The organism is Micromonospora sp. SYSU B005 (assembly GCF_055362685.1).
On the sequence record NZ_JAXCFU010000011.1, the window covers coordinates 57,672 to 172,530 of the forward strand.

Annotated in this window: 104 protein-coding genes and 1 pseudogene (2 of these 105 only partly in view); 42 read left to right on the forward strand and 63 right to left on the reverse strand. The window is 72.8% G+C overall.

What is annotated here, in order from left to right:
• The 3 genes from SM452_RS23125 to SM452_RS23135 form a co-directional block, all read right to left on the reverse strand.
• A protein-coding gene (locus SM452_RS23125) for a PucR family transcriptional regulator (protein WP_463840690.1) crosses the window boundary here: on the reverse strand, positions 1-600 show its 5' portion. Its footprint begins 1,197 nt before the window's first position; 600 of the gene's 1,797 nt are visible here — the first part of the coding sequence; it begins with the start codon at positions 598-600; its stop codon lies off the left edge, out of view.
• Between the two features lie 108 nt (positions 601-708).
• Positions 709-2,160: an argininosuccinate synthase gene (gene argG, locus SM452_RS23130; RefSeq protein ID WP_030504283.1), complete on the reverse strand. Its 1,452-nt coding sequence runs from the start codon at positions 2,158-2,160 to the stop codon at positions 709-711.
• Between the two features lie 57 nt (positions 2,161-2,217).
• Positions 2,218-3,030, reverse strand: coding sequence for a TrmH family RNA methyltransferase (locus tag SM452_RS23135; RefSeq protein WP_355509764.1), 813 nt, complete (start codon positions 3,028-3,030; stop codon positions 2,218-2,220).
• Positions 3,031-3,132: 102 nt separating this feature from the next.
• On the opposite strand from SM452_RS23135, the gene SM452_RS23140 reads away from it, so the two are divergent.
• Complete coding sequence (locus SM452_RS23140; RefSeq protein WP_355509661.1) at positions 3,133-4,965, forward strand: thiamine pyrophosphate-requiring protein; 1,833 nt, start codon at positions 3,133-3,135, stop codon at positions 4,963-4,965.
• 4 nt (positions 4,966-4,969) lie between these two features.
• Here the strand turns inward: SM452_RS23140 and SM452_RS23145 are convergent, their stop codons facing one another.
• Positions 4,970-5,530 carry a dihydrofolate reductase family protein gene (locus SM452_RS23145; RefSeq protein ID WP_463840691.1) on the reverse strand — a complete coding sequence of 187 codons (561 nt, stop codon included), beginning with the start codon at positions 5,528-5,530 and terminating at the stop codon, positions 4,970-4,972.
• Positions 5,531-5,651: 121 nt separating this feature from the next.
• On the opposite strand from SM452_RS23145, the gene SM452_RS23150 reads away from it, so the two are divergent.
• Entirely contained in the window at positions 5,652-6,251 is a 600-nt protein-coding gene (locus tag SM452_RS23150) for a nucleoside/nucleotide kinase family protein (protein WP_463840692.1), read from the forward strand.
• Between the two features lie 9 nt (positions 6,252-6,260).
• Here the strand turns inward: SM452_RS23150 and SM452_RS23155 are convergent, their stop codons facing one another.
• The 4 genes from SM452_RS23155 to SM452_RS23170 all read right to left on the reverse strand — a co-directional run bounded on the left by SM452_RS23155 (position 6,261) and on the right by SM452_RS23170 (position 11,071).
• Complete coding sequence (locus SM452_RS23155; RefSeq protein ID WP_463840693.1) at positions 6,261-8,462, reverse strand: transglycosylase domain-containing protein; 2,202 nt, start codon at positions 8,460-8,462, stop codon at positions 6,261-6,263.
• 91 nt (positions 8,463-8,553) lie between these two features.
• Positions 8,554-9,357 carry a hypothetical protein gene (locus tag SM452_RS23160; protein ID WP_013475946.1) on the reverse strand — a complete coding sequence of 268 codons (804 nt, stop codon included), beginning with the start codon at positions 9,355-9,357 and terminating at the stop codon, positions 8,554-8,556.
• A gap of 128 nt (positions 9,358-9,485) precedes the next feature.
• The gene (locus SM452_RS23165) at positions 9,486-10,592 is read right to left on the reverse strand and encodes an SPFH domain-containing protein (protein ID WP_262014358.1); all 1,107 of its coding nucleotides are present in this window, start codon (positions 10,590-10,592) and stop codon (positions 9,486-9,488) included.
• A gap of 5 nt (positions 10,593-10,597) precedes the next feature.
• A complete protein-coding gene (locus SM452_RS23170) occupies positions 10,598-11,071 on the reverse strand; it encodes an NfeD family protein (protein WP_120568994.1) in 474 nt (157 codons plus the stop codon).
• A 98-nt stretch (positions 11,072-11,169) separates the two neighbouring features.
• Between SM452_RS23170 and SM452_RS23175 the strand changes: the two genes are divergently transcribed.
• Complete coding sequence (locus SM452_RS23175; protein ID WP_463840694.1) at positions 11,170-12,480, forward strand: serine hydrolase domain-containing protein; 1,311 nt, start codon at positions 11,170-11,172, stop codon at positions 12,478-12,480.
• Positions 12,481-12,812: 332 nt separating this feature from the next.
• Here SM452_RS23175 and SM452_RS23180 read toward each other — a convergent pair whose 3' ends face one another.
• Positions 12,813-13,625: a DUF3097 domain-containing protein gene (locus SM452_RS23180; RefSeq protein ID WP_463840695.1), complete on the reverse strand. Its 813-nt coding sequence runs from the start codon at positions 13,623-13,625 to the stop codon at positions 12,813-12,815.
• Positions 13,626-13,786: 161 nt separating this feature from the next.
• Here SM452_RS23180 and SM452_RS23185 point away from each other — a divergent pair, with 161 nt between their 5' ends.
• Both SM452_RS23185 and SM452_RS23190 read left to right on the forward strand, forming a co-directional pair.
• A complete protein-coding gene (locus SM452_RS23185; RefSeq protein ID WP_135241109.1) occupies positions 13,787-14,581 on the forward strand; it encodes a hypothetical protein in 795 nt (264 codons plus the stop codon).
• A 138-nt stretch (positions 14,582-14,719) separates the two neighbouring features.
• Entirely contained in the window at positions 14,720-15,175 is a 456-nt protein-coding gene (locus tag SM452_RS23190; RefSeq protein WP_262014361.1) for a GNAT family N-acetyltransferase, read from the forward strand.
• 15 nt (positions 15,176-15,190) lie between these two features.
• Here SM452_RS23190 and SM452_RS23195 read toward each other — a convergent pair.
• The 8 genes and pseudogenes from SM452_RS23195 to SM452_RS23230 form a co-directional block, all read right to left on the reverse strand.
• Positions 15,191-15,370: pseudogene (locus tag SM452_RS23195) on the reverse strand (IS5 family transposase); the annotation flags it as partial.
• A 36-nt stretch (positions 15,371-15,406) separates the two neighbouring features.
• The gene (locus SM452_RS23200; protein ID WP_262014362.1) at positions 15,407-16,186 is read right to left on the reverse strand and encodes an HAD-IIA family hydrolase; all 780 of its coding nucleotides are present in this window, start codon (positions 16,184-16,186) and stop codon (positions 15,407-15,409) included.
• A 33-nt stretch (positions 16,187-16,219) separates the two neighbouring features.
• The gene (locus tag SM452_RS23205) at positions 16,220-17,251 is read right to left on the reverse strand and encodes a ferrochelatase (protein ID WP_463840696.1); all 1,032 of its coding nucleotides are present in this window, start codon (positions 17,249-17,251) and stop codon (positions 16,220-16,222) included.
• A 135-nt stretch (positions 17,252-17,386) separates the two neighbouring features.
• On the reverse strand, positions 17,387-18,154 hold the full coding sequence (gene fabI, locus SM452_RS23210; protein WP_135241111.1) for an enoyl-ACP reductase FabI: 768 nt from the start codon (positions 18,152-18,154) through the stop codon (positions 17,387-17,389).
• Positions 18,155-18,177: 23 nt separating this feature from the next.
• Entirely contained in the window at positions 18,178-18,882 is a 705-nt protein-coding gene (gene fabG, locus SM452_RS23215; protein ID WP_135241112.1) for a beta-ketoacyl-ACP reductase, read from the reverse strand.
• A gap of 556 nt (positions 18,883-19,438) precedes the next feature.
• The gene (locus SM452_RS23220; protein WP_013287373.1) at positions 19,439-20,389 is read right to left on the reverse strand and encodes a VWA domain-containing protein; all 951 of its coding nucleotides are present in this window, start codon (positions 20,387-20,389) and stop codon (positions 19,439-19,441) included.
• Positions 20,386-21,342, reverse strand: coding sequence for a DUF58 domain-containing protein (locus SM452_RS23225; RefSeq protein WP_262014368.1), 957 nt, complete (start codon positions 21,340-21,342; stop codon positions 20,386-20,388). The genes SM452_RS23220 and SM452_RS23225 overlap by 4 nt, the downstream gene beginning before the upstream one ends.
• Positions 21,321-22,427: an AAA family ATPase gene (locus SM452_RS23230; protein ID WP_262014369.1), complete on the reverse strand. Its 1,107-nt coding sequence runs from the start codon at positions 22,425-22,427 to the stop codon at positions 21,321-21,323. Before SM452_RS23230 ends, SM452_RS23225 begins: the two co-directional genes overlap by 22 nt.
• 254 nt (positions 22,428-22,681) lie before the next feature.
• Here SM452_RS23230 and SM452_RS23235 point away from each other — a divergent pair, with 254 nt between their 5' ends.
• The 3 genes from SM452_RS23235 (at position 22,682) to SM452_RS23245 (ending at position 25,132) form a co-directional block, all read left to right on the forward strand.
• A complete protein-coding gene (locus SM452_RS23235) occupies positions 22,682-22,891 on the forward strand; it encodes a hypothetical protein (RefSeq protein ID WP_120568985.1) in 210 nt (69 codons plus the stop codon).
• Between the two features lie 73 nt (positions 22,892-22,964).
• The gene (locus SM452_RS23240) at positions 22,965-23,492 is read left to right on the forward strand and encodes a PH domain-containing protein (RefSeq protein ID WP_194803054.1); all 528 of its coding nucleotides are present in this window, start codon (positions 22,965-22,967) and stop codon (positions 23,490-23,492) included.
• Between the two features lie 275 nt (positions 23,493-23,767).
• Positions 23,768-25,132, forward strand: a complete 1,365-nt coding sequence (locus SM452_RS23245) for a PH domain-containing protein (protein ID WP_463840721.1) — start codon at positions 23,768-23,770, stop codon at positions 25,130-25,132.
• Between the two features lie 90 nt (positions 25,133-25,222).
• Here the strand turns inward: SM452_RS23245 and SM452_RS23250 are convergent, their stop codons facing one another.
• Positions 25,223-26,293 (reverse strand): phosphatase PAP2 family protein, encoded by a 1,071-nt coding sequence (locus SM452_RS23250; RefSeq protein WP_355509625.1) that lies wholly within the window; start codon positions 26,291-26,293, stop codon positions 25,223-25,225.
• Between the two features lie 115 nt (positions 26,294-26,408).
• Between SM452_RS23250 and SM452_RS23255 the strand changes: the two genes are divergently transcribed.
• Together SM452_RS23255 and SM452_RS23260 are read left to right on the forward strand one after the other, a co-directional pair.
• Positions 26,409-26,813: a thioesterase family protein gene (locus SM452_RS23255; RefSeq protein WP_013287380.1), complete on the forward strand. Its 405-nt coding sequence runs from the start codon at positions 26,409-26,411 to the stop codon at positions 26,811-26,813.
• Positions 26,810-27,637 carry an MBL fold metallo-hydrolase gene (locus SM452_RS23260; protein WP_463840697.1) on the forward strand — a complete coding sequence of 276 codons (828 nt, stop codon included), beginning with the start codon at positions 26,810-26,812 and terminating at the stop codon, positions 27,635-27,637. The genes SM452_RS23255 and SM452_RS23260 overlap by 4 nt, the downstream gene beginning before the upstream one ends.
• 13 nt (positions 27,638-27,650) lie before the next feature.
• Here the strand turns inward: SM452_RS23260 and SM452_RS23265 are convergent, their stop codons facing one another.
• Together SM452_RS23265 and SM452_RS23270 are read right to left on the reverse strand one after the other, a co-directional pair.
• Positions 27,651-28,553 (reverse strand): aminoglycoside phosphotransferase family protein, encoded by a 903-nt coding sequence (locus tag SM452_RS23265; protein WP_463840698.1) that lies wholly within the window; start codon positions 28,551-28,553, stop codon positions 27,651-27,653.
• 7 nt (positions 28,554-28,560) lie between these two features.
• On the reverse strand, positions 28,561-29,061 hold the full coding sequence (locus SM452_RS23270) for a MarR family winged helix-turn-helix transcriptional regulator (protein WP_357210712.1): 501 nt from the start codon (positions 29,059-29,061) through the stop codon (positions 28,561-28,563).
• Positions 29,062-29,143: 82 nt separating this feature from the next.
• On the opposite strand from SM452_RS23270, the gene SM452_RS23275 reads away from it, so the two are divergent.
• A complete protein-coding gene (locus SM452_RS23275; RefSeq protein WP_262014374.1) occupies positions 29,144-30,370 on the forward strand; it encodes a multidrug effflux MFS transporter in 1,227 nt (408 codons plus the stop codon).
• 16 nt (positions 30,371-30,386) lie between these two features.
• Here the strand turns inward: SM452_RS23275 and SM452_RS23280 are convergent, their stop codons facing one another.
• A complete protein-coding gene (locus tag SM452_RS23280; RefSeq protein ID WP_355509615.1) occupies positions 30,387-31,316 on the reverse strand; it encodes a carbohydrate kinase family protein in 930 nt (309 codons plus the stop codon).
• A gap of 329 nt (positions 31,317-31,645) precedes the next feature.
• On the opposite strand from SM452_RS23280, the gene SM452_RS23285 reads away from it, so the two are divergent.
• Complete coding sequence (locus tag SM452_RS23285) at positions 31,646-32,782, forward strand: lytic polysaccharide monooxygenase auxiliary activity family 9 protein (protein WP_355509759.1); 1,137 nt, start codon at positions 31,646-31,648, stop codon at positions 32,780-32,782.
• 61 nt (positions 32,783-32,843) lie between these two features.
• Here SM452_RS23285 and asnB read toward each other — a convergent pair whose 3' ends face one another.
• Positions 32,844-34,805, reverse strand: a complete 1,962-nt coding sequence (asnB, locus tag SM452_RS23290) for an asparagine synthase (glutamine-hydrolyzing) (RefSeq protein ID WP_041784229.1) — start codon at positions 34,803-34,805, stop codon at positions 32,844-32,846.
• Positions 34,806-34,918: 113 nt separating this feature from the next.
• Here asnB and SM452_RS23295 point away from each other — a divergent pair, with 113 nt between their 5' ends.
• The 3 genes from SM452_RS23295 to SM452_RS23305 all read left to right on the forward strand — a co-directional run bounded on the left by SM452_RS23295 (position 34,919) and on the right by SM452_RS23305 (position 40,567).
• Entirely contained in the window at positions 34,919-36,394 is a 1,476-nt protein-coding gene (locus SM452_RS23295; protein WP_355509610.1) for an aminopeptidase P family protein, read from the forward strand.
• A gap of 265 nt (positions 36,395-36,659) precedes the next feature.
• Positions 36,660-38,399 (forward strand): hypothetical protein, encoded by a 1,740-nt coding sequence (locus SM452_RS23300; RefSeq protein ID WP_463840699.1) that lies wholly within the window; start codon positions 36,660-36,662, stop codon positions 38,397-38,399.
• Positions 38,400-38,689: 290 nt separating this feature from the next.
• Positions 38,690-40,567: a hypothetical protein gene (locus tag SM452_RS23305; protein ID WP_463840700.1), complete on the forward strand. Its 1,878-nt coding sequence runs from the start codon at positions 38,690-38,692 to the stop codon at positions 40,565-40,567.
• Between the two features lie 71 nt (positions 40,568-40,638).
• On the opposite strand, the gene pulA is transcribed toward SM452_RS23305, so the two are convergent.
• Together pulA and SM452_RS23315 are read right to left on the reverse strand one after the other, a co-directional pair.
• Positions 40,639-46,134: a pullulanase-type alpha-1,6-glucosidase gene (pulA, locus tag SM452_RS23310; protein WP_463840701.1), complete on the reverse strand. Its 5,496-nt coding sequence runs from the start codon at positions 46,132-46,134 to the stop codon at positions 40,639-40,641.
• 143 nt (positions 46,135-46,277) lie between these two features.
• Positions 46,278-46,970, reverse strand: coding sequence for a cellulose-binding protein (locus SM452_RS23315; RefSeq protein ID WP_262014380.1), 693 nt, complete (start codon positions 46,968-46,970; stop codon positions 46,278-46,280).
• 154 nt (positions 46,971-47,124) lie between these two features.
• Here SM452_RS23315 and SM452_RS23320 point away from each other — a divergent pair, with 154 nt between their 5' ends.
• Positions 47,125-47,724, forward strand: coding sequence for a GNAT family N-acetyltransferase (locus SM452_RS23320; RefSeq protein WP_463840702.1), 600 nt, complete (start codon positions 47,125-47,127; stop codon positions 47,722-47,724).
• Between the two features lie 39 nt (positions 47,725-47,763).
• Here the strand turns inward: SM452_RS23320 and SM452_RS23325 are convergent, their stop codons facing one another.
• Complete coding sequence (locus SM452_RS23325) at positions 47,764-48,417, reverse strand: GOLPH3/VPS74 family protein (protein WP_128137146.1); 654 nt, start codon at positions 48,415-48,417, stop codon at positions 47,764-47,766.
• A gap of 198 nt (positions 48,418-48,615) precedes the next feature.
• On the opposite strand from SM452_RS23325, the gene SM452_RS23330 reads away from it, so the two are divergent.
• A complete protein-coding gene (locus SM452_RS23330) occupies positions 48,616-50,127 on the forward strand; it encodes an APC family permease (protein WP_262014382.1) in 1,512 nt (503 codons plus the stop codon).
• Between the two features lie 34 nt (positions 50,128-50,161).
• On the opposite strand, the gene SM452_RS23335 is transcribed toward SM452_RS23330, so the two are convergent.
• Together SM452_RS23335 and SM452_RS23340 are read right to left on the reverse strand one after the other, a co-directional pair.
• Positions 50,162-50,551: a hypothetical protein gene (locus SM452_RS23335; protein ID WP_030274248.1), complete on the reverse strand. Its 390-nt coding sequence runs from the start codon at positions 50,549-50,551 to the stop codon at positions 50,162-50,164.
• 41 nt (positions 50,552-50,592) lie between these two features.
• A complete protein-coding gene (locus tag SM452_RS23340; RefSeq protein WP_463840703.1) occupies positions 50,593-51,381 on the reverse strand; it encodes a hypothetical protein in 789 nt (262 codons plus the stop codon).
• On the opposite strand from SM452_RS23340, the gene SM452_RS23345 reads away from it, so the two are divergent.
• Both SM452_RS23345 and SM452_RS23350 read left to right on the forward strand, forming a co-directional pair.
• A complete protein-coding gene (locus SM452_RS23345; RefSeq protein ID WP_139135452.1) occupies positions 51,380-51,571 on the forward strand; it encodes a hypothetical protein in 192 nt (63 codons plus the stop codon). The two genes, SM452_RS23340 and SM452_RS23345, sit on opposite strands and share 2 nt — an antisense overlap.
• 41 nt (positions 51,572-51,612) lie before the next feature.
• Entirely contained in the window at positions 51,613-52,419 is an 807-nt protein-coding gene (locus SM452_RS23350; protein WP_355514251.1) for a hypothetical protein, read from the forward strand.
• A gap of 188 nt (positions 52,420-52,607) precedes the next feature.
• Here the strand turns inward: SM452_RS23350 and SM452_RS23355 are convergent, their stop codons facing one another.
• The 3 genes from SM452_RS23355 to SM452_RS23365 all read right to left on the reverse strand — a co-directional run bounded on the left by SM452_RS23355 (position 52,608) and on the right by SM452_RS23365 (position 54,262).
• Positions 52,608-52,739, reverse strand: coding sequence for a hypothetical protein (locus SM452_RS23355; RefSeq protein ID WP_355514254.1), 132 nt, complete (start codon positions 52,737-52,739; stop codon positions 52,608-52,610).
• A 489-nt stretch (positions 52,740-53,228) separates the two neighbouring features.
• Positions 53,229-53,882, reverse strand: a complete 654-nt coding sequence (locus tag SM452_RS23360) for a DedA family protein (RefSeq protein ID WP_262014385.1) — start codon at positions 53,880-53,882, stop codon at positions 53,229-53,231.
• A 23-nt stretch (positions 53,883-53,905) separates the two neighbouring features.
• On the reverse strand, positions 53,906-54,262 hold the full coding sequence (locus tag SM452_RS23365) for a VOC family protein (protein WP_262014386.1): 357 nt from the start codon (positions 54,260-54,262) through the stop codon (positions 53,906-53,908).
• Between the two features lie 156 nt (positions 54,263-54,418).
• Here SM452_RS23365 and SM452_RS23370 point away from each other — a divergent pair, with 156 nt between their 5' ends.
• The 3 genes from SM452_RS23370 to SM452_RS23380 all read left to right on the forward strand — a co-directional run bounded on the left by SM452_RS23370 (position 54,419) and on the right by SM452_RS23380 (position 58,783).
• Entirely contained in the window at positions 54,419-57,274 is a 2,856-nt protein-coding gene (locus SM452_RS23370; RefSeq protein WP_262014387.1) for an aconitate hydratase, read from the forward strand.
• Between the two features lie 262 nt (positions 57,275-57,536).
• Positions 57,537-58,493, forward strand: a complete 957-nt coding sequence (locus SM452_RS23375; RefSeq protein WP_262014388.1) for a trypsin-like serine peptidase — start codon at positions 57,537-57,539, stop codon at positions 58,491-58,493.
• Positions 58,494-58,576: 83 nt separating this feature from the next.
• A complete protein-coding gene (locus SM452_RS23380; RefSeq protein WP_262014389.1) occupies positions 58,577-58,783 on the forward strand; it encodes a hypothetical protein in 207 nt (68 codons plus the stop codon).
• A 166-nt stretch (positions 58,784-58,949) separates the two neighbouring features.
• On the opposite strand, the gene SM452_RS23385 is transcribed toward SM452_RS23380, so the two are convergent.
• On the reverse strand, positions 58,950-59,354 hold the full coding sequence (locus SM452_RS23385) for an SRPBCC family protein (RefSeq protein ID WP_463840704.1): 405 nt from the start codon (positions 59,352-59,354) through the stop codon (positions 58,950-58,952).
• An 85-nt stretch (positions 59,355-59,439) separates the two neighbouring features.
• Here SM452_RS23385 and SM452_RS23390 point away from each other — a divergent pair, with 85 nt between their 5' ends.
• Together SM452_RS23390 and SM452_RS23395 are read left to right on the forward strand one after the other, a co-directional pair.
• On the forward strand, positions 59,440-59,910 hold the full coding sequence (locus SM452_RS23390; RefSeq protein WP_262014391.1) for a YfbM family protein: 471 nt from the start codon (positions 59,440-59,442) through the stop codon (positions 59,908-59,910).
• Positions 59,911-59,987: 77 nt separating this feature from the next.
• Positions 59,988-60,767 carry a hypothetical protein gene (locus SM452_RS23395; protein WP_262014392.1) on the forward strand — a complete coding sequence of 260 codons (780 nt, stop codon included), beginning with the start codon at positions 59,988-59,990 and terminating at the stop codon, positions 60,765-60,767.
• Between the two features lie 237 nt (positions 60,768-61,004).
• Here the strand turns inward: SM452_RS23395 and SM452_RS23400 are convergent, their stop codons facing one another.
• A complete protein-coding gene (locus SM452_RS23400) occupies positions 61,005-61,736 on the reverse strand; it encodes an SDR family oxidoreductase (RefSeq protein ID WP_262014393.1) in 732 nt (243 codons plus the stop codon).
• Positions 61,737-61,831: 95 nt separating this feature from the next.
• Between SM452_RS23400 and SM452_RS23405 the strand changes: the two genes are divergently transcribed.
• Positions 61,832-62,680 carry a LysR family transcriptional regulator gene (locus SM452_RS23405; RefSeq protein WP_262014394.1) on the forward strand — a complete coding sequence of 283 codons (849 nt, stop codon included), beginning with the start codon at positions 61,832-61,834 and terminating at the stop codon, positions 62,678-62,680.
• A gap of 6 nt (positions 62,681-62,686) precedes the next feature.
• On the opposite strand, the gene SM452_RS23410 is transcribed toward SM452_RS23405, so the two are convergent.
• From SM452_RS23410 to SM452_RS23445, 8 genes are all read right to left on the reverse strand, one after another.
• Positions 62,687-63,169: an N-acetyltransferase family protein gene (locus SM452_RS23410; RefSeq protein WP_463840705.1), complete on the reverse strand. Its 483-nt coding sequence runs from the start codon at positions 63,167-63,169 to the stop codon at positions 62,687-62,689.
• Positions 63,170-63,197: 28 nt separating this feature from the next.
• Positions 63,198-63,806, reverse strand: coding sequence for a GTP-binding protein (locus SM452_RS23415; protein ID WP_013287415.1), 609 nt, complete (start codon positions 63,804-63,806; stop codon positions 63,198-63,200).
• Complete coding sequence (locus tag SM452_RS23420; RefSeq protein WP_013287416.1) at positions 63,787-64,176, reverse strand: DUF742 domain-containing protein; 390 nt, start codon at positions 64,174-64,176, stop codon at positions 63,787-63,789. The genes SM452_RS23415 and SM452_RS23420 overlap by 20 nt, the downstream gene beginning before the upstream one ends.
• The gene (locus SM452_RS23425; protein ID WP_262014396.1) at positions 64,173-64,598 is read right to left on the reverse strand and encodes a roadblock/LC7 domain-containing protein; all 426 of its coding nucleotides are present in this window, start codon (positions 64,596-64,598) and stop codon (positions 64,173-64,175) included. Before SM452_RS23425 ends, SM452_RS23420 begins: the two co-directional genes overlap by 4 nt.
• A 66-nt stretch (positions 64,599-64,664) precedes the next feature.
• Positions 64,665-67,145: a sensor histidine kinase gene (locus SM452_RS23430; RefSeq protein ID WP_463840706.1), complete on the reverse strand. Its 2,481-nt coding sequence runs from the start codon at positions 67,143-67,145 to the stop codon at positions 64,665-64,667.
• Between the two features lie 80 nt (positions 67,146-67,225).
• Positions 67,226-68,785: a prenyltransferase/squalene oxidase repeat-containing protein gene (locus tag SM452_RS23435; protein WP_463840707.1), complete on the reverse strand. Its 1,560-nt coding sequence runs from the start codon at positions 68,783-68,785 to the stop codon at positions 67,226-67,228.
• A complete protein-coding gene (locus SM452_RS23440) occupies positions 68,782-69,657 on the reverse strand; it encodes a terpene synthase family protein (RefSeq protein WP_463840708.1) in 876 nt (291 codons plus the stop codon). The genes SM452_RS23435 and SM452_RS23440 overlap by 4 nt, the downstream gene beginning before the upstream one ends.
• Entirely contained in the window at positions 69,654-70,991 is a 1,338-nt protein-coding gene (locus SM452_RS23445) for a cytochrome P450 (protein ID WP_262014431.1), read from the reverse strand. The genes SM452_RS23440 and SM452_RS23445 overlap by 4 nt, the downstream gene beginning before the upstream one ends.
• Before the next feature lie 311 nt (positions 70,992-71,302).
• Between SM452_RS23445 and SM452_RS23450 the strand changes: the two genes are divergently transcribed.
• Positions 71,303-71,551 carry a DUF2630 family protein gene (locus SM452_RS23450; RefSeq protein WP_013287422.1) on the forward strand — a complete coding sequence of 83 codons (249 nt, stop codon included), beginning with the start codon at positions 71,303-71,305 and terminating at the stop codon, positions 71,549-71,551.
• Between the two features lie 46 nt (positions 71,552-71,597).
• Here SM452_RS23450 and SM452_RS23455 read toward each other — a convergent pair whose 3' ends face one another.
• From SM452_RS23455 to SM452_RS23465, 3 genes are all read right to left on the reverse strand, one after another.
• Positions 71,598-72,527, reverse strand: coding sequence for a serine protein kinase RIO (locus SM452_RS23455; RefSeq protein ID WP_262014400.1), 930 nt, complete (start codon positions 72,525-72,527; stop codon positions 71,598-71,600).
• A 238-nt stretch (positions 72,528-72,765) separates the two neighbouring features.
• Complete coding sequence (locus SM452_RS23460; protein ID WP_120568947.1) at positions 72,766-73,410, reverse strand: HAD family hydrolase; 645 nt, start codon at positions 73,408-73,410, stop codon at positions 72,766-72,768.
• A 59-nt stretch (positions 73,411-73,469) separates the two neighbouring features.
• Positions 73,470-74,315 (reverse strand): carbon-nitrogen hydrolase family protein, encoded by an 846-nt coding sequence (locus SM452_RS23465; protein WP_463840709.1) that lies wholly within the window; start codon positions 74,313-74,315, stop codon positions 73,470-73,472.
• 104 nt (positions 74,316-74,419) lie between these two features.
• Between SM452_RS23465 and SM452_RS23470 the strand changes: the two genes are divergently transcribed.
• From SM452_RS23470 to mug, 6 genes are all read left to right on the forward strand, one after another.
• Positions 74,420-74,992, forward strand: coding sequence for a TetR/AcrR family transcriptional regulator (locus SM452_RS23470; RefSeq protein ID WP_194803152.1), 573 nt, complete (start codon positions 74,420-74,422; stop codon positions 74,990-74,992).
• A 104-nt stretch (positions 74,993-75,096) separates the two neighbouring features.
• Positions 75,097-76,011: a TIGR04222 domain-containing membrane protein gene (locus tag SM452_RS23475; RefSeq protein WP_262014402.1), complete on the forward strand. Its 915-nt coding sequence runs from the start codon at positions 75,097-75,099 to the stop codon at positions 76,009-76,011.
• The gene (locus SM452_RS23480; RefSeq protein ID WP_355512676.1) at positions 76,008-76,826 is read left to right on the forward strand and encodes an MbnB/TglH/ChrH family RiPP precursor modification enzyme; all 819 of its coding nucleotides are present in this window, start codon (positions 76,008-76,010) and stop codon (positions 76,824-76,826) included. Before SM452_RS23475 ends, SM452_RS23480 begins: the two co-directional genes overlap by 4 nt.
• Entirely contained in the window at positions 76,823-77,269 is a 447-nt protein-coding gene (locus tag SM452_RS23485) for a hypothetical protein (RefSeq protein ID WP_355512678.1), read from the forward strand. Before SM452_RS23480 ends, SM452_RS23485 begins: the two co-directional genes overlap by 4 nt.
• Positions 77,270-77,300: 31 nt before the next feature.
• Positions 77,301-78,062 carry an SDR family oxidoreductase gene (locus SM452_RS23490; RefSeq protein WP_355512680.1) on the forward strand — a complete coding sequence of 254 codons (762 nt, stop codon included), beginning with the start codon at positions 77,301-77,303 and terminating at the stop codon, positions 78,060-78,062.
• Positions 78,063-78,174: 112 nt separating this feature from the next.
• Positions 78,175-78,795: a G/U mismatch-specific DNA glycosylase gene (gene mug / locus SM452_RS23495; RefSeq protein WP_262014406.1), complete on the forward strand. Its 621-nt coding sequence runs from the start codon at positions 78,175-78,177 to the stop codon at positions 78,793-78,795.
• A 101-nt stretch (positions 78,796-78,896) separates the two neighbouring features.
• Here mug and SM452_RS23500 read toward each other — a convergent pair whose 3' ends face one another.
• The 4 genes from SM452_RS23500 to SM452_RS23515 form a co-directional block, all read right to left on the reverse strand.
• The gene (locus SM452_RS23500) at positions 78,897-80,879 is read right to left on the reverse strand and encodes an ABC transporter ATP-binding protein (RefSeq protein ID WP_463840722.1); all 1,983 of its coding nucleotides are present in this window, start codon (positions 80,877-80,879) and stop codon (positions 78,897-78,899) included.
• Between the two features lie 132 nt (positions 80,880-81,011).
• Positions 81,012-81,779, reverse strand: coding sequence for an enoyl-CoA hydratase/isomerase family protein (locus SM452_RS23505; protein WP_262014407.1), 768 nt, complete (start codon positions 81,777-81,779; stop codon positions 81,012-81,014).
• Positions 81,780-81,822: 43 nt separating this feature from the next.
• Positions 81,823-82,050, reverse strand: a complete 228-nt coding sequence (locus tag SM452_RS23510; protein ID WP_007072022.1) for a helix-turn-helix domain-containing protein — start codon at positions 82,048-82,050, stop codon at positions 81,823-81,825.
• Positions 82,051-82,347: 297 nt separating this feature from the next.
• Positions 82,348-83,955, reverse strand: coding sequence for an ABC-F family ATP-binding cassette domain-containing protein (locus SM452_RS23515; RefSeq protein ID WP_043329650.1), 1,608 nt, complete (start codon positions 83,953-83,955; stop codon positions 82,348-82,350).
• Between the two features lie 247 nt (positions 83,956-84,202).
• Between SM452_RS23515 and ypfJ the strand changes: the two genes are divergently transcribed.
• Complete coding sequence (ypfJ, locus tag SM452_RS23520) at positions 84,203-85,117, forward strand: KPN_02809 family neutral zinc metallopeptidase (RefSeq protein ID WP_262014433.1); 915 nt, start codon at positions 84,203-84,205, stop codon at positions 85,115-85,117.
• Between the two features lie 72 nt (positions 85,118-85,189).
• Here the strand turns inward: ypfJ and SM452_RS23525 are convergent, their stop codons facing one another.
• From SM452_RS23525 to SM452_RS23580, 12 genes are all read right to left on the reverse strand, one after another.
• On the reverse strand, positions 85,190-86,401 hold the full coding sequence (locus SM452_RS23525) for an RCC1 domain-containing protein (RefSeq protein WP_463840710.1): 1,212 nt from the start codon (positions 86,399-86,401) through the stop codon (positions 85,190-85,192).
• A 164-nt stretch (positions 86,402-86,565) separates the two neighbouring features.
• On the reverse strand, positions 86,566-87,204 hold the full coding sequence (locus tag SM452_RS23530; protein ID WP_463840711.1) for an acVLRF1 family peptidyl-tRNA hydrolase: 639 nt from the start codon (positions 87,202-87,204) through the stop codon (positions 86,566-86,568).
• A gap of 84 nt (positions 87,205-87,288) precedes the next feature.
• Positions 87,289-90,993, reverse strand: a complete 3,705-nt coding sequence (locus SM452_RS23535; RefSeq protein ID WP_463840712.1) for a reprolysin-like metallopeptidase — start codon at positions 90,991-90,993, stop codon at positions 87,289-87,291.
• 291 nt (positions 90,994-91,284) lie between these two features.
• Positions 91,285-91,938: a LysE/ArgO family amino acid transporter gene (locus SM452_RS23540; protein WP_463840713.1), complete on the reverse strand. Its 654-nt coding sequence runs from the start codon at positions 91,936-91,938 to the stop codon at positions 91,285-91,287.
• Between the two features lie 684 nt (positions 91,939-92,622).
• Complete coding sequence (locus tag SM452_RS23545; protein ID WP_410054933.1) at positions 92,623-93,075, reverse strand: metal-sulfur cluster assembly factor; 453 nt, start codon at positions 93,073-93,075, stop codon at positions 92,623-92,625.
• A gap of 76 nt (positions 93,076-93,151) precedes the next feature.
• A complete protein-coding gene (gene sufU, locus SM452_RS23550; RefSeq protein ID WP_135241163.1) occupies positions 93,152-93,625 on the reverse strand; it encodes a Fe-S cluster assembly sulfur transfer protein SufU in 474 nt (157 codons plus the stop codon).
• The gene (locus SM452_RS23555) at positions 93,625-94,929 is read right to left on the reverse strand and encodes a cysteine desulfurase (protein ID WP_262014412.1); all 1,305 of its coding nucleotides are present in this window, start codon (positions 94,927-94,929) and stop codon (positions 93,625-93,627) included. The genes sufU and SM452_RS23555 overlap by 1 nt, the downstream gene beginning before the upstream one ends.
• Positions 94,930-94,937: 8 nt before the next feature.
• Positions 94,938-95,711 carry a Fe-S cluster assembly ATPase SufC gene (gene sufC / locus SM452_RS23560; protein WP_073831401.1) on the reverse strand — a complete coding sequence of 258 codons (774 nt, stop codon included), beginning with the start codon at positions 95,709-95,711 and terminating at the stop codon, positions 94,938-94,940.
• Positions 95,711-96,055, reverse strand: a complete 345-nt coding sequence (locus tag SM452_RS23565; RefSeq protein WP_463840714.1) for a non-heme iron oxygenase ferredoxin subunit — start codon at positions 96,053-96,055, stop codon at positions 95,711-95,713. The genes sufC and SM452_RS23565 overlap by 1 nt, the downstream gene beginning before the upstream one ends.
• Complete coding sequence (gene sufD, locus SM452_RS23570; protein ID WP_355512697.1) at positions 96,055-97,197, reverse strand: Fe-S cluster assembly protein SufD; 1,143 nt, start codon at positions 97,195-97,197, stop codon at positions 96,055-96,057. Before sufD ends, SM452_RS23565 begins: the two co-directional genes overlap by 1 nt.
• Positions 97,198-97,259: 62 nt before the next feature.
• Entirely contained in the window at positions 97,260-98,690 is a 1,431-nt protein-coding gene (gene sufB / locus SM452_RS23575) for a Fe-S cluster assembly protein SufB (RefSeq protein WP_355512699.1), read from the reverse strand.
• Positions 98,687-99,463: a helix-turn-helix transcriptional regulator gene (locus SM452_RS23580; RefSeq protein WP_463840715.1), complete on the reverse strand. Its 777-nt coding sequence runs from the start codon at positions 99,461-99,463 to the stop codon at positions 98,687-98,689. The genes sufB and SM452_RS23580 overlap by 4 nt, the downstream gene beginning before the upstream one ends.
• Positions 99,464-99,561: 98 nt before the next feature.
• Between SM452_RS23580 and SM452_RS23585 the strand changes: the two genes are divergently transcribed.
• Together SM452_RS23585 and SM452_RS23590 are read left to right on the forward strand one after the other, a co-directional pair.
• Positions 99,562-100,524: a COX15/CtaA family protein gene (locus tag SM452_RS23585; protein WP_463840716.1), complete on the forward strand. Its 963-nt coding sequence runs from the start codon at positions 99,562-99,564 to the stop codon at positions 100,522-100,524.
• 73 nt (positions 100,525-100,597) lie between these two features.
• Positions 100,598-102,265 (forward strand): right-handed parallel beta-helix repeat-containing protein, encoded by a 1,668-nt coding sequence (locus SM452_RS23590; protein ID WP_262014417.1) that lies wholly within the window; start codon positions 100,598-100,600, stop codon positions 102,263-102,265.
• A gap of 24 nt (positions 102,266-102,289) precedes the next feature.
• Here SM452_RS23590 and SM452_RS23595 read toward each other — a convergent pair whose 3' ends face one another.
• Positions 102,290-103,006: a lysostaphin resistance A-like protein gene (locus SM452_RS23595; protein ID WP_463840717.1), complete on the reverse strand. Its 717-nt coding sequence runs from the start codon at positions 103,004-103,006 to the stop codon at positions 102,290-102,292.
• 62 nt (positions 103,007-103,068) lie between these two features.
• Here SM452_RS23595 and SM452_RS23600 point away from each other — a divergent pair, with 62 nt between their 5' ends.
• Complete coding sequence (locus SM452_RS23600; RefSeq protein WP_463840718.1) at positions 103,069-103,662, forward strand: TetR/AcrR family transcriptional regulator; 594 nt, start codon at positions 103,069-103,071, stop codon at positions 103,660-103,662.
• A 28-nt stretch (positions 103,663-103,690) separates the two neighbouring features.
• Here SM452_RS23600 and SM452_RS23605 read toward each other — a convergent pair whose 3' ends face one another.
• The 3 genes from SM452_RS23605 to SM452_RS23615 form a co-directional block, all read right to left on the reverse strand.
• Positions 103,691-104,605, reverse strand: a complete 915-nt coding sequence (locus SM452_RS23605; RefSeq protein ID WP_262014419.1) for an ATP-grasp domain-containing protein — start codon at positions 104,603-104,605, stop codon at positions 103,691-103,693.
• 10 nt (positions 104,606-104,615) lie between these two features.
• Positions 104,616-104,948 (reverse strand): hypothetical protein, encoded by a 333-nt coding sequence (locus tag SM452_RS23610; protein WP_013287454.1) that lies wholly within the window; start codon positions 104,946-104,948, stop codon positions 104,616-104,618.
• A gap of 219 nt (positions 104,949-105,167) precedes the next feature.
• Positions 105,168-106,127: a heme o synthase gene (locus SM452_RS23615; RefSeq protein ID WP_262014420.1), complete on the reverse strand. Its 960-nt coding sequence runs from the start codon at positions 106,125-106,127 to the stop codon at positions 105,168-105,170.
• 263 nt (positions 106,128-106,390) lie between these two features.
• Between SM452_RS23615 and tkt the strand changes: the two genes are divergently transcribed.
• The 6 genes from tkt to pgl form a co-directional block, all read left to right on the forward strand.
• Positions 106,391-108,529, forward strand: a complete 2,139-nt coding sequence (gene tkt / locus SM452_RS23620; RefSeq protein ID WP_262014421.1) for a transketolase — start codon at positions 106,391-106,393, stop codon at positions 108,527-108,529.
• A gap of 16 nt (positions 108,530-108,545) precedes the next feature.
• Positions 108,546-109,724, forward strand: a complete 1,179-nt coding sequence (tal, locus tag SM452_RS23625) for a transaldolase (protein ID WP_135241174.1) — start codon at positions 108,546-108,548, stop codon at positions 109,722-109,724.
• Positions 109,725-109,928: 204 nt separating this feature from the next.
• Complete coding sequence (locus SM452_RS23630) at positions 109,929-111,500, forward strand: glucose-6-phosphate isomerase (RefSeq protein WP_463840719.1); 1,572 nt, start codon at positions 109,929-109,931, stop codon at positions 111,498-111,500.
• 50 nt (positions 111,501-111,550) lie between these two features.
• Entirely contained in the window at positions 111,551-113,065 is a 1,515-nt protein-coding gene (zwf, locus tag SM452_RS23635; protein ID WP_355512716.1) for a glucose-6-phosphate dehydrogenase, read from the forward strand.
• Positions 113,062-114,078: a glucose-6-phosphate dehydrogenase assembly protein OpcA gene (locus SM452_RS23640; RefSeq protein WP_194803176.1), complete on the forward strand. Its 1,017-nt coding sequence runs from the start codon at positions 113,062-113,064 to the stop codon at positions 114,076-114,078. The genes zwf and SM452_RS23640 overlap by 4 nt, the downstream gene beginning before the upstream one ends.
• A gap of 69 nt (positions 114,079-114,147) precedes the next feature.
• Positions 114,148-114,859: the 5' portion of a 6-phosphogluconolactonase gene (gene pgl / locus SM452_RS23645; RefSeq protein WP_262014424.1), read on the forward strand. It continues 59 nt past the right edge of the window; the window shows 712 of its 771 coding nt (coding positions 1-712); its start codon is at positions 114,148-114,150; the stop codon falls past the right edge of the window.

Sequence of the window (114,859 nt, forward strand, 5' to 3'; positions counted from 1 at the left end):
CCGTTCCCAGCCGTCCAGCAGCAGTTGGGCGTTCTCCCCCGCCGGGTCGTACGCGAGCACCTGCCGGGACAGGTTCTCCAGCACCATCGGGCAGCCGGCCAGTTCGGCGGCCTGCCGCAGCACCTCGGCCGGTTCGGCGCCCTCCACTGACAGTTCGGTGAACCGCTGGTGGATCTCCTCGGTGGCGCGCAGCTCGGTGAGCTGGGCGTCCACGATCAGCGCGTGCACCGCCTCGGTGATGCGGACGAACGGGGTGCCCCGGCGCAGTTCGATCAGGGGCAGGCCGCGTCGTTCGGCGGCGGCGGCCATCACGCGTGGGACTCCGCTGACGTAGCGGCGGCCCAGTTCGACCACCAGCCCGGAGACGCCGACGTCGGCGAGGGCGCCGATGAACTCGCGGAGCCCGGCGTCGTCGCCCGGCAGGCCGATCCCGGTGGTGAGGACCAGTTCCCCGCCGCCGAGCAGGGTGGCGATGTCGGGTACCTCGGCGATGTGCACCCAGCGCACCGACCGGTCCAGTCCGGCGTTCCCCGCGACCAGGCGCGGCGCGCCGTGGCGCACGGGCACCAGCTCCAGCACCTCACGCACGGTAGGGAACACGGGCGACACGCTACCCTGCGTCACCACCGTTGCCGAGAGCGACACCGCCCGCCGGCCCGCCGGGAAGGCGGGGACCGGCGGGCGGGCGGGCGGAACGAGCCGCGGCGATCAGTCGACGCCGAACTCCATCGCGGCGCGGTCGAGCGCCTCGTCCTCGGCGGTGGGCACACCCCGGGACGCGATGGCCTCGGCGCCGCCCTGCGGCATGGCACCGATCAGCCCGGTCGAGGCCGCCTGGGCGGCGCCCACGACCCGCTGCGGGTTGCCGCCGCCGACCATGCCGACGGAGGCGTACTGCTCCAGCTTGGCCCGGGAGTCGGCGATGTCGAGGTTGCGCATGGTGAGCTGGCCGATCCGGTCGGCCGGGCCGAACGCCGAGTCCTGGGTGCGCTCCATCGACAGCTTGTCCGGGTGGTAGCTGAACGCCGGGCCGGTGGTGTCGAGGATCGAGTAGTCCTCGCCCCGGCGCAGCCGCAGCGTGACCTCGCCGGTGACCGCCGTGCCGACCCAGCGCTGCAGCGACTCGCGCAGCATCAGCGCCTGCGGGTCGAGCCAGCGGCCCTCGTACATGAGGCGGCCGAGGCGGCGGCCCTCGTTGTGGTAGTTCGCGAGCGTGTCCTCGTTGTGGATGGCGTTGACGAGCCGCTCGTAGGCGGCGTGCAGCAGCGCCATGCCGGGGGCCTCGTAGATGCCCCGGCTCTTGGCCTCGATGATCCGGTTCTCGATCTGGTCGGACATGCCCAGGCCGTGCCGGCCGCCGATGGCGTTGGCCTCCAGCACCAGGTCGACGGCGCTGCCGAACTCCTTGCCGTTGATCGTCACCGGGCGGCCCTGGTCGAAGCCGATGGTGACGTCCTCGGTGGGGATCTCCACGGACGGGTCCCAGAACTTCACGCCCATGATCGGCTCGACCGTCTCGATGCCGGTGTCCAGGTGTTCGAGGGTCTTGGCCTCGTGGGTGGCACCCCAGATGTTGGCGTCGGTGGAGTACGCCTTCTCGGTGCTGTCCCGGTAGGGCAGGCCGCGCTCCAGCAGCCACTCCGACATCTCGGTGCGCCCGCCCAGCTCGGTGACGAAGTCGGTGTCCAGCCACGGCTTGTAGATCCGCAGCTGCGGGTTCGCCAGCAGGCCGTACCGGTAGAACCGCTCGATGTCGTTGCCCTTGAACGTCGAGCCGTCGCCCCAGATCTGCACGTCGTCGGCGATCATCGCGCGGACCAGCAGCGTGCCGGTCACGGCCCGGCCCAGCGGCGTGGTGTTGAAGTAGGCCCGCCCGCCGGAGCGGATGTGGAAGGCGCCGCAGGTCAGCGCCGCCAGCCCTTCCTCGACCAGGGCGGCGCGGCAGTCGACGAGGCGGGCGACCTCGGCGCCGTAGCTGAGCGCGCGGCCGGGCACCGAGGCGATGTCGGGCTCGTCGTACTGGCCGATGTCAGCGGTGTAGGCGCAGGGGACGGCGCCCTTGTCGCGCATCCACGCGACGGCTACCGAGGTGTCGAGGCCGCCGGAGAAGGCGATGCCGACACGTTCGCCGATGGGCAGGGAGGTGAGAACCTTGGACACAAGGAAGATTATGCACGCCGTCGCATGGTCATGCAAGCCGGTCGTCAGAGCCCGTCGTCAGATCGGGTCCTCACGCCCCAGCTCCCAGAACGCCACCGCCGCGGCTGCGGCCACGTTCAGCGAGTCCACGCCGCGCCGCATCGGGATCACCACCCGCACGTCGCTGGCCGCCTGCGCCGCCGAGGTCAGCCCCGGCCCCTCCGCCCCGAGCAGCAACGCCGCCCGGTCCCGCTGCGCCGAAGTCAGCCGCTGCATCGGTACGGCATCCGGCGCTGGTGTCATCGCGAGCACCGTGAACCCGGCCGCCCGGACCTGGTCCAGCCCGTCGGGCCAGCGATCGAGCTTGGCGTACGGCACCGCGAACACCTCGCCCATGCTCACCCGTACGCTGCGCCGGTACAGCGGGTCGGCGCAGGTCGGGGACAGCAGCACCGCGTCGACGCCGAGCGCGGCGGCACCACGGAAGATCGCGCCCAGGTTCGTGTGGTTGTTGACGTCCTCCAGGATCACCACCCGCCGGGCGGCGGCGAGCACCTCGTCGGCGGAGCGCAGCGGCTTGCGGTGGAACGACGCGAGCACGCCCCGGTGCACGTGGAAGCCGGTGGCGCGCTGGAGCACGTCCGGCGTGGCCGCGTACACCGGCGCGTCACCGGTGTCCAGGTCGGCGAGCTGGTCCACCCGCTTGGCGTCGACCAGGTACGACCGGGCCGGGTAGCCGGCCCGCAGCGCCCGCCGCAGCACCAGCTCCCCCTCGGCGATGAACAACCCGTGCGGCGGTTCCCAGCGGGTACGCAGCTCCACGTCGGTGAGCGCGCGGTAGTCGGCGATCCGGTCGTCGTCGGGGTCGGTGATCTCGTGGACGGGCACCAGGCGATTCTGCCCGGCCCGCCCGGCCGCTCCGGCGCGGGCCGGGTTTCCGGCGTCCCGGGCGGGGAAGCAAGCCGGGAGGCCGACGGTGACGGAGGGACCACGATGGGCGCGGATCACGACGGCAACCTCCCCCGCGACGCCACAGTCGCCGACTACCTGGTGGCCCGGCTCGCCGAGTGGGGCGTGCACCGCTACTACGGCTACCCGGGCGACGGGATCAACGGCATGACCTCGGCGTTGCAGCGCGCCGAGGGGCGGGCCCGGTTCATCCAGGTCCGGCACGAGGAGACAGCCGGGTTCGCGGCCGGCGCGCACGTCAAGTACGGCGGCGGCCCGCTCGGCTGCGTGGTGGTGACAAGCGGTCCGGGCGCGATCCACGCCCTCAACGGCCTCTACGACGCCAAGCTCGACCACCAGCCGGTGGTGGCGCTGCTCGGGCACACCGCGCTGCCCGCCGAGGGCGGCGGCTACTACCAGGAGGTGGACCTGCTCGCGCTCTACAAGGACGTGGCCTCGGCCTTCCTGGCCCAGCTCGACGACCCGTCCCAGGCCCGGCACCTGGTCGACCGCGCCTGCCGCACGGCGCTCGCCCGGCGTACCGTGACCGCCCTGGTTCTCCCCTCCGACGTGCAGGACCTGCCCGCGGTGCCGCACCCGCCGCACGCCCACGGCTACTACCACACCAGCGCGGTGCCGAGCAGCGAGCCGACGGTGCCGCCGGAGGCCGACGTGCGCCGCGCCGCCGAGGTGCTGCGCGGCGGCGAGCGGGTGGCGATGCTGGTCGGGCAGGGCGCGCTGGGCGCCGAGGACGAGGTACGCCGGATCGCCGACCGCCTCGGCGCCGGGGTCGCCACCGCGCTGCTCGGCTTCACCGCCGTCGACCACCGGCAGCCCTGGGTGACCGGCGCGATCGGCCTGCTCGGCAGCCGCCCGAGCTGGCAGCTCATGCGCGAGTGCGACCGGCTGCTGATCGTCGGCAGCCAGATGCCCTACTCGGAGTTCTATCCCCCGGAGGGCCGGGCTCGGGCGGTGCAGATCGACATCGACGGCACCCGGATGGGGCTGCGCTACCCGACCGAGGTGAACCTGACCGGCGACGCCGGGCCGACGCTGCGCGCCCTGCTCGAGGAACTGGGCCCGGGGCCGGGTCCGACCGCCTGGCGGGCCACCCTCGCCGACGCCACCGGCAAGTGGCGGGCCTCGCAACGCGAGGTCGCCGCCCAGCCCGCCGACCCGGTCAACCCGCAGTCGCTGTTCGCCACGCTCGACGACGCGCTACCCGAGGACGCCATGCTCGCCGTGGACTGCGGCACCGCCACCGCCTGGTACGCCCGGCACGTGCGGGTCCGCCCCGGCATGCTGGCCAGCCTCTCCGGCACGCTGCTCTCCATGGGCGGCGGGATGCCGTACGCGCTGGCGGCGAAGTTCGCCCACCCGGACCGCCCGGTGATCGCGCTCCTCGGCGACGGCGCGATGCAGATGAACGGCGTCAACGAGCTGATCACGGTGGCGAAGTACTGGCGGGAGTGGTCCGACCCCCGGTTCGTCGTGCTGGTGCTCAACAACCGGGACCTCGCGTTCGTCAGCTGGGAGCAGCGCTCCAGCGAGGGCACGCCGATGTTCCCGGACAGCCAGGACCTGCCGGACGTGGCGTACCACAGGTGGGCCGAGGTGCTGGGCCTCGGCGGTGAGCTGGTCGACTCCCCCGCCCGGGTGGACGGCCTGTGGCAGCGGGTGCTCGACGCGGACCGCCCGGTGGTGGTCAACGCGGTGGTGGACCCGGCCGAGCTGATGCTGCCGCCGCACTTCACCGCCGAGCAGGCCCGCAAGACCGCCGCCGCGGTGCTGCGCGGGGACAGCGACCGGGCCGGCATCGTGCGGCGCGGCGTACCGGCCGCGCTCGCCACGTACCGGCCCCGCCGCCGGGGCCGCTGAGGCGTCAGGCCCGCGCGTAGCGCAGCAGCACCGACCGTCCGTCGAAGGCGCGCGTCTCGACCAGCCGCAGGCCCTGCCGGGCCAGGCCGGGCAGCACCTGCCGTCCGCCGCCGAGCACCACCGGGTGCACGATCACCTCGTAGGTGTCGACGAGCCCGAGCGCGGCCAGCGCCGTCGCCGCCCCGGTGCCGCCGGTGACCAGCAGGTCGCCGGGGAACCGCTCGCGGACCTCGGCGAACTCCTTCGCCAGGTCGCCGCCGCCGACCACCACGGCGCCGTGGCCCGCCTCGGCGAGCGTCCGCGAGACCACGACCTTCGGGGTACGCCGCCAGACCGGCGCGAACGCCAGGTCGTGCGGGTGGTCGGAGATCGACTCGACCTGCGGCCAGTAGGAGGACATCATCTCCCACACCCGCCGCCCGTAGACGAAGGCGTCGGCCCGCTCGGCCAGCCCGATCGAGTACGCGGACAGCTCCTCCCCCATCTCCGGCCAGTCGAACTCGCCGTTCGGGCCCTCGATGAAGCCGTCGACCGACGTGTGCACCCCGTAGATGACGTTGCCCATGATGTGTTCCTCCGCGTCGCGGCGCGGCCCGGCCGGGCACGCTCACCGGTGGGTCGGAGCCGCCGGACCGGATCCGACACGTCACCTGCATGGTTGTCCGGGTGCGTTAGCGTCCGGGGCTGTGGGCCGTCCCGTGATGATCGCACTGATCGGTGTCGACGGCTCCGGAAAGACGACCCAGGCCAGGGCGCTCGCGGCGCGGCTGCGCGAGCGGGGTGTGCGGGCGCGGTACTTCGAGAACGCCGGTGGGCGGCCGCTGTGGAACCGGCTGGCGCGGGGGCTCGGCCGGCCGGACGGGGTGGCGCTGTTCGGTCGTACCGTCTATCCGGCCCTGGAGGCGACGGTGCGCGCGGCGGCGATGGCCCGGACCGTCGCGGTGGCCCGCCTGACCGGACGGGTGGCCGTGCTGGACCGGTGGACCTGGTGCCAGGACGTGATCATGGCGGCCCGGGGCGACCGGGGACGGCGCGTGGTGCGCGCCGTCTACGCGGTCTTCCCGCGCCCGGCGGTGGTGTGCTTCCTGGGCACCTCGCCCGAGGTGGCGCAGCGGCGGGTGGCCGCGCGGGGCATCGACACCGAGGAACTGGCGCACCTGCGCGCGCTGGACGGCGCGTACCGGGCGCTGCCGGAGTTCGGCTCGTTCGTCACGCTCGACGGCGACGGCACCCCGGACGAGGTGGCCGCCGCCCTCGACGCGGCGGTGCGTGCGGCCCGGCGGTGAGAGGGGCCGTTACCCCCGCTCGCGCAGCCAGCGCAGCACGTCGGAGGGCAGCTCGCTCTCCTGGCGCTGCTCGCGGCGGTCCGGCTCGGTCCGCCGGGGCGGCTGCGGGCGCTGCGGGTCGCCGACCAGCGCCCGGCTCGGCGCGGTGAAGTCGGCCACCGGCTTGCCGGTGAGCGCCGTCTTGATGGTCCGGGCCACCGCGTCGATCACCTTCGCCTGCACGGCGGAGCCGACCAGGTCGGTGACGTCGTCCGGGTTGGCGGCGATGCCGGCGACCGCGACCTGCGGGGTGTAGCCGACGAACGTCTCGGTGGCGTTGCGCTCCGAGCTGCCGGTCTTGCCGGCCACCGGGCGGCCGACGATCGAGTCGACGGCGGTGGCGGTGCCGCCGTTGCACTGGTCGAACGCGGACTGCTGGCCGACCGGGCAGCGGGCCGCGTCGGTGGCGGCGCGGGCCACGTCCGGTTCGAGCACCCGCTTGCAGGACGGCTGCGCCACGTCGACGGTGTCGCCGTCGGGCGCGGTCACCGACACCACCGGCAGCGGCGTGCAGTACGTGCCCTCGGCGGCCACCGTGGCGTACGCGTTCGCCAGGTCCAGCGGGGTGGTGGCGGCGACGCCGAGCGTGAACGCGCCCCAGTTCGCGGCGTTGTCGCGGGCGAACGCGGCGTCGGAGTCGGCCCGGAAGGTGATGCCGAAACGCTGGGCCATCTCCACCACCTTGTCCTCGCCGACCTGCTCGGCGAGCCAGACGAAGTACGTGTTGACGGACCGGCCGAAGCCGTCCCACATCATCCGGTAGCCGTCCATCCACTGCGGGTTGGCGTTGGCCGGGCACCACGTGCCGTCGCAGTTGCCCTCGTCGTCCGAGGCGTACCGGGTGGGCAGCCTGCTGGGGGCGTCGAAGCCGGTGGACAGCGGCTTGCCGGCCTCCAGCGCGGCCAGCATGGTGAACATCTTGAACGTCGAGCCGGCCTGGTAGCCGTCGACGCTGGCGCCGCCGGAGATCAGCGGGTTGACCGTGTTCGGGTGGTTGGCCTGCCCGTCCGGGTTGGCGTCGAGGCTGTAGTGCCGGTTCACCGCCATGGCGAGGACCCGGCCGGTGCCGGGCTCGACCGCCGCGATCGGCAGCGCGCGCTTGTTGCCGTACCCGTAGACCTTGGTGGCCTGCTCCTGCGCGGTCTGCTGGATCTTCGGGTCGAGCGTGGTGACGACCCGGTAGCCGCCGCGGCGCAGCGCCTGCTCGCGCTCCTCGGGGGTGCTGCCGAAGGCCGGCTGGGTGAGCCACCAGCGGCGCAGGTAGTCGCAGAAGAAGCCCCAGTCGTCGTGCCCCTGGGCGGTGGCGGTGCAGCCGTTGGGCTGGGCCGTCGGGCGCAGCGTCAGCGGCTCGGCCTTCGCCGCCGCGGCCTGCTGCGCGGTGATCGCGCCGGTCTCGGCCATCGCGTCGAGCACGTACCCCCGGCGGGTCAGCGCCTGGTCCTTGTCGCCGTCGATCGGGCTGTACGCGTCGGGCGACTGGACCAGGCCGGCGAGCAGCGACGCCTCGCCCAGCGTCAGGTCGGCCGGGGCCTTGCCGAAGTAGCGCTGGCTCGCGGCGGCGACGCCGTACGCGCCGGAACCGAAGTAGGCGATGTTGAGGTAGCGGTTGAGGATCTCGTCCTTGGACAGCGACTGCTCCAGCGCGTTCGCGTACCGGATCTCCTGGAGCTTGCGCCCGACGGTCTGCTCGGTGGCGGCCTGCCGCTCCTCCGGGGTGCGGTTCGGGTCGGTCTTGAGCACGTTGCGGACGTACTGCATGGTCAGCGTGGAGCCGCCCTGCTCGGTGCCGCCGCCCTTGACGTTCGCGACCAGCGCGCGGGCGATGCCGCGCAGGTCAGCGCCGCCGTGCGAGTAGAACCGCCGGTCCTCGGCCGCGATGATCGCCTGCCGCATCACCGGGGCGATCTCGGCCAGCGGCACGTCGGTGCGGTTCACGTCGTAGAACGTGGTGATCAGCGTCTTGCCGTCGTTGGCGTAGAGGTAGGAGCGCTGCGGCTGCACGGGGGTGCGCAGCGCGTCGGGCAGTTCCGCGTACGCGCCGAGCGCGGCCCGGGCGGCGAACCCGCCGAGCAGGCCGCCGGGAAGCGCGGCGAGCGCGAGGACGAGCCCGGCGAGCAGGCCGGCCAGCAGCACGGTGAACAGCCGCGACAGCGGCGACCTGGGAGACGGCATGGACTCCAGGATTGCCACGAAAGCCGCCTACCGGCCACCTCGCCAGGCAACTGTCAGTTACTTCACGGCGACCGCCCAGCTGAAGAAACGGTCAGCCCGCCCCGAGTGGGCCCTTCGGTGACGTCGGCGGCACCGGTGCGGCGGCGACGCTCGCCGCGGCGGCGTCCCGGGCGATGGTCTCGGGCACCAGGCGGCCGCTGCGGTAGCCGATGCCGATGCCGGCGACCAGCACGAAGATCGCGCCGAACGTCTGGAGCGAGCCGATCAGCGCGCCACCCAGGCCGAGCAGCGGGGCGGCGATCATCAGCATCGTCCCGTCGCCGTAGGAGAACATCCCGGACCGGGCGACCGACCAGCCGGTGAGGAACCAGCCCACGCTGTAGAGGGTGGCGCCGAACAGCACGATGCCGCGCGCGGTCACGCCGAACACCGGTGTCTGCTCGGCCAGCCCGGCGAACGGCAGCATCAGCACCATCCCGCCGATGCTCGCGAGCAGCCCGGCCAGTGCGACGCGGCGGCAGCGGGTGGCGGCGAGCAGGCCGGTGAGCGCCAGCAGGGCGAGCAGCCCCAGCCACACCGAGGCGACCCAGCCGACCAGGTAGAGCGGCCGGCCGTCGGCCGGGTACGGGTCGTTGCCGACACCGCCGTCGCTGGCCATCGCCACCAGGCCGTAGAGGACCGCGTACGCCGGGAGCAGCCAGACCGCCGCGCGGGCGAACCGGCGGATCGACCAGGCCCAGGTCGCGTCGGTGGCCGGCGCTCCCGGGCCGGGTTCGGAGACGAACGGCAGGACCCCGAAACCCCCTCCGGTACGCCGGGAGCCGATCGGTCCGGCGGGGTCGTGCGCGCCGGGGACCGGGGTACGGGAGAACAGCCGGTTCGCCGGGTCCTTCATGCCTCACCTCGTTCGCGCCGCGGATGGCCCGGGACGCGCAACGGCGCTCCGGCCCTGCTCACCACCCGTCCTGAAACCGATGGTGGCAGTCGCCGGAGCGCCGTATGAGGGATTCTCGGATTTGCCGGTCAGCCCCGCTCGCGCTGGTCCGCCGGGTCGTTCACCAGGCTGGCCGGGGACACCGGCTCCGGCGCGGGCAGACCCTGCGGGGTGTTGCCGCCGGTGGCCTGCGCCTCCGCCACGCGTACCTCGTTGTGGATCTCCTGGGCCGCGATGGCCGCGGCCTGGGCGGCCTCCGCGGCCTCCCGCTCGACCTCGCCGGCACTCTTGGCGGCCTCCGGCGACGGCTGGTCGCCGACCATGTTCGCCAGTCCGCCCAGCGCGCCACCCATGCCCTCCAGGGCCTTGGTCAGCTCGGTCGGGACGATCCAGACCTTGTTGGCGGTGCCGTTGGCGATCTGCGGCAGCGCCTGGAGGTACTGGTACGCAAGCACCTTCTGGCTCGGGTTGGCGGTGTGGATCGCGTCGAAGACGGTACGGATCGCCTTGGCCTGGCCCTCCGCCTGCAGGATCCGGGCCTGCCGGTCACCGTCGGCGCGCAGCACCGCGGCCTGCTTCTCACCCTCGGCGGTGAGGATCTGCGACTGCTTGTGCCCCTCGGCGTTGAGGATCGCGGCACGGCGGTCCCGCTCGGCGCGCATCTGCTTCTCCATCGAGTCGCGGATGCTCGGCGGCGGCTCGATCGCCTTGATCTCGACCCGGGTCACCTTGATGCCCCAGCGGCCGGTGGTCTCGTCCAGCACGCCGGACAGGTGCCGGTTGATCTCCTCGCGGCTGGTCAGCGCGCGCTCCAGGTCCAGCGAGCCGATCACGTTACGCAGCGTGGTGACGGTGAGCTGCTCGATGGCCTGGAGGAAGTTGGAGATCTCGTAGGTGGCGCGAACCGAGTCGACCACCTTGAAGTAGAGGACCGTGTCGATCGAGACGACCAGGTTGTCGGAGGTGATCACCGGCTGCGGCGGGAAGCTGACCACCTGCTCGCGCATGTCGACCTTGGTGCGCACCGCGTCGACGAACGGCACCAGCAGGTTGAGGCCCGGGTTCAGCGTGCGCTTGTACCGGCCCAGCCGCTCCACCACGTCCTGACGCTGCTGCGGCACGATCCGTACCGCCTTGAACAGCGTCACCACACCGATCAACGCCACCGCGATCATCAGGATCGCCAGAAACTCCATACCGTTCACCTTTTCGCTTCGGGCAGCTCGCCCGGGGTGGAAATGTCGTCCTGCCATACCAGGGCGGTAGCGCCCCGGACCTTGATCACCTGCACCCGCTCACCCTCGGCGTACGTGCGCGTCGCGTCGTACGAGCGGGCCGTCCACAGCTCACCATCGATCTTGACCATGCCCCGGTCGGCGTCGACCGGCTCCAGGACCACAGCGGTGGCCCCTTCCAGCGCCTCGACCCCGAACGGCTGCTCCCCGGTCTCCAGCGCCGGCCGGGCGTGCCGCCGGACCACCGGACGGACCACCGCCACCGAAAGCGCCGACACCACCGCGAAGATCACCGCCTGGAGCGCCACCGGCGCACCGAGCGCCGCGGCGCCGGCGGCGGCGAACGCCCCGACCCCGAACATGATCAGGAAGAGCGTCGTCGTGAAGATCTCGGCGACCGCTAATACCACACCCAGAACGATCCAGAAGACGGCGTCCACGAGACCAATCCTGACACGTCAACGCACGTGTCATCGAACTGTCATGATCGCTAGGCTCGGCACGGCGTACCGCGCCGCCGGCCGACGAGGAGGACGACATGCCCCTGCTGCCCGAGACCGCGCGTCAGGTGGACCTGCTGGTCGCCCGGGCCCAGGCCGAGGGGCGGGGTCCCTCGCTCGCCCTCGGCGTGGTCCGCGACGGCCGGCTGGCGCACCTGGCGGTCGCCGGTGAGACGCCCCGCCCGGACGGCGATCTCCAGTACCGGGTCGGCTCGATCACCAAGACCATGACCGCGGTGCTGGTGATGCAGCAGCGCGACGCCGGGCGGCTGGCGCTCGACGACCCGCTCGACGCGCACCTGCCCGGCACCCCGGTCGGCGCGGTGACCGTGCGCCAACTGCTCGGCCACGTCGGCGGCCTGCAACGCGAGCCGGACGGCGACTGGTGGGAACGCGCCGAGGGCATGGACCTGGACACGCTGCTGGCCGGGCTGACACCGGGCAAGATCGCCTATCCGCCGCACTTCGTCTACCACTACTCGAACCTGGCGTACGGGCTGCTCGGCGCCGTCCTGGAACGGATCACCGGCACGCCGTGGGCGGAGCTGCTGACCGAGCGGCTGCTGACGCCGCTGGGCATGCGCCGCACCACGTACCACCCGGCCGAGCCGTACGCCCACGGCTACGTCGTCCACCCCTGGCACGAGACGCTGCGGGAGGAGCCGCGTACCGACACCGGGGCGATGGCCCCGGCCGGACAGCTCTGGTCGACTGTCGAGGACCTGGGTCGCTGGGCGGCGTTCCTGGCCGACCCGGACCCGGCGCTGCTCTCCCCCGCCACGCTCACCGAGATGTGCGCCCCCGTGGTCATCAACGACCTGGACGCGTGGACCGGCGGGCACGGCCTCGGCATCGAGCTCTACCGGGTCGGCGACCGGGTGTACGTCGGGCACGGCGGCTCCATGCCCGGGTACGTCGCCGGCCTCGCCGTGCACCGGCCGACACGCACCGCCGTGGTCAACTTCGCCAACGCGTACGGGCTGCGCGGCCACCACATCGGCGCGCTCGGCCGTGAGGCGCTCACGCTGGTGCTGGACGCCGAACCGGCCGCGCCCGCGCCCTGGCGCCCGGCCGACCCGCCCGCCGCCGACGTGGCCGCGCTGACCGGCCGCTGGTGGTGGATGGGCGGCGAATACGAGTTCCGCGTCGACGCCGCCGGTGACCTGGTCGGCGGTCAGGTGGGCAGGCCGCTGCTCCGCTTCACGCCGGAGGGCCCGGACCGGTGGCGGGGCCGCTCCGGCTCCCAGGACGGCGAGATCCTGACGGTGATCCGCGACCGTTCCGGCACCCCGGTGGCCCTGGACATAGCCACCTTCCTCCTGACCCGCACCCCCGACGAACTCCCCTGACAGCCCCCGCCCCCACCCCCCGCCGCCCCCGCCGCCCCCGCCCCCGCCGATCTTGCACTTGTGGCCCCTATTTCGCCCCGCTATGCCCGATCCGCGGGGACCACAACTCCATGATCGACGCACACCCGCACCACTCACCCCGGTGATCAAGGAGTTTGTGTCGGCGTTGATCTCCGATACGCCCACAAACTCCTTGATCAACCAGGCGAGGGGCGCGAGGGCGCCAGAACAGAACCCGCAAGGGGCGGGGACAGGAGATCTGGGCACGGTCGCCCCCGGCCCCAACCGCAACCACTCCAGGCCGCAAGCCGAGCAGCCCTAACCGCAACCGGTCACCCAGACTCGGTGACGAAGTCGATCAGGCGCTCCATCGCGTTGATCAACGGCGTCTCCACGTCGGCGAAGCTGTCCACCCGGGACAGGATGTGCCGCCACATGTCCGCCGGCTCACCCACCCCGAGCGCCGCGCAGACGCCCTCCTTCCAGGGCTGCCCCGGAGGAACCACGGGCCACGCCGCGATGCCGAGCGCCGCCGGGCGTACCGCCTGCCACACGTCGACGTACGGGTGCCCGGTCACCAGCACGTGCGGCGAGTTCACCCGGGCCACGATGCGGCTCTCCTTCGAGCCGGGTACGAGGTGGTCGACGAGCACACCGAGCCGGCGACCCGGGCCGGGCGCGAACGCGCGTACCTCGTCGGCGAGCGCGTCGATGCCGTCCAGCGGTTCCACCACCACGCCCTCGATGCGCAGGTCGTCGCCCCAGATCCGCTCGACCAGCGCGGCGTCGTGCACGCCCTCGACCCAGATCCGGCTGGCCTTGGCGACCTGCGCCCGTACGCCGTCCACAGCGATCGACCCGGACGCGGTACGGCGGCGCGCGGCGGGCACCGGTGCGCGGGCCGGGCGTCGCAGCGTGACCGGCCTGCCGTCGAGCAGGAACGCGGCGGGCAGCAGCGGGAAGTTGCGCCGCCGTCCGTGCCGGTCCTCCAGCACGACCGCGCCGGAGTCGAAGCCGACCACGGCGCCGCAGAACCCGGAGTCGGCGTCCTCGACCACCAGGTCGGGTTCGGCGTCGACCTCGGGGGTGACCTTCCGTCGTCGCCAGTCACCGGCCAGCACGTCCCCGTCGTATCGCCCCGCCATGCCGCTGACGCTAACCAGCGCCCCGGCGTGTCGCTCGCCGACGCGCCGACCGGGCCGTCATCCGTCGGCACGAAACGGTGCGAAGGGGGTAGTTGGGGCCAGGTCGCGCCGCCGGAGCGGCAGCCGAGACAGCAGCGGCGCGGAGCACGTACCCTTTCCGCATGTCCTCCCCCGCAACGGGCGCGGCCACGCTGGCTCCGCGCCGGTCGAGCCGGTTCGTCGCCTGGGTGCGTGCCTGGCGAGCCGGTCTGGTGCCCTTCGACGAGGTGGCCGACGCCGTCGCCGGCGACGAGGAGCACCTCGTCGCCGACGCCCCCGGCACCTGGACCGACGTGTCGCTGCGGGAGGCGCTGCCCAGCCTCGCCAAGCATTCACCAGACGACATCCGCCTGGTGCTGCCCGCGCCCGGTGACCCGCGCGGCCTGCCCGGTCCGGGCGCGTTCGCCGGGGCGGCGCTGGTGGCGGGCGAGGCGGTGGTGGCGAGCGGGATGGGGCTGGTGCCCGAGGTCCGTACGCACACGTCCGGCTCGGGGATGACCTGGGAGACGGTGCTCTGGCGGGTGCATCCGCTACCGGCGGACGCGCCGAAGGCGTCCCTCACCACGCCCGGCGCGGCGGAGGCGGAGGCGGAACTCGCCGCCGTGCTGGCCGAGACCACCGCCACGCTGACCCGGCTGGACGTCGCACAGTGGCGGCCCGAACTCGCCGGGGCGCTCGCCGCGCTGCGCCGGCCGGACGGCGCCACCGACCTGCCGCCCGGCTTCGACCCGCGCGCCCGCCGCCTGTTCGCCCGCGCCGCCGTACTGGATCGGGTGCTCGCGCTGGCCGGGGAGAGCGCGCCCGGCGGCGCGGTGAACACCTACGAGGCGCAGCAGCGGGACGCGGCCCTGCGGCCGCTCACCACCGCGTGCCGGCAGGCCCTGGTGGCCGCCTGCAACGCGCCGCTGCGACTCTAGGGTCTGGTGTGAAAGTCGCTGGCCACGGGCCGCGGGCTGTGTTCCCATGCCGCAGTGAGGAGCGAGAACGTGTCCGGCGCGGACGTACCCCCGACTGTCCGACAGCGGTCTGATCGCGACCTCAGTGATTGTGTGCGGGTGCTGGCAGAGGTTCATGAGCGCGACGGTTATCCGGTGAACTGGCCCGATTTCCCGGCCGCATGGCTCACGCCGCCATCGCTCATCGCCTCCTGGGTGGCGGAACTGGGTGGCCGCATGGTCGGTCATATCGGCTTGTCCCGAAGCGACGCGGGAGACGCGGCACCTGGGCTGTGGGGCGCTCGGGCAGGTGTGAGTATCGACGCGACTGCCGTGGTCAACCGGTTGTTCGTCGCTCCGTCGGCCCGCGGCCACGGGATCGGTGCGCTGCTGATGGCGCAGGCTGTCGAAGAAGCACAGCATCGCGGTTTGCATCCCGTGCTCGACGTGGTGGCTTCTGACACTGCGGCGGCGGCTCTGTACGAGAGGCTCGGCTGGCAGCTGCTGGCCACAGTCGAACAGCGGTGGAGCCCGGAGCAGAAGGTCGCCGTCCGGTGTTATGCGGCGGCAACCTGAGGGTAGTGCCCCTGGTCACAGCCGTTCGTTGAGGACTGCGACCGGCACGGCCGCCTCGTAGCGTACGGCACGCTTGTCGTATCTCGTGGCGACCGCACGATGGCGCTTGAGCCGGTTGACGCCGCATTCGACCGCATGCCGCTCGCGGTAGTCGGTCTTGTCGAACTTCGGTGGCCGCCCGCCGCCTGGCCCTCGCGGCACCGGAACCGGACGCCGGACGGACGCCGCGGCTCAGACCTCGTCGATCAGGTCGGCCACCGAGTCGACGATCCGCGACGGACGGTACGGGTACCGCTCGGCCTCGGTCCGGCTGCTGATGCCGGTGAGCACCAGGATCGTCTCCAGGCCGGCCTCCAGGCCGCACAGGATGTCGGTGTCCATCCGGTCGCCGATCATCGCGGTCGACTCGGAGTGCGCGTCGATGGTGTTCAGCGCCGAGCGCATCATCATCGGGTTGGGCTTGCCGACGAAGTACGGGTCGACACCTGTCGCCTTCGAGATCATCGCCGCCACCGAGCCGGCCGCCGGCAGCGCGCCCTCCATCGACGGGCCGGTGGCGTCGGGGTTGGTGCAGATGAACCGGGCGCCGTCGTTGATCAGCCGGATCGCCTTGGTTATCGCCTCGAAGCTGTAGGTGCGCGTCTCCCCCAGCACCACGTAGTCCGGGGCGAAGTCGCTGAGGACGTACCCCACCGCGTGCAGCGCCGTGGTCAGGCCGGCCTCACCGATGACGTACGCGGTGCCGCCCGGCCGCTGGTCGGCCAGGAACTGGGCGGTGGCCAGCGCCGAGGACCAGATCGCCTCCTCCGGCACGTCCAGCCCCATCCGGGCCAACCGCGCCTGGAGGTCGCGGGGCGTGTAGATGGAGTTGTTCGTCAGCACCAGGAACGGCTTGCCGGAGGTACGCAGCTTCTTGACGAACTCCGGGGCGCCGGGCACCGGCTGCCCCTCGTGCACCAGCACGCCGTCCATGTCGGTGAGCCAGCTCTGCACCGGCTTGCGGTCAAGCATCGTGTCGTCCCCAGGGGTGTCGTCGGGTCGGGCTCAGGGCCGGCGGGCCGGGGGTACGCAGCACAGCGCCGGGCAGGTGTCCCAGGCCGGCAGCTCGCCGAGTCGGCGGCGCAGCCGCTCGCCGTCCGGGGCGGTGCGTTCCAGAACCAGCTCGCGGACCATCGCCACGAACCGGGGGTCGACCCCCGGGGTGCCGGCGCGGACGAAGTCCAGGCCGAGCTGCTTGGCCGTCTCCAGCGCCTCGGTGTCCAGGTCCCACACCACCTCCAGGTGGTCGGAGACGAAACCGATGGGGCTGACCACCACGCTCGTCACGCCCTGCTCGGGCAGCGTCGCCAGGTGGTCGTTGACGTCCGGCTCCAGCCACGGCACCTGCGGCGGCCCGGACCGGCTCTGCCAGACCAGGTCGTACTCCAGGTCGGGCGCGGCCGCGGCGTGCACCAGCCGGGCGACCTCCTCGAGCTGCGCGGTGTAGCGGCCGCCGTGCGGGCCGGCGGTGGCCGCCGCGGACATCGGGACGGAGTGCGCGGTGAAGACCAGCCGGGTGGAGTCCCGCTTCGCCGGGTCGAGCTGGGCCAGCACGGCGCGGACCGCGTCGGCGTGCGGCTCGATGAAGCCGGGGTGGTCCCAGAACTGGCGCAGCTTCTCGATCAGCGGGGCGTCCGGGCCGACCGCGGCACGGGCCGAGGCGATGTCCTCCTGGTACTGCCGGCAGGAGGAGTAGCCGCCGTACGCGCTGGTGACGAACGCCAGCGCCCGGGTGATCCCGTCGTCGCGCATCCGGGCGACGGTGTCGGCGAGCATCGGGTCCCAGTTGCGGTTGCCCCAGTAGACCGGCAGGTCGACGCCGTTGGCGGCGAAGTCCTCGCGGATCGCCGCGAGCAGGTCACGGCACTGCTGGTTGATCGGCGACACCCCGCCGAAGTGCAGGTAGTGCTCGGCGACCTCGGCCAGCCGCTCGGGCGGCACCCCCCGCCCCCGGGTCACGTTCTGCAGGAACGGGAGAACGTCCTCGGGCCGCTCCGGGCCGCCGAAGGAGACCAGCACCAACGCGTCGTACGCCATGGGGCCATTCTTCCTCGCCCGCCGTCACGGCGTGGCGACGCCCCCTGGTCGGTGTGGTGACCACCCGGGCCGCAGCGTGTCAAGAAGGGCCCCTTCCGCTGCACGAGGCGTTAAGAAGGGGCCCTTCCTTACATTTCAGGCGCCGATGGCGTGGTAGCCGCCGTCGACGTGGACGATCTCGCCGGTGGTGGCCGGGAACCAGTCGGACAGCAGCGCCAGGCAGGCCCGCGCGGCGGGCTCCTGGTCGGTCAGGCTCCAGCCCAGCGGGGCCCGCTCGGTCCAGGCGTCCTCGAACTGGTCGAAGCCGGGGATGGACTTGGCCGCGATGGTGCGCAGCGGGCCGGCCGCGACCAGGTTGCTGCGGATGCCCTGCTTGCCCAGGTGCAGCGCCAGGTAGCGGGAGGCGGACTCCAGCCCGGCCTTGGCCACGCCCATCCAGTCGTAGACCGGCCACGCCTTGGTGGCGTCGAACGTGAGGCCCACCACGGCGCCGCCGGCGGACATCAGCGGCAGCGCGGCCATGGCAAGGGACTTGTACGAGTAGGTGGAGACCTGAAGCGCGGTGGCCACGTCCGCCCAGGGGGCGTCGAGGAATCCGCCGCCGAGGCAGCTCTGCGGGGCGAACCCGATCGAGTGCACGACGCCGTCCAGGCCGTCGACGTGCTCGCGCACCTTGTCGGCGAGCCCGGCCAGGTGCTCCTCGTTCGTGACGTCCAGTTCGATCACGGGTGCCGGCTCGGGCAGCCGCTTGGCGATCCGCTCCACCAGGGAGAGCCGGCCGTAGCCGGTGAGCACGACCTGGGCGCCGTTCTCCTGGGCGAGCTTCGCCACCGAGAAGGCGATCGACGCGTCGGTGATGACGCCGGTGACAAGCAGCCGCTTACCGGCGAGAAGTCCGGACATTGCGTGTCTCCTCCGTGCTCTGCTCAGTGACCCATGCCGAGGCCGCCGTCGACCGGGATGACGGCACCGGTGACGTATCCGGCCGCGTCCGAGGCGAGCCAGGTGACGACACCGGCGACCTCGTCCGGGGTGGCCATCCGGCCGGCCGGGATGGACTTGCGGATCTCCGCCTTGCGTTCCTCGGGCAGGCCGGCGGTCATGTCGGTGTCGATGAAGCCGGGCGCCACCACGTTCGCGGTGATGTTGCGGGCGCCCAGCTCGCGGGTGATCGAGCGGGCCACGCCGACCAGGCCGGCCTTGCTGGCCGCGTAGTTGACCTGGCCCGCGCCGCCGGAGAGACCGACCACCGAGGAAATGAAGATCATCCGCCCCCAGCGGCCGCGGAGCATCTTCGTCGAGGCCCGCTTGGCGACCCGGAACGAGCCGGTCAGGTTGGTGTCGAGGACGCGGGCGAACTGCTCCTCGGACATCCGCATGATCAGCGTGTCGTCGGTGATGCCGGCGTTGGCGACGAGCACCTCCACCGGGCCGAGTTCGGCCTCGATCGTGGTGAACGCGGCGTCGACCGACTCGGCGTCGGTCACGTCGCACCGCACGCCGAACAGGCCGTCCGGAGCCTCGCCGCTGCGATAGGTGACGGCCACCCGGTCGCCCTGCTTGGCGAACGCCTGCGCGATGGCCAGGCCGATCCCCCGGTTCCCGCCGGTCACCAGCACGGTTCGGGCCACGGATCCCCCTCTGCTCCAGTGATCTCTCGGTCGGTCGGAGCCTAGGGGTTACCGACAGGTAAGCGCTAACCCGCGCAGGTCACAGCGCCGCTCCAGCCGGGGTCCGCGGGACCGGCGGCCGCGCGCGACACGACACACCCCCGGTGTACGATGATCGCGTCTGCGGGCCGGTCTGCGCCCGCATCCGGGCCCCGCCGACTTCAGGAGGTGATCGCTGTGCGAGATAGCGATCCTCCCAGTCGTGGCCGGGCCCATCGTCAGCCCCGCTGAGCCACGGCTCGGTCGACGCGGCTGACCCGCTTCCCGCCCTCCGCACCGCATCCGCTTCCCGGCGAGCACGCCGGGGTGTGGCCTGCCGCGCGGCGGAGCACCCGGTCACGACTTCGTGCGCGTACGCCCCGCCCCCCCACGGCCCGCACCGGGCCGACCGTCGCCACGGAGCACACCCATGAGCCGTTACGTCGCCCCGCTGGGCTTCACCCTCGCCGCCGTCTGGGTGGCCGTCCTGTTCGTGCTGGCCGGCGGCGGTCACTGACCACCGCCGGCCGGTTCCGGCTCACACGAGCCGGGACGTCCAGAGCAGACTCAGCCCGCCCGCGCACAGCGCCAGCAGCAGCGCGATCCCCGCGTACCACTGGGTGATCTCGCGCGGCTCGGTCCGGTAGCCGATCGAGCTGCCCATGTCCTGGTAGACCTGCTTCAGTTCGCTGGCCGACGCGGCCTCGTAGAAGAAGCCCTGCGTGGTCTCCGCGAGCTGGGACAGCGCGGTGCGGTCCACCGGCACCCGCTGGAGCTGCCCGCCGATGTCGACCTGCCCGGAGTCGGTGCCGAACGCGATGGTGGACACCGGCACGTTCGCCGCCTGCGCCGCCGCGGCGGCCTCCTCGACCGAGCGGCCCGACGTGCGGTAGCCGTCGGACAGCAGCACGATCCGGGCCGGCGGGATACCGGCGGCGCCGTCGGCCGGCACCGAACGGATCGCCTCCAGGCAGGTGAACACCGCCTCGCCGGTGGCTGTCGCCTCGGCCAGCACCAGCCCGTCGATCGCGGTGGTGACAGCCGCCCGGTCCTTCGTCGGCGGCACCAGCACGTTCGCCGACTTGGCGAACGAGACGAGCCCCAGGTTGTAGCTCTCCGGCAGCTCGCCGACGAACTGCTTGGCCGCCTCCTGGGCCGCCTCCAGGCGGTTCGGCGACACGTCGTCGGCCTGCATCGACAACGACACGTCGATGGCGAGCATCACGGTGGCCCGCTCCAGCGGCTCGCGGGTGTCGATCGCCGGGCGGGCCAGCCCGGTCGCCAGCACCAGCAGGCAGAGCAGGAACGCGGTCGCCGCGACGTGCCGCCGCCAGCCCAGTCCCTTGGGCGCGACGGTACGCAACAGGTCGACGTTTGTGAACCGCAGCGCGTACTGCCGGCGGTGCAGTTGCCGCCAGACGTACGCGGCGGCGAGGGCGAGCACCGGCAGCACGGCGAGCAGCCACCACGGTTGCAGAAAACGGATCATCGAGTCGTCCCTCGGGTGCGGGCGTGCCGCTGCGCGGCGACGAAACGCACCATGTCCAGCAGCCAGTCTCGGTCGGTACGCAGGCGCAGGTGGGCCGCGCCCGCGGCGCGCAGCTCGGCGGCGATCGCACCGCGCTGGGCGGCCGCCGCCTCGGCGTACCGGCGGCGCAGGCCCGGGTCGGCGGTCTGCACCTCGTGCAGTTCCCCGCTCTCCGGGTCGACCACCGGCAGCACCCCCACGTCGGGCAGTTCCAGTTCCCGCGGATCGACCACCTCGACGGCCAGCACGTCGTGGCGGACCCGCAGCTTACGCAGCGGCCGGCCCCACTGCTGCGGCGGCGCGAGGAAGTCGGAGATCACCACCGCGACGCCGCGCCGCCGGGGCGGCCGGTTGAGCAGTTCGACGAGCGCGCCGAGGTCGCTGCGGCCGGGCCGGATCTCGGCGCCCGCCACCGCCCGCAGCAGCCCCTGGGCCTCCTTGCGGCCGGAACGGGCGGGCAGCCGCAGCATCGTCCCCGGCCCGCCGGCCCCGCCGGTGCCGACGACCGCGCCGATCCGGTTGCCGCCCCGCACGGTCAGGTGGGCCAGCGCGGCGACCGCGGCGACCGCCACGTCCCGCTTGAGCCACCGCCCGGTGCCGAAGTCCAGGCTGGCCGACATGTCGACGGCCAGCCACGTCTCCAGCTCACGGTCGGCCACGGTACGCCGGACGTGCGGCATGGTGGTGCGGGCGGTGACCGGCCAGTCCATCCGGCGCACGTCGTCGCCGGGCCGGTACTCCCGGGACTCCCCCGCCTCGCTGCCCGGTCCGGGCAGCAGCCCGGCGTAGTCGCCCTGGAGCAGCCCGTCCAGCTTGCGGGTGACCATGAGCTGGAGCCGGGCCAGCACGGCCCCCGAGCGGTCGCCGGCGGCGCTCAGCGGGGTGGGCGAGCTCACGGCCGCTGCCCGGGCCATCCGTTGTGCGGGACGGACGGTGGCGGCGGTGTGGCCTGCTGGCGGGGCGCGACGGCGGGCAGCGGGATGGTCGACATCACCCGGTGCACGATGTGGTCGGCCGGTACGTCGTCGGCGAGCGCGTCGTAGCTGAGCACCAGCCGGTGACGCAGGATGTCCGGCGCGATGTCCTGCACGTCCTGCGGCAGCGCGTAGTCCCGGCCGCGCAGCAGCGCCAGCGCGCGGGTGGCCCGGACCAGGCCGAGTGAGGCGCGCGGGCTGGCGCCGTACTGGATGAGCTGGGCCACGTCGGGCATGCCGTGCTCGGCCGGCGCCCGGGTGGCGAGCACCAGCCGGACCGCGTAGTCGACGAGCGCGTTGTGCACGAACACCTGGTCGGCCTTGTGCTGAAGGGCGACCAGGTCCGGGGTGTCGAACACCCGGGCCGGCTCGGGCGGGGCAACACCCATCCGGTAGACGATCTCGCGCTCCTCGGCGTCCGTCGGGTAGCCCACGACGATCTTCATGAGGAACCGGTCCCGCTGCGCCTCGGGCAGCGGGTAGACGCCCTCCTGCTCGATCGGGTTCTGGGTGGCCATGACCAGGAACGGGTCGGGCACCCGGTGGCTCTCGCCGCCGATGGAGACCTGCCGCTCGCTCATCACCTCCAGCAGCGCCGACTGCACCTTGGCGGGCGCGCGGTTGATCTCGTCGGCGAGCAGGAAGTTGACGAAGACCGGGCCCAGCTCGACGTCGAACTTCTCGCTGGACTGCCGGTAGATCCGGGTGCCCATGATGTCGGCGGGCACCAGGTCGGGGGTGAACTGGACCCGGGCGAACGAGCCGCCGACGACCCGCGCCAGCGTCTCCACGGCGAGCGTCTTGGCCACGCCCGGCACGCCCTCCAGCAGGCAGTGCCCACGGGCCAGCAGCGCGACGAACATCCGCTCGACCATCCGGTCCTGGCCGACGATCACCCGCTTGGTCTCGAACAGCGCCCGCTCCAGCAGCGTGGCGTCCTGGGCCGGGGTGGTGCCCGCCGGGGGCGGCGCGTCCGGCGCCGCCTCGGTCGGGTTCGGCACGTCGGGTGTGGTCGGCTGGGCCACCGGTCCTCCACAGCAGGGTCGTCGTCGCGGCGTGGTGCGTATCAAGACTGTCATGCCTCGCTGAGAGCCGAGGGTGGGAGAGGCACGATTTTCGCCGCGCCGTCCGGCCACGCCGTCCCGGCGCGCGGGAAACGCTGAACACGGGTGGACAACAAGGGGTCCGCCGTGTGTACGATTCACCCCGTCGCCGGGCGGCTCCCCCCGTGGCCGCCCGGCGCTAAAGCTCCCGGCGTGCGGCCTCTAGACTCGCCCCGGTGACGACTCCCACCACCCCGGACGAGACGCTGATCTGCTCGGCGCGGGGGTGTCGCGCACCCGCCGCCTTCCAGCTCCGCTGGCACAATCCCCGCCTGCACGCGCCGGACCGGCGCAAGACCTGGCTGGCCTGCCCGGAGCACCGCGGCTCCCTCGGTGACTTCCTCGAGGCACGCGGCTTCCTCCGCGAGGTGGTCCCGCTTCCCTGATCGCCTACGCTCGAAGCGTGAGCGAGCAGACGACCCGAGTCCGTACCGGCGGCGAGCACGGCAGGTCTCCCCGATGAGCGGTGACGGCCCCGCCGGCCTCCCGCCCGCCTCGCGCAGCGCGCTGGAGCCCTGGCCGGACACGGTCCACTGGCAGCCGATCTCCCGCGACCTGATCTGGGTGGAGCTGATCCGGCTCGGCATCGGGCTGGCCGTGGCGCTCGTGGTGCTCGGCGTGGCCTGGGCGCTGTCCGGGCACTGGCTGCTCGGCGCCGCCGTCGGCGTGGCGCTGCTGATGGGCGTCTGGCGGTCCGTCACCATCGTGCGCGCGGTCCGCGCCTGGGGGTACGCCGAGCGCGACGACGATCTGCTCGTGCGCCACGGTCTGCTGGTGCGGCGGCTGTCCATCGTGCCGTACTCGCGGATGCAGTTCGTCGATGTGAGCGCCGGTCCGCTGGAGCGCGCATTCGACCTCGCCACCGTGCAATTGCATACGGCCGCCGCGGCGAGCGACGCGCGCGTGCCCGGCCTGCGCCCGGCCGAGGCGTCCCGGCTGCGCGACCGGCTGACCGCGCTGGGCGAGGACCGGGCGGAGGGCCTGTGAGCGAGCGGAGCGACTCCGGCGCCCCGCCGCCCCACGACGACCGGCCCGAGCCCACGCCCGGCCCGCCCGCGCCGGGTTACGGCCCGCCCGCCGCGCCGCCCGTCCCCGGACCACCATCCGGATACGGGCCTCCGCCCGGAGACGGGACGCCGACCGCCTACGGGCCACCTCCCGGGTACGCACCGCCGCCCGGCTACGGTCCGCCCGGCTCGGCGGCACCCGGGTACGGCCCCCCGCCCGGACCCGACGCGGCGCCCGGGCCGTGGCCCGCGCCGCTGCCGCCGTACCCGGGACCGTGGGGTCCGGCGGCCGGACCGCCCGGCGGTGAGGAGCCCCGGCAGCGGCTGCATCCGCTCAGCCCGGCGCTGCACGGCGCGAAGTCGCTGGTCGTGGTGATCGCCGGGCTCTCCTGGTCGACGCTGTCGCGGGTCGGGTTCGGCTGGTTCGCGGTGCTGGTCACCGTCTTCGTGCTCGGCGCCACCGTGCTGTCGGTGGTGAGCTGGTGGAACACCGGCTACCACCTGGTGGGCCGCGAGCTGCGGGTCTACGAGGGCCTGCTGTGGCGGCGTACCCGGGCCATCCCGCTGGAGCGGCTGCAGGCGGTGGAGGTGGTCCGGCCGCTGCTGGCCCAGCTCACCGGCCTGGCCGAGCTGCGGCTGGAGGTGGTCGGCGGGGGCAAGACCGAGGCACCGCTGGCCTACCTCAGCGTGGCCGAGGCCACCGCGCTGCGGCAGCGGCTGCTCGCGGTCGCCGGTCGCTCCGCCCCGGCGCCGGTGCCGGCAGCCGAGCCCGGCGCGCCGGTCGGGGCGCCCGTGCCGGAGGGTCGCCGGCTGCACGCCGTCCGCAACCAGGATCTGCTGGTCAGCCAGCTGCTCACGCCGCAGGCGTTCCTGCTGCCGCTGGGTCTGGTGTTCGTCGGTGCCCAGTTCCTCTCCGAGGGCTCGTGGTCGTTCATCGCCGTGGCGAGCACGCTCACCGCGATGGCCGGTGTGGTGCTGCAACCGATCCGCCGGGTGCTCGACGACTGGAGCTTCCGCCTCGACCGGGACGACGGCACGCTGCGCGTGCACAACGGGCTGCTGGAGACGCGGATGCAGACCGTGCCGCTGCACCGGGTGCAGACGGTACGGGCGACCTGGCCGCTGCTGTGGCGGATGAAGGGGTGGCTGCGGCTGCGGCTGGAGGTGGCCGGCTACTCGGCCGGTGAGCCGGACGACCGCAACCGCCCGGACCGGCTGCTGCCGGTCGGCGAGGCGGGCACCGGCGCGATGGTCGTGGCGGAGGTGCTGCCCGGCGTACGGCTGGACGCGCTGCCCGCCACGCCGCCCCCGTCACGGGCCCGGTGGCTGCGGCCGCTGAGCCGCAAGGTGGTCGGCGCCGGTCTCGACGAGCGGGTCTTCGTGGCCCGCTCCGGGTTGCTGACCCGCCGGTTGACGCTGGTGCCGTACGCGCGGATCCAGAGCGTGCGCGTCACCCGCGGTCCGGTGCAGCGGCTGCTGCGGCTGGCCACCGTGCACGCGGACACCGCCGGTGGGGCCGGGGCGGCGGCCGTCGACCGGGATCTGGCCGACGCGTGGGAGCTGGCCGCGGAGCTGACCGAGCGGTCGCGCGCCGCCCGCCGTACCGACAGCGGCCGCTGACCCCGGCGGGCCGCGACGCCACGACGGCGGTGGGCAAACGACGGCGGCGCGGCTACGACCCGGCCGCCCGAGACGGCCGGTGGCGCGGGCCTACCGGCGCTCGGCGGGCACCGCGTCCCGGTCGTCGGCGGCGCGGTCCGGGAGGTCGGCGGAGGCGTCGCCGTCGGCGGACGGCTCGCCTGCGGCGACGGCGGGCTCACCGGCCCGCCGGGCCTGCCGCGCCGCCCACCAGCGCTCGGCCAGGCCGACCACCAGGAACGTCATGCCCACGTACGCCCAGCCGACCAGCACGTCGATCAGGTAGTGCTCGCCGCTGTACATCAGCGTGAACGTCATGGCCAGCGGGTACGCCAGCATCAGCGGCCACCAGCGCTTACGCACCGACCGCATGAAGAACAGCACCACGAACAGCGCGAACGCGGTGTGCAGCGACGGCATCGCGGCCACCGGGTTGGAGGCGATCTGCCCGGCGTTGAGCAGGTTGCCCGCGCCGTGCATGCCGATCTCCTTCCACCCCCGGGTGGAGATCCGCGCGACCTCGGTGAGCAGGCCGTTCTGCGCCGCCCACCACGGCGGCGCGGCCGGGTAGGCGAAGTAGGTGACCAGGCCGGCCGCGCACAGGAAGCCCCAGCGGGACATGTACGCGATCCAGCGCCGCCGGTTGCGCATCCACAGCACCGCGGCGGCGGCGAACGTCGCCACGAAGTGCGAGAAGTAGATCCAGCTCACCAGCACGTCCCACCAGCGCACCTCGGACGCGTCGTACAGGCGCTCCTGGAGCCAGATCGTCGGCACCTCGCCGCCGGTGAGCCACCCGGTGAGGAAGCGGTCGGCGACGATCAGCTCCATCGCGTGCGGGGTGGCGCCGTTGTCGGCGAACCCGCGGGACAGGTTGTACGCGGCCAGCAGCAGCACCACCGGGATCCAGTCCCGGGCGAACCGCAGGTGGCTGCGCCACGGGCGGGCCGAGTTCCACGCGATCGTGCCGGCCCAGATCCACAGGAACGCGTACGCCGGGTCGGTGGGCAGGCCGATGGCGAGCCAGGCGACGACGAAGGCGACGCCCCAGATGGTCATCGCGATCACACGGCGGCGCCCACCGTCGGGCGATTCGGTGGTCGCGTCGGGGGCGGGGGTCGGAGATTGTGTCAGCTCGGCCATCGCGGACAAGGTTAACGGCGGCCGACCGGCGGGCATGCGGGCGGGCGGTGACGACCGGACCGGTGGCGGCTCGGACGCCGGACGGCCGCGGGCCGGCTGCACTAGGCTCGGCCGCATGCAGGAGCAGCCGGAGTCGCCCTTCACGCCGGGCCTGACCGCCCGGGTCGAGCTCACAGTGACCGACGCCGACACCGCACAGGCGGTCGGCTCGGGGGACGTGCCGGTGCTCGGCACACCCCGGGTGCTGGCGCTGGCCGAGGCGGCGACGGTGGCCGCCACCGCGACCCGGATGCCGTCCGGGTCGACCACCGTCGGCGTCCGGGTGGAGCTGGAGCACCGCGCGGCCACGCCGGTCGGTCGCACCGTGGCCGCCCACGCCGAGCTGGTGAAGGTCGACGGGAAGCGGCTCGTCTTCGACGTGACAGTCACCGACGGGCCCACCGTGGCGGCGCAGGGCCGGGTCGAGCGGGTGCTCGTCGACCGGCAGCGCTTCGTCGAGCGGGCCGTGCGCCAGTCATGACCGCCGGGTTCTCCGAGGTCGCCGCCGGGGTGCACGTGCTGCGCGAGCCGACGCTCGCGGTGAACGTGGTGCTGGTGGTGGGTGACGGCGCGGCGCTGCTGGTGGACACGCTTTCCACCGCCGGGCAGGCCCGGGAACTGGCGGAGGCGGCGCGGGCGGTGACGCCGTACCCGTGGACGATCGTGAACACGCACCACCACTTCGACCACTGCTTCGGCAACGCCACGCTGGCCGGTCCGGACACCGCGATCTACGCGCAGGCCCAGGCCGCGGCGGCGCTGCGGGACCGGTCCGACGCGGTGCGCCGCGCCGCGTACGAGGAGATGCGTGCCGGGCACCCGGCGCTGGCCGAGGAACTGGCGCACACCGAGCTGCGGGCGCCGACGCACGAGGTGCACGAGGAGACGGTGCTCGACGTCGGCGGCCGGCGCGTGGTGCTGCGCTATCCCGGGCACGGGCACACCGACGCCGACCTGGTGGTGCACGTGCCCGACGCGGACGTGCTGGTCGCGGGCGACCTGGTGGAGCAGAGCGGACCGCCGGCGTTCGAGGAGTCGTACCCCCTGAAGTGGCCGGACGCGCTGGCCGACCTGCTGCGGCTGACCACGCCCACGACGGTGGTGGTGCCCGGCCACGGCGAGCCGGTCGGCGCGGACTTCGTCCGCGAGCAGCACGCGCAGCTCGCGCGGCAGGCGTGGCTGATCCGCGCCGGGCACACCGGCAGCGCCCCGCCGGAGCGGGTGGCGGCCGAGTCGCCGTTCGGCGCCCGGCCGGGCCTGATCGCTGCCCGCCGCGGCTACGCGGAACTGGACGGCACGGCCTGACCGGCGGCCTGCTTCAGCCGGCGTCGGCCAGGATCTCCCGGAGGCGGTTGCGGCACTCGGCGACGAACGCCGGGAACGTGTGCCAGTAGTAGGAGACGCCACTGGCCGCCACCCCGAGCGCCCAGGCGCGGGCCCGCGCCCAGGTCACGTCGTCCACGCCGAGCGCCTCCCGGTAGGCGTGCCGGGCCTGCGGCGGAAGGTCCCAGATCGGCGCGTGTTCGGCGTCGGGGTGCCCGACGGTGAGGCCGCCGAAGTCGATGACCGCCCGCAGCCGGCCGTCGTGCACCAGCAGGTTTGTGGGTTTGAGGTCCCCGTGCAGCCAGACGTGCGGGGCGGCGGGTTCGGGCAGGGTGAGGGCGCCTCGCCAGAGCCCGACCAGGGTGTCGACGTCCGTCTCGTCGCCGATCAGGGTCCGGCAGTCGTCGAGCGCCGCGGAGATCCAGGTGTCGCAGGGCCGGAGGCTGCCGCCGCGGTAGCCGCTGAGCGGGCCCGCGCGGGTCGCGCCGAGCAGGTCGGTCGCGTGCAGGCGCCGGACGAACACGGCCAGGTCGGCGCCGAGGGCGGCCCAGTCCTCGACCGTGCCGGACCGGACCTCGTCGCCCGGTATCCATCGCTGCACCGACCACGGCAGCGGGAAGGCGTCGGCCGGGACGCCGGCGTACACCGGTTCCGGCACCCGGTACGGCAGCAGCGGTGCGAGCCGGGGCAGCCACCGCTGTTCCTTGCGCAGGGCGCCGGCCTTCTCGGCGGTGCGCGGCAGGCGGACGAGCAGGTCGGCGCCGAGCCGGTACATCGTGTTGTCGGTCCCGGCGCCGGCCGGGGTCAGCGGCAGCGCGGCCCACTCGGGGCGCTGTGCGGTCAGCAGCGCCCGGACGACCTGCTCGTCCACGGGTATCTCGTCCTGGTGCAGGGCCATCCGGTGATCATGCGGGGCGGGCCGGCGCCGCGGCCACCGGGTTTCCGGGGGCCGGCCCGGGGCGGGCGTGTCCCCGCAGGGCGCCGAGCAGTGCGTCGAGGTGCGGGGCGGCGGCCAGGATCGCCGCCCGTGCCGGCGGCTCCAGCTCGGCCAGCGCCTCGTCGAGCAGCGCGGCGCGGTTGGTCTCGTAGTCGGCCATCCGGGCCCGGGCGGCCTCGGTCACGCGCAGCCGCAGCACGCGGCGGTCGCCGGGGTCGCGGTCACGGGCCAGCAGCCCGGCGTCGGTGAGGTCGCGGACCAGCGTGCTCACCGTGTTGGGCGCGGTGCAGAGGCGCCGGGCCACCTCCTTGCCGCTGATCCCGGGCGTCTCCCGGACCAGCAGCAGCAACTCCACCTGCGCCTCGGGCAGCGGGTCGCGTCCCACCCGCGCCCCGGTCCGGCGGCGCAGGAGGCGGTGCAGCTCCCCCACGACCGCTCCGACGCGCGCGACCTGCTCGTTCGTCGCCACGGAGTCACCCGCCTCACATCGCAATAGTTCTGACTACAGATGTAAGGTACCCGGACGCACCGGATCCAGGGGGTACCCACTCGTGAGCAACGCCGCGCCGACCGCCGCGCGCCCGGCCGCCGACCGCACCACCGCGTCCACCGGCGGCGTGACGCTGCTGGTGCTGCTCGGCACGCTCACCGCGATCGGCCCGCTGTCGCTGGACATGTACCTGCCGGCGTTCCCGGCCATGACCCGCGACCTCGGCGCCGACCAGGCCGGCATCCAGCTCTCGCTGACCACCTGCCTGATCGGTCTCGCCCTGGGACAGCTCGTCACCGGTCCACTCAGTGACCGCTGGGGGCGCCGCCGTCCGGTGCTTGTCGGCGTGGTCGCGTACACCGTGCTGGCGCTGGCGTGCGCCGCGGCGCCGAACGCCCCGCTGCTCGCAGCCGCGCGGTTCGCCCAGGGCGTCGCCGGCGGCATGGGCGTGGTGGTCGCCCGCGCGGTGGTCCGCGACCTCTACTCGGGACGGGACGCCGCGAAGTACTTCTCCCGGCTCACCCTGGTCTTCGGCGTGGCACCGGTGGCGGCACCGGGCGTGGGCAGCCTGGTACTACGGTTCGGCTCGTGGCGGGCCGTCTTCGTGGCCCTCGCCGTCATCGGGGCGGTGCTCGCCGTCGCCGTCGCGCTGCGCCTGCCGGAGACGCTGCCGCCCGAGCGCCGCAGCACCGGTGGCCTGGGGGCCACCGTCCGGACCATGCGGTCGCTGCTCGCCGACCGGGTCTACCTCGGGTACGCGCTGACGCAGGGCTTCGCGTTCGCCGGACTGTTCGCGTACATCTCCGGGTCGTCGTTCGTGTTCCAGGACGTCTTCGGCGTCTCCGCGGCCGTGTTCAGCGTGATCTTCGGCGTCAACGCGCTCGCCCTGGTGGCGGTCGGGCAGGCGAACGCCCGGCTGCTCGACCGGTTCACGCCGCGCCGGCTGCTGGTCACCACGCTGGTGGTCGGCCTGGTCACCGCGATCGGCGTGCTGAGCGGCGCGCTGGCGGGCAGCCTGGTCGTGACGGCGGTGGCGCTGTTCGCCTTCGTCGGCTCGCTCGGCATGGTGATGCCGAACAGCACCGCGCTGGCGCTGGACGCGCACGCCCGGCACGCGGGCACCGCTGCCGCGCTGATGGGCGGCATCCAGTCGGTGGTGGGCGCGCTCGCCGCGCCGCTGGTCGGGCTCGGCGGCGAGGGCAGCGCGCTGCCCATGGCGGTGGTGCTGGCCGGCGCCGCGTTCCTGTCGCTGACCGCCGTCGTGACGCTGGCCCGGCCGCGCGCCTGAGCACGGGGCGGACGGGTCATGGGAAGCGGGTGGCGACTGCGGTGCGGGTGGGCATGGCGGTGGCGCCGCCCGGTGACTCGCACACCACCGCCGCCACCCGCAGCGCGAACGCGACCCGCTCCCGCCACCCGGCCGGGTCGAGCGGCTCACCCGCGGCCAGCAGGTCGGCCACCAGCGCGCCCATCACCGAGTCGCCCGCGCCGGTGGCGTCCACCGCGTCCACCTTCGGCGCGGGTACCCGCACCACGTCGTCGCCCGCGGCGACCAGGGCGCCGTCCGCGCCGAGCGTGACCACGACCGTGCTCGCGCCCAGTTCCCGCAGGTACGCGGCGACGCCCTCGACCGGCTCGTCCGGGTAGAGCAGCCGCGCGTCGGCGCTGCTGAGCTTGACCAGGTGCGCGGCGGCGGCGAACTCGGCGACCACCGCCCGCAGCCCGTCCAGCGCGCCCGGGGCGGTGAGCAGGCGGGGCCGTACGTTCGGGTCGAACACCCGCAGCGCGCCCGCGATCGACCAGGCGCGCCGGGCGGCGGCCAGCACCGGCGGGTCGAGCAGCACGATAGAGCCGCAGTAGAGCACGTCCGCGCCCTCGACCAGCGCCACGTCCAGGTCGTCCGGGCCGAGCAGCGCGTACGAGCGGGGTTCGCCGTAGAAGCGGAAGTCCGGCTCCGCGCCGGCGAACGTGGCCACTGCCAGCGCTGTCGGCGCCGGCACCGTCACCGTCCCGCTCACGTCCACCCCGGCGCCGGTGAGGAACGCGCGGATCCGTCCGGCCAGCGCGTCGTCGCCGAGCGACCCGACGAACCGCGCGTCCCCGCCGAGCCGGGCGACCGCCACCGCCACGTTGAGCGGGCCGCCGCCGATCGCCTGCCGGTAGACGGGTTCTCCGTCGTGTTCGGCATCGAGCAGGTCCACCAGCGCCTCGCCGAGCACCACCGCGTACCCCATCCTGGCTCCCCTCGTCGTCCTCCCCCCGATCCTGTCGCATGCCGGTGCCACCGCGCGCCGGGACCCGGGCATCGAGCGCCGCCTATTGCGGGCGGCGTGCGGACGTGGTGGGATGGCGATGCCGGGTAACGACGCGGGGGGCTGCCGCGTCGCCGGCCGCCGGGTCGATCCGACGCGAGGGCATCCACGGTCCGTGGCAACGGACCGCAAGCGGTGCGCGCCCGCAGACGGCCCCGGCCGCACGCCGACCGGGCGCGGGCACCGCGATCGTCGCATCCGCTCGTCGCAGCGGGGCGGGCCGAACCGGGCCACGCTCCGCGAGTCAGGAGATCCCCGTGCACCGATCCCGTACGGCCGCGTTGCTCACCGCGGCCGCCACCCTGGCCCTGGGCGCGTTCGCCCTGGCCACCCACTCCGGACCGGCGGCCGCACACGGCGCGGCCATGACGCCGGGCGCCCGCACCTACCTGTGCTGGAAGGACGGCCTCACCGGAACCGGTGAGATCCGGCCGAACAACCCCGCCTGCTCGTCGGCGGTGGCCGCGAACGGGGCGAACTCGCTGTACAACTGGTTCAGCGTGCTGCGCTCCGACGCCGGCGGGCGGACCGTCGGGTTCATCCCCGACGGCAAGCTGTGCAGCGGCGGCAACCCCAACTTCAGCGGGTACGACGCGGCGCGCAACGACTGGCCGATCACCCACCTGACGGCGGGCCGGTCGATGGAGTTCCGGTACAGCAACTGGGCCCACCACCCGGGCACGTTCTACTTCTACGTGACCAAGGACAGCTGGAGCCCGAACCGGCCGCTGGCCTGGAGCGACCTGGAGGAGCAGCCGTTCCTGCAGGTGACCAACCCGCCGCAACGCGGCGCGGTCGGCACCAACGACGGTCACTACTACTTCACCGGCAACCTGCCGTCGAACAAGAGCGGCCGGCACATCATCTACTCGCGCTGGGTCCGCTCGGACAGCCAGGAGAACTTCTTCGGCTGCTCGGACGTGACGTTCGACGGCGGCAACGGCGAGGTGACCGGAATCGGCTCGGGCGGCAGCAACCCCCCGACGACCGCGCCGCCGACCACCGCGCCGCCGACGACCGCGCCCCCGACCACCGCGCCGCCGACCTCACCTCCGCCGGTGACGACCAGCCCGACCATGCCGGCCGGCTCCTGCATGGCGGTGTACAAGGTGGTCACCGCCTGGGGCGGCGGCTTCCAGGGCGAAGTGACGATCATGAACCACAGCACCCGGACCTACTCCGGGTGGACCGCGAACTGGACCTGGCCCAGCGGCCAGACCATCAACCAGGTGTGGAACGGCACGTTGAGCGGCAGCGGGGCGTCGGTGAGCGTCTCCAACGCCGCCTACAACGGCAGCGTCCCGCCGGAGGGCACCACCACGTTCGGCTTCACCGCGAACTTCTCCGGCACCAACACCCTGCCGACTGTCACCTGCACCGGCAGGTGATCCCGTAACGGGCCGGGCCCCCGGGGGAACACCCCGGGGGCCCTTCCTCGTCACGCTCGCGTCAGCGGACCATGCTGCCGACGACCGGCTTGGTGAGCAGCGCGGACTGGTTGCGCTGGATGCCCGGGTCGAGCGTCTTGGCCACGAAGATGGCGTGCCAGATGCAGAAGATCAGCACGGTCCACACCTTGCGGGAGTGGTCCGCCTCCTCCCGCTTGTGCTCCTCCAGCAGGCGCATCGCGTACGACAGGTCGATCAGGTCACCCGCGCCCGAGGTGGACAGCACGTGCCGCGCCCACTCGTACATCTCGCCGCGCAGCCAGACCCGGGTCGGGGTCGGGAAGCCCAGCTTCTTGCGGTTCACGATGGCCGGCGGCACGACGCCCTGCAGCGCCTGGCGCATCGCGTACTTGGTGGCCTCGGAGCGCGGCGGCAGCTTCAGGTCGACCGGGATGCCGGCGGCGACGTTGAACACCTCCCGGTCCAGGAACGGCACCCGCACCTCCAGCGAGTGCGCCATCGAGATCCGGTCGGCCTTGACCAGGATGTCGCCGCGCAGCCAGGTGTAGAGGTCGACGTACTGCATCTTGGTGACGTCGTCCAGCTCGGTGCACTCGGCGTAGATCGGCGCGGTCACGTCCGTGTAGCGCACCGAGGGGTCGTAGCGGCGCAGCAGGTGCTGCTTCTCCTCCTCGGTGAACATCCGGGCGTTGCCGTAGTAGCGCTCCTCGATCGGGGTGGTGCCGCGCTCCAGGAAGCTCTTGCCCTTGACGCCCTGCGGGATCGCCTTGGACACCGCGCGCAGACCCTTCTGCACGCCGTCGGGCAGGCTGTTCACCGCGTTGAGCGACAGCGGCTCCCGGTAGATCGTGTAGCCGCCGAAGAACTCGTCGGCGCCCTCACCGGAGAGCACCACCGTGACGTGCTCGGCGGCCTTCTTCGCCACGAAGTACAGCGGCACCAGCGCCGGGTCGGCGACCGGGTCGTCCAGGTGCCAGACGATCTTCGGCAGCGCGTCGATCATGTCCTGCGGCCCGATCTTGGTCGGGATCGTGGTCACGTCGAGGTGCCGGGCCGAGTCCTGGGCCACGTCGATCTCGGAGTAGCCGGGCACGTCGTAGCCGACGGTGAAGGTGAGGATGTTCGGGTTGAACTCGCGGGCCAGCGCCACCACAGCGGTGGAGTCGATGCCGCTGGACAGGAACGAGCCGACCGGCACGTCCGAGCGCATGTGCATCCGGACGCTCTCCCGCAGCGTCTCCCGGATGTCGTGGTAGAGCCGCTGCTCGTCGGAGACCGGGGCCGGCCGGAACACCGGCCGGTACCAGCGGCGCACCTCGATCCGGCCACCAGGGGTCCAGGTCAGGTACTCCCCCGAGCCGATCCGGCTGATCCCCTTGTGCAGCGTGCCCGGCTCGGGCACGTACTGCAGCGTCAGGTAGTGGCTCAGGTTCGCCGTGTCGATGCCCGCGTCGCCCTGGTACGCCGAGTGCGCGAACGGCAGCAGCGCCTTCTTCTCCGAGGCGAGGTAGAGGCCGTCCTGCGTCTGGAGGTAGTGCAGCGGCTTGATGCCGAAGTAGTCCCGCGCGCCGAAGGCCCGCCGCTCCTGCCGGTCCCAGATCACGAACGCGAACATGCCGCGCAGCTTGGTGAGCACCTGCTCACCCCAGTAGTGGTAGCCGGCGACGATCACCTCGCCGTCGCCGTTCGTGGCGAACTGGGCGCCGTAGTCGCGGATCAGCTCCTCGCGCAGCTCGATGTAGTTGTAGATCTCGCCGTTGAAGGTGAGCAGGTACCGCCCGCCCGCGTACGGCAGGGGCTCGTGGCTCAGCGCCACGTCGATGATCGCCAGGCGCTTGTGCGCGAACACGCCGTCCGCGTACCGGCCGGAGGCGTCGCCGACCACCTCGACCCCTGTCTCGTCCGGGCCACGGTGGTGCAGGCACTCCAGTGCGCCGGCGATGTTGTCGCGGTGGGCGGCGGCGTCGCCGCGCGCGCTGAAGAAGGCCAGGAGTCCGCACATGGCCGCCATCTTTCCACGCGCCGGAAGCCGCCGTCGCGGCACCGCAGGCACCTCCCGCTGTCGTGCGCGCGGTACCGTCGGGACCAGCGACGAGGCTCAGGGAGGGGCGGATCATGGCCGAGGAGCGGACCCGGCAGGGCAAGGCGGCGGACGGCACGGAGTCGCACGACCCGGACTTCCCGGAGGCGTTCCTGTCGTTCATGCGGCAGGGCTGGCGGGACACCGAACTGCCGGTCACCCCGCGCGCGGAGGTGCCCAACCACGCCAAGCGGCGGGCCGCGCTGGCCGAGGCCTTCCCGGGCGAGACGCTGGTCATCCCCACCGGCAACGAGAAGGTACGCGCCAACGACACCGAGCACCGGTTCCGGCCGGGCAGCGACTTCGCGTACCTGACCGGCGATCTGGAGCCGGACAGCGTCCTCGTGCTGCGGCCGGGCGGCGAGGCCACGCTGTTCATGCGGCCCCGGTCGTCGCGGGTGACCGACGAGTTCTTCCGCAGCCGCCACGGTGAGCTGTGGGTGGGCCGCCGGCCGACGCTGCGGGAGAAGTCCACCGAGCTGGGCCTGCCGACGGCCGACCTGAGCGAGCTGGACGCGGCGCTGGCCGACCTGGCTCCGGGGCGTACCCGGGTGCTCCGCGGTTTCGACGCCCGGGTGGACGCGGCGGTGCGTCAGTACGACGGCGCGCGCGCCGACGGGCAGCCCGGCCGCGACCGGGAGCTGGCGATCGCGATCGCCGAGCTGAAGCTGGTCAAGGACGAGTGGGAGATCGCGCAGCTCCAGGAGGCGTGCGACGCCACGGTGCGCGGCTTCGAGGACGTGGCGCGGGCGCTGCCGGCCGACCGCGGGGTCTCCGAGCGGCTGCTGGAGGGTGTCTTCGCGCTGCGCGCCCGGCACGACGGCAACGACGTCGGCTACGGCTCGATCGTCGGGGCCGGCGAGCACGCCACGATCCTGCACTGGGTGCACAACCACGGCGCGACCCGTCCGGGTGAGCTGCTGCTGATGGACATGGGCGTGGAGAACCGCAACCTCTACACCGCCGACGTGACCCGGGTGCTGCCGGTCGACGGCCGGTTCACGCCGTTGCAGCGTCAGGTCTACGACGCGGTGTACGCCGCGCAGCAGGCCGGCATCGAGATGTGCCGGCCGGGTGTGGCGTTCCGGGACGTGCACCTGGCCTCGATGCGGGTGCTGGCCGAGGCGCTGAAGGATCTCGGGCTGCTGCCGGTGAGCGTGGACGAGGCGATGGACCCGGCCTCCACGGTCTACCGGCGGTGGACGCTGCACGGCACCAGCCACATGCTCGGCATCGACGTGCACGACTGCGCCAACGCGCGCAAGGAGACCTACCGCGAGGGGCCGCTCGGCGAGGGGTACGTGCTCACCGTCGAGCCGGGGCTCTACTTCCAGCCGGAGGACGAGCTGGTCCCGGAGGAGCTGCGGGGCATCGGGGTGCGGATCGAGGACGACATCCTGGTCACCGCCGACGGCCCGGTGAACCTGTCGGCCGGGCTGCCGCGCGCCTCCGCCGAGGTGGAGACCTGGCTGGCCGAGCAGCGTGAGGCGGGCCCCCGCCTGCCCGGCTGATCCCCGCGGCCGCGAACTCCTTCGGGCCCCATCACCGCGCCTCGACGGCGGGTGGTGGGGCCCGCCGCCGTCTGGGCCGTTGCGGTCCCCCTGACGTGGTTGGTCACCGACCGCCGTTCGTGGGAGGAATGCGGGCTTTTTTCGGATAAGTCTTCCTCGCGAGGAACCTTCTCATACGGTGCTGATCAGAGGCTACAACCGGTTTGTAGCTGGTCGCCCGGCCTGGGGCGGTGCGACCCGTTTGGGAAGAACCGAAAGGGCTCTCATGTCGAACGACGTAACGACACCCGACGGCGGCGCTCCGATGGCGCCCCCGCCGGGGACGAGCAAACGGCGGGCGCTCTGGGTCGCCACCGGCGTGGCCGGGCTGACCGGCGTCGTCGGGCTGGCGGCGCTCGGCGGGCTCGCCGCCCGCGACGACAAGTCCGGCACCGAACCGGTGGCGGACAACCACGCCGCCGCGCCGCAGAACGCCGGCAACGACTCGCACGACGACGGCAAGGACGGCAAGGACCGTGGCCAGGAAGGCCGCGACCGTGGCGAGTGGGGCCCGGACAAGGGCGAGTGGGGCAAGGACGGCAAGGACGACCACGGCAAGACACGCGAGGTCCCCTGCAAGGACGACGCCCTGATCGACGCCCTCGAACTGGCCAACCGCGACCACGGCGGCACCATCAAGCTCGCCGAGAACTGCACCTACGAACTCGGCGTCAAGGACCGCAAGTTCGGCTCCGCCCTGCCCGAGATCAAGCAGGACGTCACCATCAAGGGCAACAACTCCACCATCAAGCGCGACGCCGAAGACACCTTCCGCATCTTCCGCGTCGTCGACGGCGGCGACCTCACCCTCAAGGACCTCACCGTCTCCGGCGGCAACGCCAACGAATTCAAGTACCCCGGGCCGTCGGTGCCGAAGGCGGCCGGGCCGGACGGCAAGGACGACGACAAGCGGTTCGAGGGTGACGGCGGCGCGCTCCTGGTGGAGCGTGGCGGCAGCGCGCACCTGGACAACGTGAAGCTGGTCGACAACAACGCCGAAGGTGACGGCGGCGCCATCGCCAACTACGGCCGCACCTGGCTCAAGGAGAGCAAGGTCGTCGACAACCACGCCCAGGGCGACGGCGGCGGCATCTTCAACGAGGGCATCCTCAAGGTCGAGGAAACCCACGTCGACGACAACACCGCAGGCGGCAACGGCGGCGGCATCGCCAACGGCAGCGGTGAGCATCACGGCGGGCCGGTCGACCTGGCCTCGGCCGCGAAGCCCGGCAAGGGCGACAAGGGCGAGCACGGCAAGCACCGCGCGGGCACCGTCGAGATCATCGGGGCGCACGAGGGCAAGGACGCCTCGCTGAGCACGCTGAGCCACAACCGGGCCGGTCACAACGGTGGCGGTCTGTTCAGCAGCGGCGGCTGGGTCACCGTCTCGTTCACCGCGATCGGCGGCAACGTCGCCTGCGAGAACGGCGGTGGCGTCTACGCCGAGAACACCGACCTGCTCCTGGAGAAGGTCCACGTGGCGGGCAACCACGCCGACGGCGACGGCGGCGGCGTGGTGACGACCGGTGGTCGGGACTGGGCCGGTAACGGCGCCGAGAAGGACGGCCTCGCGGGGAGCGCCACGATCGCCGACAGCGCCGTCGTGGACAACACGGCCGGCCGGTTCGGCGGCGGCATCTTCAACGGTGAGTGGCTCATCAAGATCGAGGACGGCTTCCTCGCCCGCGACCACGACAAGGACGACAACGCCACCCTCACCATCCGCGACACCGACATCAAGGGCAACACCGCCCTCAACGGCGGCGGCATCTTCAACAACAAGGCGAAGATCACCCTGACCAAGACCCACGTCACCAAGAACACCGCCACCGACTCCAGCAAGCTCCACCGGGTCGCCGGCGGCGTCCTCAACAACGAAGGACGCGTCAAGCTCGACGACAAGTCCCTCATCAGCAACAACGACCCCACCAACTGCGCCAACACCGTCGAGGACTGCTTCAACTGATCGAACCACCACATAACCGGGGAGCCCTCCTCGCGCCGTCAGCGGCGCGAGGAGGCCTCCCACCCCGCCAGCGGCCCGGCTGGCCGCGGTGTCCCCCGCCGGGGCGTCCGGGCCGCACTGCGCCCGCCCATCCCACCCGCACCCTTATGCGGGTTTTTTTCGTATATGACCACGAGGCGAAGAAGGTTCTCATACGGTCATCTTCAGCAGCTACAACCGATTTGTAGCGAAGGCCGCCTCGCCAGGGCGAAGCGACCTTGTCAGGTACAAGGAGAGGGCAGAGAGCTCCGATGTCCAACTACCTTCGCAATAACGATGACGCCACCAGCAAGACCATCTCCCCGCTCCGGCGTCGCCGGATGTGGCTCGCCACCGGAGTTGTGGGCCTGACCGGAGCGGTCAGCCTCGCCGGCGTGGCCTATGCGACCACCGGGGCCACCGGCCCGCACCGGCTCGCCGACGTCAAGTGGTCGACCACGCAGCAGCTCAGCGACGACCACGGCGACAAGGGCGCCGAGGGCGACTACGGCCGCGACGGCTACGACAAGGACGGGTACGGCAAGGACGGCAAGGACCGTGGCCAGGAAGGCCGCGACCGTGGCGAGTGGGGCCCGGACAAGGGCGAGTGGGGCAAGGACGGCAAGGACGACCACGGCAAGACCCGCGAGGTCCCCTGCAAGGACGACGCCCTGATCGACGCCCTCGAACTGGCCAACCGCGACCACGGCGGCACCATCAAGCTCGCCGAGAACTGCACCTACGAACTCGGCGTCAAGGACCGCAAGTTCGGCTCCGCCCTGCCCGAGATCAAGCAGGACGTCACCATCAAGGGCAACAACTCCACCATCAAGCGCGACGCCGAAGACACCTTCCGCATCTTCCGCGTCGTCGACGGCGGCGACCTCACCCTCAAGGACCTCACCGTCTCCGGCGGCAACGCCAACGAGTTCAAGTACCCCGGTGGCGGGGCTCCCGGTGGCGGCCAGCCGCCGGCCGCCGCTCCGGCCGCCGCCCCGGCGGTCGCGGCCCCGGCCGCTCCGGCTGTCGCGGCTCCGGCCGCGGCGACCACTGCCGCCGCTGTCACGCCCGTCGCCGACGGCGGCATGAACGGCGGCAAGGACGACGACAAGCGGGTCGAGGGCGACGGTGGCGCGCTGCTCGTCGAGCGTGGCGGCAGCGCCTACCTGGACAACGTCAAGCTGGTCGACAACAACGCCGAGGGCGACGGCGGCGCCATCGCCAACTACGGCCGCACCTGGCTCAAGGAGAGCAAGGTCGTCGACAACCACGCCCAGGGCGACGGCGGCGGCATCTTCAACGAGGGCATCCTCAAGGTCGAGGAAACCCACGTCGACGACAACACCGCAGGCGGCAACGGCGGCGGCATCGCCAACGGCAGCGGCCTGTCCGGCGGGCACGGCCCGACGGCCTCCGCCGCGCCGAAGGGCTACGACAAGAAGGAGAAGCACCACGAGGCCGGCACGGTCGAGATCTTCGGTTCCGACCACGGCAAGGACGGCGTGAAGTCGAGCCTGTCGGACAACCGCGCCGGCAAGAACGGTGGCGGCCTGTTCAGCAGCGGCGGCACCGTCACGGTGTCCTTCACCGCGATCACGGGCAACACCGCCTGCGAGAACGGTGGCGGCGTCTACGCCGAGAACACGGACCTGCTCCTGGAGAAGGTCCACGTCGCCAAGAACCACGCCGACGGCGACGGCGGCGGTGTGGTGGTCACCGGCGGCAAGCACTGGGGCTACCCGGAGAACAAGGAGCACGCCAGCGCCACGATCGCCGACAGCAAGATCGTCGACAACACCGCCAACCGCTTCGGCGGCGGCATCTTCAACGGTGAGTGGCTCATCAAGATCGAGGACGGCTTCCTCGCCCGCGACCACGACAAGGACGACAACGCCACCCTCACCATCCGCGACACCGACATCAAGGGCAACACCGCCCTCAACGGCGGCGGCATCTTCAACAACAAGGCGAAGATCACCCTGACCAAGACCCACGTCACCAAGAACACCGCCACCGACTCCAGCAAGCTCCACCGGGTCGCCGGCGGCGTCCTCAACAACGAAGGACGCGTCAAGCTCGACGACAAGTCCCTCATCAGCAACAACGACCCCACCAACTGCGCCAACACCGTCGAGGACTGCTTCAACTGACCTGACGGTCCGCCGGTACGCGACCGGCCCCCTGCCACGTGACGTGGCAGGGGGCCGGTCGGCCGTACCGGTCAGCTCTGGACGAACACCGCCACGCTGCGCGCGGGCACGGTGAACGTGCCGGCGGCCCGGTCGAACGACGCGGTACGCAGCGCCGGGTCGGCCGAGTTCCGCAGCACCGGGTGCAGTGCCACGTTCGCGCCGCGCAGCCCGGTGACCGTCTGCTTCGCCGTCTCGGGCGTGGCGTTGAAGACGACTGTCACCGACTTCCACTTCCCGTCCAGCCCTCGCGCGTCGAGGGTCATGGTGAGCACGCCCGGGGTCTCCGTCGTTCCGGACAGCGGGAACGCCACCCGCTTCTGCACCTGCTCGGCGGTGTCGAGCCCGAACACCGGCGAGGACCGGCGCACGCGCAGCAGCTCCGCGTACCGGGCGTCGGCCAGGTCGATCGCCGCGCAGTCCGGCACCAGCGACGGATCGGCGAGCAGCGGCTTCGCGTACGACCACTTGTCCTTGTTGTCGGCCTCCGGCGGCAGGCCGGCACCGAACCCGTTGCCCTGGGCGCAGTTCCATCGGATCTGGTTGAACCAGTCACCGGAGTTGTACGAGTTGCGGTCCAGCGACTTCGAGCGCAGCCGCTCCGAGCCGGTGGTCACGAACCCGGCGCCCTGCCCGAGCGCGGTGGTCGCCAGTGCCAGCACCTGCATCCGGGCCCGGTCCTGCGCCGAGGTCCCCTGCGGCAGCTTGTACGCCAGCGCGTCGTACAGGATCTCGTTGTCGTGCGCGTCGACGTAGGTGACCGCCTCGCCCGGCGCGGCGGTGTACCCGGCCGGGGCGCCGTTGTAGTCGACCTGCGCCCCGGTGACCCGCTTGCCGGTGGAGTCGGTGAACCGGTAGCCGCGCAGGTTCCCGGTCAGCCCCACCTTGATCAGGTCGTGCTGGTGCAGCAGCCGGGCCCGCTGCTCGGCGGCCGAGCCGTTCACGTCGTCGCCGTTGGGGTCGGTGTAGAGGCCGGAGGCGAAGCCCTGCACGCGCGGGTTGGCGTCGAACGGGCCGCCGCCGCGCACCGCGTCGCGGAGCCGGTCGTTGAACGTGCCGACGCCGGTGCCGGCCATGTTGGCCTGGGTGGCCTGCGTGAACCGGGCGTCGTCGGCGACCTCGCCGAAGTTCCAGCCCTCGCCGTACAGCAGGATCTTGCGACCGTCCACGCCGTCGCGGGCGAGCGTGAGCTTGTCCAGCGCGGCCCGTACGGCCAGGATGTTCGCCTTCGGGTGGTGGCCCATCAGGTCGAACCGGAAACCGTCGACCTTGTACGCCTTGGCCCAGGTGACCAGCGAGTCCACCACGAGCTTGCCCATCATCGCGTGCTCCGGCGCGGTGTTGGCGCAGCAGGTGGAGTTGGCGACGGTCCCGTCCTCCAGCAGCCGGTGGTAGTAGCCCGGCACCACCTGGTCGAGCACCGACTTCGGGTCGGCGCCGGCGGCCGAGGTGTGGTTGTAGACCACGTCCATGACCACCCGCAGGCCGGCCTTGTTCACTCCGGCGACCATCTGGCGGAACTCGGTGGTGCGCTTCGCGCCGTTCGGGTCGGTGGCGTACCCGCCCTCGGGCACCGTGTAGTGCAGCGGGTCGTACCCCCAGTTGTAGCCGTCGGTGCCGGCGACCGCCGCGACGCACTTCTGCTGCTCGTCGGAGTCCGGCGGCAGCGCGGCCAGGTCGCAGTCCGGCCGGGCCTGGTCGGCCCGCTTCTCCGGGATGGTGGCGAAGTCGAAGGCCGGCAGCAGGTGCAGGTGGTTGACCCCGGCGTCGCCGAGCTTGCGCAGGTGCTTCATGCCGGCGCTGTCCGGGTCGGTGAACGCCAGGTACGTGCCCCGCCGGTCGGCGGGAACGGTGGTGTCGGCGATGGAGAAGTCCCGTACCGACAGCTCGGAGATCTGGACCTTCGACGCCGGCACCGGGGCCGGCTTGCGCAGGCTCGCCCAGCCGGCCGGCGCGAGCGCCGGGTCGGTCAGGTCGACGATCTGGCTGTGCGTGGAGTTCGGGGCGAGCGCCACCGAGTACGGGTCGGTCACCGACGCGGTGACCATCTTCTGCGTGGCCGGCTGCCACGCCTGCACCCGGTAGCGGTAGTAGCGGCCGTTCCACGCCTTCGTGCCGCGGACCGACCAGACGCCGGTGCGGTCGTCGCGGCGCATCGCCACTGTGGACGGCTGGGCCGTGGGCGAGTCGAACAGCTCCAGCGACACGGTCCGCGCGGTCGGCGCCCACACCGCCAGGGTGGGGACCCGGCCGGCGAACGTCGGGCCGAGCTTCGCGCCGGTCGCCGCCGCGTAGACGTCGTCGAGCACGCCGGGGATCTGCACGCCGGTGGCGGCGAGAAGCGCGCCCTCCGCGTCCCGCTCGGTCACCACGACCTGGCCGCGCAGCGCCGCCGGCACCCGGGCCAGGTCGGCGCGGTCCAGCGAGAAGGCGCGCGAGGCCCAGAGATGGGGGTACGCCTGCCGTTGCGCCTCGGTCAGCCCGTTGCGCTGGGCTCGCAGGCCGATGGTGGTGTACGTGCCGGTCAGCTCGCCGTCGGCGAGGCCGATCCCGCCGGCCGGGGCGACTGCCAGCGCATACCGCCTGCCGTCGGTCGGCCCGGTCGCCCAGGCGACTGTGGACCTGTCGATCCACTGCGCCTTCTGCTTGGTCAGGTCGAGGTCCTTGGCGGCGCCGGACGTCGTGGTGGGCAGCAGCCGTCCCTTGACGCCGGCCAGGAGCCACACCTCGCGTCCGGCGCCGGCGAAGTCGAGCCGCTGGTCCTCGGGCTGATCCTTCTCGTCGCCTCGGTGGATGATGTAGCTCAGCCCGGTCGCCCCGGCGGCGAGGGGCACCCGGAACACCGCGCCGTACGCGTCGATCTTCTCCGGCTTGAGCGGAGCGGCCCAGTCGGTCGGGGTGGCCGCGCCGTCCCACAGGTGCAGGCCCCAGCCGTCGTAGTTCCCGTCGGCCTTGCGCCAGTGGATCAGCGCGGTGTCCTGCGCGACGGGCGGGTCGGGTTCGCCGGTGGCGGCCTGCCGCGTCGGGTAGACCGCCGGGTCGCCCTGTTTGACCCAGACCTCGCCGGTCGCAGTCACGTCGATGGTGCGGTCGTTGGCCACGTCCTTGTTGCCGTCGCCGTCGATCACGAGGAAACCGACGGTCTTCGCACCGGGCTTGAGCTTGACCCAGGCGAACCGGCCGTACGAGTCTTCACCGGCGAACGGCTGCCCGGCGGGCCACTGCGTCACGTACGCCGGGTCGATGTCGCCCCAGGCGTAGAGCCGCCAGTCGTCGTACCCGCCGGCCGGGCGCTGGTAGTGCACGATCGCCCAGTCCCGCGACGCGCCCTGGGCGGGGGTGCCGACGGTGCCGGTGGCACGGGCGGTGGCGGTGCGGCCCTTGCCGTCGCGGACCACCGCCTTGTACTCCACGCGGGTGCCGCCGGGCAGGCCGGTCAGGTCGTGGTGCACGGTGTACGGCGCGCGGTTCGCGGTGCCGAGCAGCGTCCACTTGCCGCCCGCGACCCGGGCGGCGAACGTGACGGTGGCGAGCGGGTCTCCGGTCACCTGGGCGGTGACGGCGGCCGTGCCCGGGACCGGGTCGTCGCCCGGCTCGGTGATCGTGATCGTCGGGGCCCCGGCCTGCGGGATCGCCCGGTCGGCCTTCAGCACCAGCGCCGACATGGCCGGCACGGTGACGCTCAGCTTGCCGTCCGCGCCGGCCGTCGCGCCCGCGGCGCCGCCGTACACGCCGGTGAAGCGGGCGCCGGCCGACCAGGTGTCTACCGTGACAGTCTGCGGCGTCGCGGCGTTGTTCACCGCCGCCACGTACTCGATCCGGTCGGCGGGCAGGACGCGGGAGAACGCGAAGACGCCCGGCCCGTCGGCCGCGTACCGGGTCACCTGCACGCCGTCGCGCAGTGCCGGGTGCGCCGTCCGCAGGTCGCCCAGCTCGGCGATGGTCCGGTAGAGCGGGTGGCGGGTGTCGTACTGGTCGGCGGCGTGGGTGCGGGTGGTGCCGATCAGGTCGTCGTCGAGGTAGTCGGCGGTCCGCGAGGCGAACATGTCCTGCCGGGCGTCCTTGTCGCCGCCCGGTCCGGTGAAGCCCTGCTCGTCGCCGGAGTAGACGACCGGCTGGCCGCGGGTGAGGAACATGAGCTGGTGGGCGAGCCGGCTGCGGTTCAGCTGGGTGGCGTCGTCACCGCCGGCGGCGGCGACGAACGAGCCGATGCGGCCCATGTCGTGGTTGCCCAGGAACGTGGTGAGCCGGTTGGCGTTCGTGTCCCGCGCGGAGTACAGGTCGTCCTTGGCGTACACGTCGGCGAGCGACTTGGCCGAGCCGTCGGCGGCGGCGTACCCGCGTGCCGCCTCCTGGAACGAGAAGTCGAGCGTGGCGGGCAGTCCGCCCTGCCGCACGTAGGTGGACTGGATCTCCTGCTCGGCGCTGTAGACCTCGCCGAACATGAAGAAGTCCTTCTTGCCGGCCTTCGCGGCGGCGGCGTCGATGCCGCGCGCGAACTGCGGCCAGAAGTCGAGGTTGGCGTGCTTGACCGTGTCGAGGCGGAACCCGTCCACGCCGGCCTTGCCGATCCACTGGGCGTAGATGTCGGTCATGCCGCGGACCACCTCGGGACGCTCGGTCCACAGGTCGTCGAGGCCGAAGAAGTCGCCGTACTCGCTGTTCTCCCCGGCGAAGGTGGAGTCACCGCGGTTGTGGTACATGGTCGGGTCGTTCAGCCACGCCGGTACCTTGACCTTCGCGTCGGCGGGGGTGGCGAACACCGGGGTGTACGGGAACGACGTCGAGTTCACCGCCGGGAACTTCCGGGTGCCGTCGGCGTAGTTGCGGTCCTCGAAGGGGCGCCCCTGCGCGTCGCGGTAGGGCGCGGTCTTCTTGTCCACGTAGCCGTACTTGTCCTCGGCGTACCTGATGACGTCGGCGGTGTGGTTGACGATGATGTCGAGGTAGACCTTGATGCCCCGGCGATGGGCCAGGTCGACCAGCTTCTTCAGCTCGGCGTTGGTGCCGAAGTGCGGGTCGACCTGGGTGAAGTCGGTGATCCAGTAGCCGTGGTAGCCGGCCGAGACGTCCGCGCCGGTGCCCTGCACGGGCCGGTTCTTGAAGATCGGCGCGAGCCAGATGGCGGTGGTGCCGAGCCCCTGGATGTAGTCCATCCGGTCGATCAGGCCCTTGAGGTCGCCGCCGTGGTAGAAGCCCTTGTCGGCCGGGTCGAGGCCGGTGGTGAGCCGGCCGCCGGTGAGGCCGCCGGTGTCGTTGCGCTTGTCGCCGTTGGCGAACCGGTCCGGCAGGACGAAGTAGAACTGCTCCGCCTTCGCGGTGCCGGTGCCGGCCTTGAGCAGCGCGTCGGCGGACGGCTCACGGTTCCACTGCGGAGCGTTGCCGGCGGCCAGGACGTCGGGGGTGGCGGCCGGGCCGGTGGCGTCGGCGCCGAGCTGGTGGAGCGCCACCGGCACGCCGACGAGAGTGAGTACGAGGGAGGTGACCAGGGCGAGCAGCGCCTTGGGGGATATCGGCGGGGGTTTCATCGACGGCCTTTCTCTGGTCGCTGATTCGCCCGCACGCTAGCCCTTGCCGAAACATTCTGCAATACCTTGCAAACACTGCCGCAACAAAGCAGACAGCTTGCAAGAAGAGACGTGGACGCCGGCCCCGGTCCGGGGCGCCGGAACTACCGCTCGGTGCAGGGCGAGCGGTCGACGGTGCAGCTCACCGGCCGGGTACCGGCCCGCTCGATGTGGAACCGCACCGGCAGGGACTGCCCGGGGGCCAGGTCGAACCCGCTGCGGTAGGTGAAGACGCCGTCGTCGAAGCGGAACACGCCCTGCTCGGCACCCTCGACCCAGGCGGTGACCAGCCGGCCACCCGGGAACACCGCGCGCACCGTCCAGCCCTGCGGCGTACGCGCGGTGTTGACCAGCAGCACCTCACCGATGAAGCCGCCGTCGAAGACGCTCGGCACGCTGTACCGGCCGGTCACCGCCGACGGCGGCGCAGGAGGCGCAGGAGGCGTCGGAGGCAGCACCGGCCGGGCCACGCCCCGAGGGCTGGGAGTCGGCGCGGCCGGAGTCGGACGGGCGGGCACCACGGTGGACCGCGGCGACAGGCCCGGCACCACCGCAGCGGTGGCGGAGACCGGCGACGGGCCGGTGGCACCGGCCGCCGTGGGGGTCAGCGGCATGCCCGGCAGCGACATCGGCGGGTCCGGCGGACCGGCCGCCGGGAACGTGCTGCGGCCCCGCACCGAACCGAGCGCCACCACCAGCAGGACCAGCATGACGACCACGCCGGCGGCGACGAGGATCCAGGGGGACGAGGTCATGGCGGCCCCGGGCTGCGGGCCGGGACGGCGCGTGCGGGACATGGTCCTCCTGTCGGGGTCCGGGCCAGCGTAGCCACCCGGGACGGGTCGCGGCGAGCGCCGGAGATCGGGGTCTGCCGCACGGCGTTCGCACCTGATACCTTGCACGCCGATCAATGACCACAATGGCTCGTCGAGCCGGTAGGACGGTTGGCCAGTGACTGAGTGGCAGGACAGTATCCGGCGGGCGTCCGCGGCGGACGCCGCCGTCGTGACCGCGATCCTCGCCGAGGCGTTCATGCGGGATCCGGTGAGCGGCTGGGTCTTCCCCGACGACGACCACCGCGCGCGGGTCCATCGCGCCTTCTTCGGACCGTTCGTCGCGCTGGCACTGCGCACCGGTGAGGTGTACGTCGCCGGTGACGGGCTGGGCGTCACGCTCTGGCTGCCCACCGGCGAGGGGCACGACGCCGAGGACGGCGGCGAGTTCGACGGGATGGAGACCGCGATCGGCCCGGAGGCCATGAAGCGGTTCGGCACGCTCGACGAGATGATGAGCGCCCGGCACCCCGCAGAGCCGCACTGGTACCTGCCCTTCGTCGGGGTGCACCCGGACCATCACGGCAAGGGCGTCGGCTCGGCGCTGCTGCGTCACAGACTGGCCGAGCTGGATCAGGCCGGCACGGCGGCGTACCTGGAGGCCAGTTCGCCGCGCAACGCCGCGCTCTACGAGCGGCTCGGATTCCGGCGCCGTCCGGTCACGCTGGACCTGCCGGAGGGCCCCAGCCTCTACCCGATGTGGCGCGACCCGGCCTGACCGGTACCGTCCCGCCCCGGCTCGGCCCGGGGCGGGACGTCATCGCCGTACCGTCGTGGTGGTGACGTCGAGCGCGCCCACGACGGCGGCGAGCAACCCCTCGAGCTGAGCCGGCAGGAACCGGCGGCAGTCGCGCATCCGCGTGGCCACCTGCGGGTCGAAGATGTGCGCGGCCAGACCGACCGCCTCGGCGAGCGTCGCCAGCAGCAGCGTGCCCGGGTCCAGCTCGGCCGGGGACGAGTGCATCAGCATCGCGGTCAGCCGCACCCGCGGCGAGGCCGCCTGGTTCGGGTCGATGGCCGGCCAGCGCACCGTCCGGCCGATCAGTTTTCCCTGCTCACGGCGGAGCACGCCGGCGGTGACCAGCCGGGTGCCCACCCGCTCGTTGATGTTGAGCTGGGTCCGCAGGTAGCGGATCCACAGCCGGGCCGGGTGCGCCCCCTCGCGGCGCAGGATCTCGGTGATCAGCAGATCGGTGAGCGGCTCCTGCCACAGCCGCGGATCGACGGCGGCGATCCCCCCTCCGTCGAGGGCGATCCGGCCCTCGAACATCAGCTCGGCGAGCGCGGCGCCGGCCAGCCCGCACTCCAGCCGGTCGACAGCGACGTGCGGCTTGCCGGTGAACTCGTCGTGTCCGATAAGGAACAGCGCATCCGCAAGCCGGTAAGTGGCCTGCGCCCCGGGGTAGGTCATGGTCCATCCTCGAACGGTGGCCGTGATCGTCGACACGGGACGGTACGGCATGACCACGCACAGCTCAATTCCGGCCGTTCAGGCGCACCCCAATCGATATCGAAGCGGGGTTGTCACGATACGTGATCACCAATACCCTGCTTCAGGTTGTTCCGAAGTAGACACATCAATCCCTTCACCCCCTCCCCTGGAGAAGCCTTGTCCTCCGATCCGTTCTTCTCCGACGGTGGGCTGCGCCGCGGTCGTCTCGGCACCGCTCACCTCGTCTTCTTCACCGTCGCCGCGTCCGCCCCGCTGACCGTTCTCGGCGGCGGTGTCACCACCATGTACGCGGTCAGCGGCAACATCGGCGCCGCGCTCGGATACGTGCTCCTGGCCGCCGTACTGGCCGTCTTCGCCACCGGCTACGCCGCGATGAGCCGCTACGTCGCCAACGCGGGCGCGTTCTACGCGTACATAGCCAACGGCCTCGGCCGGGCCGGCGGGGTGGCCGGCTCGGCGGTCGCGCTCGCGGCGTACAACGCGATCCAGATCGGTCTGTACGGCCTGCTCGGCGCGATCCTGGGCGACTTCATGGACGCCAAGACCGGCATCAGCCTCGACTGGTGGGTCTGGGCGCTGCTGGCCTGGGTGTTCATCGGCGCGCTCGGCGTGTTGCGCATCGACCTCAACGCCACCGTCCTCGCCGTGCTGCTCGTCCTCGAGTGCGTGGTCGTGCTGATCTTCGACCTGGTCGCCTTCGCCAACCCGGACGGCGGCACCGTCACCGCCGCCGGCATCAGCCCCGGGCACCTGTTCGGCGCCGGCTTCGGTGCGGTGCTCGCGTTCACCATCGCCTCCTTCACCGGCTTCGAGAGCGGCGCCATCTACAGCGAGGAGGTCAAGGACCCGCGTCGCACGGTGGCCCGGGCCACCTACATCGCGGTGGCGTTCACCGGCCTGTTCTACGCCTTCTCGGCCTGGGCGCTCACCGTGCTCACCGGCCCGGAGAACGCTCCGGCGGCGAGTGCCGAGGCGGGGCCGGGCATCATCTTCGGCGCGCTCGAGCAGTACACCGGTGTCGTCGTCGCCGACATCGCCAACGTCCTGTTCATCACCAGCGTGCTGGCCGCCCTGCTGTCGTTCCACAACGGCGTGGCGCGTTACCTGTTCGCGCTGGGCCGGGAGCGGGTCCTGCCGGGCTTCCTCGGCGTCACCTCCAGCCGCAGCGGCGCGCCGGTCGCGGGCTCGCTGGTGCAGAGCGTCCTCGCCGTGGTGGTGTTCCTGGCGTTCGCGATGACCGGCCGCGACCCGGTCATCGACCTGTTCACCTGGCTGTCCGGCGCCGCCGCTGTCGGCGTCGTGCTGCTGATGACGCTCACCTCGGCCTCCGTGGTGGGCTTCTTCCGCGGCCGTCCCGGCCCGGAGAGCGCGTGGCAGCGGGCGATCGCCCCGGCGCTCGGCACGATCCTGCTCACCGCCGTGCTGCTGGTGCTGCTGTTCAACTTCGACGCGCTGCTCGCCCCCGACACGGCGAGCTACCTGAAGTGGCTGCTCCCGGCGATCCCGGTGGCGGCGGGCGTGGTCGGCCTGATCTGGGGCGCGATCCTGCGCACCAGCCGCCCGGAGACGTACCGCCGGATCGGCCAGGTCACCGAGGAGGGCCTGCACGAGCCCGGCCTGCACCCGGCCCCCGAGGCCGACCGCTGGGCCGGCGCCCACCACCGCTGACGTCGGTCGGTGCGGCGGCCGGCCACCACCACGATCAGGCGGTACGGATGACGGTGCAGATCACCGGCCCGTCCTCGGTGGTGCGCAGCAGATAGCGGTAGCGCTCGCCGGGGACCGCGCCTCCCTGACTGTCCAGGAACTCCCAGCGCACCGCCACCTCGGTGAGCAGCGCCGAGATCTGCTGCACGTCCTCGATCTGCGCGTTCGCCGCGACGAGTTCCCGCTCCTGGTAGTCAGGCGCGGCGCCGACGAAACTGAGCGCCACGGCCGCCGGCGAGGTGAACGAGAAGCTGTAGGTGTCGGCGACCACCAGCCCGGGCAGCGCGTAGCAGCCGGCGATGGCCGGCACGTCGGCGGTGGTCAGCGCCACGCCGTACCGGTCGAAGAAGTCGGTGAGCGTGTCGAGGTCGGTGGAAGCCGTCACGACGCTCCTCATTACCGGCGCGCCCTCGCGGCAAACCTTCCTCAGCGCGGCGGGATCCGCACCTCGATCTCGGCGCCGAGGTGCGCGCCGCCGCGCAGCGCCAGGTCGTCGCCGCTCCAGAACCGCCCCGGGTCGTACCAGTTGGGCCGCCGCCCGGCGGGCAGCAGACCCATCGCCTCGTAGGTCACCGCGACCACCTCGGCGCAGTACGCCGTCTCCAGCGCCGCCGCGTTCTCCCTGGTGGTGTCGCCGGTCTCACCCCGGCCGCCGGTCTCACCTCGGCCGCCGGTCTCGCCGGCCCTGCCCTGGCGGCCGGTCTCGCCCCGGTCGATGATCCTGCTCAGGATGCCGAGCTGGTTCCGGTCGCCGGCCCCGCCCCGGAGGCCGCCGAGGCTCAGGCGGCGCGGGTGCGGCAGCCGGCCCCGCGCCCACCGCCAGGCGAGCTGCGCGGTGGACGGGAACGGCGTCCCGTCCAGGCGCGCCACGGTACGCAGCACCGCCTCCTCCATCGCGGTGTCCGCCGGCGGTTCGAGCTGGCGCAGCCAACCCCGCTGGCCGTACCGGTTGGCCCAGACGCAGACCGCGTCCCGCAGGTCGTGCAGCTGCACGCCACGCTGATGCGTGCCGGTCCACATGTCCGGCAGCGAACGGCCCAGCTCGGCGTGCCACATCAGCGGCGGCATGTCGTCGAGCACCACCGCCATGCCCACGTGGTTCACCGGGCTGTTCGTGGTGAGCTGGATGGCCCGGTCGGGCACGCTGCGTCCGCGGAACACCCACAGATCGCCGGTACGGGTCAGCTCCACGGCCTCGTCCAGGCTGATGCTCATGGAGGACTACCCTATGCGGATGCGGCAACGGATGCGGTGGTGGAAGGTACTCGGTCTCGCGGGTCTCGCCGGCGTCGCGGCGACCGGCGTGGTGGTGGCGCGGGCCGAACGGCGGCGCCGGGCGTACACCCCGGAGGAGATCCGGGACCGGCTACGCGAACGGCACGCCAAGGCCTCGTCGTCGTCCTGACCGGACAGTCGAGGGCGGCGGATTCTCCTACCATCGCCATGATGGGAACCGTTTTCTGGGAGAGCCCGTTCGTCCTCGATCCCCCACCCGCCGCCGTGGAACGGCACGGTGACGTCGACCTGCACGTACCCGCCGGCGACGGCCGGCATCCCGCGGTCGTCGTCGTGCACGGCGTACCGGGACCGCCCGAGGCCCCCGACGCGCGGGACTGGCCGCTCTACCGGGGCTACGGCGCACTGCTCGCCGAGGCGGGCGTCCTGGCCGCGATCCCCCGGCTCACCGTGGCGAGCCCGGACGACCTGTACACGGTCGCCGCCCGGGTGGCCGCCGCCGCCGAACTGCTCCGCGCCGACCCACGCGTCGACGCCGACCGGCTCGGCCTCTGGTTCTTCTCCGGCGCCGGCCTGCTGATCGGCGACTGGCTCCGCGACCCGCCCGCCTGGCTGCGCGGCGTGGCGGCGACGTATCCGCTGCTGGCGCCGCTGCCCGGATGGCCGCCGGTGGACCCGCGCTTCCGCCCGATCGACGCCCTCGACCTGCCCACAGACCCGGACGCCGCCACTCCGTCCGGCACCGCCTCCCCCGACGACGCGAACGTCGACGACGCGCATGCGGAGGGCGCGGCGCGGCCGACGCTCGTACTGACCCGGGCGGGGCGGGAACGGCCCGAGGTCGCCCCCACCATCGAGGCGTTCACTGTGGTCGCGCGGCGGCGTGGCATCCCGCTGTGCGTGGTGGACGTGCCGAACGGGCAGCACGGATTCGACGCGCTGGACCACACCGACGAGTCCCGGGCCGCAGTCCGTACCGCCCGCGACACCTTGATCGCCCTGATCACCGCCCCCTGACGCCGGCGCCGGTCCGCACCAGGATCCAGCACCCGGTCAACACCCGCCCGCCGCCCACTTCCCAGGATCGCCGTCCTACAAGCCGGAACGCACAAAGATCTTGGTAGGAAACGGCCCCCATGAGGGCCGTTTCCTACCAAGATCTCGACCAACCCAAGGGGTGACCGCGAGCAGCGCACCCAGAAGCATCACAGCACCAACCCCACCGCGCCCACCGCGCCCAGCGAGTCGATCATGAAGTTAGCGGCGACAAATCGGGCATCAACCACCGCCAACTTCATGATCGACGGGGCAGGGTGGGCACGCGGCATCGCGCGCATCCCGTTTCACCCCAGTCACCCGGCCCAGTGGTCCACCGCGCCCTGTCCCTGCCCCGCCGCCGGTCGCCCGCCCGCCGCCGGTCGCGCGCCCACCGCCGGTCGCCCGTCCACGCCGGTCGCCTGCCCATCGCTGTCCGACCCGAACTGCCCTGCCCGCCCCGGCCCACTTCGGTCCGCCGCGCCCCGCCGACCGGCCCTCTCCCGTCCGACCCGTCCCACCCCACCCGCCCGCCCGCCTCAATCCGCGTCGGCGATCAAGGAGTTTGTGTCACTGCGGGAGCCCTCACAGGACACAAACTCCTTGATCGCCGGACGAGGGCGGGCCGGCGCGAGGGGCGGGGCGGGGCGGGGCGGGGCGGGGCGGGGCGGGGCGGCGCGAAGGCGGAGCGGCGCTAGGGAGAGCGCGGTGCGGCGGTGCGGCCCTGTCCGGTGATGTCCTGGAAGCGCTGGACTGGGTCGTCCGCCTCGGGTGAGGTGGGGAGTAAGGGGTCAGCGGTCGGCGGCGGGGACCGGAGTGGGCTGGTCGGAAGGCTCGGGCACGTGCAGGCGCTTGGCGCGGCGGCGCAGCCACGCGGTGCTCACCACGCCGGCCAGCACGGCCAGCACCAGCCCGGCCCAGGAGATGTCCTTGAGCCAGTGCTCCGCGGCCTGCCCCACGTAGAACAACAGGTAGGTGGTGCCGAACGCCCACACCAGCCCGCCTGCGGCGTTGGCGACCAGGAACCGGCGGTACGGCACGCGCAGCGCCCCGGCGAGCGGCCCGGCGAGGATGCGCAGCAGCGCGACGAACCGTCCGAAGAACACCGCCCAGACGCCGTGCCGGGCGAAGCTCAGCTCGGCGCGGGCCAGGTGTGCCGGACCGAGGTGTTTCGGGAAGCGCCGGCCGAGCCGTTCCAGCAGTGGGCGACCTCCGCGCCGGCCCACGGCGTACCCGATGGAGTCGCCGAGGATGGCGCCGGTGGCCGCGGCGGCGGCCACCCACTCGGGCCCGACGGCGCCGGTGGCGGCGAGCAGTGCGGCGCTGACCAGCACGATCTCGCCGGGCAGCGGGATGCCCATGCTCTCCACGCCGATCACCACGCCCACGAGCAGGCAGATGAGGCCCGGCGGGAGGGCGGCGAGCCAGTGCTGTACGTCGACCACCTGCCGACCCTACCCGCGCCCGGTCACCCCGCGGGGGCCAGGAACTCCAGCCGGTTGCCGTGCGGGTCGTACGTGTGGAACCGCCGCATGCCGGGAATCTCGTCGTCGCCCCAGGTCACGGTGTGTCCGGCGGCGTCCAGGCGGGCGGCCAGCTCGTCCAGGTCGGGGCGCAGCAACGCGGGGTGCGCCTTGCGGGCGGGGCGGAAGTCGTCCTCGACGCCCAGGTGCAGCTCGGTGTCGTACCCGGTGAACCAGCAACCACCGCGGGCGGCGAGGGCCGGGGGTTTGGGCTTCTCGGTGAGGCCGAGCAGGCCGGTGTAGAAGGAGCGGGACGCGTCCTCGGAGCCGCGGGGGCAGGCGAGCAGGACGTGATGGATCATGGTGGCACCTCCTCGTCCCGCAGCGTGGCACGAGGTTGCACGAATAGCAAGACGGACGTACGGTTTTGTTGAGACCGACGCAGGTAAGTGTTGCCTAAGCACGGCAGCGCCCCGGTCGGTGCGACAAACTGCTCAGGACTACTCACGGTCGCTGGTGTGAAGGAGTACGACGTGGCGAGCCTCGACACCTTCGGTGCGAAGACCCAGCTACGCGTCGGAGACGCGAGCTACGAGATTTTCAGGATCGACAAGGTGGAGGGCCACGAACGACTGCCCTACAGCTTGAAGATCCTGCTGGAGAACCTGCTGCGGACCGAGGACGGCGCGAACATCACCGCCGACCACATCCAGCAGCTCGGCGCGTGGGACGCCACCGCCGACCCGAGCGTGGAGATCCAGTTCACCCCGGCCCGGGTGCTGATGCAGGACTTCACCGGCGTGCCCTGCGTGGTCGACCTGGCCACCATGCGCGAGGCGGTCCGTGACCTGGGCGGCGACGCCAGCAAGGTCAACCCCCTCGCTCCGGCCGAGCTGGTCATCGACCACTCGGTCATCGCCGACCTGTTCGGCCGCGCGGACGCCTTCGAGCGCAACGTCGAGCTGGAGTACGAGCGCAACAAGGAGCGCTACCAGTTCCTGCGCTGGGGCCAGACCGCGTTCAACGAGTTCAAGGTCGTCCCGCCGGGCACCGGCATCGTGCACCAGGTCAACATCGAGTACCTGGCCCGCACGATCATGGAGCGCAACGGCCAGGCGTACCCGGACACGGTCGTCGGCACCGACTCGCACACCACCATGGTCAACGGCCTGGGCGTGCTGGGCTGGGGCGTCGGCGGCATCGAGGCCGAGGCCGCGATGCTCGGCCAGCCGGTCAGCATGCTGATCCCCCGCGTGGTCGGCTTCAAGCTCTCCGGTGAGATGCCGGCCGGCACCACCGCCACCGACCTGGTGCTGACCATCACCGAGATGCTGCGCAAGCACGGCGTGGTCGGCAAGTTCGTCGAGTTCTACGGCCCGGGCGTGAGCGCGGTGCCGCTTGCCAACCGCGCCACCATCGGCAACATGTCGCCGGAGTACGGCTCGACCGTGGCGATCTTCCCGATCGACGCCGAGACCGTCCGCTACCTGGAGCTGACCGGCCGCGACGCGGCTCAGGTCGCGCTGGTCGAGGCGTACGCCAAGGAGCAGGGCCTCTGGCACGACCCGGAGCGCGAGCCGGAGTACTCCGAGCGCCTGGAGCTGGACCTCAGCACCATCGAGCCGTCGCTGGCCGGCCCGAAGCGCCCGCAGGACCGGGTGCCGCTCGGTAGCGCCAAGACGCTGTTCCGCGCCGCGCTCAGCGACTACGTGGCCGCCGACGAGACCGGTGGCGACCCGGGCCGCAAGCCGGGCGTGCCGCAGCAGGAGAAGCCGTTCGGCACCGACGGCCCGGCCGACGAGGCGTCGGCCGAGTCGTTCCCGGCCAGCGACTCCCCCGCCAACGGCGTGAACGACCCGGCGGACGCGCCGCGCGACCTGGAGACCGCCGCGGTGGGCGCGGGCGGCCGGGCCAGCAATCCGGTACGCGTGACCGGCGCCGACGGCGTCGAGTACGAGCTGGACCACGGCGCCGTGGTGATCGCCGCGATCACCTCCTGCACCAACACCTCGAACCCGCAGGTCATGATCGGTGCCGCGCTGCTGGCCCGCAACGCGGTGGACAAGGGCCTGGCCCGCAAGCCGTGGGTGAAGACCACCCTGGCGCCGGGCTCGAAGGTCGTCATGGACTACTACGACCGCGCCGGCCTCACCCCGTACCTGGAGAAGCTCGGCTTCAACCTGGTCGGCTACGGCTGCACCACCTGCATCGGCAACTCCGGCCCGCTGCCGGAGGAGGTCTCCGCCGCCGTCAACGAGGGTGACCTCGCAGTCGTGTCGGTGCTGTCCGGCAACCGCAACTTCGAGGGCCGGATCAACCCGGACGTCAAGATGAACTACCTGGCGTCCCCGCCGCTGGTGGTCGCGTACGCGCTCGCCGGCACCATGGACATCGACCTGGCCAACGAGCCGATCGGTGAGGACGCCCAGGGCAACCCGGTGTTCCTGCGGGAGATCTGGCCGAACAGCGCCGAGATCCAGGACGTCATCGCCTCCGCGATCGGCGCGACCGGCTTCAGCGCCGCGTACGCCGACGTGTTCGCCGGTGACGAGCGCTGGCAGTCGCTGCCGACCCCGACCGGTGACACGTTCTCCTGGGACGGCGAGTCGACCTACGTGCGCAAGCCCCCGTACTTCGAGGGCATGCAGCAGGAGCCGGCCCCGGTGCAGGACATCGCCGACGCGCGGGTGCTGGCCAAGCTGGGCGACTCGGTGACCACCGACCACATCTCCCCGGCCGGTTCGATCAAGGCGGACTCCCCCGCCGGCAAGTACCTGGCCGAGCACGGCGTGGCCCGGCACGAGTTCAACTCGTACGGCTCCCGCCGGGGCAACCACGAGGTGATGATCCGGGGCACGTTCGCCAACATCCGGCTGCGCAACCAGCTCGTCCCGGGTGTCGAGGGCGGCTTCACGGTCAACCACCTGACCGGCGAGCAGACCTCGATCTACGACGCCTCGATGGCGTACCAGGAGGCGGGCGTCCCGCTGGTCATCCTGGCCGGCAAGGAGTACGGCTCCGGCTCGTCGCGTGACTGGGCGGCGAAGGGCACGATGCTGCTGGGCGTGAAGGCGGTCATCGCCGAGTCGTACGAGCGGATCCACCGCTCGAACCTGATCGGCATGGGCGTGCTGCCGCTGCAGTTCCCGGGCGGCGAGACCGCCGAGTCGCTGGGCCTGACCGGCACGGAGACGTTCTCGATCAGCGGCGTCACCGCGCTCAACGACGGCGACACCCCGCGCACGGTGAAGGTCACCACCGACACCGGCGTGGAGTTCGACGCCGTGGTCCGCATCGACACCCCGGGTGAGGCGGACTACTACCGCCACGGCGGCATCCTGCAGTACGTGCTGCGCCGCATGATCGCCAGCTGATCCCGTACGGCTGACACAGGGCCGCTTCCCGCTCCGGCGGGGAGCGGCCCTATTCGTGCACCTCATCCACCCTGCAAATTGCGACTCGATGGAATTCCCGCGGGCCGATCGCACATCCGACACTGCACAGAATCGACGTCCATGATTCGTTGACACGCCCCGAAGCCCGTCGATACGTTTCCGCTATCGCGATGAACCACGGGGGCGCTCCAGTTTTCGATACGGAAATCGAAAGACTGGGAAGGAATTCACGAAAACGTCGATGAGACTTCTGGCGTTGCCGATCCTGATCCTGCCGACGATCCTCGCCGGCGCTCCGGCTCAGGCCGCCACCGGCACCACGTCCGGCACCGCCGCTCCGGCCGCGGTCACCTCGATCGAGCGCAAGGCGGGGTCGTCGGCCGGGCAGGCCCGGGCGTACTGGACGGCCGAGCGCATGGCGGCGGCCACTCCCGCCGACGAGGTGGAGAAGGGCGCGGGCCCGGTCACCCGGAGCCCTGCGGCGGAGCGGGTGCGGCGCTTCGCGGAGGCGGTGGCGCCGAAGGACGGCAGCGGCTTCGGCACCCAGCTCAACGAATCGATCACGGTGGGGAAGATCTTCTACACCAGCTCGACCGACGGCCTGGGCCACTACTGCTCGGCGAGCGTGGTGAACAGCCCGGCGCGCAACATGGTGTTCACCGCCGCGCACTGCGTGCACGACGGGCCGGGCCGGGACTGGCACACCGCGAACTGGATGTTCGTGCCGTCGTACCGCAACGGCGCGCAGCCGTACGGCACCTGGGACTGGTCCACGCTGGCGGTGCCGAGCGGCTGGATCAGCACTCGTGAGCGGCAGTACGACGTGGCGGTCGCGCTCGTCTACGGCAGCCGGTCGATCGTGGACGCGGTCGGGGCCAACGGGCTGCTCACCGGCGGTGGCCGCGAGTACCACTACGACATCTTCGGCTACCCGAGCAACAAGGACAGCGGCGAGATCCAGTGGGTCTGCTCGGGCACGTCGAGGGACGCGGGCAGCAATCGGATCGAGATGAACTGCGGCTTCGGGGGCGGTTCGAGCGGCGGCCCGTGGTACTACAGCTACGACAACACCACCAGACGTGGTGACGTGCACGGGGTGATGAGCTACTCGAGCGGCTCGAACACGAACGGCTCGCCGTACTTCTCCGCCGCGGTGGTGGGGACGCTCTACAACACGTACGCGAACGACACCTGGTGAACGACGGTCCGCCTGGTGTGCCGCCCGGCGCACCAGGCGGACCGGCGCCAGTCAGACCGGCACCCGGCCCCGGAGGAGGCGACATGTCACATCGTGTGCTGCTCGGCGCGGCCGCCGTCGCGGCGCTCGCCGTCACCGCGGCCGTCGTGGTCCTCGCGGCGCGCGACGGCGGCGGGGCGCGACCGGCGCCGCCCGGCCCGGTGGTCGCGACGCACAATCCGAGCCCGGGCGCCACCGACCCGTCCGAATACTGGACGAGGGAACGAATGCGGGACGCGATCGGCGACTGAATCACCGAATTGCGTGCGCCGGATTGCGTGAGCCGGATTGCGCCTGCCGGATTCGAACGCCGGCGCACAGGTGCGCCGAATTCCCTCCCGCTCACGATCTCCGGCCGAGCCCGGCCGCAATTCCCATTTCAGCGAACATGCGCGCCGGAGTGACCACGCGCGCCGGTCAGCCGGCGGCGCTCTCCAGTACGGCCTTGAGCCGGGCCAGGTCCGCCTCCACGAGCGCGGTGTCCCGGTCGAAGTCCGCGTCGCTCATGCCGGGCATCCGCCGCAGGCTGAACACCACCTCGGTGGCGTCGCCGTCGGCGATGGCGCGCAACGGCACGTACACCGTCTCGCCCGACGGCGTCCGCACCTCGTGGTCGAGCACGCCGTACTCGTTGGCCGGTGCGAAGGTCAGCCGCGCCCGCCCTTCGGGCGTGTCCACGTACCAGTGGCCGTCGACGAGCACGACCGAGCCGCCGAGACCTGGTGCCCAGCGGGTCAGGTTCGCCGGGTCGGCGGCGAAGGCGTAGACATCCGCGACCGTGCGGTCGATGTGGACGCTGAGGTGCCGGGTGTCAGTGGCCATGCGCCGATGGTGCCATGGCTGTCACACGCGCACGCTACGCTGCCGCCGATTCCCACCGGCACCCCCGAGAGGCAACCCCATGGGCATGATCTTCAACGCACGCCGGCTGCCCGCCGAGGAGCTGGCGGCGGTCCTCGCCGACCCGGAGAAGGTCGGCACCGTGTTCCAGGGTGGCCCGGACGAGCTCGACCTCGACAAGGCGTGGCACGGCCTGCACTACCTGCTGAACGGCACCACGTACGAGATCCGGGGCGACGCCGGACCGGCGATCGTCGGCGGCGACCCGATCGGGCCGGATCTCGGCATGGGCCCGGCCCGGCTGCTCATGCCGGACGCCGTGCGCGCCGTGGCCGCCGGGCTCGACGCGGTGGACGACGCGACGCTGCGGGCCCGCTTCGACCCGGAGGCCATGTCGGAGGCCGAGATCTACCCGCACATCTGGGACGACGGCGACGACGAGTTCGACAGCTACCTGCTGCCGAACTTCGCCGCACTGCGCGACTTCTACCGCGACGCGGCGGCGCGCGGAGACGCAGTGCTGCTCGCCGTCACCTGAGCCGCAGATCAGCGCGCGCCACCTGAGCGGCCGGAAACCGGCACGCGGCGCCGGGCGGGCGCCGGTAGCGTGCCGGCGTGGGACTCGACGCGTTCGTGTACTGCCGGTGCTGGCAGGACGGCCTCGCCACGCCGTGCCCGGTCGGGCCGGTCGGCTACGACGAGGACGGCTGGCTCGCGCTGGTGCAGGCCGGCGGGTACGACGGGGCCGCCGACAACGCCTTCTACGCGTGGATGACCGGAGACGCCTGCCCGCACCGGCACATGGAGATGGTCAGCGAGTGCGTGTCCAACTGGACCGGCGTACGCCTGTTCCAGCAGGCGTTGCGCGCGGCCGGCGAGCACCGTTTCCCGACGCTCGCCGCCGCGTTGCCGGACCTCAACGGCGGCTCGCTGCCCGCCGACCGGGCAGCGGTCGCGCTCGCCGAACTGGACGCGTTCGCACGCGCCGACCGGGTCACCGACGAGGTGGAGCTGATCGACGAGGCGACCGGCGCGGTCGTGATGCAGTACGTCGAGGCCTACCGCGGGTTGTTCATGTTCGGCCCGGCCTTTCAGGCGGGCGTCGATCCGGACGGTTTCTTCGTCCTCGACCGCGCCGACCCGCCGGTGACGCTGTTCCGGGCCGTGCGGTTCGGCCAGCGGCCGCTGCCCGGCGACCGGGTGGAGTTGACCGCCGGCGGGACGCGGACGGTGGTGGCGATGCGGCCGGTGGGCGAGCACGGCGAGCCGCCGCCCGAACGGCTCGCGGTACGGACCCGGAGCCGGTCGGGCGGCGACTTCGCCTACATCGTGGAGCCGCTGCGCCGGCTGTGCGCGGCGTCGGTGGCGACCGGCAATCCGGTCATGTGGTGCTGACGGGCCACCCTCGCCAGCCGGCCCGCGCGAGTCCGCACCGCGCTCTGACGGACCACCGCATGTCCGGGCGTGTCGTCCGGGGAAGTGACGTCACCTGAGACGGTATACCTCAGAGTCATAGTTATGACTCTGAGGTATACCGCTCGACAGCAATATGTCCCGCCGTGAGCGTCACGCTCAGTCACGTCTAGAAGAGCACAGGTCCGGCCGAGCGCCGTCGCCGCTCACTGACCGGAGTCACCACGGGATCACGCCCGCGTCCTCGAAGTAGCCGCCGGTCGGCCCGTCGTCCGGCAGCGTCGCCAGCCGGATTCCGATCGCCGCGCCCTGTTGCGGAGTCCGCACGCCCCGGAAGCCGTTGAGGTCGGTCGCGGTGAAACCCGGGCAGGCGGCGTTGATCAGAATGCCCGTGCCGGCGAGCGCCCGCGCGTACTGGATCGTCACCGCGTTGAGCATGCTCTTCGACGGCGAGTACGCCACCGACAGCGGCCCGGTCTGATGTTCGCCCTCCGAGGCGCTCTGCCGAGTCAGCGAGCCGACGCCACTGGACATGTTGACGATCCGGGGCGAGGCCGAGCGGCGCAGCAACGGCAGCATCGCCTCGGTCACCCGGACCACGCCGATCACGTTCACCTCGACCGCGGTCCGGATGGTCGCGAGGTCCACGTCCCCCGGGTGCTGGGGCACGCCGCCTGTCACGCCCGCGTTGTTGACGAGCACGTCCAGCCCGCCGGCCTCCGTCTCCAGCAGCCGGGCGGCGGCGGTCACGCTCGCGTCGTCGGTGACGTCCAGCGGTACGCCGAACGCGTCCACGCCGCCCGCCCGCAGCTTCGCCACCGCCTCGGCGAGCCGCTGCTCGTCCCGGGCGCCGACGCCCACCCGCCAGCCCAGCGCGCCCAGGCCGGCCGCGATCTCGTACCCGATTCCCTTGTTCGCGCCGGTCACCAGCGCGGTCGTCCGTTCGCTCATGGTCTCGATCCTGTCCGCGCGGCGTTCGGGCCTCCAACACCACCTCGGTAGCGAGCGATACCCGACGGGTATCGATCCGGCGGTACGGTGGCGGGATGGAGACGCGGGAGCTTCGCTACTTCGTCGCGGTCGCCGAGGAACTGCACTTCGGCCGCGCCGCGCGCCGCCTCGGCATCGCGCAGCCGCCGCTGTCGCGGGCGATCCGCCAGCTCGAACGGCGCCTCGGCGTGACGCTGCTGGAACGGGACAGCCGCCGCGTCGCGCTCACCGCCGCAGGTGCGGTGCTGCTACGGGAGGGCCGGGCCGCCCTGGACGCCGTGGACGCCGCCGGCCGCCGTACCCGCCGCGCCGGTGAGGCCGCGAACGGCGGCCCCGGGCTGGTGCTGGCGACGAAGGCGGGTGCATCGAGCGAGCTGCTGCCGAAACTGCTCGACGCGTACGCGGCCGAGCCGGACGCGGTCCCCGTCGAGGTGCTGCTGTGCGGCATCGGCGAGCAGGAACGGCTGCTGCGCGACGGGCGGGCCGACGTGGCGCTGCTGCACCTGCCGTTCGACTCGACCACGGGGCTGGACACCGAGGAACTGGTCACCGAGCAGCAGGTGGCGGTCCTGCCGGCCGGACATCCGCTGGCTCGGCGGCCGCACCTGCTGATGGCCGAGGTGGAGACGCTGCCCGGCCTGCCGATGCCGCGCTGGCCCCGGGCCGACGGGTCGTACCCGGACGGTCCGGGCCCCGAGGTCCGGGACCACGCCCAGTTGTTCCAGCTCATCGCGCTCGGCCGCACCGCGGTGGTGCTGCCGGAGTCGGTCCGGTCGCTGCTGCTCGCCGACCTGGCCGCCGTGCCGGTGCCGGACGCCCCGGCGGTGACCACGGTGATCGCGTGGCCGCCGCACAGCCGGTCCCGGCCACTCGCCGCCCTGATCCGGACCGCCACCCGCCTCTGACCGCTCCTAGGCGGGCAGATCCTTGCGCATCTGCTGGGTGACGACCCGGTAGCCGGACCTCTCGTACAGCTTGCGTGCCGTCTCGTTGGCGCCGAAGACGTTCAGCTCCAGCGCCCGGGCGCCGTGCTCCCGGGCCGCCCGCTCCCCGGCCGCGAGCAGCGCCCGCCCGAGGCCCCGGCCCCGGTGCCCGGCGGCCACCTCGATGTCGTAGAGGAATGCGCAGTCGGCGAGACCGCGCGGGTGGGTCAGGCCGATCCACAGCCAGCCGACCGGTGAGCCGTCGGCCAGCTCGCCGACCAGGAACAGCATGCCGGGCGTGGCCATGCCCTGCGGCAGGAAGCCGGCGGTGGCCTCCCGGGCCCGGTCGAGCGCCTCCTCGGGCGTCCAGTTGCCGGCCGTGACGTGCTCCCGCGCGTACCCGGCGGCCAGCTCGTCCTGCCATCTGTCGAACTCGTCCGGGTTCATCGCCCGGACCGTCACCTCGGTCATCGCCACTCCCCCGTCGATGTGTGACAGTTCAGTCCTCGGCGGCGCGGCGGCGCGCCTCCCGCAGCTTCATGGCGTGCTCCAGCAGCGTGATCAGCACCTCCTTGGCCGACTCCCGCTTGCGTGCGTCGCACAGCACCACCGGTACGCCCGGGTCCAGGTCGAGCGCGGCCTGCACCTCGTCGAGACGGAACGTCTTGGCGCCCTCGAAGCAGTTCACCGCCACCACGAAGGGCGTACCGCGCCCCTCGAAGTAGTCGATCGACGGGAAGCAGTCGGCCAGCCGGCGGGTGTCGGCGAGCACCACCGCGCCGAGCGCGCCGAGCGCCAGCTCGTCCCAGACGAACCAGAACCGGTCCTGCCCGGGCGTGCCGAACAGGTAGAGCACCAGGTCGTCGCTGATGGTGATGCGGCCGAAGTCCATCGCCACCGTGGTGGTCGACTTCTCCTCGATGCCGGACAGGTCGTCGATGCCGATCCCGGTCTCGGTCAGCACCTCCTCGGTGCGCAGCGGCCGGGTCTCGCTGACCGCGCCGACCATTGTGGTCTTGCCGACGCCGAACCCGCCCGCGATCAGGATCTTGATCGCGGTGGGCAGCGGCGCGGCGCCCGCCGGCCGCTCAGAGCGCCCGTAGTCCATTGATTACCGCCTCGAAAACGTGCTCGTCGGGAAGGCCGGCGGTGGTCGCGCGCGGCTCGCGTACCTGTACCAGGCTGCGGGCGGCCAGGTCTCCGAGGAGGACCCGGACCGTGCCCACCGGCAGGTCGAGATGGGCGGCGATCTCGGCCACGGAGAGGATCCGCTGGCAGAGGCCGACGATCGCCACGTGCTCCGGGCCCAGCCCGGACTCCGACCCGACATCGGTGCGGGTCGAGGTGACCAGCGAGATCAGGTCGAACGTGCCGGTGACCGGGCGGGCCCGGCCTCCGGTCACCGCGTACGGGCGCACCACCGGGCCGGCGTGGTCGTCCACCCACTCCTGCTCCGCGGAGTCCCCCCGGCCGGTCATAGTGCCGCGTTCTCGCCGAGGGGCTGTTCCCGGGTCGGTGACGCGACGAACCGGCCGACCCGGGTGACGAGCATGGCCATCTCGTACGCGATCAGGCCGACGTCCGCGTCCTCCGAGGCCAGCACCGCCAGGCAGGCGTTGCGCCCGGCCGCGGTGACGAACAGGAAGGAGGACTGCATCTCGATGATGGTCTGCTGTACCTGTCCGCCACCGAATCGCTTGCCCGCGCCGCGTGCCAGGCTCTGGATGCCCGCCGCCATGGCCGCCAGGTGCTCGCCGTCGTCCCGGCTCAATCCGCGGGACGAGGCCATCAACAGTCCGTCGGTGGAGAGCGCCACGGCGTGCTCCGCCTGCTTGACCCGGCCGACCAGGTCATCCAGCAGCCACGTCAGATCCGCGCTCGAAGCCGTCTTCTGCGCCACTCGTCGTCCTCATCTTCCCGGCTGGTGTGCCGTCAGCTTCCGGTTTCCGTCGCGTCGACGTCCCGGTCAGGTAACCTGCTCGTCCGCGTCGGCCGGCCCACCGCCGGCTCCCTGCGCTCCGCCGAGCAGGCGCGCGGCATCGGTACGGCCGCGGCGGGTGCCGCTCTGGTAGGAGCTCATCATCCGGCGCACCTGCTCCGGTGCACGCGCCGTGTCGTCGTCGGCGGCGTCGTCGTCCGCCGCGTTCTGGTCGTGCCGCAGCTCCGGCACGAGGCTGGCCTGGCGTACCCGGACCGGCAGTCCCGCGTCGGTGACCGGCGCCGTCTCCGCCTCGGTCTCCGGCTCCGTCGCCGGCGACGCCTCTGCCGCGTCCGTCGTGGCGGCCGGCCGCCGCTCCACCACTGCCAGCTCCGTGGTGGGCCCCGCCACCGCGGGCTGCCGCTTGCGGGTGCGCGCGGGCAGCCCGGACGGGGTCAGCCGGGGCGCCCGCGTCACCGGCTCCGGCACCTGCGGGGCGGGCTCGGCCGGCTGGTCCGGTTCGGCGGCGCCGTCCGGGCCGGACGGGGTCGCCGGTCCGTCGCCGGCCGGCGTGCTCCGCACCGGGTCCGGCGCGGGTGCCGCGGGCAGGGCCGTCCCGGGTGCGGGAAGGGCGTCGGCCCCGTCGGCACCGTCGGCGGTGATCAGTTCACGCGGGATGAGCACCACCGCCGTGGTCCCGCCGTACGCGGATTCCTTGAGCTGCACCTTGACGCCGTGCCGCTCGGTGAGCCGGCTGACCACGAACAGGCCGAGCCGGGCGGCATCGGCGAGGTTCAGCTCGGACCGGTCCACGATGCGCGCGTTGGCGGCGGCCAGCTCGTCGGCGCTCATGCCGAGACCGCGGTCCTCGATCTCGATGGCGAAGCCGTTCGCCACCAGCTGACCGCGTACCTCCACTGTGGTCTGCGGCGGGGAGAACGAGAGTCCGTTCTCGATCAGCTCGGCCAGCAGGTGGATCACGTCACCGACGGCACGGCCGGTGAGCGACACCTCGCCGAGCGGACGCACGGTGACCCGGGTGTAGTCCTCGACCTCGGCGACCGCGCCGCGCACCACGTCGACCATGGGGACGTTACGCCGCCAGGCCCGGCCCGGCGTCGAGCCGGAGAGCACGATCAGGTTCTCCGCGTTACGCCGCATCCGGGTGGCCAGGTGGTCGACCCGGAACAGGTCCTCCAGCTCCTCGGCGTCGTGCTCGCGCCGTTCCATCGCGTCCAGCAGCGTCAGCTGCCGGTGCACGAGCGCCTGGGTGCGCCGGGCCAGGCTCAGGAACACGTCGCGGACGCTGCGGCGCAGCTCGGCCTGCTCGACGGCGGTGCGGACGGCGGTCTCCTGCACGACGTTGAACGCCTTGCCCACCTGGCCGATCTCGTCGTCGCCGAACTGCAGGGGTGGCGCCTCGCGGGCGACGTCCACCTCCTCGCCGCGGCCCAGCCGGTCCACCACGCTCGGCAGGCGTTCGTGGGCCAGCTTGAAGGCGGCCTCGCGGAGCCGTTCGAGCTGGCGGACGAGCGCCCGGGCCGTGGTGATCGAGACGACCACGGAGGCGATGACGGCGATCAGGCCGAGGCCGGCGGCGAGCACCAGCCGTACGATGACGCCGATCGCGACCGGCATCGCCCGGGACACGATGTCCTCACCGCCGGCGAGGATCACCTCGCGCAGGTCGGCCATCGCCTTCTCGGCGGTGGCCTGCCACGCCGCGGCGGTCACCGGCGGGCGCACCTCGGCGCCCTTGGCCGCGAGCACCTGGTCCTGGAGCGTGCGGAGCTGCTGGAACGCCTCGCCCTCGACCATCCGCTCGAAGCGGGCACGGTCGCCGGGGGCGAGTTCGCGGGCGGTGCGGTCGGCGAGGAACCACTGCGCGCCGACCAGGCGGGCGAACGCGGTCTGCTCGCCGACGGTGATCCGGTTGGCCGCGATCGCGCCGGTGAGCAGCGCGTCCTGTTGGGACAGCAGTTCCCGGGACCGGTTGAGGTCGATCAGCGCGGCGGTGTCCTTGGCGATCTCGTCGTCGTCGAGGCCGCCGAGGGCGTCGAAGACCGCGAAGATCCCGTCGACCGCCTCGTCGTACGCGATGAGCGTGGTGGTCCGGTCGATGGTCTTGCGGCTGACGTCGGCGCGGATCTGGCCGAGCTGGTCCAGTTCGGTCTTCAGCTCGTCGAGCCGCTGCATCAGCTCCTCGCTGGCCGGGATCTCGGTGCGCCAGTCCCGCACCGAGCGCCACAGCGCGCCGGCGGTCTCGTCGGTACGCGCGCGCTGAGCCTCCAGCTCCTGCAGCCGGCTCGGGTCGGACTCACCGAGGTAGCGCAGCGACAGCCGGCGTTCGGCCTGCAACTCCTGCAGCAGCGGGTCGCTCGGCTCGAAGACGCGCGCGTTGAGCGTCTGCACGCCGAGCAGGTTGAATCCGTCCCGTACGGTCACCCACGCGGCGAACGCCCAGAGCGCGGTCAGCGACGCCAGCAGCGCGATGATCTTCGTACGGAGATTCGTACTGCGGGAACCCATCACACCGTCCTGGCCCGGTCTTCGGTCGGTCCGAAATCCGATCGACTCCGGCGCACGCTAGCAGCCGTCGTGAACCTCATTCAAGCGATCCTGATCATGGTAGGTGCGGCCCCGGTCCGGGTCGCCCCGGCACGGCCGGAGGCCGCCAGCACCGCGGCGCGCACGATCCGCGTCGGGCGGTAGAGGTCCTTGTCGTGCCATAGTGCCGGTTCACCGTCGCATCCGTCCAGCTCGGACAGTCGACGACGCCCCCGCGCCAGCGCCGACGTGATCCGGGGGTCACCGGGCCGGCCCGCGTCGGCCAGGGCGAGCACCCCGTACGCGGTCTCCTCGGCGGTGCCGTCCCACCGTCCCCAGGAGCCGTCCGGGCGCTGCGTGTCCAGCAGCCAGGCCACCCCGCGCTCGACGGCGGTACGCGCCGCGCCGTCCGGCGCGTGGTCGGCCAGCGCCAGCAGCACCGCGTACGTGGCGTAGTACGGCGAGGCGTGCCAGCGGTCCTCCCACCGCCCGTCCGGCTCCTGCCGTTCCAGCAGCCACTCGGTGACCCGGCGCCGGGCTCCGGTGACGCCGGGTGCGCTCGGATGCTCGCCGAGCGCGTCGAGCACGTGCGCGTTGGTGGTCAGCGAGGCGCCGTCCTCCCCCGGCCAGGTGCAGAAGTGCGCTCCGGTGTCGAACCCGTCCAGCGCCGCGACACCGGGCGCGCGGCCGAGCCGGGCCAGCGCGTAGAGCGTGACCGCCGTGGTGTCGGCGTCGGCGGGCAGGCCGGGCGCGGTGGCCGCGCCGGACGGTCCGACCGCGGCGCGCAGCTCGGTCAGCACCGGCTCGGGCGTGCCGACCGGCACGCCGGCCCGGACCAGGATGCCGAGCACCCAGGCCCGCTCGAACACGGTGATCGGGCTCGCGCAGGGAACCGGGCCGGGCCGGGACACAGCGTTCAGGTAGTCCAGCGCGGGGCCGGGTTCCGGGCCGCCCAGCCAGGCTGCGGTGGCGGCCGGTGAGGCGCCGACCGCGCCGCTGGCCGAAGGGCGCACGCCGGGCGCCCGGTACGCCAGCTCCCCCGCCACCTCCAGCGCGTGCGCCAGCTTCTCCGGCACCGGCCGTCCGGTGGCGAGCAGTCCGCGTACCCGGGTCAGGCGGGCCGGGTCGAGACCGGCCGGCAGCGGCAGGCGGGGCCGGCCGGCCCACTCGGCCAGCCCGGGTGGCGGCCCGGCCGGGCCGTCGAGGTGCCGGTCCACGGCGGTGAGCAGCGCCGGCACGATCAGGTCGGTGGCCGGCAGGTCCGGCGGGGTGCCGTCGCGCAGCGCGCCGGTCAGGTACGTCAGTCCCCGGCGCGCGGCGTCGGCGGGCTCGTCGGACGGCCCGTCGCGGTGCAGCACTGCGAGCAGGGCCTCGACCGCGCTGAGCGTCGGCACCAGCGCGTACCCGCCGGGGCCGCCCCAGCCGCCGTCCGGGCGCTGCCGGTCCAGCAGCCAGGCCACGCGCCGGTCGTGGCCGTCGAGCCAGGGCGCGAGCGCGACCAGCCGTCCGGTCTCGTAGACCGACGGTGACGTCTGCCCCTCCGGTTCACCGCCGAGCGCGGTGATCAGGTCGTGCGTGGTCCCGGACCGGGTGGCGGGCACCGGTCCGGCGGTGAGCGTCACCGCACGCCCCAGAAGTCGGTGTTCCGGTAGAAGCCGGTGGTGAAGCCGAGCTGCCGGGACAGGAAGCCGGCCTCCCGCGGCACCTCGCCGGCCAGCTTCGCCAGCAGGACGCGGCAGTGGTCGACCTGCTCGGCGAAGAGCCGCTCGACCTCGGCCGGATCGTCCACGAGCAGCAGCGCGTTGAGGTCGCCGGACTCGGCGTCGCGGCGGTGGGTGCCGAGGTCGTTGACCAGGCGCAGGGCCCGCTGGACCTCGTCGCCGACCTCGACCAGCCGGGCCAGCGTGGCGGCGTCGGACACCGATCCGGTGTGGATCCAGTGCGCCACGTTCACCACGGTGGCGGCGAGGTTGTCGGCGTTGGCGAGGTATTCGGCGAGCGTGGGACGGCCGGTGTGCCGCCAGTCCCACTCGCGGGCCATCGCGTCGAGCGTGCGGGCCATCGTGTCGCGCCAGAGGCCGCGCAGCGCCGGATAGGCGGGTGCGGCGGCGACGTCGTCGCGCAGCTCGGCGAGGAACCGGCCCAGCGGGTCGGCGGACTCGCCGCCGTCGAGCACGTCCAGGCAGACGGCGGTGATCCGGTCGACCTCGGCCCGGCTGGTGGCCTGGTGGTCGACCAGCCAGTCGACGGCGAAGCCCCACAGCACCGCGCGGTTGGTCACCGCGAGTTCGGCGGCGGTGTGCCAGGGGGCGCTGAACGCCATCGCCTGCGCGATGCTGCTGAACAGTGTCGCGTCGAACGGGTCGCCGGGGAACAGCTCGGGGTGCGCGGCGGCGGCCCTGCGCAGGCCGCGCTGGCCCTGCGCGGCGAGCGCGCAGACCCGGCCCTGCTCGGCGGCGACCGCCAGCGGATCGGGTGTCGGCCCGTCGGTCATGCCGGCTCCGTCCGCCCGGCGGCGACGAGCGTCAGCTCGACGCGTTCGCGTGGCCGCAGCGCCGCGGCCAGCCGCAGTCCGGGTACGCCGGGGCGGTGCAGCCGGAAGCGGTAGCGGCTGAGCATGGTGGCGAGGATGAGCTGGGCCTCCAGGTAGAACAGGTACATCCCGAGGCACTGGTGCGGCCCGCCGCCGAACGGGAAGTGGGCGTACCGGTGGCGGGCGCGGACGCGCTCGGGGCGGAACCGTTCCGGGTCGAACTCGTCCGGGCGGTCCCAGAACTGCCGCATCCGCTGGGTGATCAGCGGGCTGACCGCCATCGTGGCGCCGGGCTCGATCGGCACGCCGTCGATGACGTCCCCGGCGACCGCGCGGCGCGGGATGATCCACCCGATCGGATAGAGCCGCAGCAGCTCGTCGAGCACCATCCGGGTGTACGTGAGCCGGCTCAGGTGCTCGCGGCGTACCGGCTCGCCGCCGACCACCTCGTCGATCTCGGCGTAGAGCCGCTCGGCCACCTCGGGGTGCTGGTCCAGGTGCGGCCAGGCCCAGGTCAGCACGTTGATGGTGGTCTCCGTGGTGGCGGCGAACATCGCCACTGTGTCGTTGCGGACCTGCCGCTCGTCGAGCTGCCGCCCGTCGTCGGTGCGGGCCTGCCAGAGCGTCGAGATGACGTCGTCGCCCTGGTCGGCGGACTCCCGCGTCTCGCGGACGATCGGCACCAGCACGTCGTCGACGATGCGGACGGCACGGGCGAACGTGCGGTCGCCGGGCATCGGCAGGGACAGCGGCGCGAACGGCACGATGATCCGGGGGATGACGGCGGTGGCGATCCGGTCCTGCGCCTCGATCACGCGCATCGCGTCCGGCACCGAGATCCGGTCGGCGAACAGCACCTTCATGATCGCCCGGCTGACGATGCGCGCCTGCTCCACGCCGATGTCGACCGGCTGCCCGGCGCGGGCCGGCTCGTCCAGCTCGTCGACCGCGTCGCGTATCGCGTCGGCCATCCCGTCGACCAGCGCCTCGACCCGCTTGGCGGTGAACATCGGCTGGAGCATCCGGCGGCTGGCCGACCAGATCTGCCCCTCGCCGAGGATCCCCTCGCCGAACAGGCGCTTGACCGGGCGCCAGAACAGCCCGTCACCGGCCCGTTCGTAGTTGTCCGCCCGGTCACGCAGGACGTGCTGCACGTGCTTGGGGTGGGTGACCAGGTAGGGGCGGAACGAGCCGAGGTTGAGCCGGACCAGTTCACCTTCGGTACGGTTGCCGATGTCGATGAGTGCCCGGGCGGGGTCGCGGAGCACCGCCGGCAGGATCTGCCGCAGCGGCACGGTTCGGGGTCGGCCGGTGGGCCTCGGTGTGTCCGTCGGTTCGGGCACCTGAACGCTCCCTCGGTTGACTCAGGGTCGCGACTCCGTATCGACCCGTGACGTTGCTCGCGAGCATGCCATCCTGAGCCGCAGATCAAAAGGCAGGTCGGAGGATATTTCACGTAACAACAATCTCTTTGTCGAGAATGGAGCCCGTGGGATATGCGTCACTCGCGTACACAGTGGTCGTTGCGGAGAGCGAGCAACGCTCACCTCTGACGGACGGCGGCAGAACGCGGGCGCGGGCCCGTCCGCTGTGCCAAGCTTCGGGCATGGACGACAAGACCATCCTGAGCCGGATCTCGGAACTCGTCGACGAGGAGCACCGGCTGCGTGCCGACGCGCAGCAGCACGAGGCCGGCACCGACGACGAGGCGCGGGAGCGGCTGCGCGCGCTGGAGGAGTCCCTGGACCAGTGCTGGGACCTGCTGCGCCGTCGCCGGGCCGCCCGCCAGGCACACGGCGACCCGGACGCCCAGGGCGAACGCCCGGTGCCGGAGGTCGAGCGCTACCTCCAGTGACCCGGACCGGCGTCCCGGGCGGTCTCCCGCCCGGGACGCCGGCCGGTCAGCGGACGCCCGCCTCCCGCAGCAGCGCCTCGGTCAGCGCCGCCGGGTCGGTCACCGTCGCGGGCATCCCGCGGGCGGTGAACCAGGCGGCCACCACCCGCACGTCGCGGGCCAGGAAGTCGGCCCCCTGCGGGTTCGCCACCACGTCGACCACCTGGGGCAGGTCGATCATCACCAGCCGGCCCGCGTGCACCAGCAGGTTGTACGGGGACAGGTCGCCGTGTGCGTAGCCGGCCCGGGCGAGCACCGTCAACGCCTCCACGAGCTGGTCCCACAGGTCGCGCAGCTCGTCGTCGTCGGGCCGGACCTGGGCCAGCCGCGGCGCGGCCTCCCCCGCCTCGGCGTCGCCGACGAACTCCAGCATCAGCTCGGTGCCGAGCAGCTGCACCGGGTAGGGCACGGCGATCCGCCCGGAGGCGGCCCCGATCTCCCAGAGCTGGGACAACGCGGCGAACTCGGCCGCCGCCCACTGGCCGGCGATCATCTGCCGGCCGAACGCGGTACGGCCGGTCATCGCCCGCATCTCACGGGACCGGCGTACCCGGCGGCCCTCCAGGTAACCGGCGTCGCGGTGGAACAGCCGGTGCTGGGCGTCGCGGTAGCGCTTGACCGCGAGCAGGCAGGCGCGGTCGGTACCCGGCACGGCACGGCGGACCAGGTGGACGTCCGCCTCCTTGCCGGTCTTGAGCACCCCGAGCTCGGTGTCCCGGGCGGCCAGTTCGGTGACCAGCCACTCCGGATGCGGCTCGGGGCCGTGGACGGCCTGGTCCCAGGAGGACCAAGCGTCCTCCGCCTCGGGCTCGGCGTCCGGGTCGGTGAGGGCCGGCGGGGTACGCCGACCACGCTTCAGGAAGTCGGGTTCGTCGTCGTCGAAGCGGCTCTTGCCGCGGCCACGGCGCTGCGGCGCCGGGATGTCGTGATCGCGCACGGGTGGATCTGTCCTTCGATCGAGGCTGGCGGAGGCAGGTGGTACGACCCTGCGAAAACGGCCATGACCGACCCCCTCTCCTCGACCGGGCACACCCGGCTGCGCACTCGCGCGGCACCATGCTCGTGTCCCGCCCGCGGCGGGTCAACGGATTTTCCGCGCGGTGCGCCATCGTGCCGCCGCGCCGCCGGCCGGCCCGCGCCGCTGTGCCGCCGCCGGCCCGCGCCGCCGAGCGCCGTCAGCCGGCCAGGACGGCCGCGACGGCCGCGATCAGACCGTCCTCGATCCGGGTGGGCGCGAACCTCGGATCGGACCAGCGGCGTCCCCGGTGCAGCCAGACGCTGGGCAGGCCCACAGCCGTCGCGCCGCCGATGTCCGCCTCCGGGCTGTCGCCCACCACCCACGCGCCGCGCAGCGGCATCCGGGCCCGCTGGGCGGCGAGCGCGAAGATCCTCGGGTTCGGTTTGCTGACGCCCGCCTCCTCGGAGATCACCCAGTCGGCGACGTACCGGTCCAGGCCGGTCTTGCGGATCTTGGCGTCCTGTTGACGGGACGCGCCGTTGGTGACCACCACCGGCACCCAGCCCGCGTCGGCGGCGATCCTCAGCGCGCAGGCCACCAGCGGGTCCAGCCGCATGTGGGCCACCACGCCGTCGTGCAGCTCGTCGACCAGGTCGATCGAGGGGATGCGCAGCGCGTACCGGTCGCGGATCGCATCCGCCACGTCCCACCTGTTGGTCAGCCCGTCCGCGTCCACGGACACCAACCAGTCGAGGTCGGCCGGCGGCGCGCCGATGCCGTCCAGGAAGCGTTCTCCCCAGGCGCGGAACGGCCCGTCGCGGTCCAGCAGAGTGTTGTCCAGATCGAGCAGGAGCAACGGCACCTGGGCACCCTACGGGACGGGCCGGAGCACCGACAGGGCCGAGGGCCCCGCCACGGCGATCAGGCCACGAGGACGGCGCGAGCCGCCCCGGCGTCGAGCGGGCGGTCCAGCAGCATGGTGTGCGCCGCGCGGGTGGCGGCCAGCGCGTCCGGGTCCAGCGTGGCCACCAGCACGTCCTCGCCGGTGTCGGCACCCCGGGCCAGCGGCCGGCCCTCCGGGTCGTACACCGCCGCGCCGCCGTTGAAGCGCCACGGATCGGCGCCGCCGACGGCGTTGGCGAACACCACGTACATGGTGTTGTCCAGCGCCCGGGCCGCGTAGTAGAGGTCGCGGCGGTGTGCCGAGCCGGCCAGGTAGCCGCTCGGGCAGAGGTAGCCGTGCGCGCCGTCGCGGGCGGCGGCCCGCGCGTGCTCCGGGAAGCAGCCGTCGTAGCAGACGCCCAGTCCCAGCCGCCACGTGTCGACCTCGAGCGTCGCGCCCCGGCGGCCGGCGTCGAACAGCTCCCGCTCGCCGCTCCAGAGCTGTTGCTTGTCGTACGCGGCGGTGACCGTGCCGGCCGGGTCCACGACGAGCGAGGAGATGGTGCGCCGCCGGTCGGGGTGGCGGACGGCGGCGCCGATCACCACTGCGGCGCCCGCGTCGGCGGCGGCGGAGCGCAGCGGGTCCAGCCGGGCGTCGCTCACCCGGCAGTCGGCGTCGGCTGCCACGTCCGTGCCCTCCGGGTCGGCGCCGAGCGTCGGCGGGTGGTACGCCGGCAGGAACAGCTCGGGCAGCACCACGACGCGGGCGCCCTCGGCCCGGCCGACGAGGCGGGCGGCGGTGCGGGCGTTGCCGGGGACGTCGCCGGGGACGGGCTGGGCCTGGACGGCGGCGACGGTGAGCGGGCGCGCGGGAAGGGCGGTCACCCGCCGATCGTAACCATCGGGCGGCACCAGATGATCAAGTGTCGGCGCTTCTCAAGCCGTACGTACGGTTTGCATCGGCCGGTTCCACCTGCGACGATCCGTTCGTGCCCAGAGTAAGTCAGGACCAGCTCGACGCGCGCCGACAGGAGATCCTCGCGGCGGCGCGGGCGTGTTTCGCCCGGCACGGCTACGAGGGCGCCACCGTACGGCGACTGGAGGAGGCCACCGGCCTGTCCCGGGGCGCGATCTTCCACCACTTCCGGGACAAGGACTCCCTCTTCCTCGCCGTGGCCGAGGACGACGCCGCCGCGATGGTGGAGACGGTGGCCCGCAACGGCCTCGTGCAGGTCATGCGCGACCTGCTGGCCCGGGCCGTCTCGCCGGACACCACCGGCTGGCTCGGCAGCCAGCTGGAGGTCTCCCGCCGGCTGCGCACCGACCCCGCCTTCGCCAAGCGCTGGGCGGAACGGTCCGAGGCCATCGCCGCGGCCACCCGGGAGCGCCTGCTGCGCCAGCGCGAAGCCGGCGTCCTCCGCGACGACGTGCCGATCGACGTGCTCGCCCAGTTCCTGGAGCTGGCCTACGACGGGCTGGTGCTGCACCTGGCGATGGGCCGTCCGGCCGGCGACCTGGCCCGGGTGCTCGACCTGGTCGAGGAGGCCGTCCGCCGGCACTGAACCGGCGCCGGTCTCGGTCCGGTAACTACGCCCCTCCAGGAGATCGACTCTGGCGCGCCTGCTCCACAATGAGCCGCGACCCCTCCTCGCGACAGGAGCAGACGATGACCCCCTCCGACACCTGGGGCATCCCCGGCCCCGTATTCCTGCGCTGGTACCTCCTGCTCGCCGTCGTCCTGGTCATCGGTGCGATCGTGTACCGGCGGCGCATGCTGGCGGGCACGCCGGTGACCGCGTACGGCGACCTGGGTCCGCAGCAGGTCGCCTACCTCAACGGTGGTGACCAGCTCGCCGTCTGGGCCGCGCTCGGCGGGCTGCGCCACGCCGGCGCGGTCGGCGTCCGGCCGGACCGGCGGCTCACCACCGGCGGTCCGCTGCCGGCCGGTGCCACTCCGCTGGACCAGGCGGTCCACCACGCGGCGAGCCGCGGCCTGCGGACCCGGGACCTGGCCGCCGACGAGTGGGTGCGGCGTGCGCTCGACGAGCTGCGCGACGGCCTGGTACGCCGAGGTCTCGCCCTGGACCAGGAGCGGCGCCGGACGCTGCGGCGCGGCGCCCTGCTGGTCGGAGCCCTGCTGGTCATCGGCATCGTGCGCGTGGTCTCCGGGCTGCTGAACGACCGGCCCACCGGCTGGCTGCTGCTCAGCCTGTTCCCGCTCGGCCTCGCGTTCGTGCTGCTCAACCGCGTGCCCTGGCGCACCCGGGCGGCCACCGCCGCGCTGAACGACATGCGCCGCCGGCACGCCTGGCTGCGGCCGGCCGCCGGGCCGGCGTACTCCACGTACGGCGCGACGGACGTGGCGCTGGGCGTGGCGCTGTTCGGTACCGCCACGCTCTGGACCATGGATCCGGGCTTCGCGGAGCAGGCCGAGATCCAGCGGCAGGCCATGGGCAACGCGGGCGGCGCCAGCTCCGGCACCTCGTGCGGCGGCGGGGCGACCGCCGGCGGCAGCTCCTGCGGGGGCGGCAGCTCGTGCGGCGGGGGCGGTGGCTGCGGCGGAGGCGGGTGCGGCGGATGAGTGGCCCGTCCGGCGTCGGCATCGGCTGGCGCCCCGAGATCGCCGGTTTCGTCGCCGGGCTGCCGGGGCTGCGCTTCGTCGAGGTGGTCGCGGAGGCGGTCGCCCCGGCCGGGCCGCTCCCGGACGGGCTCGCCGAGCTGCGCGGACGCGGCGTCGACGTCGTACCCCACGGGGTGCGGCTGTCCCTCGGCGGCGCGGAGCCTGTCGACCGGGCCCGGGTGGCGCACCTGGCCGGGGTGGCCACGGCCCTGGACGCGCCGCTGGTGAGCGAGCACATCGCGTTCGTGCGGGCCGGCGGCCTGGAGGCCGGTCACCTGCTGCCGCTGCCGCGCAGCCGCGAGGCGGTCGCCGCGGTGGTGGCGAACGTGCGGCGGACGCAGGCGGAGCTGCCGGTGCCGCTGGCCCTGGAACCGATCGCGGCGCTGTTCGACTGGCCGGACGACGAGCTGGACGAGGCGGACTTCCTCACCGAGATCCTCGACGCCACCGGCGCGCTGCTGCTGCTCGACGTGGCGAACGTGCACGCCAACGCCCGCAACCGGGGCGGCGACCCGGCCGCGCTGCTGGACCGGCTGCCGTTGGAACGCATCGCCTACGTGCACGTCGCGGGCGGCGCCGAGCACGGCGGCTTCTACCACGACACGCACACCGATCCGGTGCCCGAGGCCGTGCTGGACCTGGTCCGCGAGCTGTGTACCAGGCGCCGCCCGCCCGCGCTGCTGCTGGAACGCGACGGGCACTACCCGCCCGCCGCCGAGCTGCGCGGCGAGCTGGACGCGCTGGCCGCCGCGTCCGGCCACCCGGTGGTCACGTGAGCGGCGACCTGGCGGCCCGGCAGGCCGAACTGGTCGCCGCGCTCGTCGCCGGTGGACCGCTGCCGCGCGGCTTCGCCCCGGCCCCGGTCGAGGCGGCCCGCCGGGCGCTGCTGCGCAAGCGGGCCGGGGACGTGGCCCGGCACTGGCCGCTGCTCGCCGCCGGCCTCGGGCCGGACTGGCCGGCCGCGTTCACCACGTGGGCCGACGGCCGCCCCACGAACGGGTCGCTGCGCGACGGCTGGGACCTCGCCCGCGACCTGCGCGGCCGGAACGCGCTGCCGCCGCTGGGCGCGGAGGAGCTGGCCGCGCGCGAGGCCGGGAGCCGCTACGACGGCCGCCGCCCGCCCCGGCCACGCCGGCTGCCGGCCCTCGCCCGGACCGGCGGCGCCGTCGCGGTTCAGGTCGCCGGCCGGGTACGCCTGGTGCGGCCCGCCCCGCGCTGACAGGCACCCGCCGGTACGGCAGGATCGGTGCATGGATCTCGGACTCGCCGACCGGGTGTACGTGCTCACCGGCGCCTCCGGCGGCCTCGGCTTCGCCACCGCCGAACACCTCGTCGCCGACGGCGCCCGGGTGGTCATCTCCGCGCGTACCCCGGACCGGGTGGCCGCCGCGGTCGAGGCGCTCGGTGACCCGCAGCGGGCGATCGGGCTGACCGCCGACCTCGCCGACCCCGCCACCCCGGAGCGGCTCGTCGCCGCCGCCCGCGAACACTTCGGCCGCCTCGACGGCGCGCTGATCTCGGTCGGCGGCCCACCGCCCGGCACCGCCGCCACCGTCACCGACGAGCAGTGGCGCGAGTCGTTCGAGACGGTCTTCCTGGGCAGCGTCCGGCTCGCCCGCACGGTGGCCGGGGCACTCACCGACGGCGGCGCGATCGGGCTGGTGCTGTCCACCTCGGTACGCGGACCGCTGCCCGGCCTCGGCATCTCCAACGGGCTGCGGCCGGGGCTGGCCGGCGTCGCGAAGGACATGGCGGACGAGTTCGGCCCGCGCGGCGTACGCGTGGTCAGCCTGTTGCCTGGACGGATCATGACCGACCGCAACCGGGAGCTGCTTGCCGGTTCCGGCGACCCCGAGCGGGCCCGCGCGCAGGCCGAGGCGGCGATCCCGCTCGGACGCATCGGCGACCCGGCGGAGTTCGGCAGGGTGGCCGCGTTCCTGCTCTCCCCCGCCGCCGGGTACGTCACCGGGATCACCGTTCCGGTCGACGGCGGCGCGCTGCGCGGGCTGTGACGGTGGCCGGGCTTCCCGCGCCGGCACCGGTGCTTCCCGCGGCGGCGGCTCCGCTGAGCCGGGTGCGGGTTGCCGCGCCCGCGGCGGGCCGGTCACTCGGGACGGTGGGCCGGTGAGCGATCGACGGCGGCCGGGCGGTGGGCGGCCCGAGGCCGCGCCAGGACCGGGCACGCCCGCCCGCCGCCATCCCCGGCCCAGCCGCGAGCAGCTCGCCGCGGCGGCCGACCGGCTGCTGCCCGACGTGATCGCGCCCGGCCTGGACGTGCTGTTCGTCGGCATCAACCCGGGCCTGTGGTCGGCGGCCACCGGCTGGCACTTCGCCCGGCCGGGCAACCGGTTCTGGCCCGCCCTGCACCGCGGCGGCTTCACGCCGCGCCTGCTGCACCCCAGCGAACAGGACACGCTTCCGGCGCTGGGCCTCGGCATCACAAACATGGTGGCCCGGGCCAGCGCCCGTGCCGACGAGCTGACCGCCGGCGAACTGGTCGACGGCGCGGCCACGCTCACCGCGAAGGTCGAGCACTACCGGCCGCGCTGGGTGGCGGTGGTCGGGGTGACCGCGTACCGGATCGGGTTCGCCCGGCCGAAGGCCGGTTTCGGGCCGCAGCCGGAGCCGCTCGCGGCGGCCCGGCTCTGGGTGCTGCCCAACCCGAGCGGCCTGAACGCCCACTTCACCCCGGAGACGCTCGGCGCCGCGTTCGCCGAGCTGCGCGCCGCGGTCGCCGCAGGTTAGGCCTCGGTCGTCCGGTGCCGGCGGGCCGTCGGTGGCCCGGCCGGTCAGTCGGCCCGTCGGTCAGTCGGCTGGCCGGTCGGTCGTGTGGCCTCGTCGGGTCGCTAGTTGGCGGCGGCCGGGGGCATGGCCTCGTGGGCGACGTAGGTGCCCATCGGCACCGTGGTCACCACCGGCTCGGGCTGCTCGGCCTCGGCGTGGGGCGCGGGCGAGTCGGTGACCGCGAACTGGGTGCGGTACAGCTCGGCGTACAGGCCGCCGACCGCCACCAGCTCGTCGTGCCGGCCGCGCTCCACGATCCGGCCCTCGTCGAGCACCAGGATCTGGTCGGCGTCGCGCACCGTGGAGAGCCGGTGCGCGATGACCAGCGCGGTACGCCCGGTCAGCGCCACCGACAGCGCCCGCTGCACCGCCGCCTCGCTCTCCGAGTCCAGGTGGGCGGTGGCCTCGTCGAGGATCACGATCGACGGGGCCTTGAGCAGGAGCCGGGCGATGGCGATGCGCTGCTTCTCGCCGCCGGAGAAGCGGTAGCCCCGCTCGCCGACAGTCGTGTCGAGCCCGTCCGGGAGCGCCCGGACCAGGTCGGCGACCTGCGCGCCGGCCAGCGCCGCCCAGATCTCGTCGTCGGTGGCGTCGGGCTTGGCGTAGCGCAGGTTCTCCCGGATCGTCTCGTGGAACAGGTGCGAGTCCTGGGTGACCACGCCGATCTCGTCGCGGAGCGAGGCGAGCGTGGCGTCCCGTACGTCGACGCCACCGACGAGCACCTGGCCGTCGCTGACGTCGTAGATCCGGGAGATCAGCATGGACAGCGTCGACTTGCCGGCGCCGGACGGACCGACCAGGGCCACCATCTGACCCGGCTCGACGGCGAACGAGACGCCCCTGAGCACCGGCTCGTTCACCGTCCGGTCGAGGGTCGAGACCTCCTCCAGGGAGGCGAGGGACACCTCGGCGGCGCTCGGGTAGCGGAAGCGCACGTCGCGGAACTCGACCCGGCCGTTGCCGCGCGGCACCGGCACCGCGTCGGGCTTCTCGGCGATGGTCGGGCGCAGGTCGAGCACCTCGAAGACCCGGTCGAAGGAGACGAGCGCGCTCATCACGTCGACCCGCACGTTGGACAGCGCGGTCAGCGGGCCGTAGAGACGGGTCAGCAGCAGCGCCAGCTTGACCACGGTGCCGGCGCTGACCGCACCGGTGACCGCCAGCCAGCCGCCGACGCCGTACGTCAGCGCCTGGGCCAGCGACGCGACGAGCAGCATCGCCACGAAGAACGTCCGCGAGTACATGGCGGACTGGATGCCGATGTCACGCACCCGCTCGGCCCGGCGGGCGAACCGGTCGGCCTCCACCTCCGGCGCGCCGAACAGCTTGACCAGCAGCGCGCCGGCGACGCCGAACCGCTCGGTCATCGTCGCGTTCATCTTGGCGTCGAGGTTGTACGACTCGCGGGTGATCTCGGCCAGGCGCCGGCCCACCCGGCGGGCCGGGATGATGAAGATCGGCAGCAGCACCAGCGCCAGCACGGTGATCTGCCAGGACAGCACAAGCATCGCAGCCGCGGTGAGCACGAGCTGGATGACGTTGCTGACCACCCCGGACAGCGTCGAGGTGAACGCCCGCTGGGCGCCGAGCACGTCGTTGTTGAGCCGGCTCACGAGCGCGCCGGTCTGGGTGCGGGTGAAGAACTGCAGCGGCATCCGCTGGACGTGGTCGTAGACCCGGGTGCGCAGGTCGAGGATGATGCCCTCGCCGATGCGGGCCGAATACCAGCGCTGGATCAGGGAGAAGACCGCGTCGGCCACGGCGAGCGCGGCGATGATCAGGGCGAGCCGGACGACAGTCGAGCGGGCGTCCGCTCCGCCGCCGGCGATCGCGTCGATGACGTCGCCGGCGAGCAGCGGCGTGGCCACGCCGATCACCGCGGCGACGATCACGGTGATCAGGAAGACGACGATGTCGCGCCGGTAGGGCCGGGCGAACGCGACGATCCGCCGGGCGGTGCCGCGCTTGAGCTCGTGGGCGGAGACCTCGTCGCGGTTGCGCAGCGACCGGAGCATGCTCCAGCCGCCCATGCCGCCGCCGGCCATCGGGTGGGACACTCGTCACCTCCGGGTCGTCGGGGCAGCATGAACCGTCGGAGTCCATTCTCCCGACGCCTGTGACAACCTCGCGAGTAACCCAGATCTTCCCGAACGGTCCTTACGAAATCGCCGTACCGGCTATTCGCCCCGCCCGGCCAGGTCCCGGATCCGCCGGGTCTGCGCCTCCCGCTCGGCGCGCTGCTGCTCGGCGTGCGAACGGTCGACCGCGCCCGCGAGCAGCGCCTTGATCTCGATGATCGCGTCCCGGTTGTTGGCGAGCAGCCCGGCGGAGAGATCACGCACGGCGCCGTCCAGCTCGTCGTTCGGCACCACGAGCGTGGCCAGGCCGATCCGGTCCGCCTCGGCGGCGTCCATCCGCCGGCCGGTGGCGCAGATCTCCAGCGCCCGGGAGTAGCCGACCAGCTCGACGAGGCGGCGCGTGCCGGCCAGGTCGGGAACCAGGCCGAGGGTCACCTCGGCCATCGAGAGCTTCGCGTCGGCGGCGAGCACCCGCATGTCACAGGCCAGCGCGAGCTGGAAGCCGGCGCCGATGGCGTGGCCCTGCACCGCGGCGATGGACACCACGTCCGGCCGGTGCAGCCAGGTGAAGCCGCCCTGGTACTCGGCGATCCGGTCGGCGCACTCCGCCTCCGGCATCGCGGCCAGCTCGGCGAAGGAGCCCGGCCCGGTCGCACCGGCGACCGCCAGGTCCAGGCCCGCGGAGAAGGCGCGCCCCTCCCCGCGTACGACGACGACGCGCACGTCGCCGGGCAGGTCCCGGGAGAAGTCGCTCATGGCGCGCCACATCGCCGGGGTCTGGGCGTTGAGTACGTCGGGCCGGCACAACGTCACCGTCGCGACCGGCCCGTCGCAGTCGAAGCGCACTCCGGTCGTCTCGGCGGTCACCGGACGCCCCGGAACGCGCTGATGGACGACGCTGGGGGGCGGGTCACGCCTTCTTCCGGCGCCGGGCGCCGCCGCGCTGCCGCAGCTGCACCCCGGACTCGGTGAGCACCCGGTGGATGAACCCGTAGGAACGGCCGGTCGAGGCCGCCAGAGCACGGATGCTCTCTCCGCCGGTGTACCGCTTTACCAGGTCTTTGGCGAGCGTCTGACGCTCGGCCCCGACGATCCGGCGACCCTTCTCAGTGCTGGTGGCTGTGCCGGTGGCTGCCATGCTGATTCCTCACGTCCCAGACTGTGCGGTTCGGATACGGTCCCACCTATTAGACCGCCTCGGACGATCATGCGCCAGATATCAACTATTCGCCAACCGACACGCTACGCAATGTCAGCTTCCCGATAGAGTGATCCTTCCGGCCGCCTGATCCGTACCGGCCCGCCGGACGAGCCCGTCGACCCCACAGACCCCACAGACCCCACCCCGTCGATCATGAAGTTGACGGCGATGTGGATCTCCAAAAGTGCCGCCAACTTCATGATCGACCAGCAGAGTGCCCGGGGGCGGGCGGGGTCAGGCGAGCTCCACCAGCTCCAGGAGGTCGTCGGACCAGGCGTCCTCGTCGCCGTCGGGCAGCAGGATGGCGCGGTCCGGCTTGAGCGCGGTGACCGCGCCCGGGTCGTGCGTCACCAGCACGATCGCGCCCGGGTAGCGGGCGATCGCGTCGAGCACCTGCTCGCGGCTGACCGGGTCGAGGTTGTTCGTCGGCTCGTCCAGCAGCAGCACGTTGGCGCCGGAGCAGACCAGCGTGGCCAGCGCCAGCCGGGTCTTCTCGCCGCCGGAGAGCACCCCGGCCGGCTTGTCCACGTCCTCGCCGGAGAACAGGAACGCGCCGAGGATCTTGCGCAGGTCGGTGTCGGTCTGGTCGGACGCGGCGCTGCGCATGTGCTCCAGGATCGTCCGGTCCACGTCGAGCGTCTCGTGCTCCTGGGCGTAGTAGCCGAGCCGCAGCCCGTGCCCGGGGCGTACCTCGCCGGTGTCCGGCTCCAGCAGCCCGCCGAGCATCCGCAGCAGCGTGGTCTTGCCGGCGCCGTTGAGGCCGAGGATGGCCACCCGGGAACCCCGGTCGACCGCGACGTTCACGTCGGTGAAGATCTCCAGCGACCCGTACGACTTGGACAGGCCGGTCGCGGTCAGCGGCGTCTTGCCGCACGGCGCGGGGCTCGGGAAGCGCACCTTCGCGACCTTGTCCGCGACGCGGACCTCGTCCAGGCCGGAGAGCAGGCGCTCGGCGCGCCGGGCCATGTTCTGCGCGGCGACGGTCTTGGTGGCCTTGGCCCGCATCTTGTCCGCCTGCGCCATCAGGGCGCCGGCCTTCTTCTCGGCGTTTGCGCGCTCCCGGCGGCGGCGCCGCTCGTCGGTCTCGCGCGCCTCCAGGTACGCCTTCCAGCCCAGGTTGTACGTGTCGACCACGGACCGGGTGGCGTCCAGGAACCAGACCTTGTTGACGACGGCCTCCAGCAGCGAGGCGTCGTGGGAGATCACGATCAGGCCGCCCTTGTGGTTGGCGAGGAAGCCGCGCAGCCAGGTGATCGAGTCGGCGTCGAGGTGGTTCGTGGGCTCGTCGAGCAGCAGGATGCCGCCGCCGTTCTCGCCCGCGTCGCGGAACAGGATCCGGGCCAGCTCGATGCGGCGGCGCTGACCGCCGGACAGCGTGCCGATGGTCTGCGCCAGGGCCCGGTCGGGCAGGCCGAGGTTGGCGCAGATGCGGGCCGCCTCGGCCTCGGCCGCGTAGCCGCCGAGCGAGGCGAACTGGTCCTCCAGCGCGCCGTAGCGGCGGACCAGCCGCTCGTCGTCGGCGCCCTCGGCGAGCTTGTTCTCCAGCTCCTTCATCTGCGCCATGAGCACGTCCAGGCCGCGGGCGGAGAGCACCCGGTCCCGGCCCGTGACGTCCAGGTCACCGGTACGCGGATCCTGCGGCAGATAGCCGATGGCGCTGCGCCGATCGATCTGCCCGCCGTACGGCTGCCCCTCCCCGGCGAGCACCTTGAGCGTGGTGGTCTTGCCGGCGCCGTTACGGCCGACCAGGCCGATCCGGTCGCCCGGCTGCACCCGCAGGGTGGTGTCGGACAGCAGGATCCGGGAACCGGCACGCAGTTCCAGGCCGGTGGCAGTGATCATCTCGGAGTACTCGCTCTCGGGTCCGGAAGGGCTGACTCAGGGCACGCGAAAGCGCCGGCGGGTGGTGATTTCCCGTCGGCGCGGGGCGGTTCAGCCTTCGCAGCGCAGCACGGGGGCAAGTGTACCGGGCCCCGCGGGCCCTCTCCGCCGGATTACCGTGCAAGATCATCGGGTACGGAGACCGCCGTCCGGACCCGGTCCGGTACCGCAACCATCACATACGGACACATCGGTGATCGGGGTCAACATGGAGCTGAACGAGAACGCGCGGGTCGACACCAGCCAGGTGGACGACCGGCGAGGGTCCGGCGGAGGCGGCGGGATGGGCATTCCGATCCCGATCGGCGGCGGCCGGGGCGGGATCGTGGGCATCATCATCGCCGTACTGGTCGCCCTGGTGGGCGGCGGCTTCGGCCTCAACGCCGCCACCAACGGCGGCGGTGACGAGCAGGGCGACAACACCTCGCTGGAGCAGAAGTGCTCGGCGCAGGACGCGCTGAAGCAGCTCGACTGTCGCAACGCGCTCTACGTCAACTCGATCCAGGCGTACTGGCGTACCGCGATGCCGGAGGCGTTCGGCGAGCAGTACCGGCCGTCGAAGACGGTGTTCTTCAGCCAGAACGTGAGCACCGCCTGCGGCGCTGCCGACTCGGGCGTGGGCCCGTTCTACTGCCCGGCCGACGACCTGGTCTACATCGACCTCACCTTCTACAAGCTGCTCGCCGACCAGCTCGGCGCCGAGGGCGAGTTCGCCCAGCCGTACGTGCTGGCCCACGAGTACGGCCACCACGTGCAGGACCTGCTCGGCACCGAGGCGCAGATGCGCCGCCAGCAGCAGCGCGACCCGCAGAGCGCGAACGCGCTCTCGGTGAAGCTGGAGCTGCAGGCCGACTGCTACGCCGGGGCGTGGGCGAAGAACGCCACCGGCACGGCCGACGACAAGGGCCAGAAGATCTTCACCAGCATCACCGAGCAGGACATCTCGCAGGCCATCGACACCGCCGAGAAGATCGGCGACGACGCGATCCAGCAGCGGTCCGGCCGGCCGGTGAACCCGGACGAGTTCACCCACGGCAGCTCGGAGCAGCGCAAGCAGTGGTTCACCAAGGGCTTCACCACCGGTGACCCGAAGTCCTGCGACACCTTCGGTTCGGGCCAGTAGCAGCCCGGCGTATCGGCCCCGCACCGCCGCCAGACCGGCGGTGCGGGGCCGATGTCGTGTCCGGGGGGCCGGTCAGGCCGGCAGGGTCACCTGACCCGCCGTGGACCGGTTGACTGTGGTGCCGTCGCCCAGCTGACCACCGCTGTTGTCACCCCAGCACCACAGACCGCCGTCGGTACGGATGCCGCAGCCGTGGTCGGTGACCGCGAGGCCGCCGGTCCAGGTGGTGGCCGTACCGGCCTGGACGGGCGCGGACCGGTGGGTGGTGCTGCCGTCGCCCACCTGCCCGGCCGAGTTCTTGCCCCAGCACCACAGGCTGCCGTCGGTACGCGACGCGCAGGACGTGTCGCTGCTGGCGGCGATCCGGTTCCACGTGGTGGCGGTGCCGATCTGCACCGGCGCGGTCCGGTACGTGCCGCTCACGCCGAGCTGCCCGTACCCGTTCTCCCCCCAGCACCACAGCGCGCCGGAGCGGACCCCACAGGTGTGCGCGTACCCGGCCGCGACGCCGGTCCACCCGGTCGCGGTGCCGACCTGCGCGGGCGCGGTCTGGGGCGCCAGGTTGCCGAGCCCGAGCTGGCCGTCCGAGCTGGACCCCCAGCACCAGAGCGTGCCGCCGGTCCGGATCCCGCAGGTGTGCCCGTAGCCGGTCGAGACGCTCACCCAGTCGGTGGCCGTGCCGACCTGCAGCGGGGCGTTCGCGACGTACGGCGAGGCGCCGACGCCGAGCTGCGTGGTCCGGTTGAAGCCCCAGCACCAGAGCGTGCCGTCGGTGCGTATCGCGCAGGTGTGCTGGGGGCCGGCGTCGACCCGGGCCCAGGTGGTCGCGGTGCCGACCTGCACCGGGGTGCTGCGGCTGGTGGTGCTCCCGTCGCCGAGCTGGCCCCGGAAGTTCGAGCCCCAGCACCACAGCGTCCCGTCGGTGCGGACCGCGCAGGTGTGCCCGGTGCCGGCGTCGGCGTTCGTCCAGGTGGCGGTGCCGACCCGGGCCGGGGTGCCACGGTTCGTGGTGGTCCCGTCGCCGAGCTGGCCGCCGTAGTTCGAGCCCCAGCACCACAGTCCCCCGTCGGTGCTGATCGCGCACGTGTGCGCGCCGCCCGCGGTGACGCTGCTGACGGTGGGCGCGGCGAGCGCGGCGCGCTGCACCGGGCTCGCGTTCGCCGTACCGGCCGTGAGCGCGGCGGTGAGCACGAGGCTTCCGGCGCTCATCGCCGCCGCCGCGACGAGGAGCCTCGTCGCACGGCGCCACCGGGCCCGCAGCCGGCCGTCCTGATATCCGCTCATGAAGTTGTTCTCTCCCAACGATGTCGGCGCGTGATGGCGGAGGCGAAGCGGGCCCTGCGGGTCGCCCGGAGACCCGCCGCTTCGTGACACGACCTTATGCATCGAGCCGATTCGATGCACCATGGAGGAGCGGGATTGCGCCGTCTTGAGGTGATCTTTCCTGTTCAGCGGACCAGGATGTGGACCGCACGGGCGGCGGCGACTGCGGCCACCAGCACCGCGTGCCGGGGTTCCGGCACGTCGAGCAGTCGCGGCGCGCGCAGCGCCGCGAGCGGGGCCAGCCGCCGGTCGGCCAGCACGGTGTCCACCGTGCGCCGGTCGCCGCCGCACACCAGCGCCGCCAGCGTGCCCGCCTCCGGCAACAGCAGGCGTACGGCCAGCTCGGCCGCGTCGCCCAGGGCGGCCTTCGCCTGGTTGTCGCGCCGCCTGGCGAACCGCTGCTGGGACCAGCCGCCCGCCGCGGTACGCCCCTGCACGTACCGGGTGTCCACCTTGGAGACCACCAGGTCGGTGCCGTCGGCGACACCGACCGCCACGGCGCCCTTGCGGGCCAGCAGCAGACCGAGCCGTCGGGCCGCCGCGGCGGAGGCGACGAATCCGGGTACGTCCGCCGACGCGCTCGCGCCGGGCGGGGTGTGCAGTTCAGCGGTGGCGCCGTCCGGGGCGGCGAGCAGGAGCCCGTACTCCTGGACGGTCGTCGCCGGCGGGCCGTGCCGGTCGGTGAAACCCTCGACCCAGCGGGCGACGCGGCCGGGGTCGACCTCGACCCACCGGCCGCCCCCGGCGGCGGGTCGGCTGCTCATGGCCCGACGGTACGCCATCGACGGGCCGGGAAACGCAACGCGGGAGGACACCGTGACCGGTGCCCTCCCGCGCCTACCCGTGGATCAGTGGACGGTGAGGTTGCCGCCCTTCAGCTTGACCTCGGCGGTCGCGCCGCCCGTCCAGTCGGACGAGAACAGCAGGGCGCCGCCCTTCCACAGCGTGAGCCCGACGGTGTCGTTCCTTCCGGGGGCGCCCCGGTCGGTCACCGTCGCAGCCAGGGTCAGGCCGGAGGCCACCAGCTTGCCCTTGTTGTCGTACAGGGCGGCCTGGTAGCGCACCTGGGCGACCTTGCCCGCCGAGGTGACGCCGAGCGCGTCGACGGTGTCGGCCCTGATCGTGTACGACTTCCCGCCGGAGCGGAACTCGACCTCGGCCTTGCCCGTGGCGGGCTTGTTCGCCTTGCCCGGCTTCGCGTTCAGCTCCACCTCGACCGTGGAGTTCACGTCGGCCGGGTAGGTCCCCGCCGAGCGGGTGGCGGTGAACTCGCCGCCGCCGGTGAGGAACCCGCCGTCGGAGACGGCGACAGTCACCTGGGCGGTGGTGCTGCCCGTGTAGTTGCCGCCGACGGTCGCGGTGACGGTGTGCGTGCCCTTCGGCAGGGTGGCCGTGCACGCCGCGGACGCGGTGGTGGTGGCCGTGCCGAGCAGGCCGAGCACACCGGTGCACAGCGTCACGCCGTCCTTGGTGAAGGTGACGGTGGCGGTACGGATGTCACCGGCTGTGGTGTCCGTGGCGCCGGGCAGCACCGAGCCGTCCCGGACCACGGCCCGCAGCAGGGCCTGGCCGGACGCGCCGCCTGTCGCGGTGTTGACGAGCGTGTCACCGGCCCATCTGACCGCCGCGTCCTCGGCGGCGACGGTGACGGTGAACGAGGTGCTGCCGGCCAGCCCGGAGCCGTCGGACACGGTCACGGTGACCGGGTACTCACCCGGGGCCGCCGTGGTGGTGCCGGCGACCGTCCAGGTACGCGTACCCGGGCGGGCGTCCGTCGCCGAGGTGCTCGTGACGGCCAGGGACAGGCCGGCGGGCAGCCCGGTGGCGGCAGCGGTCAGGTCCGCGCCCGCGGTGTCACCGTCGGTGGCGGTCACCGTGACAGCGGGCGAGAGCGCGTCGCTGTACTGGACGCGCACGCCGCCGTCCGGGGCGGTGCTGGTGACGGCCGGCGCGGACCGGATGGTGAAGTCGGCGTCGTTGACGTCGAAGAAGACGTTGCCGACCGCCTCGATCTTGATCCGGGCCTTCCCGGTCGCCACGTTCGGCAGCGTCACCGTCGCGGTGCCGGTGTTCGCGGTCTGCTCGGCCAGCACGTACGGGAAGGTCAGCCCGCCGTCGGCGGACAGCGAGATCTTCACCTGCGCGGCGTTCACCGGCGCCACGTCGGTGCCGGCCACGTCCCACGTCACGGTCTGGGTCGAGCCGCCGTCGAGTACGGCGGCGGCGCCCTGCGAGGTCACCAGGAACGGACCCGCGTCCGGCGCCAGCACCACGGCGACGTCGGCGCTGCCGATGCCGCCGCCACCCAGCCGCCCGTCCCGGGCGGTGAGCTTGAAGTGCAGGGTCCGGTCGCCCGCGATGCCGACCCAGTCGCGGGTGGGCAGGAACTCGGAGTAGCAGTCGACCAGCTCGGCCGGCACGTTCGAGGCGCCACCGGTGGCCGGTGGTGCCGGGGGCGCCGGGCAGGTGCCGGTGGCGGCGTTGGTGTTGCCGGCCAGGATCTGCCGCAGGTCCGGGAACACCCGGGTCGAGTCGGTGGTGACCGCGTTCAGACCCGGCGAGTAGTACTTCAGCGTGTCGGTCGGCGACACGATCGCCGCCTCGCCGAACACCCGGAACAGCGGACCGTTGACCTTCGTGTTGTTCGTCAGCGCGGTGCCGGTCGTGGCGCCCCTGTCGTTCTGCTCCCACAGGTACGTCACGGTGTCGCCGTCGGCGTCGGTGACGCTGCCGGTCAGCGCGAACGGCGTACGCACCGGGATGGTGACGGTGTCCGGCACGGTGACCACCGGGGCGTGGTTGGTGGTCTCCTCGACCAGCCAGCCGCCGTTGTCGATGGCGCCGCCCTTCGCCGTCTCACCGACGAACCCGGAGGCACCGGCGGCGTTCGTCAGCTCCAGCGACGCCACGTTCGTGGTCGCCAGCGTGCCGCCGAAGGTCACCTGGAAGCCGTTGTCGTTGAGCGTGCCGCTGCCACCGGACGCGGCCACGGTGACGGTCGCGCCGGCCGGCCAGCCGGCGATGCCCTCGATCGCGGCCTTGATGCCGGCGGTGGTGTAGTTGACGCCTCGCACGATCGGCGCCGAGTCGGCGCCCGCGTAGCTGACGGTGAACGAGTCACCGTCGGCGTCGAACCCGTACAGCGAGACGTTCTGCACCTCGTTGATCGCCGGGCGGTTCGAGGTGACGTAGTTGGTGATCTCGGTGTAGCTGCGGTGCGACCAGTACGGGTCGCTGTGCGGCTGGAGGTTGTCCTGCTGGCAGATGCCCGCGTACGCCATGATCGACGAACCGCTGCCCGGCTCGTACGAGTTGGCCGCGCTGCGGTTGCCGCCCGAGCAGTTGTACTGCGTGCCGTTGAAGGTGTGGTTGCCGGCGAACTGGTGACCCATCTCGTGCGAGACGTAGTCGACCGCGTAGAAGTCGCCGACCGGCGTCGGCAGGCCGGTGCAGCCCTGCGCCTTGCCGTTGCCGCCGATCACACCGAGGCTGGCCACGCCGCCGCCGTTGACGCCCAGGCCGATGTGGCCCACGTCGTAGTTGCTCGCGCCGACGAGCTGGCCGAGCACGATCCGGTTCCGGCTGAGCGTGCCGCCGCCGCAGGAGGTGAGCTGAGCCGGCGTGAAGCAGGCCGCCGCGCCGCACGGGCCGTTCGGCTCGGTGGCCAGGGCCGGCGTGTTCAGGTTGGTCTTGTCGGTGTCGTCGATCAGGACGAGCCGGATCGCGGTCTCGTCCTCGTAGATCTGGGTGACCCGGTTCATCAGCGTCACCTTCGCGGCGGTGACGTTCTCCGCGCCGAAGTAGGTGGCGTACGACGGGTCGGTCACCAGCGCCACCCGGTAGGTGCGCAGCTTCACCAGCGGCCCGGCCGGGACGTCTGCCTCGGCGATCTCCTCGGCCAGCGCGTGCGCCTCCTGCGTGACGTCCGCACGCTCGACGAACTCGCCCTCCGGGTGCTCCAGGTCGCGGGCGAAGTAGCTCGCGTACAGGCTCTGGTCGCGCTGGTAGTACGGGTCGATATACCAGTTGCCCTTGGCCGACCGGACCGAGGCGTGGAACCCGAGCGGGGTGAGGTCCGCGCGGATGGTCGCCGCCGGGTCGTCCAGGCCCTTGCCGGCGTACGTGGTGATCTCCGGGTGCTTCGCGGCCAGGCCGGCCTCCATGACCGGCGAGTCGACCAGTTCGAAACGCTGGAACGTGCCGTCCGGAGCGGGCAGCGCCACCACCTGCTTCGCCACCCGGGCCACCGCCACGCGCTTCTCGGCCGGCGCCTTGTCCAGCAGGCCCTGCATGGTGCCGCGGTCCAGCTTGTACGCGGCCAGCCGCTTGGCCTTGATCGCGGCCTTGCGGCCCGCCTTCGTAGCGGCCGGCGTGCCGTCCACCTTCTGCCACGGTCCGTGGACGCCGGGAGCGGCGGAGGCGGGCGCGGGCGCCGCGAGAACGGGAAGCGTCGCCGCGGCCAGCGCGGCGACGAGGAGGGCAGCGGTCCGTCCACGCCGAGGCGGTCCGGCGGGTTGCCGGTCGCGCGGCGGGCGCCCGAGGGTGATCCTCAAGTCTTCTCCCTGGTCGGTCGGGTGTGGACTGGCGCACGACCGGCGGGGATGACCGGACGTACGTGAACGGTCCACGGATTGTTCCGTGACCCTAGGACCACTCGCGAGCTCGAACATCACCCGCAAAGACGATGTGGTTCTACCTGGACGGTGATCCGGGACACCTGTGGTCGGGCACCGGACCGGGATTGGATCTTTCCGCCGCTCCGGGCTGCCGGTTCGGCCGATCCCCCGGTAACGGATCATGAACGGCCCGGTAAACGGCCCGACATGCCGGGCCGTCCCCTTCGGTCAGACGCCGAACAGAGTAGCGACCGCGAGGGCCGCGATGATGACGCTGGACAGCAGCGCGGTGACCCGCCGCCCCCGAGGGCCGGTGAGGGCCCGGCCGATCAGCGAGCCGCCCCCGGCGATCAGCACCTGCCAGCTCGCCGAGGCGACGAACACCCCGAGGGTGAAGGCGGCAGCGGCCGGCGGGCCGGAGCCGAGCACGTCGCCACGGCCGAGGACGAGCGCCACGAAGTAGACCACAGTGGCCGGGTTGAGCAGGGTCAGCGCGAGAACCGCGGCGAACGCCCGAACCGGCGTGTCCATGCCTCCCCGCGCACTCGGCTCCTGCGTCGTGCCCGACGGGCTCGGCGGGTGCGTTGTGGCCGGTGGGCGCAGCGCGCGTCGGGCGGTGAGGCAGGCGAGGGCCAGCAGCACCCCCGCGGCGACCAGCCGCAACGGACCCGCGACCGGCGCGAGCCGGCTCGCCACCGCGGCCCCGCCGAGCGCCGCCACGGCAGCGTAGAGCCCGTCGGCGGTGGCCACGCCGAGCGCCGCAGCCGCACCGACCCGGAACGAGGTACGTGCGCTGAGTCCGAGAATGAGGATCGCGATCGCGCCGACCGGAATGGCGACGCCGTAGCCGGCGACCAGGCCGGCCAGGAACGCCCCGGTCACGACGAGGGGTGATGGGTCGAGGCGGCCGAGGGCAGGGTGCGCTGTCGACGCGCGGCAGTGGCCGCACGGACAGATACCTGCTTCGGGTACGCCTCGATCACCCGCTCATCCTGCGCCCCACTCCCCCACCCCGCGACCGCTTTTCCCGCGCGCCCGCACGCGCACCCCGCGGCTGGGCTGGGCTGGGCTGGGCTGGGCTGGAGATCTTGGTACGAATCTGCCTCCTCGGGGGCGATCTCGTACCAAGATCTCGCCGGTCCCGGCCCCGCTGCCGACGGCAGTGCCGTCAGCCCACCTTGATCGACACCACTACGCCGATGTAGCGGCATCAAAGCGACTCCGACCACACCACTTCGGCGAAGTGGTGTCGATCAAGCCGAACAGGCGGACAGTTTCCCACAACGAGGGAGCCGGCTCCCGGCATGAGGGAAGCGAGGAGGTCACGGAAGGAAACGGCCGCCCAAGGGGCGATCTCGTACCAAGATCTCGCCGGTCCCGGTCCCGCCGCCGATGGCAGTGCCGACAGCCCACCTTGATCGACACCACTACGCCGATGTAGCGGCATCAAAGCGACTCCGACCACACCACTTCGGCGTAACGGTGTCGATCAAGCCCGCAGACACGACGGGCGCGGCATCCCCTTGGCAGGGGGTGCCGCGCCCGTGGCGGTGACCGGGAGAACGGTCAGACGTTGAAGCCGAGCGAGCGGAGCTGGTCGCGCCCCTCGTCGGTGATCTTGTCGGGGCCCCACGGCGGCAGCCACACCCAGTTGATCCGGATGTCGTTCACCAGGCCGCCGCCGGGCCCGGTGGTCAGCGCCTGCCGCGCCTGGTCCTCGATCACGTCGGTCAGCGGGCAGGCCGCCGAGGTCAGCGTCATGTCCAGGGTGGCGACGTTCTCGTCGTCGACGTGGACGCCGTACACCAGGCCGAGGTCGACCACGTTGATGCCCAGCTCGGGGTCGACGACGTCCTTCATCGCCTCCTCGATGTCACCGATCGCGGCCTTGCCGCCGGCCGGCGCCGCCGCACCCGCGGCAGTGCCGCCGGCGACAGCCCCATTGACGGCCGCGCCACCGGCGACGGTGCCGTCGGTCGCCACCGCGCCGGTCTCCGAGGTCATGTTCTCGTCGCTCATGCCGCCCCCTCGCTTCGCTCGGCGCCGGCATGAGACACCTTCGCGCTGCTTCGATGATTCGCTCGCTGCCGCTCGCTCATGCCTTCACCTCCGGGCTCACGCCCACCCCGGCGCGTGCCGCGGCGTCCTTGAACGCCATCCACGACAACAGCGCGCACTTCACCCGGGCCGGGTAGCGCGCGACACCCGCGAACGCCACCCCGTCTCCGAGCACGTCCTCGTCCGGCGTGACCTGGCCCCGCCCGGACATCAACTCCACGAACGCCTCGTGCACCACAGCGGCGTCGCTCGCGGCCTTGCCGCGCAGCAGCTCGTGCAGGATGCTCGCCGACGCCTGGCTGATCGAGCAGCCCATCCCGTCGTACGAGATGTCGGTGAACACGCTGCCGTCGGTCGCCACCCGCACGGTGATCTCGTCGCCGCAGGTCGGGTTGACGTGGTGCGCCTCGCCGACCCGGACGGCCGGGTCCGTCGCGTCCCGCAGGCCACGGCCGTGCGGGTGCTTGTAGTGGTCCAAAATGATCTCTTGGTAGAGAGATTCAAGTTGCATCAGTCGAACACCTTCCGCACCCGCTCCAGACCCGCCACCAGGGCGTCGATCTCCGCAGTGGTGGTGTAGAGGTAGAACGACGCCCGCGTCATGGCCGGCACCCCGAAGCGGGTGCACACCGGCTTGGCGCAGTGGTGGCCCACCCGCACCTGCACGCCGAGCGAGTCGAGCACCTGCCCGACGTCGTGCGGGTGCACGTCACCGAGCGCGAACGAGATCGTCCCGCCCCGGCCCACCGGCACGGTCGGCCCGAAGATCCGCAGGCCGGGCACGGTGGCGAGGGCGTCGAGCGCGTACGCCGTCAGCTCCTTCTCGTGCCACTGGACGGCCGGCATGCCGATCGCGGTGAGGTAGTCCACCGCCGCGCCGAGCGCCACCGCCTCGGCGATCGGCGGGGTGCCCGCCTCGAACCGGGCCGGCGGCGCGGCGAACGTCGAGCCCGCCATCGTCACCGTCTCGATCATCGAGCCGCCACCCATCACCGGGGGCATCGCGGCGAGCAGCTCGCCCCGGCCCCAGAGCACGCCGATGCCGGTCGGACCGCACATCTTGTGCCCGGTGAAGACGATGAAGTCGGCGTCGTAGTCGACCACGTCCATCGGCAGGTGCGGCACCGACTGCGAGCAGTCGAGCAGCAGCAGCGCGCCGACCTCGCGGACCCGCGCGGTGATCCGCGCGGTGGCGTTGACGGTGCCGAGGATGTTCGACATGTGCACCAGCGAGACGATCTTCGTCCGCTCGGTGACCAGGTCGTCCAGGCCGGACTCGTCGAGCCGGCCCTGGTCGGTGACCGGGAACCAGCGCAGCGTCGCGCCGGTGCGCTCCGCCAGCAGCTGCCACGGGACGATGTTCGAGTGGTGCTCCATCTCGGAGATCACGATCTCGTCGCCGGGGCCCAACCGGAACCGCGGGTCGCCGTCCGCGCGCAGCGACGCGTTGGAGAACGCGTACGCCACGAGGTTGATCGCCTCGGTGGAGTTCTTGGTGAACACCACCTCGTCCACGCTCGGCGCGTTGATGAACGCGGCGATCTTCGCCCGCGCGCCCTCGTACGCCTCGGTCGCCTCGGTGCCCAGCGTGTGCACCGAGCGCGACACGTTGGCGTTGTGCAGCGCGTAGTGCTCGGCGAGCACGTCGAGCACCTGCCGCGGCTTGTGGGAGGTGTTCGCGCTGTCCAGGTAGACGAGCGGGTGACCGTTGACCTCCCGGTCGAGGATCGGGAAATCGGCCCGCACCTTCGCCACGTCGAAGCGGGGCACGTCGTCGTACTGCGGCATGCCCGCCGGGATGGCCATCGAGGTCATGTCGAGTCTCAGGCCCGCGCCGCGCCGGCCCCGGCGACGTACCGCTCGTAGCCCTCTTCCTCGAGCTTGTCGGCCAGCTCCCGGCCGCCCTGCTCGACGATCCGGCCGGCCACGAAGACGTGCACGAAGTCCGGCTTGATGTAGCGCAGGATGCGGGTGTAGTGGGTGATCAGCAGCAGACCGGTGTCACCGGTGTCGCGCACCCGGTTCACGCCCTCGCTGACCACGCGCAGCGCGTCCACGTCCAGGCCGGAGTCGGTCTCGTCGAGGATCGCGATCTTCGGCTTGATCAGCTCCAGCTGCACGATCTCGTGCCGCTTCTTCTCGCCGCCGGAGAAGCCCTCGTTGACGTTGCGCTGGGCGAACGCCGGGTCCATCTGGAGCTTCTCCATGGCGCCGCGCAGCTCGCCGGCCCAGGTGCGCAGCTTCGGCGCCTCGCCGTCGATGGCGGTCTTGGCGGTACGCAGGAAGTTGGCCACGGACACGCCGGGGACCTCGACCGGGTACTGCATGGCCAGGAAGAGGCCGGCGCGGGCCCGCTCGTCGACGGACATGGACAGCACGTCCTCGCCGTCGAGGGTCACCTCGCCGCCGGTGATCTCGTACTTCGGGTGACCGGCGATCGAGTACGCCAGCGTGGACTTGCCGGAGCCGTTCGGGCCCATGATGGCGTGCGTCTCGCCGGAGCGCACGGTCAGGTCGACACCGTGCAGGATCGGCTTGAGCTCACCCTCGGGCAGCTTGACCGACACCTTCAGGTCGCGGATCTCCAGGGTGCTCATCAGCGGGTCACTCCATTGCTCGGCAGCGGACGGCCGTCGCCGTCCACGGAAAGGTAGATGTCGCCGTCGCGGACTTCGACGGGATAGACGGGTACGGGTTCGGTCGCGGGCAGCCCGGTGGGCTCACCGGTACGCAGGTCGAAACGGGATCCGTGCAGCCAGCATTCCAGCGTGCAGCCCTCGACCTCGCCCTCGGACAGCGCCACGGCGGCGTGTGAGCACTCGTCGTGCACCGCGTAGAACACGTCGTCCTCGCCGTGCACGATCGCGACCTGCACGCCGTCCACGTCGGCGTTGATCGCGGTGCCCTTCGGCACGTCCTCGGTGGAGCAGATCTTGAGCATCAGGCGCCGGCCTTCGTCAGCCGGGCCTCGATGGCGTCGCCCAGGCGCTCGCGCAGGTCCTCGACCGGGATCTTGTTGATCAGCTCGGCGAAGAAGCCGCGCACCACCAGGCGCCGCGCCTCGGCCTCCGGGATGCCCCGGGCCATCAGGTAGAACAGCTGCTCGTCGTCGAACCGGCCGGTCGCGCTGGCGTGCCCGGCGCCGGCGATCTCGCCGGTCTCGATCTCCAGGTTGGGTACGGAGTCGGCCCGCGCGCCGTCGGTGAGCAGCAGGTTCCGGTTGATCTCGTACGTGTCGGTGCCGGTCGCCTCGGCGCGGATCAGCACGTCGCCGACCCAGACCGTGTGCGCGTCGTCGCCCTGCAGCGCGCCCCGGTAGCCGACGTTGCTGCGGCAGTCCGGCACGGTGTGGTCGACCAGCTGCCGGTGCTCCAGGTGCTGGCCGGAGTCGGCGAAGTAGACGCCGTACAGCTCGGCCTCGCCGCCGCGCTGGGTGTACTCCACCGACGTGTACTGCCGGACCAGGTCGCCGCCGAGGCTGACCTGCACGTGCACGATCCGGGCGTCGCGGCCCAGCCGCACCTTGAGGTGCTGCGCCTGCACCGCGTCGTCGGCCCAGTCGGCGACGGTGACCAGGGTCAGCTTCGCCCCGTCGCCCACAGTCACCTCGACGTTGTCGGCAAGCGTGGCCGAGCCGACGTGCTCGATCACCACTGTCGCCTCGGCGAACCGGTCCACCTCGACGAACGTGTGACCGAAGGCGAGCGCCTCGGCGTTCTCGCCGACCACCCGCAGGCGCACCGGCCGCTCCACCACCGCGTCGCGGTCGACGCGCACCAGCAGCGCGCCGTCGGCCCCGCCGTACGCGAGCGCGCTGACCCGGTCGAACGGGGTGAGCACGCTGCCCACCCGCGGGTCGTCCCGGCCGATCCGGTCGACGGTGACGCCCGCGGGCAGGTCACCGTACTCGTGCCGGACCGTGCCGGTCGCACCCTGCGCCGACCCGGTCAGGCCGCGCAGGCGCTTGAGCGGGGTGAAGCGCCACTCCTCCTCCAGGCCGGTCAGGGCCGGGAAGTCGGCGACGTCGTACGAGCGGAGCGCCTGCGACTTGGTCGTGGGCGGCGCGGAAGCCTGGGTAGTCATCTCTTCCTTGGTCTGTTTCTACGACGACGGTGTCAGTGAGGCGGAGGGCGGGGCGGCCGGCGTCAGCCGACCGCGCCTTCCATCTGGAGCTCGATCAGGCGGTTGAGCTCCAGCGCGTACTCCATCGGGAGTTCCTTGGCGATCGGCTCGATGAAGCCGCGCACGATCATCGCCATCGCCTCGTCCTCGCTCAGGCCCCGGCTCATCAGGTAGAAGAGCTGGTCCTCGCTGACCTTGGAGACGGTCGCCTCGTGCCCCATCGACACGTCGTCCTCGCGGATGTCGACGTACGGGTAGGTGTCGGAGCGGGAGATCGTGTCGACCAGGAGCGCGTCGCACTTGACCGTGCTCCTGCTGCTGGTCGAGCCCTCCAGCACCTGCACCAGACCGCGGTACGAGGTGCGGCCGCCGCCCCGGGCGATCGACTTCGACACGATGGTCGAGGAGGTGTGCGGCGCGGCGTGCACCATCTTGGCGCCGGCGTCCTGGTGCTGGCCCTCGCCGGCCATGGCCACCGAGAGCACCTCGCCCTTGGCGTGCTCGCCGGTCATGTAGACCGCCGGGTACTTCATGGTGACCTTGGAGCCGATGTTGCCGTCGACCCACTCCATGGTCGCGCCCTCGTGGCACACGGCGCGCTTGGTGACCAGGTTGTAGACGTTGTTCGACCAGTTCTGGATGGTCGTGTACCGGCACCGGGCGTTCTTCTTGACGATGATCTCCACGACGGCGCTGTGCAGCGAGTCGGAGGAGTAGATGGGCGCGGTGCAACCCTCGACGTAGTGCACGTACGCGCCCTCGTCGACGATGATCAGCGTCCGCTCGAACTGGCCCATGTTCTCCGTGTTGATCCGGAAGTAGGCCTGCAGCGGGATGTCCACGTGCACGCCCTTCGGCACGTAGATGAACGAGCCACCGGACCAGACGGAGGTGTTCAGCGCGGCGAACTTGTTGTCGCCGACCGGGATGACCGTGCCGAAGTATTCCTTGAACAGGTCCTCGTGCTCCTTGAGCGCGGTGTCCGTGTCCAGGAAGACGACACCCTGCTCCTCCAGGTCCTCACGGATCTGGTGGTAGACCACCTCGGACTCGTACTGCGCCGCGACACCGGCGACCAGGCGCTGCTTCTCCGCCTCCGGGATGCCGAGCTTGTCGTAGGTGTTCTTGATGTCCTCGGGCAGGTCCTCCCAGGAGGTGGCCTGCTTCTCGGTGGACCGCACGAAGTACTTGATGTTGTCGAAGTCGATCCCGGTGAGGTCGGCGCCCCAGTTCGGCATCGGCTTGCGGCCGAACAGCCGCAGACCCTTGAGCCGCAGGTCGAGCATCCAGGCCGGCTCGTTCTTCTTGGCCGAGATGTCCCGCACCACCGCCTCGCTGAGGCCGCGCTGGGCGGACGCCCCGGCGACGTCGGGGTCGGCCCAGCCGTACTCGTACCGGCCGAGGGCCGCGAGCTGCTCCTCCTGGGTCAGGGGCTGGACGATCTGCTCGGTCATCTATCTGTCCTCACAGTGGTGACGGTGGAACCGGACTGGGCGGGAATGTGCGTGGTGCACACGCCGTCGCCGTGCGCGATGGTGGCCAGGCGCTGTACGTGAGTGCCGACCAGACGGGAGATCACTTCGGTCTCGGCCTCGCACAGCTGAGGGAACTCGGCGGCCACGTGCGCCACCGGGCAGTGGTGCTGGCAGAGCTGGCCGCCGGAGGCGATCGTGGACGCGTTGGCAGCGTAACCCTCGGCGGTCAGCGCGCCGGCGAGCGCCTCCGCCCGCGCGAGCGGGGCGTCTCCGGCGTCCTCCATGGCCGACCGGCAGCGGGCCTCCAGCGCGGAGACCTGCTCGGCCGCGAACGCCGCGACCGCCTCGGTGCCGCCGGTGCGGGCGATCCACCGCAGCGCGGCGGTGGCCATGTTGTCGTAGTGGTGGGTGCCGCAGCGGCCGCGGCCCGCCTCGGTGAGCGCGAAGACCTTGGCCGGACGGCCGCGCCCGCGGCTGCCGCGGACGGTCTGGTCGCGGGCGATCACGTCACCGTCGGCGAGCATCGCGTCGAGGTGCCGGCGGATCGCGGCCGGGCTCAGGCCGAGCGCCGAGCCGAGCTGCGCGGCGGTGGTCGGACCGCGCTCCAGCAGCAGCTGGGTGACCCGGTCGCGGGTCGACAGGTCGGCCGGTGCGGCCTCCCGCTCGCCGGGCGGTACGCCGCGACGTGCGCGCGAACCACCGGCGACCGGACCGGTCACCGGCGTTCGGGAGAGCGCCGCCGCGTTTTTCACAACGCCAACGTTACGTAATTCGCTGGGGGCCCGCAAACCCGGGGTCCGGTGATTCCGACCACCGGGGTGCCGGAGTCACCCGATCGGGATCAACTACGGTGCGTAGGATTCGCTTCGTGAAGCGATCCGTCCGGTTTCCGGTCTCCGCCACGCTGCTGCGCCGCCTCGCGCTCGCCTCGATCATCGCGAACGTCGCGATCGTGGTCACCGGCGGGGCCGTCCGGCTCACCGCCTCCGGCCTCGGCTGCCCCACCTGGCCCAGGTGCACCGACGACTCCTACACCACCACCGCCGAGATGGGCGTGCACGGGGTGATCGAGTTCGGCAACCGGCTGCTCACCTTCGCGGTCGGGATCATCGCGCTCGCCGTGGTGCTGGCCGTGCTGGCGCACCGTCCGCGCCGCCGCGGGACACTGCCGCTGGCCGTGGGCGTGCTGTTCGGCATCCCCGCCCAGGCGGTCCTCGGTGGCATCACGGTGCTCACCGACCTCAACCCGTGGGTGGTCGGGCTGCACTTCCTCGCCTCGATGGTGGTGATCGCGGCCGCGTACGCGCTCTGGCGGCGCATCAAGGACCCGGACGGGCCGGTGTCCCCGACCGTGCCGGCGCCGCTGCGTACCCTCGCCTGGATCACCACGGCGGTGAGCGCGTCGGTGCTGGTGGTCGGCACGTGGGTGACAGGCAGCGGACCGCACGCCGGCGACCACGGCGCGGCCCGCAACGGCCTGGACCCGGCGGCGATCTCCCAGGTGCACGCCGACGGCGTCTTCCTGCTGATCGGCCTGTCGGTGGCGCTGTACTTCGCGTTCCGGGCGGTCGGCGCGGCGCGCGCCGCGCGGGCCGCCGCGGTGCTGCTCGCGGTCGAGCTGGGCCAGGGTGTGATCGGCTTCGTCCAGTACTTCACCCACCTGCCCGCCGTGCTGGTCGGCGCACACATGCTCGGCTCCTGCCTGGTGCTGCTGGCCACGCTGGGCGTGCTCTTCGCGACCCGGGAACGGCTCCCGGCCACCCCGGAGGCCCCGGCCGCGCCCGCCGCGCAACGGGTGGGCGCCGCCGCCTGAGCGCGCGCGTTACCGCGCGGCGGGAGCGGGAAAGCGGCACGGGCCACCGCCCGTCCGCCCGAGGGGAGCTCCCGTGTCGCGCAAGAGCCTCGCCACCACCACCCCGCAACGGCTGACCCCGGTGGCCGGCGCGCCGCTGTGGTGCGACGCCCGCGAGTACGGCCTCACCGGCGACGGGGTCACCAACGACCAGCCCGCCCTGGCGGCGCTGGTGGACCGCCTCGGCGCCGGGTACGACGCCGACGGCCGGGCCCGGGTGATCTACTGCCCGCCCGGCCTCTACTCGATCCGCGACGCCGGCACCGTCTGGCGCAGCGGCGTCTCGCTGATCGGCGCCGGACCGGCGGCGACCCGCTTCCTGCTCAGCAACGAGGGCAACCGCAGCGAACCGGTCCCGCTCGCCTTCTGGACCACCGTGCAGCACGGCGCGGACCGGGACCGGCACATCGCCGACTGCTCGTTCGCCGACTTCGAGATCGACGGCTCCGGCGTGGCCCAGACGTCCTACGACTACCTGGCCAAGGGGCTGGGCCTGCAGTACGTGGTGCGCGGCGTGTTCCGCAACCTCTACATCCACCACACCGGGGCGACCGGTCTGGGCTGTGACTTCCTCCAGGACAGCCTGATCGACGGCGTGGTCGTGGTGGGATGCGGCCGGCTGGACAACGGCGACCAGATGGGCGGCGCGGGGATCGGCGTCGGCATCGGCGGCTGGGGCGACGTGGAGCGCCTCACCATCGCCAACTGCACCACCGTCGGCAACGGCACCAACGGCATCTTCCTGGAGTTGCAGAAGGACTACTGGACCCCGCCGCGCGGCATCCGGATCGTCAGCTGCCACAGCCAGGCCAACCGGTTCGGCATCTCCGACTGGGGCGCGGACGGGCTGATCGTCTCCGCCTGCACCATGACCAACAACCTGGAGGCCGGCTTCGACGTGTCGGGCAACGGCACCGCCGGCGTGGCCGGGCGCGGCGGCCTGGTCACCGGCTGCGTGATCGACTACAACGTCGGCGACGGCATCAGCATGGGCAACACCCCTGGCCCGTACGCGGTCCAGGCCAACCGGATCAGCCGCAACGGCGGTTTCGGCTACCACGAGCACGACCTGGGCCACGGCTACCGGGGCGCGGCGGCCGACGTGGTGATCCAGGACAACGACATCCGGGAGAACGCGCTGGACGGCATCCGGATCGACCGGCCGATGCTGGACACGTCGATCGTCGGGAACCGGATCCGGGACAACGGCCGCCGCTCCGCCCCGGCCTGCTCCGGCTCCGGCGAGGCGGTGCGGTACGGCCCGCGCGAGGTCACCGACGGCAACGCCGGCTGGCCGGCCGGCGGACACCGGGGCAAGGTGGTGCGGGTCGGCTCCCGCGACGCGGTGGTGTCCGACAACAGCGCCGACCGGCTCTCCCTGGCCGAGGTGCGCCCGGACGGCTCCACCGGCTGGAGCGCCGCCACGCCGGGGCCCGGCACGGCGTACGAACTGCCGGACTCGCCACCGGCGTGCGGCGGCATCACGATCGCCGCGCCGTTCGACTCGGCCACCGTGCGCGGCAACCGGATCTGGCACCGGGACGCCGACACCCAGGCGTACGGCATCTGGGTCACCGAGGCGGGCAGCTGTGTCTCGTGCGCGTTCGAGGACAACGACCTGGCCGGCACCGAGGCCGCGCTGCGGCTGGACACGCCGCCGATCGGTGGCCGCTGGGCACGTAACCACAGCGACCGCGACTGAGCGCCCTGTCGCCGTCTCCGGCGGTCAGGCGGACGCCTCGGCGGCGAACGCCAGCGCGACGAGCGTCCCGTTGCTGACGGCGTGGGCGAGGATCGGCACCCAGAGGTTGCGGTGCCGGTGCAGCAGCCAGGCGAACAGCAGCCCGGCGAAGAGCGCGCTGACGGTGTTGAACACCCGGGGCAGGTGCACGACGGCGAAGAAGGCCGCCGACAGCACCACGGCGGCCACCGCGGGCAGCCGCGCGGCCAGCCCCTGGTAGAAGACACCCCGGTAGAGGATCTCCTCGTAGAGCGGGGAGACGACGGCGCCGAAGGCGAACGCGAAGGCGAACTGCGCGAGCAGGCTTCCGGCGGGGTAGCCGCCCTCACCGCCGCCACCCTCGACGAGCGCCGCGGGCAGCGCCACCACGAGCACGAGGGTGAGCGCGGCCTTGGCCAGGCCCCAGCCGACCGCGCCGCCCACCTGGCGGCGCGCGGGACGGACGAGCAGCAGCGGCCTGGCGATCTCGCCGAAGCGGTGGCGCACCACCGCAAGGCCGACGGCGAGCTGGGTGCCGTTGATCAGGGCCCAGGCGATGGTGGACGCCGCCGTCTCCGGCATGCCCAGCCGCTCCGATCCCCGGGCCAGCAGGTCCGCGACCGCCGAGTTGGCCAGGCCGACACCGACGGCGAGCACGAGCGCCATGTCGAGGTAGCTGAACCGGCGGGTGTCGCGTGCGGGGTCGGTGAGGGGTGCGGTCATGCCGGGCAACGTTAGGCTGCCGACCTATATCGGTCAAATGACCGACCATCTATGATCACCTCGTGCCCAAAGTTGTGGACCACGAGGAGCGGCGGCGTCATCTCGGCGCGGCGGCGTGCGTCGTACTGGCGCGCGCGGGGTCGGCCGGGATGACGGTGCGCGCCGTCGCCGCCGAGGCCGGCATGCCGCTGGCGACCGCGCAGCACTACCTGCCGACCCGGGAACTGATGGTCCGGGCGGCCATGGACCACCTGGCCGGGCGCGTGGTGGCGCGGGCCCGGACGATCCCTGCCGACCCGGTCACTCCGGAGGTGATCCGACAGGCGGTACGGCAACTCGTCCCGCTGGACGCCGAACGCGCCTTCGAGGCCCGCGTCTGGCTGGTCCTCACCGCCGAGGCGCTCGTCGACGAGCAGGTCGCGGCGATCCTGGCGGAGAGCGAGGCGCAGATGCGGGCCAACGTCGAGCGGCTGCTCACGCTCGGCCGGGCCACCGGCGGCATCGCCGGGCACGTGGACGCGCGGGCCGAGGCCGCCGCGCTGGCGACGCTGCTGGACGGCGTCACGGTACGGGTCCTGACCACCGGACTGGACCCGGCGGACGCAGGCGCCGAGATCGACGCCCACCTGGCCCGGCTCGCACCGGCCGGCGCTTAGCCAGCCGGGCTCCCCCGGCCCATCCGGGTCAGTGGCGGGCCAGGTGGGTGAGCACCGCGTCGGCGAGCCGGTCCGGGGCACCGTCGGCGTACCCGACGAACAGGCTCGGCTCGGTCAGCTCCAGCTCGACCAGCACGGGCGCGCCGTCCGGGCCGGGGATCAGGTCGACGCGGGCGTAGAGCAGGCGGTCCGGGCCGCCGGGCACCACCGCGAGCACCTTCTCGGCCACCGCGCGCTGCTCCGCCGTGGCGACGCGGGCGTCGATCCGCTCCTCCTTGTAGAGCGCGGCCTCGCCCAGGTCCGGCCCGGTCAGCATCGGACCCTTGCGGATCGCGTGGCTGAACGCCAGGCCGCCGGGCCCGGCCAGGAACAGCAGCGCGGTCTCCCCGGCGGTGTCCACCGCGTCGAGGTACGGCTGGACCATCGTCACCCGCCCGGCGTCGGAGAGCCGCCGCACGTGGGCCGGCGCCAGCTCGCGATGCTCCGGGTCGGTCAGGTCGTAGCGGCCGGTGTCCTGGCTGCCGGCGCTGACCGCCGGCTTGATCACGTACTCACCGCCCGCCGGTGGCGTCCACTCCCGCCCGGGCTCGACCCACTCGGTCGGCACGGTGGGCACTCCGGCTGCGGCCAGCTCGGACAGGTAGCGCTTGTCGGTGTTCCAGGCGACCACGTCGGCCGGGTTGACCAGGGCCGGCACGGTACGCGCCCAGGCCACGAACTCGTCCCGCCGCAGGGCGTAGTCCCACGGGGAGCGGAGCACGACCAGGTCGTACCCGGACCAGTCGACTGCCGGGTCGTCCCAGACGGCGATCTCGGCGGTGACGCCGCGGGCGGCGAGCGGGCCGAGCGCGAGCCGGTCGTCCGGGTCGAGGTCGGGCAGTTCGGCGCAGGTGACGAAAGCGACCCGGGGTCTCCCCCGGGCCGACTGGTGGTGGTTGGTCATTCGGTATATGTCAACGGGCCATCGTGCGCCGGGCCATCGACCGCCACAGGTCGTTGCTCGGACGCATCTGGTCCATCAGTTCACGCTCCCAGGCGTTCTCGACGTCGACCCCGGCCTTGGCGCAGGCCTGCCGCGCGACGTCCGTGCCGTCGGCGAACTGGTCCGCCCATACCCCGTCGGAACCCACGAGGACGATCCGTGCGCCGCGCTTGCCGACGTACTCGATGACCGCCTTCGCGCCGCCGTGTCCGGCGGCGAACGACTTGATGCCCGCGACCAGGCCGTTGGGGGCCTGCTCGGCGGTCTTGTCAGCCGTCAGCGTCGTATCGGAACCATCTGCCATGACGCGAAGCCTAAGCAGAGTTCCACCCGGATGTGCGAGAACCATGAACTGAATGTGATGCCAATTACCCATCGGTTTAAGAAGAACCACAGGTAATTCGCCCGCACATGTCGCTTATATCTGGGCGAAGCGGACGGGCGGGATCGTCACAATCTGTCCGGGTTGAACACGTCCGGGGAAGAGCGAAAAAAATTTCTGATAAACCGCCGGACGGGCGGGTCAGAGCAGCGCGTCGAGCGCGACCGCCGCGAAGAGGATCGTGAGGTACGTGGTGGACCAGTGGAACAGACGCATCGGCTTGACCGCCTCGCCGCGCGTCGCGCGCCGGCACAGCTTGTGCGCCTCGACGAGGAAGATCCCGCCGACCACGAGCGCGGTCACCCCGTAGATCGGGCTCATCCCGAGCGGCCACACCGCCAGCGAGGAGAGCACAGTCAGCCAGGAGAAGCCGATGATCTCCGCGTTCACCCGCCGGACCGAGGCCACCACCGGCAGCATCGGCACCCCGGCGCGGGCGTAGTCGGCCTTGTACTTGATGGCCAGCGCGTAGAAGTGCGGCATCTGCCAGAAGAAGACCACAGCGAACAGGCCCCACGCGGCCGGCGCCAGCGTGCCGGTGACAGCGGCCCAGCCGATCAGCACCGGCGCGGCACCGCAGATGCCGCCCCAGAACGTGTTGGCGGCCGTGGTCCGCTTCAGCCACAGCGTGTAGACCAGGTCGTAGTAGGCGATCGCGGCCAGCGTCAGCACCGTCGCCAGCCAGTTCGTCGCCGCCGCCATCAGCGCCACCGACACGGCCGCCAGCACCAGGCCGAAGATCAGCGCGTTGCGCGGCGACACCGTGTGCGCGGGCAGCGGGCGGCGCTTGGTACGCCGCATGAGCTGGTCGATGTCGCGGTCGATGTAGCAGTTGATGACGCTCGCCGCGCCGGCCGCGAGCGACCCGCCGACCAGCACCACGGCGACCAGCCACAGCGAGGGCATCCCGCCGTGGGCCAGCATCATCGCCGGCACGGTGGTGACCAGCAGCAGCTCGACGATCCGCGGCTTGGTCAGCGTCACGTACGCCGCCACCACGGCGCGTACGTCCCGCCGGCCGCTCGCCGGCGCCTCCGCCACCGCGCCCACCGGCGACTGCCCGGCAGGGTTGCTGACGGGGCGCTCGGTGATCATGCTCACGGATTGCCACCTTCCGGCATCGGCGGGGGAGGTCGTTCGGCCCGGACCGCTGCGGGTCCACACACCGCCCCACACACTACGCGGCGTCGTTTTCGCTGCCCCGTGGACCCGGCAACGGTGCGAGCCGTCACACCTGGGGTTGAACGACCGGACGGCCGCGATCCGTACAGAACAGCATGCTGAGATCCCCGGGCGGACGTTTAGCACCGCTCGATAGGGTCATCAGTGAGGGTTCCGCCCATCTGCCGAGGAGCACAACCATCGTGGCTGCCAACCGACCCGAGCTTCCCGCTCTCAACTGGTCCGACCTCGACCGCAGGGCCGTCGACACGGTCCGCGTGCTGGCCATGGACGCCGTGGAGAAATCCGGCAACGGCCACCCGGGGACGGCGATGAGCCTCGCCCCGGTGGCGTACCTGCTCTTCAACCGGGTCATGCGGCACAACCCCGCCGACCCGAACTGGGCCGGACGCGACCGGTTCGTGCTGTCGGCCGGGCACTCCAGCCTGACGCTCTACATCCAGCTCTTCCTCTCCGGCTACCCGCTGGCGCTGGACGACCTCAAGGCGCTGCGCCAGTGGGGCTCGCTCACCCCGGGCCACCCGGAGCACGGCCACACCCCGGGCGTGGAGACCACCACCGGGCCGCTCGGCCAGGGCCTCGGCAACGCGGTCGGCATGGCGATGGCGGCCCGCCGCGAGCGCGGCCTGTTCGACCCCGAGCCGGACCGCGCCGACTCGCCGTTCCGGCACGACATCTGGTGCATCGCCTCCGACGGTGACATCGAGGAGGGCATCACCCACGAGGCCAGCGCGCTCGCCGGTCACCAGCAGCTCGGCAACCTCTGCGTGATCTACGACGACAACGAGATCTCGATCGAGGACGACACCCGCATCGCCAAGAGCGAGGACGTGGCGGCCCGCTACGAGGCGTACGGCTGGCACGTGCAGACCGTCGACTGGCGCCGCGGCGACGCCGACCAGGGCGACTACCACGAGGACGTGGAGGCGCTGTACCAGGCGCTGCTGGCCGCCAAGGCGGAGACCGGCCGGCCGTCGTTCATCGCGCTGCGCACGATCATCGGCTGGCCCGCGCCGAACAAGAAGAACACCGGCAAGATCCACGGCTCGGCGCTCGGCGCGGACGAGGTCAAGGCCACCAAGGAGATCCTCGGCTTCGACCCGCAGCGCACCTTCGAGGTCGACGAGGAGGTGCTCAAGCACGCCCGTCAGGTGCTGGAGCGCGGCGCGCAGGAGCAGGCCGAGTGGACCACCGGGTTCGACGCCTGGGCGCAGGCCAACCCGGAGCGCAAGGCGCTGTGGGACCGGATGGCCACCCGTACGCTGCCGACCGGCTGGACCGACGCGCTGCCGACCTTCCCGGCGGACGCCAAGGGCGTCGCCACCCGGGCCGCCTCCGGCAAGATCCTGGAGGCCCTGGCGCCGGTGCTGCCCGAGCTGTGGGGCGGCTCGGCCGACCTGGCCGAGAGCAACAACACCACGATGAAGGGCGAGCCGTCGTTCGTCCCGGCCGCGCACGCCACCAAGGACTTCCCGGGCGACGAGTACGGCCGCACGCTGCACTTCGGCATCCGCGAGCACGCCATGGGCTCGATCCTCAACGGCATCGCCCTGCACGGCGGCACCCGCCCGTACGGCGGCACGTTCCTGGTGTTCAGCGACTACATGCGCCCGGCGGTACGGCTGGCCGCGCTGATGAAGCTGCCGGTGACGTACGTCTGGACGCACGACTCGATCGGCCTCGGCGAGGACGGCCCGACGCACCAGCCGATCGAGCACCTGACCGCGCTGCGGGCCATCCCCGGCCTGGACGTGGTCCGCCCGGCCGACGCCAACGAGACGGTCTGGGCGTGGCGGCAGGCGCTGGAGCACACCGACCGGCCGACCGCGCTGGCGCTCAGCCGCCAGGCGCTGCCGACGTTCGACCGCACCGACCTGGCCGGCGCCGAGGGCGTCGCCAAGGGCGGGTACGTGCTGGCCGAGGCGTCGAACGGCAAGCCGCAGGTGATCCTCGTCGGCACCGGCTCGGAGGTGCAGCTCTGCCTCACCGCGCGGGAGCGGCTGGAGGCCGACGGCACCCCCACCCGGGTCGTCTCCATGCCCTGCCAGGAGTGGTTCTTCGCCCAGGACGAGGCGTACCGGGAGTCGGTGCTGCCTCGCGGGGTAAAGGCACGGGTGAGCGTGGAGGCGGGCATCGCGATGTCGTGGCGCGCGATCGTCGGCGACAGCGGCGAGTGCGTGAGCATCGAGCACTACGGCGCCAGCGCGCCGCACACCGTGCTCTTCGAGCAGTTCGGGTTCACCCCCGACCGGATCGTGGCCGCCGCGCACGCGGCGCTGACCCGGGTGGGCGACATCACCGGTTTCACGACCGGCAACTGAGGGGAGCGTGGACGGCATGACGGACAGGCTGAAGGAGCTCCAGGGCGCCGGTGTGGCGATCTGGCTCGACGATCTCTCCCGGGTACGGCTGACCTCCGGCGGGCTGGACAAGCTGCGCCGGGAGAGCCACGTGGCCGGGGTGACCACCAACCCGACGATCTTCGCCAAGGCGCTGAGCGACGCCGACGAGTACGACTGGCAGCTTCGTGACCTCGCCGTACGCGGCGTGGACGTCGAGGAGGCGGTCCGCATGCTCACCACGTACGACGTGCGGTGGGCCTGCGACGTGATGCGCCCGTCGTACGACGTCAGCGGCGGCGTGGACGGCCGGGTGTCGATCGAGGTGGACCCGCGCTCGGCGCACGACGCGGCGAAGACCGTCGCCGAGGCCAAGGCGCTGTGGTGGCTGGTCGACCGGCCGAACCTGTTCATCAAGATCCCGGCCACCGAGGAGGGCCTGCCCGCGATCACCGCGACCCTGGCCGAGGGCATCAGCGTCAACGTCACGCTGATCTTCGGCCTGGACCGGTACTCGCAGGTGATGGACGCCTTCCTGGCCGGCCTGGAGCAGGCGAAGGCCAACGGGCACGACCTGTCGAAGATCGGCTCGGTCGCCTCGTTCTTCGTCTCCCGGGTCGACACCGAGGTGGACAAGCGGCTGGAGAAGATCGGCTCGGACCAGGCCAAGGCGCTGCGCGGCAAGGCCGCGGTCGCCAACGCCCGGCTGGCGTACGAGCGCTACAGCGAGGTGTTCTCCTCGGCGCGCTGGCAGAAGCTGGCCGACGCGGGCGCCCACCCGCAGCGCCCGCTGTGGGCCTCCACCTCGACGAAGAACCCGGACTACCGGGACGTCATCTACGTCGAGGAGCTGATCGCGCCCGGCACCGTCAACACCATGCCGGAGCCGGTAATCCACGCCTACGCCGAGCACGGCGAGACGAAGGCGGACACCGTCACCGTCGCGTACGACGACGCCCGCCAGGTCTTCGACGACCTGCTGGCGGTGGGCGTGGATCTGTCCGACGTGATCGCCACGCTGGAGCGCGAGGGCGTGGAGAAGTTCGAGGCGAGCTGGGTGGAGCTGCTGGAGGGGGTCAAGAAGTCCCTCGCCGAGGCGGCCAAGGGCTCGGGCAGCCCGCACCGGGCCGCCGGGAAGAACGCGCAGGCGGCGCAGCAGGCCGGCGGCAACGCGTGACAGACGGCGTCCGACGCGTCCCGGGGCCCGGCCCCGGGACGCGTCGCGCCGTACCGTGGAAGCGGTGACACGGGTGAGGGGATGCCGTGAGCGCGAGGAGTGAGCCGGGGTTGCGAGCCCCGCAGTCGCGAACAGAGGCGGCACCGTGAGCGCGAGGAGTGAGCCGGGGTTGCGAGCCCCGCAGTCGCGAACAGAGGCGGCACCGTGAGTGACCTGCTGGCCGGGCGGGCGGACATGGCCGCCGGTCTGGCCGTGCGCGGAGCCGACGCCCTCGGTGCGTCCACCCGCGCCACGCTCGTCTCCCACGACGTCCCCGCCCGGCTCGCCGCCGCCGACCCGGCCCTCTGGGGGCCCGCCGCCGAGTCGGCGGCCCTCGACCGGCTGGGCTGGCTGCACGCCCACCGGCGCAGCCGGGACCTGCTCCCCCAGCTCGCCGAACTGGCCGCCGAGCTGGGCGACCTGGACCACGTGGTGCTGGCCGGCGCCCGCGACGACACGCTCGCCGCGGAGGTGCTGGCCGAGTGCCTGGGCCGACCGCTGACAGTGCTCGACACCGCCGACCCGGCACCGGTCCGGGCCGCGCTCGCCGACCGCCCGGCGCGTACCCTCCTGGTGCTCGCCGCCCGGCGCGGCCTCGACCGGACCACCGACGCCCACCTGCGGGTCTACCGGCGGGCGTGGGCCGACGAGGGCCCTGACGCCGCCCGGCACGTCGTGGTGGTCACCGAACCCGGCTCCGACCTCGCGGCGCGCGCCGACGAGCTGGGCGCGATGGTCATCCCGGCCGAGCCCGGCGTGGCCGGGCCGTGGGCCGCGCTCACCGCGTCCGGCCTGGTCGCGGCGGCGCTGGCCGGCGCGCCGGTGGCCGAGGTGCTGGACGAGGCGGAGGCGCTCACCGGCGCGCTGGACCGGGACCGGGACAACCCGGCCCTGGCGCTCGGCGCGGCCCTGGGCGCGGCGCCCGGCGCCGGCCGGGACACGATCGCACTGGTCCCCGACGGCACCGGCCTCGGCGGCTTGGGCCGCTGGGCCGGCGCGCTGCTCGCCCGGGCCACCGGTGGACGGCTGCTGCCGGTGGTCGCGGAGTCCCCCGACTCCCCCGGCGCCACCGGGCCGGGCCTGCTCACAGTCGGTCTCGGCGGTGCCCTCGGCGCCGGTGTCGGGCCGGGCGTGGCCGCCGACGTCGCGGTAAACGGCCCGCTCGGCGCGCACCTGCTCACCTGGGCCTACGCCGCGGCGACCGCCGCGGTGACGCTGCGGACCGACCCGTTCGCCGCGCCGCCGGACCCGGTGGACGACGACGCGGCGCCGGAGAGCGGGCCGCCGTCGTCGGTCGAGGGCGCGATCGAGGTGTACGCCCCGAGCGGCGCACCGGCCGACCTGACCGGCGCGCTGCGCTGGCTGCTCGACGGGCTGGGCGAACGGGAGCACCTCGTGGTGACCGCGTACCTCGACCGGCTCGCCGACGCGTCGGTCGCCGGGCTGCGCCCGCTGCTGGCACGGGCCGCCGGCCGTCCGGTCACCTTCGGCTGGGGACCGCGCCGGCCGGAACACACCGACCCGCACGGCCGGCACCTCCAGATCACCGGTGCGGTCACCGATGATCTGGAAGTGCCCGGTCGTCCGTACACCTTCGCGCAGCTCCAGGCGGCCCAGGCCGCCGGCGACCGGCGGGCCCTGGCCGGCCGGGGGCGACCGGTGCTGCGCCTGCACCTGACCGAGCGGGCGGCGGGTGCCGCCCAGCTCCTGGAAACGGCCGGACGGACACGCACGTGACGATCAATGACCTGGAATCAGCGGACCGAGACGCAGGAGGAGGTGGCCCGGTGAACCCGCTGCGCGATCCGCAGGACCGGCGGCTGCCCCGGATCCCCGAGCCGTGTGCCCTGGTGATCTTCGGGGTGACCGGCGACCTGGCCCGCAAGAAGCTGCTGCCGGCGGTCTACGACCTGGCCAACCGGGGGCTCCTGCCGCCCGGCTTCGTGGTCCTGGGCTTCGCCCGGCGGGACTGGGGCGACGGCGACTTCGAGTCGGTGGCGCACGACGCGGCCAAGAAGCACGCCCGCACCCCGTGGCGGGAGGAGGTGTGGGCCCGCCTCGCCGGCAACATCAAGTTCGTCGGCGGCTCGTTCGACGACGACGCGGCGTTCGACCAGCTCGCCGCCACACTCGACGAGCTGCGCGACTCGCACGGCATCGCCGGCAACGCGGCCTTCTACTTCTCCATTCCCCCGGCGGCCTTCCCGGTGGTGCTCAAGCAGCTCGCCCGCACCGGCATGGCCGACAACGCCAAGTCCGGCGGCTGGCGGCGCGTGGTGGTGGAGAAGCCGTTCGGCAACGACCTGCCGTCGGCGAAGGCCCTCAACGATCTGGTCGACGACGTCTTCACCAGCAAGGACGTGTTCCGGATCGACCACTACCTGGGCAAGGAGACGGTCCAGAACATCCTGGCGCTGCGGTTCGCGAACAACCTGTTCGAGCCGCTGTGGAACTCCAAGTACGTCGACTCGGTGCAGATCACCATGGCCGAGGACGTCGGCATCGGCACCCGCGCGGCCTTCTACGACTCCGTCGGCACCGCCCGCGACGTGCTCCAGAACCACCTGCTCCAGCTGCTCGCCCTGGTCGCGATGGAGGAGCCGACGAGCTTCGACGCCGACGAGATCCGGGCCGAGAAGCTCAAGGTACTCAAGGCGATCACCGTGCCGCGGGACGTCACCGAGGACACCGTGCGCGGCCAGTACCTGCCCGGCTGGGTCGGCGGCGAGCGCGCCAAGGGCTACCTGGAGGAGGAGGGCGTCCCGGAGGGCTCCACCACCGAGACGTACGTGGCGGTGAAGCTGGGCATCCAGAACCGCCGCTGGGCCGGGGTGCCGTTCTACATCCGGGCCGGCAAGCGGCTGCCCCGGCGGGTCACCGAGGTGGCCATCATGTTCAAGAAGGCGCCGCACCTGCCGTTCGACGCCGCCGACATGGAGTCCCTCGGCCCCAACCAGCTCGTCATCCGGGTGCAGCCGGACGAGGGCGTGGTGCTGAAGTTCGGCTCCAAGGTGCCGGGCACCACGATGGAGGTCCGCGACATCGCGATGGACTTCCAGTACGGCGAGGCGTTCACCGAGTCCAGCCCCGAGGCGTACGAGCGGCTGGTGCTGGACGTGCTGATCGGCGACCGGACGCTGTTCCCGGACGCCGCCGAGGTGGAGCAGAGCTGGCAGGTCGTCGACCCGCTGGAGCACGCCTGGGCGGGCACGACCCCGGAGCCGTACCGGGCCGGTGAGTGGGGGCCCCGGGCCGCCGACGAGATGCTGGCCCGCGAGGGCCGGGCTTGGAGAAGAGCATGATCGGGCTGTGGGACACCACCGGCAACGAGGTGGTCAAGGCGCTGGCCGCGGAACGGCGCAGCGCGGGCGGGGTGGCCAGTGGCATGGCGCTCACGCTGATCGTGGTGGTGGACGAGAAGCGGGTACGCGAGGCCGAGGCCGCTGCCACCATCGCCGCCGCGGCGCACCCGTGCCGCCTGCTCGTGGTGGTCCGCTCCGACGTCGAGCGGGACCGCAACCGGCTGGACGCGGAGATCGTCGTGGGCGGCCGGCTCGGGCCGTGCGAGGCGGTGGTGACCCGGATGTACGGGCGACTCGCCCTGCACGCCGAGTCCGTGGTGATGCCGCTGCTGGTGCCGGACGTGCCGGTGGTGACGTGGTGGCACGGCGAGCCGCCGGAGGAGATCGCCACCGACTTCCTCGGTGTGGTCGCGGACCGGCGGATCACCGACTCGGCGCAGGCCGCCGACCCGATCGCCGCGCTGCGGCAGCGGGCGCACGACTACGCCCCGGGCGACACCGACCTGGCGTGGACCCGGATCACCCCGTGGCGCACGCTCGTGGCCGGCGCGTTCGACACCACCCAGGCCCGGGTCACCGAAGCCAGCGTGGTCGCTCCCCCGTCGGACCCGACGGCGGCGCTGATGCGCGGCTGGCTCAACGCCCGGCTCGGCATCGACCCGATCCTGACCGCCACCGAGGAGTTCCCGCGGATGCGTCAGGTGCAGCTGCGCTGCGCCAACGGCGACGAGCTGACGCTCACCCGGGACGACAGCATCGCGGTGTTCCGGCGTACCGGGCAGGAGGACCGCACGCTGCCGCTGGTGCGCCGGCCGCTCGGCGACGAGCTGGCCGAGGAGCTGCGCCGCCTCGACGCCGACCAGGTGTACGCGGAGGCGCTCGGCGCTGCGGCCGGGATCACCGGGCTCGACCAGCGCCCCGCCCAGCGGGTGCACGTGTGGAAGGATCCGGCGACCGCCCAGCGGGCCGAGGCCGGCGTGACCGCGCACGCGGGCGCGACCGCGAACGAGTGACCGCCCGGACCGGGTGGTCGGAGGCACAGGTGACCGCCGGTGGGCGGTCGGAACACGAGGGCTCGACGGATGACTGAGGCGAGTGTCGCCGTACACGCCGACCCCGACCTGCTGGCGCAGGCGGTGGCGGCCCGGTTGGTGGTGAAGCTGCTCGACGCGCAGGCCGAGCGCGGCCAGGCGTCGGTGGTGCTGACCGGCGGGCGGATCGCCTCGGCGGTGTACCGGGCGGTCGGGCAGCTACCCGCCCGCGACGCCGTCGACTGGTCCCGGGTCGACGTGTGGTGGGGCGACGAGCGGTTCCTGCCCGCCGGCGACCCGGAGCGCAACGAGACGCAGGCGCGGGCGGCGCTGCTGGAGACGGTGCCGCTGGACCCGGCTCGGGTGCACCCGATGCCGGCGTCGGACGGCCCCGCCGGCGACGACCCGGAGGCGGCTGCCGCCGGGTACGCGCGGGAGCTGGCCGCCGCCGCCCGGCCCGGGAACGCGATCGTGCCGCACTTCGACGTGCTGATGCTCGGCGTCGGCGAGGACGGGCACGTGGCGTCGGTGTTCCCGGAGCACCCGGTGCACCACGACAACCGGCCGGTCAGCGCGGTACGGGGCAGCCCGAAGCCGCCGCCGGTGCGGACCACGCTGACCCTGCCGACGATCAACACGGCCGAGGAGGTCTGGCTGATCGCCGCCGGGGCGGACAAGGCCCGTGCGGTGGGCATGGCGCTGGCCGGGGCCGGGCCGGTGCAGCTTCCTGCCGCCGGGGTGCGGGGCGTCTCCCGTACCCTCT

Coding starts and splice junctions, on each gene's coding strand:
- SM452_RS23555 (WP_262014412.1), bottom strand. CDS start 94,929: ATGACCTCGATGGCCATCCCGGCGGGCATGCCGCAGTACGACGACGTG.
- SM452_RS23390 (WP_262014391.1), top strand. CDS start 59,440: ATGATCTTCAACGCACGCCGGCTGCCCGCCGAGGAGCTGGCGGCGGTC.
- SM452_RS23500 (WP_463840722.1), bottom strand. CDS start 80,879: ATGGCCGGCGGCGGCATGGGCGGCTGGAGCATGCTCCGGTCGCTGCGC.
- SM452_RS23220 (WP_013287373.1), bottom strand. CDS start 20,389: ATGATCCGTTTTCTGCAACCGTGGTGGCTGCTCGCCGTGCTGCCGGTG.
- SM452_RS23490 (WP_355512680.1), top strand. CDS start 77,301: ATGGATCTCGGACTCGCCGACCGGGTGTACGTGCTCACCGGCGCCTCC.
- SM452_RS23355 (WP_355514254.1), bottom strand. CDS start 52,739: ATGCGCGCGATGCCGCGTGCCCACCCTGCCCCGTCGATCATGAAGTTG.
- SM452_RS23420 (WP_013287416.1), bottom strand. CDS start 64,176: ATGACCGGCCGGGGGGACTCCGCGGAGCAGGAGTGGGTGGACGACCAC.
- SM452_RS23430 (WP_463840706.1), bottom strand. CDS start 67,145: ATGGGTTCCCGCAGTACGAATCTCCGTACGAAGATCATCGCGCTGCTG.
- SM452_RS23250 (WP_355509625.1), bottom strand. CDS start 26,293: ATGGCCGAGCTGACACAATCTCCGACCCCCGCCCCCGACGCGACCACC.
- SM452_RS23405 (WP_262014394.1), top strand. CDS start 61,832: ATGGAGACGCGGGAGCTTCGCTACTTCGTCGCGGTCGCCGAGGAACTG.
- SM452_RS23295 (WP_355509610.1), top strand. CDS start 34,919: ATGGCCGAGGAGCGGACCCGGCAGGGCAAGGCGGCGGACGGCACGGAG.
- sufB (WP_355512699.1), bottom strand. CDS start 98,690: ATGACCGAGCAGATCGTCCAGCCCCTGACCCAGGAGGAGCAGCTCGCG.
- SM452_RS23160 (WP_013475946.1), bottom strand. CDS start 9,357: ATGAAGGACCCGGCGAACCGGCTGTTCTCCCGTACCCCGGTCCCCGGC.
- SM452_RS23415 (WP_013287415.1), bottom strand. CDS start 63,806: ATGGACTACGGGCGCTCTGAGCGGCCGGCGGGCGCCGCGCCGCTGCCC.
- sufC (WP_073831401.1), bottom strand. CDS start 95,711: ATGAGCACCCTGGAGATCCGCGACCTGAAGGTGTCGGTCAAGCTGCCC.
- SM452_RS23165 (WP_262014358.1), bottom strand. CDS start 10,592: ATGGAGTTTCTGGCGATCCTGATGATCGCGGTGGCGTTGATCGGTGTG.
- pulA (WP_463840701.1), bottom strand. CDS start 46,134: ATGAAACCCCCGCCGATATCCCCCAAGGCGCTGCTCGCCCTGGTCACC.
- SM452_RS23440 (WP_463840708.1), bottom strand. CDS start 69,657: ATGACCGACGGGCCGACACCCGATCCGCTGGCGGTCGCCGCCGAGCAG.
- SM452_RS23475 (WP_262014402.1), top strand. CDS start 75,097: ATGACCCCCTCCGACACCTGGGGCATCCCCGGCCCCGTATTCCTGCGC.
- SM452_RS23525 (WP_463840710.1), bottom strand. CDS start 86,401: ATGAGCGGATATCAGGACGGCCGGCTGCGGGCCCGGTGGCGCCGTGCG.
- SM452_RS23180 (WP_463840695.1), bottom strand. CDS start 13,625: ATGGCGGGGCGATACGACGGGGACGTGCTGGCCGGTGACTGGCGACGA.
- SM452_RS23265 (WP_463840698.1), bottom strand. CDS start 28,553: ATGGCCCTGCACCAGGACGAGATACCCGTGGACGAGCAGGTCGTCCGG.
- SM452_RS23385 (WP_463840704.1), bottom strand. CDS start 59,354: ATGGCCACTGACACCCGGCACCTCAGCGTCCACATCGACCGCACGGTC.
- SM452_RS23260 (WP_463840697.1), top strand. CDS start 26,810: ATGACCGCCGGGTTCTCCGAGGTCGCCGCCGGGGTGCACGTGCTGCGC.
- SM452_RS23480 (WP_355512676.1), top strand. CDS start 76,008: ATGAGTGGCCCGTCCGGCGTCGGCATCGGCTGGCGCCCCGAGATCGCC.
- SM452_RS23185 (WP_135241109.1), top strand. CDS start 13,787: ATGTCCTCCCCCGCAACGGGCGCGGCCACGCTGGCTCCGCGCCGGTCG.
- SM452_RS23530 (WP_463840711.1), bottom strand. CDS start 87,204: ATGAGCAGCCGACCCGCCGCCGGGGGCGGCCGGTGGGTCGAGGTCGAC.
- SM452_RS23610 (WP_013287454.1), bottom strand. CDS start 104,948: ATGGCAGATGGTTCCGATACGACGCTGACGGCTGACAAGACCGCCGAG.
- SM452_RS23595 (WP_463840717.1), bottom strand. CDS start 103,006: ATGACCGCACCCCTCACCGACCCCGCACGCGACACCCGCCGGTTCAGC.
- SM452_RS23325 (WP_128137146.1), bottom strand. CDS start 48,417: ATGACCTACCCCGGGGCGCAGGCCACTTACCGGCTTGCGGATGCGCTG.
- SM452_RS23450 (WP_013287422.1), top strand. CDS start 71,303: ATGGACGACAAGACCATCCTGAGCCGGATCTCGGAACTCGTCGACGAG.
- SM452_RS23565 (WP_463840714.1), bottom strand. CDS start 96,055: ATGCTCAAGATCTGCTCCACCGAGGACGTGCCGAAGGGCACCGCGATC.
- SM452_RS23510 (WP_007072022.1), bottom strand. CDS start 82,050: ATGGCAGCCACCGGCACAGCCACCAGCACTGAGAAGGGTCGCCGGATC.
- sufU (WP_135241163.1), bottom strand. CDS start 93,625: ATGCAACTTGAATCTCTCTACCAAGAGATCATTTTGGACCACTACAAG.
- SM452_RS23145 (WP_463840691.1), bottom strand. CDS start 5,530: ATGGGCAACGTCATCTACGGGGTGCACACGTCGGTCGACGGCTTCATC.
- SM452_RS23545 (WP_410054933.1), bottom strand. CDS start 93,075: ATGAGCGACGAGAACATGACCTCGGAGACCGGCGCGGTGGCGACCGAC.
- SM452_RS23515 (WP_043329650.1), bottom strand. CDS start 83,955: ATGATCACTGCCACCGGCCTGGAACTGCGTGCCGGTTCCCGGATCCTG.
- SM452_RS23200 (WP_262014362.1), bottom strand. CDS start 16,186: ATGCTTGACCGCAAGCCGGTGCAGAGCTGGCTCACCGACATGGACGGC.
- SM452_RS23375 (WP_262014388.1), top strand. CDS start 57,537: ATGAGACTTCTGGCGTTGCCGATCCTGATCCTGCCGACGATCCTCGCC.
- SM452_RS23380 (WP_262014389.1), top strand. CDS start 58,577: ATGTCACATCGTGTGCTGCTCGGCGCGGCCGCCGTCGCGGCGCTCGCC.
- SM452_RS23410 (WP_463840705.1), bottom strand. CDS start 63,169: ATGACCGAGGTGACGGTCCGGGCGATGAACCCGGACGAGTTCGACAGA.
- SM452_RS23255 (WP_013287380.1), top strand. CDS start 26,409: ATGCAGGAGCAGCCGGAGTCGCCCTTCACGCCGGGCCTGACCGCCCGG.
- fabI (WP_135241111.1), bottom strand. CDS start 18,154: ATGTCCGGACTTCTCGCCGGTAAGCGGCTGCTTGTCACCGGCGTCATC.
- SM452_RS23350 (WP_355514251.1), top strand. CDS start 51,613: ATGGGAACCGTTTTCTGGGAGAGCCCGTTCGTCCTCGATCCCCCACCC.
- SM452_RS23345 (WP_139135452.1), top strand. CDS start 51,380: ATGGAGGACTACCCTATGCGGATGCGGCAACGGATGCGGTGGTGGAAG.
- SM452_RS23205 (WP_463840696.1), bottom strand. CDS start 17,251: ATGGCGTACGACGCGTTGGTGCTGGTCTCCTTCGGCGGCCCGGAGCGG.
- ypfJ (WP_262014433.1), top strand. CDS start 84,203: ATGGAGCTGAACGAGAACGCGCGGGTCGACACCAGCCAGGTGGACGAC.
- SM452_RS23225 (WP_262014368.1), bottom strand. CDS start 21,342: ATGGCCCGGGCAGCGGCCGTGAGCTCGCCCACCCCGCTGAGCGCCGCC.
- sufD (WP_355512697.1), bottom strand. CDS start 97,197: ATGACTACCCAGGCTTCCGCGCCGCCCACGACCAAGTCGCAGGCGCTC.
- asnB (WP_041784229.1), bottom strand. CDS start 34,805: ATGTGCGGACTCCTGGCCTTCTTCAGCGCGCGCGGCGACGCCGCCGCC.
- SM452_RS23300 (WP_463840699.1), top strand. CDS start 36,660: ATGTCGAACGACGTAACGACACCCGACGGCGGCGCTCCGATGGCGCCC.
- SM452_RS23305 (WP_463840700.1), top strand. CDS start 38,690: ATGTCCAACTACCTTCGCAATAACGATGACGCCACCAGCAAGACCATC.
- SM452_RS23315 (WP_262014380.1), bottom strand. CDS start 46,970: ATGTCCCGCACGCGCCGTCCCGGCCCGCAGCCCGGGGCCGCCATGACC.
- SM452_RS23155 (WP_463840693.1), bottom strand. CDS start 8,462: ATGCCGTCTCCCAGGTCGCCGCTGTCGCGGCTGTTCACCGTGCTGCTG.
- SM452_RS23280 (WP_355509615.1), bottom strand. CDS start 31,316: ATGGGGTACGCGGTGGTGCTCGGCGAGGCGCTGGTGGACCTGCTCGAT.
- SM452_RS23175 (WP_463840694.1), top strand. CDS start 11,170: ATGCCCCTGCTGCCCGAGACCGCGCGTCAGGTGGACCTGCTGGTCGCC.
- SM452_RS23340 (WP_463840703.1), bottom strand. CDS start 51,381: ATGAGCATCAGCCTGGACGAGGCCGTGGAGCTGACCCGTACCGGCGAT.
- SM452_RS23640 (WP_194803176.1), top strand. CDS start 113,062: ATGATCGGGCTGTGGGACACCACCGGCAACGAGGTGGTCAAGGCGCTG.
- SM452_RS23605 (WP_262014419.1), bottom strand. CDS start 104,605: ATGACCAACCACCACCAGTCGGCCCGGGGGAGACCCCGGGTCGCTTTC.
- SM452_RS23400 (WP_262014393.1), bottom strand. CDS start 61,736: ATGAGCGAACGGACGACCGCGCTGGTGACCGGCGCGAACAAGGGAATC.
- tal (WP_135241174.1), top strand. CDS start 108,546: ATGACGGACAGGCTGAAGGAGCTCCAGGGCGCCGGTGTGGCGATCTGG.
- SM452_RS23140 (WP_355509661.1), top strand. CDS start 3,133: ATGGGCGCGGATCACGACGGCAACCTCCCCCGCGACGCCACAGTCGCC.
- SM452_RS23240 (WP_194803054.1), top strand. CDS start 22,965: ATGAGCGGTGACGGCCCCGCCGGCCTCCCGCCCGCCTCGCGCAGCGCG.
- SM452_RS23365 (WP_262014386.1), bottom strand. CDS start 54,262: ATGATCCATCACGTCCTGCTCGCCTGCCCCCGCGGCTCCGAGGACGCG.